This window comes from Comamonas sp. AG1104, assembly GCF_003350425.1.
GTDB lineage: Bacteria > Pseudomonadota > Gammaproteobacteria > Burkholderiales > Burkholderiaceae_C > Comamonas > Comamonas testosteroni.
This window is the reverse complement of record NZ_QQAS01000006.1, coordinates 1-115,343: the sequence shown is the minus strand read 5'-3', so window position 1 is coordinate 115,343 and position 115,343 is coordinate 1. Positions and strand designations below refer to the sequence as shown.

94 protein-coding genes, 5 tRNA genes, 1 rRNA gene and 1 pseudogene (1 of these 101 running past the window's edge) are annotated in these 115,343 nt (G+C 62.1%); 36 read left to right on the top strand and 65 right to left on the bottom strand.

The features are described from left to right. From DFO48_RS18010 to DFO48_RS17990, 5 genes are all read right to left on the bottom strand, one after another. On the bottom strand, positions 1–1,877 hold the 5' portion of the coding sequence (locus tag DFO48_RS18010; RefSeq protein WP_114864327.1) for an acyl-CoA dehydrogenase. The gene continues 535 nt to the left of window position 1, outside the view; 1,877 of the gene's 2,412 nt are visible here — the first part of the coding sequence; its start codon is at positions 1,875–1,877; the stop codon falls past the left edge of the window. A gap of 29 nt (positions 1,878–1,906) precedes the next feature. Further along, positions 1,907–3,613 carry a GMC family oxidoreductase gene (locus DFO48_RS18005; RefSeq protein WP_114864326.1) on the bottom strand — a complete coding sequence of 569 codons (1,707 nt, stop codon included), beginning with the start codon at positions 3,611–3,613 and terminating at the stop codon, positions 1,907–1,909. An 86-nt stretch (positions 3,614–3,699) separates the two neighbouring features. Continuing rightward, positions 3,700–5,871, bottom strand: a complete 2,172-nt coding sequence (locus DFO48_RS18000) for a 3-hydroxyacyl-CoA dehydrogenase NAD-binding domain-containing protein (RefSeq protein WP_114864325.1) — start codon at positions 5,869–5,871, stop codon at positions 3,700–3,702. A 17-nt stretch (positions 5,872–5,888) separates the two neighbouring features. Beyond that, on the bottom strand, positions 5,889–7,094 hold the full coding sequence (locus DFO48_RS17995; RefSeq protein ID WP_114864324.1) for an acetyl-CoA C-acetyltransferase: 1,206 nt from the start codon (positions 7,092–7,094) through the stop codon (positions 5,889–5,891). A gap of 288 nt (positions 7,095–7,382) precedes the next feature. After that, positions 7,383–8,126 carry an SDR family NAD(P)-dependent oxidoreductase gene (locus DFO48_RS17990; RefSeq protein ID WP_003078362.1) on the bottom strand — a complete coding sequence of 248 codons (744 nt, stop codon included), beginning with the start codon at positions 8,124–8,126 and terminating at the stop codon, positions 7,383–7,385. Between the two features lie 182 nt (positions 8,127–8,308). On the opposite strand from DFO48_RS17990, the gene DFO48_RS17985 reads away from it, so the two are divergent. Further along, positions 8,309–9,442: a CaiB/BaiF CoA-transferase family protein gene (locus DFO48_RS17985; protein ID WP_114864473.1), complete on the top strand. Its 1,134-nt coding sequence runs from the start codon at positions 8,309–8,311 to the stop codon at positions 9,440–9,442. A gap of 221 nt (positions 9,443–9,663) precedes the next feature. On the opposite strand, the gene DFO48_RS17980 is transcribed toward DFO48_RS17985, so the two are convergent. From DFO48_RS17980 to DFO48_RS17860, 24 genes are all read right to left on the bottom strand, one after another. After that, positions 9,664–11,115, bottom strand: a complete 1,452-nt coding sequence (locus DFO48_RS17980) for a diguanylate cyclase (protein ID WP_199407031.1) — start codon at positions 11,113–11,115, stop codon at positions 9,664–9,666. A gap of 618 nt (positions 11,116–11,733) precedes the next feature. After that, positions 11,734–12,981 carry a LuxR C-terminal-related transcriptional regulator gene (locus DFO48_RS17970; protein WP_042438158.1) on the bottom strand — a complete coding sequence of 416 codons (1,248 nt, stop codon included), beginning with the start codon at positions 12,979–12,981 and terminating at the stop codon, positions 11,734–11,736. 41 nt (positions 12,982–13,022) lie between these two features. Next, on the bottom strand, positions 13,023–14,225 hold the full coding sequence (locus DFO48_RS17965; protein WP_003078372.1) for an acetyl-CoA C-acyltransferase: 1,203 nt from the start codon (positions 14,223–14,225) through the stop codon (positions 13,023–13,025). A 136-nt stretch (positions 14,226–14,361) separates the two neighbouring features. Next, complete coding sequence (locus DFO48_RS17960; RefSeq protein ID WP_003078374.1) at positions 14,362–14,847, bottom strand: MaoC family dehydratase; 486 nt, start codon at positions 14,845–14,847, stop codon at positions 14,362–14,364. Between the two features lie 2 nt (positions 14,848–14,849). Continuing rightward, positions 14,850–15,635 (bottom strand): SDR family oxidoreductase, encoded by a 786-nt coding sequence (locus DFO48_RS17955; protein WP_114864321.1) that lies wholly within the window; start codon positions 15,633–15,635, stop codon positions 14,850–14,852. A gap of 215 nt (positions 15,636–15,850) precedes the next feature. Next, on the bottom strand, positions 15,851–17,029 hold the full coding sequence (locus DFO48_RS17950; RefSeq protein ID WP_003078378.1) for an acyl-CoA dehydrogenase family protein: 1,179 nt from the start codon (positions 17,027–17,029) through the stop codon (positions 15,851–15,853). Next, entirely contained in the window at positions 17,026–18,177 is a 1,152-nt protein-coding gene (locus tag DFO48_RS17945; protein WP_233506442.1) for an acyl-CoA dehydrogenase family protein, read from the bottom strand. The genes DFO48_RS17950 and DFO48_RS17945 overlap by 4 nt, the downstream gene beginning before the upstream one ends. A gap of 68 nt (positions 18,178–18,245) precedes the next feature. Further along, positions 18,246–19,121 (bottom strand): SDR family oxidoreductase, encoded by an 876-nt coding sequence (locus DFO48_RS17940; RefSeq protein ID WP_114864319.1) that lies wholly within the window; start codon positions 19,119–19,121, stop codon positions 18,246–18,248. A 58-nt stretch (positions 19,122–19,179) separates the two neighbouring features. After that, the gene (locus DFO48_RS17935) at positions 19,180–20,769 is read right to left on the bottom strand and encodes an amidase (RefSeq protein WP_114864318.1); all 1,590 of its coding nucleotides are present in this window, start codon (positions 20,767–20,769) and stop codon (positions 19,180–19,182) included. Continuing rightward, positions 20,770–22,335 (bottom strand): amidase, encoded by a 1,566-nt coding sequence (locus tag DFO48_RS17930; protein WP_114864317.1) that lies wholly within the window; start codon positions 22,333–22,335, stop codon positions 20,770–20,772. A gap of 100 nt (positions 22,336–22,435) precedes the next feature. Continuing rightward, positions 22,436–23,590, bottom strand: a complete 1,155-nt coding sequence (locus tag DFO48_RS17925; RefSeq protein ID WP_114864316.1) for an acetyl-CoA C-acetyltransferase — start codon at positions 23,588–23,590, stop codon at positions 22,436–22,438. After that, positions 23,587–24,726 (bottom strand): acyl-CoA dehydrogenase family protein, encoded by a 1,140-nt coding sequence (locus tag DFO48_RS17920; RefSeq protein ID WP_114864315.1) that lies wholly within the window; start codon positions 24,724–24,726, stop codon positions 23,587–23,589. The genes DFO48_RS17925 and DFO48_RS17920 overlap by 4 nt, the downstream gene beginning before the upstream one ends. 17 nt (positions 24,727–24,743) lie before the next feature. Beyond that, positions 24,744–25,898, bottom strand: a complete 1,155-nt coding sequence (locus DFO48_RS17915) for an acyl-CoA dehydrogenase family protein (RefSeq protein WP_114864314.1) — start codon at positions 25,896–25,898, stop codon at positions 24,744–24,746. A 28-nt stretch (positions 25,899–25,926) separates the two neighbouring features. Further along, on the bottom strand, positions 25,927–26,685 hold the full coding sequence (locus DFO48_RS17910) for an enoyl-CoA hydratase family protein (protein ID WP_114864472.1): 759 nt from the start codon (positions 26,683–26,685) through the stop codon (positions 25,927–25,929). 22 nt (positions 26,686–26,707) lie between these two features. Further along, the gene (locus DFO48_RS17905) at positions 26,708–27,796 is read right to left on the bottom strand and encodes a nitronate monooxygenase family protein (protein ID WP_114864313.1); all 1,089 of its coding nucleotides are present in this window, start codon (positions 27,794–27,796) and stop codon (positions 26,708–26,710) included. Continuing rightward, entirely contained in the window at positions 27,793–28,695 is a 903-nt protein-coding gene (locus DFO48_RS17900) for an enoyl-CoA hydratase (protein ID WP_003078402.1), read from the bottom strand. Before DFO48_RS17900 ends, DFO48_RS17905 begins: the two co-directional genes overlap by 4 nt. Before the next feature lies 1 nt (position 28,696). Then, complete coding sequence (locus DFO48_RS17895) at positions 28,697–29,467, bottom strand: CoA-transferase subunit beta (RefSeq protein ID WP_114864312.1); 771 nt, start codon at positions 29,465–29,467, stop codon at positions 28,697–28,699. 12 nt (positions 29,468–29,479) lie between these two features. Beyond that, positions 29,480–30,358, bottom strand: a complete 879-nt coding sequence (locus tag DFO48_RS17890; RefSeq protein WP_003078407.1) for a CoA transferase subunit A — start codon at positions 30,356–30,358, stop codon at positions 29,480–29,482. Between the two features lie 16 nt (positions 30,359–30,374). Then, positions 30,375–31,277: a VOC family protein gene (locus DFO48_RS17885; RefSeq protein WP_199407025.1), complete on the bottom strand. Its 903-nt coding sequence runs from the start codon at positions 31,275–31,277 to the stop codon at positions 30,375–30,377. A gap of 292 nt (positions 31,278–31,569) precedes the next feature. Then, positions 31,570–32,652: an alkene reductase gene (locus tag DFO48_RS17880; protein WP_114864310.1), complete on the bottom strand. Its 1,083-nt coding sequence runs from the start codon at positions 32,650–32,652 to the stop codon at positions 31,570–31,572. A gap of 9 nt (positions 32,653–32,661) precedes the next feature. Beyond that, the gene (locus tag DFO48_RS17875; RefSeq protein WP_114864309.1) at positions 32,662–33,309 is read right to left on the bottom strand and encodes a nuclear transport factor 2 family protein; all 648 of its coding nucleotides are present in this window, start codon (positions 33,307–33,309) and stop codon (positions 32,662–32,664) included. A 15-nt stretch (positions 33,310–33,324) separates the two neighbouring features. Continuing rightward, a complete protein-coding gene (locus DFO48_RS17870) occupies positions 33,325–34,092 on the bottom strand; it encodes an SDR family NAD(P)-dependent oxidoreductase (protein ID WP_114864308.1) in 768 nt (255 codons plus the stop codon). Positions 34,093–34,104: 12 nt separating this feature from the next. Next, positions 34,105–34,836: an SDR family NAD(P)-dependent oxidoreductase gene (locus DFO48_RS17865; RefSeq protein WP_003078419.1), complete on the bottom strand. Its 732-nt coding sequence runs from the start codon at positions 34,834–34,836 to the stop codon at positions 34,105–34,107. 234 nt (positions 34,837–35,070) lie between these two features. After that, positions 35,071–36,558, bottom strand: coding sequence for a short-chain fatty acyl-CoA regulator family protein (locus DFO48_RS17860; RefSeq protein ID WP_114864307.1), 1,488 nt, complete (start codon positions 36,556–36,558; stop codon positions 35,071–35,073). 170 nt (positions 36,559–36,728) lie between these two features. On the opposite strand from DFO48_RS17860, the gene prpC reads away from it, so the two are divergent. The 5 genes from prpC to prpF are packed head-to-tail and all read left to right on the top strand — an operon-like array spanning position 36,729 to position 42,874. After that, positions 36,729–37,916: a 2-methylcitrate synthase gene (gene prpC / locus DFO48_RS17855; RefSeq protein WP_114864306.1), complete on the top strand. Its 1,188-nt coding sequence runs from the start codon at positions 36,729–36,731 to the stop codon at positions 37,914–37,916. Between the two features lie 31 nt (positions 37,917–37,947). After that, positions 37,948–38,382: a GntR family transcriptional regulator gene (locus tag DFO48_RS17850; RefSeq protein ID WP_233506440.1), complete on the top strand. Its 435-nt coding sequence runs from the start codon at positions 37,948–37,950 to the stop codon at positions 38,380–38,382. Positions 38,383–38,405: 23 nt separating this feature from the next. After that, positions 38,406–41,042, top strand: a complete 2,637-nt coding sequence (gene acnD / locus DFO48_RS17845) for a Fe/S-dependent 2-methylisocitrate dehydratase AcnD (RefSeq protein ID WP_114864304.1) — start codon at positions 38,406–38,408, stop codon at positions 41,040–41,042. Positions 41,043–41,051: 9 nt separating this feature from the next. Next, entirely contained in the window at positions 41,052–41,627 is a 576-nt protein-coding gene (locus tag DFO48_RS17840; RefSeq protein WP_114864303.1) for a 2'-5' RNA ligase family protein, read from the top strand. A 53-nt stretch (positions 41,628–41,680) separates the two neighbouring features. After that, positions 41,681–42,874: a 2-methylaconitate cis-trans isomerase PrpF gene (prpF, locus tag DFO48_RS17835; protein WP_114864302.1), complete on the top strand. Its 1,194-nt coding sequence runs from the start codon at positions 41,681–41,683 to the stop codon at positions 42,872–42,874. 51 nt (positions 42,875–42,925) lie between these two features. On the opposite strand, the gene DFO48_RS17830 is transcribed toward prpF, so the two are convergent. After that, on the bottom strand, positions 42,926–43,873 hold the full coding sequence (locus DFO48_RS17830; RefSeq protein ID WP_003078433.1) for a sensor domain-containing diguanylate cyclase: 948 nt from the start codon (positions 43,871–43,873) through the stop codon (positions 42,926–42,928). 231 nt (positions 43,874–44,104) lie between these two features. Further along, positions 44,105–46,114: a propionate catabolism operon regulatory protein PrpR gene (prpR, locus tag DFO48_RS17825; protein ID WP_114864301.1), complete on the bottom strand. Its 2,010-nt coding sequence runs from the start codon at positions 46,112–46,114 to the stop codon at positions 44,105–44,107. 183 nt (positions 46,115–46,297) lie between these two features. Between prpR and DFO48_RS17820 the strand changes: the two genes are divergently transcribed. From DFO48_RS17820 to DFO48_RS17810, 3 genes are all read left to right on the top strand, one after another. After that, positions 46,298–47,272 (top strand): tripartite tricarboxylate transporter substrate binding protein, encoded by a 975-nt coding sequence (locus DFO48_RS17820; RefSeq protein WP_003078435.1) that lies wholly within the window; start codon positions 46,298–46,300, stop codon positions 47,270–47,272. 75 nt (positions 47,273–47,347) lie between these two features. Continuing rightward, entirely contained in the window at positions 47,348–48,349 is a 1,002-nt protein-coding gene (locus DFO48_RS17815) for a tripartite tricarboxylate transporter substrate binding protein (RefSeq protein WP_034349493.1), read from the top strand. A gap of 124 nt (positions 48,350–48,473) precedes the next feature. Next, on the top strand, positions 48,474–49,334 hold the full coding sequence (locus tag DFO48_RS17810; RefSeq protein WP_003078437.1) for an oxaloacetate decarboxylase: 861 nt from the start codon (positions 48,474–48,476) through the stop codon (positions 49,332–49,334). A gap of 157 nt (positions 49,335–49,491) precedes the next feature. Here the strand turns inward: DFO48_RS17810 and DFO48_RS17805 are convergent, their stop codons facing one another. Beyond that, on the bottom strand, positions 49,492–50,829 hold the full coding sequence (locus DFO48_RS17805) for a PLP-dependent aminotransferase family protein (RefSeq protein WP_003078438.1): 1,338 nt from the start codon (positions 50,827–50,829) through the stop codon (positions 49,492–49,494). Positions 50,830–50,919: 90 nt separating this feature from the next. Between DFO48_RS17805 and DFO48_RS17800 the strand changes: the two genes are divergently transcribed. Continuing rightward, entirely contained in the window at positions 50,920–51,522 is a 603-nt protein-coding gene (locus DFO48_RS17800; RefSeq protein WP_114864300.1) for a DJ-1/PfpI family protein, read from the top strand. A gap of 248 nt (positions 51,523–51,770) precedes the next feature. Here the strand turns inward: DFO48_RS17800 and DFO48_RS17795 are convergent, their stop codons facing one another. Then, positions 51,771–52,337 carry a TetR/AcrR family transcriptional regulator gene (locus tag DFO48_RS17795; protein ID WP_034349495.1) on the bottom strand — a complete coding sequence of 189 codons (567 nt, stop codon included), beginning with the start codon at positions 52,335–52,337 and terminating at the stop codon, positions 51,771–51,773. Between the two features lie 150 nt (positions 52,338–52,487). Between DFO48_RS17795 and DFO48_RS17790 the strand changes: the two genes are divergently transcribed. Next, positions 52,488–53,705: an MFS transporter gene (locus tag DFO48_RS17790; RefSeq protein WP_114864299.1), complete on the top strand. Its 1,218-nt coding sequence runs from the start codon at positions 52,488–52,490 to the stop codon at positions 53,703–53,705. Between the two features lie 44 nt (positions 53,706–53,749). Here DFO48_RS17790 and DFO48_RS17785 read toward each other — a convergent pair whose 3' ends face one another. Continuing rightward, complete coding sequence (locus DFO48_RS17785) at positions 53,750–54,673, bottom strand: LysR family transcriptional regulator (protein WP_114864298.1); 924 nt, start codon at positions 54,671–54,673, stop codon at positions 53,750–53,752. A 128-nt stretch (positions 54,674–54,801) separates the two neighbouring features. Here DFO48_RS17785 and metE point away from each other — a divergent pair, with 128 nt between their 5' ends. Further along, positions 54,802–57,123: a 5-methyltetrahydropteroyltriglutamate--homocysteine S-methyltransferase gene (metE, locus tag DFO48_RS17780; RefSeq protein WP_114864297.1), complete on the top strand. Its 2,322-nt coding sequence runs from the start codon at positions 54,802–54,804 to the stop codon at positions 57,121–57,123. Positions 57,124–57,557: 434 nt separating this feature from the next. Here metE and DFO48_RS17775 read toward each other — a convergent pair whose 3' ends face one another. Continuing rightward, complete coding sequence (locus DFO48_RS17775; protein WP_147282755.1) at positions 57,558–58,682, bottom strand: LPS O-antigen chain length determinant protein WzzB; 1,125 nt, start codon at positions 58,680–58,682, stop codon at positions 57,558–57,560. 295 nt (positions 58,683–58,977) lie between these two features. Between DFO48_RS17775 and DFO48_RS17765 the strand changes: the two are divergent. Next, positions 58,978–60,061, top strand: a pseudogene (locus tag DFO48_RS17765) (IS3 family transposase). 152 nt (positions 60,062–60,213) lie between these two features. Here DFO48_RS17765 and DFO48_RS17760 read toward each other — a convergent pair. The 11 genes from DFO48_RS17760 to DFO48_RS17710 all read right to left on the bottom strand — a co-directional run bounded on the left by DFO48_RS17760 (position 60,214) and on the right by DFO48_RS17710 (position 71,776). Then, a tRNA-Cys gene (locus DFO48_RS17760) sits at positions 60,214–60,287 on the bottom strand. 14 nt (positions 60,288–60,301) lie between these two features. Then, positions 60,302–60,377 (bottom strand) — tRNA-Gly (locus tag DFO48_RS17755). 57 nt (positions 60,378–60,434) lie between these two features. Beyond that, positions 60,435–60,510 (bottom strand) — tRNA-Gly (locus DFO48_RS17750). A 57-nt stretch (positions 60,511–60,567) separates the two neighbouring features. Next, a tRNA-Gly gene (locus DFO48_RS17745) sits at positions 60,568–60,643 on the bottom strand. A gap of 109 nt (positions 60,644–60,752) precedes the next feature. Then, entirely contained in the window at positions 60,753–63,167 is a 2,415-nt protein-coding gene (gene lon / locus DFO48_RS17740; protein ID WP_114864294.1) for an endopeptidase La, read from the bottom strand. A 155-nt stretch (positions 63,168–63,322) separates the two neighbouring features. Further along, the gene (gene clpX / locus DFO48_RS17735; protein ID WP_003057503.1) at positions 63,323–64,585 is read right to left on the bottom strand and encodes an ATP-dependent Clp protease ATP-binding subunit ClpX; all 1,263 of its coding nucleotides are present in this window, start codon (positions 64,583–64,585) and stop codon (positions 63,323–63,325) included. Between the two features lie 176 nt (positions 64,586–64,761). After that, positions 64,762–65,370 (bottom strand): ATP-dependent Clp endopeptidase proteolytic subunit ClpP, encoded by a 609-nt coding sequence (gene clpP / locus DFO48_RS17730; RefSeq protein ID WP_003068910.1) that lies wholly within the window; start codon positions 65,368–65,370, stop codon positions 64,762–64,764. 133 nt (positions 65,371–65,503) lie between these two features. Further along, on the bottom strand, positions 65,504–66,814 hold the full coding sequence (gene tig, locus DFO48_RS17725; protein ID WP_114864293.1) for a trigger factor: 1,311 nt from the start codon (positions 66,812–66,814) through the stop codon (positions 65,504–65,506). Positions 66,815–67,159: 345 nt separating this feature from the next. Further along, positions 67,160–67,246: transfer RNA gene (locus DFO48_RS17720), tRNA-Leu, on the bottom strand. 85 nt (positions 67,247–67,331) lie between these two features. Further along, positions 67,332–70,541 carry an efflux RND transporter permease subunit gene (locus tag DFO48_RS17715; RefSeq protein ID WP_114864292.1) on the bottom strand — a complete coding sequence of 1,070 codons (3,210 nt, stop codon included), beginning with the start codon at positions 70,539–70,541 and terminating at the stop codon, positions 67,332–67,334. Then, positions 70,538–71,776 carry an efflux RND transporter periplasmic adaptor subunit gene (locus DFO48_RS17710; RefSeq protein ID WP_114864291.1) on the bottom strand — a complete coding sequence of 413 codons (1,239 nt, stop codon included), beginning with the start codon at positions 71,774–71,776 and terminating at the stop codon, positions 70,538–70,540. Before DFO48_RS17710 ends, DFO48_RS17715 begins: the two co-directional genes overlap by 4 nt. Positions 71,777–71,967: 191 nt before the next feature. Between DFO48_RS17710 and hpnC the strand changes: the two genes are divergently transcribed. The 4 genes from hpnC to DFO48_RS17690 all read left to right on the top strand — a co-directional run bounded on the left by hpnC (position 71,968) and on the right by DFO48_RS17690 (position 76,348). Further along, positions 71,968–72,849 carry a squalene synthase HpnC gene (gene hpnC, locus DFO48_RS17705; RefSeq protein ID WP_114864290.1) on the top strand — a complete coding sequence of 294 codons (882 nt, stop codon included), beginning with the start codon at positions 71,968–71,970 and terminating at the stop codon, positions 72,847–72,849. Positions 72,850–72,982: 133 nt separating this feature from the next. Beyond that, a complete protein-coding gene (hpnD, locus tag DFO48_RS17700) occupies positions 72,983–73,822 on the top strand; it encodes a presqualene diphosphate synthase HpnD (protein WP_114864289.1) in 840 nt (279 codons plus the stop codon). A 7-nt stretch (positions 73,823–73,829) separates the two neighbouring features. Continuing rightward, complete coding sequence (gene hpnE, locus DFO48_RS17695; protein WP_114864288.1) at positions 73,830–75,176, top strand: hydroxysqualene dehydroxylase HpnE; 1,347 nt, start codon at positions 73,830–73,832, stop codon at positions 75,174–75,176. A gap of 149 nt (positions 75,177–75,325) precedes the next feature. Further along, positions 75,326–76,348, top strand: coding sequence for a tripartite tricarboxylate transporter substrate binding protein (locus DFO48_RS17690; protein WP_114864287.1), 1,023 nt, complete (start codon positions 75,326–75,328; stop codon positions 76,346–76,348). Between the two features lie 87 nt (positions 76,349–76,435). Here DFO48_RS17690 and DFO48_RS17685 read toward each other — a convergent pair whose 3' ends face one another. Genes DFO48_RS17685 through DFO48_RS17675 form a run of 3 tightly spaced genes read right to left on the bottom strand, consistent with a single transcriptional unit; the run spans position 76,436 to position 78,342 of the window. Then, positions 76,436–76,651 carry a DUF2788 domain-containing protein gene (locus DFO48_RS17685; protein ID WP_114864286.1) on the bottom strand — a complete coding sequence of 72 codons (216 nt, stop codon included), beginning with the start codon at positions 76,649–76,651 and terminating at the stop codon, positions 76,436–76,438. Positions 76,652–76,698: 47 nt separating this feature from the next. Continuing rightward, positions 76,699–77,547 carry a DUF2189 domain-containing protein gene (locus tag DFO48_RS17680; RefSeq protein WP_114864285.1) on the bottom strand — a complete coding sequence of 283 codons (849 nt, stop codon included), beginning with the start codon at positions 77,545–77,547 and terminating at the stop codon, positions 76,699–76,701. 45 nt (positions 77,548–77,592) lie between these two features. Further along, entirely contained in the window at positions 77,593–78,342 is a 750-nt protein-coding gene (locus tag DFO48_RS17675; RefSeq protein WP_114864284.1) for an HAD family hydrolase, read from the bottom strand. A 73-nt stretch (positions 78,343–78,415) separates the two neighbouring features. Between DFO48_RS17675 and hemH the strand changes: the two genes are divergently transcribed. From hemH to DFO48_RS25490, 14 genes are all read left to right on the top strand, one after another. Then, the gene (hemH, locus tag DFO48_RS17670; RefSeq protein WP_114864283.1) at positions 78,416–79,513 is read left to right on the top strand and encodes a ferrochelatase; all 1,098 of its coding nucleotides are present in this window, start codon (positions 78,416–78,418) and stop codon (positions 79,511–79,513) included. Positions 79,514–79,564: 51 nt separating this feature from the next. Further along, the gene (locus tag DFO48_RS17665; protein WP_003078459.1) at positions 79,565–80,542 is read left to right on the top strand and encodes a LysR family transcriptional regulator; all 978 of its coding nucleotides are present in this window, start codon (positions 79,565–79,567) and stop codon (positions 80,540–80,542) included. A 192-nt stretch (positions 80,543–80,734) separates the two neighbouring features. Beyond that, the gene (locus DFO48_RS17660; protein ID WP_003078460.1) at positions 80,735–81,688 is read left to right on the top strand and encodes an isopenicillin N synthase family oxygenase; all 954 of its coding nucleotides are present in this window, start codon (positions 80,735–80,737) and stop codon (positions 81,686–81,688) included. Positions 81,689–81,699: 11 nt separating this feature from the next. After that, entirely contained in the window at positions 81,700–82,500 is an 801-nt protein-coding gene (locus DFO48_RS17655; RefSeq protein ID WP_114864471.1) for an alpha/beta fold hydrolase, read from the top strand. A 41-nt stretch (positions 82,501–82,541) separates the two neighbouring features. Next, positions 82,542–83,540: an ABC transporter substrate-binding protein gene (locus DFO48_RS17650; RefSeq protein WP_114864282.1), complete on the top strand. Its 999-nt coding sequence runs from the start codon at positions 82,542–82,544 to the stop codon at positions 83,538–83,540. A gap of 62 nt (positions 83,541–83,602) precedes the next feature. After that, positions 83,603–84,382, top strand: coding sequence for an ABC transporter ATP-binding protein (locus DFO48_RS17645; protein ID WP_114864281.1), 780 nt, complete (start codon positions 83,603–83,605; stop codon positions 84,380–84,382). 29 nt (positions 84,383–84,411) lie between these two features. Continuing rightward, positions 84,412–85,173: an ABC transporter permease gene (locus tag DFO48_RS17640; RefSeq protein WP_003078464.1), complete on the top strand. Its 762-nt coding sequence runs from the start codon at positions 84,412–84,414 to the stop codon at positions 85,171–85,173. Positions 85,174–85,193: 20 nt separating this feature from the next. Continuing rightward, positions 85,194–85,706 (top strand): nucleoside deaminase, encoded by a 513-nt coding sequence (locus DFO48_RS17635; protein ID WP_114864280.1) that lies wholly within the window; start codon positions 85,194–85,196, stop codon positions 85,704–85,706. Between the two features lie 24 nt (positions 85,707–85,730). Beyond that, entirely contained in the window at positions 85,731–86,528 is a 798-nt protein-coding gene (locus DFO48_RS17630) for a xanthine dehydrogenase family protein subunit M (protein WP_003078467.1), read from the top strand. Between the two features lie 5 nt (positions 86,529–86,533). Continuing rightward, the gene (locus DFO48_RS17625; RefSeq protein ID WP_114864470.1) at positions 86,534–88,816 is read left to right on the top strand and encodes a xanthine dehydrogenase family protein molybdopterin-binding subunit; all 2,283 of its coding nucleotides are present in this window, start codon (positions 86,534–86,536) and stop codon (positions 88,814–88,816) included. Then, positions 88,813–89,349, top strand: a complete 537-nt coding sequence (locus DFO48_RS17620; RefSeq protein WP_003078470.1) for a (2Fe-2S)-binding protein — start codon at positions 88,813–88,815, stop codon at positions 89,347–89,349. The genes DFO48_RS17625 and DFO48_RS17620 overlap by 4 nt, the downstream gene beginning before the upstream one ends. A gap of 214 nt (positions 89,350–89,563) precedes the next feature. Then, the gene (locus DFO48_RS17615; RefSeq protein ID WP_114864279.1) at positions 89,564–90,520 is read left to right on the top strand and encodes a sulfurtransferase; all 957 of its coding nucleotides are present in this window, start codon (positions 89,564–89,566) and stop codon (positions 90,518–90,520) included. Positions 90,521–90,676: 156 nt separating this feature from the next. Beyond that, complete coding sequence (locus tag DFO48_RS17610) at positions 90,677–91,774, top strand: YeeE/YedE thiosulfate transporter family protein (RefSeq protein WP_034349504.1); 1,098 nt, start codon at positions 90,677–90,679, stop codon at positions 91,772–91,774. Positions 91,775–91,787: 13 nt separating this feature from the next. Beyond that, complete coding sequence (locus DFO48_RS25490; RefSeq protein WP_003078476.1) at positions 91,788–91,961, top strand: hypothetical protein; 174 nt, start codon at positions 91,788–91,790, stop codon at positions 91,959–91,961. Positions 91,962–92,025: 64 nt separating this feature from the next. On the opposite strand, the gene DFO48_RS17605 is transcribed toward DFO48_RS25490, so the two are convergent. From DFO48_RS17605 to DFO48_RS17540, 14 genes are all read right to left on the bottom strand, one after another. Further along, complete coding sequence (locus tag DFO48_RS17605) at positions 92,026–92,976, bottom strand: VTT domain-containing protein (protein WP_003078478.1); 951 nt, start codon at positions 92,974–92,976, stop codon at positions 92,026–92,028. An 84-nt stretch (positions 92,977–93,060) separates the two neighbouring features. Next, on the bottom strand, positions 93,061–93,975 hold the full coding sequence (locus DFO48_RS17600; protein WP_003078481.1) for an alpha/beta fold hydrolase: 915 nt from the start codon (positions 93,973–93,975) through the stop codon (positions 93,061–93,063). A gap of 92 nt (positions 93,976–94,067) precedes the next feature. Continuing rightward, complete coding sequence (locus tag DFO48_RS17595) at positions 94,068–96,206, bottom strand: D-(-)-3-hydroxybutyrate oligomer hydrolase (protein ID WP_114864278.1); 2,139 nt, start codon at positions 96,204–96,206, stop codon at positions 94,068–94,070. Positions 96,207–96,263: 57 nt separating this feature from the next. Beyond that, positions 96,264–97,334, bottom strand: coding sequence for a branched-chain amino acid ABC transporter permease (locus tag DFO48_RS17590; protein ID WP_114864277.1), 1,071 nt, complete (start codon positions 97,332–97,334; stop codon positions 96,264–96,266). A 139-nt stretch (positions 97,335–97,473) separates the two neighbouring features. After that, complete coding sequence (locus DFO48_RS17585; protein WP_043008565.1) at positions 97,474–98,457, bottom strand: branched-chain amino acid ABC transporter permease; 984 nt, start codon at positions 98,455–98,457, stop codon at positions 97,474–97,476. 94 nt (positions 98,458–98,551) lie between these two features. Then, positions 98,552–99,286 carry an ABC transporter ATP-binding protein gene (locus tag DFO48_RS17580; RefSeq protein WP_114864276.1) on the bottom strand — a complete coding sequence of 245 codons (735 nt, stop codon included), beginning with the start codon at positions 99,284–99,286 and terminating at the stop codon, positions 98,552–98,554. Continuing rightward, on the bottom strand, positions 99,283–100,050 hold the full coding sequence (locus tag DFO48_RS17575; protein ID WP_003078493.1) for an ABC transporter ATP-binding protein: 768 nt from the start codon (positions 100,048–100,050) through the stop codon (positions 99,283–99,285). Before DFO48_RS17575 ends, DFO48_RS17580 begins: the two co-directional genes overlap by 4 nt. A 139-nt stretch (positions 100,051–100,189) precedes the next feature. Further along, entirely contained in the window at positions 100,190–101,377 is a 1,188-nt protein-coding gene (locus tag DFO48_RS17570) for a substrate-binding domain-containing protein (protein WP_114864275.1), read from the bottom strand. Positions 101,378–101,624: 247 nt separating this feature from the next. Then, positions 101,625–102,506, bottom strand: coding sequence for an amidohydrolase family protein (locus DFO48_RS17565; protein WP_114864274.1), 882 nt, complete (start codon positions 102,504–102,506; stop codon positions 101,625–101,627). Positions 102,507–102,553: 47 nt separating this feature from the next. Beyond that, the gene (locus DFO48_RS17560; RefSeq protein ID WP_114864273.1) at positions 102,554–104,542 is read right to left on the bottom strand and encodes an acetoacetate--CoA ligase; all 1,989 of its coding nucleotides are present in this window, start codon (positions 104,540–104,542) and stop codon (positions 102,554–102,556) included. Between the two features lie 85 nt (positions 104,543–104,627). Then, complete coding sequence (locus tag DFO48_RS17555; RefSeq protein ID WP_042438475.1) at positions 104,628–106,151, bottom strand: sigma-54-dependent Fis family transcriptional regulator; 1,524 nt, start codon at positions 106,149–106,151, stop codon at positions 104,628–104,630. Positions 106,152–106,369: 218 nt separating this feature from the next. Continuing rightward, positions 106,370–107,887 carry a tripartite tricarboxylate transporter permease gene (locus tag DFO48_RS17550; protein WP_003078511.1) on the bottom strand — a complete coding sequence of 506 codons (1,518 nt, stop codon included), beginning with the start codon at positions 107,885–107,887 and terminating at the stop codon, positions 106,370–106,372. After that, positions 107,887–108,480, bottom strand: coding sequence for a tripartite tricarboxylate transporter TctB family protein (locus DFO48_RS17545; RefSeq protein ID WP_003078514.1), 594 nt, complete (start codon positions 108,478–108,480; stop codon positions 107,887–107,889). Before DFO48_RS17545 ends, DFO48_RS17550 begins: the two co-directional genes overlap by 1 nt. Positions 108,481–108,705: 225 nt before the next feature. Then, entirely contained in the window at positions 108,706–109,671 is a 966-nt protein-coding gene (locus DFO48_RS17540; RefSeq protein WP_003057571.1) for a tripartite tricarboxylate transporter substrate binding protein, read from the bottom strand. Between the two features lie 135 nt (positions 109,672–109,806). Between DFO48_RS17540 and DFO48_RS17535 the strand changes: the two genes are divergently transcribed. The 5 genes from DFO48_RS17535 to DFO48_RS17510 all read left to right on the top strand — a co-directional run bounded on the left by DFO48_RS17535 (position 109,807) and on the right by DFO48_RS17510 (position 114,338). Next, positions 109,807–110,508, top strand: coding sequence for a response regulator (locus DFO48_RS17535; RefSeq protein WP_003078516.1), 702 nt, complete (start codon positions 109,807–109,809; stop codon positions 110,506–110,508). Beyond that, complete coding sequence (locus tag DFO48_RS17530) at positions 110,505–111,980, top strand: sensor histidine kinase (RefSeq protein WP_003078518.1); 1,476 nt, start codon at positions 110,505–110,507, stop codon at positions 111,978–111,980. Before DFO48_RS17535 ends, DFO48_RS17530 begins: the two co-directional genes overlap by 4 nt. Before the next feature lie 32 nt (positions 111,981–112,012). Beyond that, positions 112,013–112,450 carry an RNA-binding S4 domain-containing protein gene (locus DFO48_RS17525; RefSeq protein ID WP_114864469.1) on the top strand — a complete coding sequence of 146 codons (438 nt, stop codon included), beginning with the start codon at positions 112,013–112,015 and terminating at the stop codon, positions 112,448–112,450. 12 nt (positions 112,451–112,462) lie between these two features. Beyond that, positions 112,463–113,230, top strand: a complete 768-nt coding sequence (locus DFO48_RS17520) for a hypothetical protein (RefSeq protein ID WP_114864272.1) — start codon at positions 112,463–112,465, stop codon at positions 113,228–113,230. Between the two features lie 295 nt (positions 113,231–113,525). Then, entirely contained in the window at positions 113,526–114,338 is an 813-nt protein-coding gene (locus DFO48_RS17510) for a DNA/RNA non-specific endonuclease (protein ID WP_114864271.1), read from the top strand. Between the two features lie 65 nt (positions 114,339–114,403). On the opposite strand, the gene DFO48_RS17505 is transcribed toward DFO48_RS17510, so the two are convergent. After that, entirely contained in the window at positions 114,404–115,150 is a 747-nt protein-coding gene (locus tag DFO48_RS17505) for a 16S rRNA pseudouridine(516) synthase (RefSeq protein ID WP_114864467.1), read from the bottom strand. Between the two features lie 104 nt (positions 115,151–115,254). Next, positions 115,255–115,343, bottom strand: a 5S ribosomal RNA gene (gene rrf / locus DFO48_RS17500); the annotation flags it as partial.

Sequence of the window (115,343 nt, the reverse complement as noted above, 5' to 3'; positions counted from 1 at the left end):
ATCTGACTATCGGGCACGAACACGTCCTCGAAGAAGACTTCGTTGAACTCGGACTCGCCCCCTGCCTGGCGAATCGGGCGCACGGTAATGCCCGGCGAGCGCATATCGAGGAAGAAGGTGGTCAAGCCTTCAAACTTGCTCGCCTGCGGATTGGTCCTTGCCAGCACCAGACCAAACTGGGCAAACTGCGCCAGCGACGTCCAGACCTTCTGCCCGTTGACGATCCATCCCTCGCGGCCATCGGTCGCGCGCTCGGCACGTGTGCGCACCATGCCCAGATCGGAGCCGGCACCCGGCTCGCTCAACAGCTGGCACCAAAGGTTTTTTCCGCTCAGTGCCGGGGCCACATGCTGGCCCAGCACTTCGGGGCTGGCATGTGCCATCACCGATGGCAGCACCATGCCCAGGCTCACATTGAACATGCCCGTGGGCACCTTGACCTTGCCCTCTTCCTGGCGCCAGATCAGCTCCTGCATGGGTGTGCCGCCCCGGCCCCCCAGCATCTTGGGCCAGGTAATCGCGCCAAAACCCGCTGCAGCCTTCTTGCCCTGCCAGAGCCGGGCTGCCTCCATGCGCTGCTCGGCAGTCATGTCACGACCGAAGTAGTCGTCGGCACTGGCCTTGGGCTCGGCATTGGCCTGCAGCCAGGCGCGGCATTCGGCGCGGAAGGCGGCCTCTTCGGGCGTGTCTTCAAAGTCCATGGACTGGCGCTCAGCCGCGGCCAAGCTCTGCCCAATCGTCTCTTTCGCAGGAGCAAGCAACCGCTTTTGCAACTCGACCGCCACCTGCTCGCGCCAGGCGTGGATACTGCCCAGCTCCACGGCCTGCTGGCGCGCACGGCGGTAGAACAGATGGCAATCCAGCTCCCATGTATAGCCCATGCCGCCGTGGGTGTGCAGGTTTTCCTGCGCCGCGTCCGACAGCGCCTGAGTGCTGCTCACGCGAGCTGCGGCGGCTGCGCCGGGCAGCTCGGGCACACCATCAGCCAGCGTCATGTCTGCCGTCAGTGCCCAGGCCCCGTAGTAGCAATGCGCACGGGCCAGCTGGTTGTTGGTGTAGAGATTGGCCAGCTTGTGCTTGATGCCCTGATAGGACCCAATGGGACGGCCAAAGGCCTTGCGCTCCCTGGCGTAGCTGCAGGCCATCTCCAGTGCGGCGTCAGCTGCTCCCAGCTGTTCAAAGGCCAGCATCACGGCCGCGCGATTGCGCACGCGCGCCAGCACTTGAGCCGCGCTGCCGGCCCCGTCAAGTTGCTCGGCCGCCGTGCCGTCAAAGCGCAACAAGGCATAGGGCTTGGAAGGATCCAGCGTCTTGAGCTTCTTGCGCTGCACCGAGCCGTCACACCTGAAGGCCACCAGCACATCCGCTCCCGCCGCATTGCGCGCCAGCGCCACACCCCATTGCGCGGCCATGCCGTCGGCCACCAACGGACATTCCCCCTTCAAGGTCTTGCCGTCAAACAGGGGCAGAGCGGATGGCGGCTCCTGCCCGTCCGTCGGCGCTGCCAGGCAGCCAATGCTTCCGCCCGAAACCGGCAGCAGCCATTGCTGGCGTTGTGCAGACCGATCCTGTGTAGATAGCAGGACTGCCTGCACCGCCAGATACATGGTCGATGCCAGAGGCACAGGACTGAGCTGGCGGCCCACTTCCTCGGCCACCACGCACATTTCCATGGAACCAAGGCCTATGCCGCCGCAGTCCTCGGGCAGCATCAGGCTGGTCACCCCCAGCTGGGCCATGCCGCTCCATACGTCCTGAGCATGATGCCCCTCGCCCTCGAGCAAGGCACGCGCCTGCGTCAACGGCGATTCCCTGGTCAGGAATTTTCGTATTTCGTTGCGCAAGGCGTTCTGGTCGTCACTGAAATCGAAGTTCATCTTTTTGTCTCCACCCATTCTTCCAAAGCTCAAACCACGGCGGCGGCAGGTACGACATCCGGTAGCACCGCAGCCACATTCCACCGCCTTGCAGCGGGAGGTTCCAGGCCCAGCACCAGATCTGCGCCCTTGTCGCCAATCACCACCGATGCAGCATTCGTGTTGCCCGACACCAGATGCGGCATGACCGAGGCATCGATCACGCGCAGCCCCTGCACGCCCTTGACCCGGAGATCGGGCGTGACCACGCTCAGCGGGTCGGCCGCATCGCCCATGCGGCAGCTGCCACTGGCGTGATGGCCAGAGCCCAGGTACATGGAGATCCAGTCCAGCAGCTCGTCATCGCTTTGCAGATCAGGCGTCGGTCGGGTCTGCGTTTCGATCAGCCCGGCCAGTGCAGGCTGACGGGCGATCGTGCTGGCCATGCGCACGCCGTGAAGCAGCGCCTTGCGGTCACGCGCGTCGTGCAGAAAGTTCATGCGTATGCTGGCCAGCTCCTCGGGATGGCGGCTCCTGAGCCGGAGCTGGCCGCGCGAGTAAGGTCGCACCTGGTAGGGCGCCATCGTCATGCCGGGGAAGGCCTCGGTGCGGTAGTTCTTGCCGCTTTGCATATAGCCCTCGATATCGCCGGTCACGGGCAGGCCGTGAATCTGGATATCGTTGTAGGGCAGGCTCGCATCGCTGCTGAACCATGCGGCAAACTCCGAGGCAGGCATGGCCATGGCTCCCTGCCTGGTCAACAGGTACTGAATGAGCGAAGCGCCAATACCCAGGCCGCGCAGTGAGCGGTTGAGGCTGGGCGTTCCGGCCTTCATGCGCCAGGACATGGGGACAATCGCATGGTCCTGCAGATTGGCGCCCACCCCGGGCAGATCCACCTTGACCTCGATCCCCATCTCCTGCAGATGCGCGGCAGGGCCGATGCCCGAGAGCATCAGCAGCTGGGGCGACTGCAGGGCACCGGCGCACAGCAGCACTTCCTTGCCGGCACGGGCAGCGCGGCTTGCGCCGGTCTTGTCCTTCCAGTGCACGGTGCTGGCGCGCAGCCCGTCCAGACCTATGCCGGTGACCAGCACCTGCATGCGCACATCCAGATTGCGCCGCTGCATGGCGGGCTCGATGGCGTTTTTGGCCACCGACGAGCGCTGACCATTCTTGAGATTGACCTGAAACAGCCCTGCCCCGTCGGGATGGCCGTTGTTGAAATCCTTGCAAGCGGGCATGCCGGCTTGAATAGCGGCCTGCACCATGGCCAGCGATACCGGATGGGGATTGTGCAGATTGTTGGCCGTCAGCGGCCCGCCGCGCCCGTGCCAGGGCCGGGTGAATTCTTGTTCGCTGCGCTGCTGGTCTTCGGTGCGCACAAAGTAGGGCAGCAACTCGTCATAGCTCCAGCCCACCGCCCCTTGCTCAGCCCAGCTGTCGAAATCCGCCCGGTCGCCGCGCACATAGATCATGCCGTTGATGGACGATGAGCCCCCCAGGCGCTTGCCTCGTGGCAGGCTGATGCGGCGCCTGGCTGCGTACTGCTCGGGCTCTGTTTCGTGCCCCCAGGAATAACGGGAGCTGTTGATCATCTGGCCCCAGCCAGAAGGCATGGAGACCAGCAAATCCTTGTGGCTCGCGCCGCCTTCGAGTAGCAGGACCTTGTGCTGCCGGTTCTCGCTCAGCCGCGCAGCCAGTGTGCCGCCCGCCGAGCCAGCGCCTATGACGATGTAATCGAAGACTTCATCCATGGCTTGTCTCCATTGATTGTTATTGGATGAGTGACTGTGCCGATCCGGCACCGGGTGAGCGCGCCACCCCACCCTTTGCGGCCTGCTCAGGCTCTGGCAGTCTTTCCGTAGAAGGTCTGCCCCTTGGCCGCCATATCGCGCAGCAGCTGCGGGGGCCGCAGTTGCTCACCAAACAGATCTGCCAGACGGTCGGCCTCGGCCACGAACTGCGGCAGACCTATGCCATCGATAAAGCAGAACGGGCCGCCTGTGTAGGCCGGAAAGCCCACACCCAGAATCGAGCCGATGTCGCCGTCGGCCGGTGCCAGCAGCACGCCCTCCTCCATGGCACGCGCTCCTTCGACGGCCTGCACATAGAGAATGCGCTGCTTGAGGTCATGGGCGCTGGGCTGCAGGGCTTTGAGCGGGTAATGCTCAGCCAGGCCCGGCCAGATGCGCTTGCCGCTGCCACCCTCACTGGGGTCGTAGTCATAGAAGCCCTTGCCCACCTTGCGGCCCAGGCGGCCCAGCTCGAACAGCTTGCCGATTACCGGCACGGAGCGACCGGGCCTGTACTCCTCTGGAAACTCCTTGGCCTGAGATTCACCCGCATGCTTGGACAGATCAATCGACAGCTCGTCGGTAATGGCCAGCGGCCCCACAGGCATGCCCGCATGTTTTGCACAGTTCTCTATCAATGCAGGGGCAATGCCTTCGGCCACCATGCCGATGGCATCATCCACAAACGCACCGATGAAGCGGCTGGTGAAAAAGCCGCGCTTGTCGTTGACGACAATCGGCGTCTTCTTGAGCTGAGCCACGAAGTCCAGTGCCTGCGCCAGCGTGGCATCCGATGTCTGCCTGCCGCGAATGACTTCCACCAGCGGCATCTTGTCGGCCGGCGAGAAGAAGTGCAGACCGATGAAGCGATCGGGCCGCTCGCTCGCCTGCGCCAGCAGACTGATGGGCAGGGCCGATGTGTTGCTGGCCAGCACGCAGCCGGGCGGCAGCACGGCGTCCAGCTTGCGGGTCACTTCGGCCTTGATGGCACGGTCTTCGAACACGGCTTCGACCACCATATCGGCATCGTGCAGCTGCTCGTAATCGGTGCAGGGCGTGATGCGAGCGAGGATGGAATCGGCCTTCTCGCGGCTCTGGCGGCCCTTGTCCACCTGCTTGGCCAGCACCTTCTCGGAGTACTGCTTGCCCTTGTCCGCAGCTGCCTGATCCCGGTCTATCAGCACCACCTCAATACCGCGCTGGGCGGCCACCAAGGCAATGCCCGCACCCATCATGCCTGCGCCTATCAGGCCCAGCTTGCGGCATTGGAAGGGCTCAAAGCCTGCAGGACGGTGCATGCCTTTCTCGGCCTTGGTCTTGTTGACGAAGAGCGTGCGGATCATGCCGCGCGCCACGGGGCTGCGCGACAACGTGGCCATGTATTTGCTCTCGATGCGCAGGCCCTTGTCGATGGGCAGCTGGCAGCCTTCGTAGATGCAGCTCTGAATGCACAGCGGCGCCGGCATATTGTGAAAGGTCTTGGCCTGCAGCAGGGTGTTGCCCACCACGAAAGCAGGGGCCACACGTGGGTCCAGCGGGCCGCCACCGGGGATGCGAAAGCCTTTCACATCCCAGGGCTGCACTGCCGTGGGGCCGGCCATCAGCCAGGCCCTGGCAGCACCGAGCAGCTGCTCGGGAGCCACCACTTCGTCCACCAGTCCGGCTTCCCTGGCCTTCACGGCCTGCAGCTGCTTGCCTTCCATCAGAAAAGGCATGGCAGCCAGAATGCCGATCATGCGCGGCAGGCGCTGGGTGCCGCCGGCACCGGGCAGCAAGCCCACTTGCGCCTCAGGCAGGCCGACCATGACCGTGGGGGCATCGGCGGCAATGCGATGGTGGCAGGCCAGGCAGATTTCATAGCCGCCTCCCAGTGCCATGCCGTTGATGGCCGCCACCAGCGGCTTGCCCAGGGTCTCCAGCTTGCGCAGCAGCCTGGACAGCGATGCGCAGGAGGCGAACAGCTCCTCGATAGGCATGTCCGCCATGGCGTCGATGTTGGCCTCCATGCCCATCAGGTCGGCCCCCGCAACAAAGCTGTCCTTGCCCGAGGTGATGATGCCGCCGCGCACCCGGTCGTCGCCTTGCATGCGTGCAATACAGGCCTCCAAGCTGTCCATGAAGGCCTGGTCGATCACGTTCATGGTCTTGCCGGGGTAATCCAGCGTCAGCGTGGCAATGCCGTCCCCATCTACGGCGTAGCGAATGATTTCCGTTGTCATGATTTCTGCTTCCTCACTCACACGCGTTCGATGATCATGGCCGAGCCCATGCCCGCCGCCACGCACAGGCTGATCAGTGCCGTGCGCTTGCCGGTGCGCTCCAACTCGTCCAGCACCGTGCCCAGAATCATGGCGCCCGTCGCCCCCAGCGGGTGGCCCATGGCAATCGCTCCGCCGTTGACGTTCATGCGCTCATGGGGAATGTCCAGCTCCTCCATCATGGTCAGCACCACCGTGGCAAAGGCCTCGTTGAGCTCCCACAGATCGATGTCGGAAGCCTGCATGCGCGCCCTGGCCAAGGCCTTGCGCGCGGCATGGGCCGGGCCGTCCAGCATCAAAGTCGGCTCGGAGCCTATGCTGGCAAAAGCACGGATGCGCGCACGAGGCTTGAGCCCTTGCTTGGCACCCGCTTCTGCCGTGCCAATCAGCACCGCCGCTGCCCCATCGACAATGCCCGAGCTGTTGCCGGCATGGTGATGATGGTGAATCTGCTCGACCTGCGGATACCGCTGCAGCGCCACGCTGTCATAGCCGTATTTCTGGCCCATCTCGGTGAAAGCGGGCTTGAGGGCGGCCAGCGAATCAGCCGTGGTCTCGGCTCGAATGGTCTCGTCCTTTTCCAGCAGCGTCATGCCCAGAAAATCCTTGACGGGCACCACCGACTTGTCAAAGCGCCCCTGCGCCCAGGCCGTGGCGGCGCGGCGATGGCTTTCGGCCGAGTACGCATCCAGATCATGGCGGCTGTGGCCGCGCAGCGATGCCAGCAGATCGGCCGAAATGCCCTGCATCACGAAATAGGTCTTGCTGGCCAGCTGCGGGTCCTGCGCCCAGGCACCACCGTCCGAGCCCATGGGCACGCGGGACATCATCTCCACGCCGGCACCGATCGTCATATCGGCCTGACCGGACATGACCTTGGCCGCCGCAAAGCTCACCGCCTCCAGGCCCGAGCCGCAGTAGCGATTGAGCTGCACGCCGGCCACGCTCTGCGCATAGTCGGCCTGCAACACCGCCATGCGGCCCACATTGCCGCCCTGCTCGCCCACGGGCACCACGCAGCCCATGACCACGTCGTCCACCATCGCCGTATCGAGCCGATTGCGCTCACGCAACGCCACCAGTGGTTGCGCGGCCAGCCAGACCGGCGTCACCTCATGCAGTGCTCCATCCGGCTTGCCCTTGCCTCGGGGGGTCCGGACATGGTCGAAGATCAATGCCTCCATCTGCTTTCCTCACATCACCAGGTTGTTATCGAGTTCTTTTTCAGATTGCCATACGGCTTTTGCCCCAACCTACCTGATTCAGACTAGGGGCAGACTATGAGAAAAACCGGTCGCATCCGCCCCTGGTGGCACATGGCCGGCCTCTGTGGGTGCGAAAGCCGGTTTGCGCCGCCAGAATGCCCCCAGCAGGGGCTTTGTCGCCTTCGGTGCCGCAGCTCGCGGTCTCATGAGCGACAAAAAAGCCTTCCGGCTTTCACCACCGGAAGGCTGCGAGCGAGGCTGTCGGACTCAGGCCACCAGACCACCGCCATTGACCGGCAGCACTTGGCCGTTGACCCATTCCGCTTCGGTCGATGCCAGATAGCTCACGGCCGCACCCACATCCTGGGGCGAGCCGGCCCGGCCCACGGAAGTGCCCTTCCTGGCAATCTTCTCCGAGCCCTCCCAGTTGTTCATGGTGCCCAGCGACAAGGCGTTGGCCGTCACGCCATGCGGGCCCACCTCGCCCGAGAGATTGCGGATGAAACCGATTGCCGCCGCCTTGGCCGCACCATAGGCGCACAGTCCCATGCCCGTGGCCGTGCGCGCCGCATCGGAGTTGATGGCCACGATGCGGCCCCAGCCCCTTTGCTGCATGGCGGGCAGCAGCGCCTGGCAAGCATGCATCAGCCCGTGCAGATTGAGCTGCAGCCAGGCGTTCCACTCGGACTCGGGCGACTGCAGAAACGGCGTGTAGCCCCAGCCCTGGGCCGGAATGCCGGCGTTGTGCACAAAGATATCGACCACGCCCACCTCGGCCTGGATGCGCTCGACCATGGCAAAGATGGCGGCGCGATCCGTCAGGTCCGCGGCCTGGGCCGAGGCCTTCAATCCCGCTTCGCGCAGTTGACGCGCCGCACTCTCAGCGCGGTCCTGATGAAAGTCGTTCACCACCACATGCGCGCCCTGCGCGGCCAGCGCCTGCGCAATGCCGAACCCCATGCCGCGCCCGGCGCCGCTGACCAACGCCACTTTCCCATCCAGCCTGAACATGTCTTGCACTCCTTCTATATGGAATGCCCAGTGTTGGCCCGGCCTGCGCCCCGGACATACTCCAAATGGACGGGGTCAAAACCGGCGGGATCCACAAGATAGAAAAGTCAGAGACACCACAGGAGACCGACTTGAGCACAGAAAACCCGTCCCAGGGCCAGAACCAGGGACCTTTGACCGGAATGCGCGTCCTCGAATTTGCAGGCATAGGCCCTGCCCCCTTTGCCGGCATGATGCTGGCCGATATGGGCGCCGAAGTGATTCTCATCGAGCGCAGCGCCGACCATGCGGCTGCATCCCGCTACCCGCGCATGGCGCAGAACCGGGGCAAGAAGTCCATCGCACTGGACCTCAAGTCCGAGGCCGGACGCGCCGCCGCCTGGAAGCTGATCGAGTCTGCCGACGCGCTCATAGAAGGCTTCAGGCCCGGCGTGATGGAGCGCCTGGGTTTCAGCCCCGAGGAAGTCGCCCGCCGCGCGCCCCGCCTGGTCTTTGGCCGCGTCACCGGCTGGGGCCAGACCGGCCCCCTGTCCCAGGCCGCTGGCCATGACATCAACTATGTGGCGCTGACGGGCGTGATGTCCACCTCCATGCGTCCCGGACAGGCGCCCGTGCTGCCACCCACCATCGTGGGCGATATGGCAGGTGGCGCCATGTTCCTGCTGTTTGGCATCATGTGCGCCATGCACGAGGCGCGCCAATCCGGCACGGGTCAGGTGGTGGACGCGGCCATGATCGACGGAGTAACCGCCATGAGTGGCCTGATGCACCAGATGCGCGGCGCCATGGGCTACTGGAAGGACGACCCCGCACAGAATCACTTTCTCAACACCTCCCCCTTCTATGAAGTGTTCGAGTGCGCAGATGGCAAGCACATCACCCTGGGCGCCATCGAGCCGCAGTTCTATGCCTTGCAGCTGCAAAAGCTGGGCCTGACCGATGTGGACCCCAGGCGCCAGTACCAGAGCGCGGACTGGCCCGAAGTCAAGGCCCGCGTGGCCGGGATTGTGCGCAGCAAGACCCAGGCACAGTGGTGCGCGGAACTCGAAGGCAGCGATGTCTGCTTTGCCCCCGTACTGAGTCTGGCCGAGGCACCCGCTCATCCGCACAACGCCCAGCGCAATCTGTTCATCGATCTGGAAGTGGACGGCAGCACCCAGCGCCAGCCCTCACCGGCCCCACGCTTTTCACGCACTCCCGCGCGTCGGCCCACACCAGGAACCAGGATCGGGCAGGACACCGATGCCGTGCTCGCCTCCCTGGGCTACACCCAGAGCGATATAGCGGCGCTGCGCGAGAGCAAGGCCTGCGCCTGAGCAGCCATCGGCCAGGCGGCCAAGCGGCCAAGCGGCGTAAAGGACTAATGCTACTTAAAGTATAGCTATTATCGCTTTATAAGAATAGATTTCAGATATTTTTCATATTGAAATCCATATACATAAAGCGGTAGCAGCTATCACTATTAAAGCAACTTGCCTTGCCGGGGTAGACGCAGCCATGCAGGCCAAGCCCCGGCGTCACCAGAGCGCCTGCGGCGCTATGCCGCAGGCGAGCTGGATAGAACGACCTTGTTGCGCCCGGTCATCTTGGCGCCATACAGCGCCTTGTCGGCCGACCGCAGCACCTCCTGCATATCCAGATCCTTGCCCGGCACCCAGGCCGCACAACCGATGCTGACCGTGATGCAGCCGAACTCGCTTCCGGTGTGCGCAATCGCAAGCTCGGAGACTGCCTCCCGGATGTTCTCGGCAATCAGCGCGCCTCCATCCAGAGTCGTGTCCGGCAGCACCACGATGAATTCCTCCCCCCCATAGCGGGCCGCACTGTCCTCGGGGCGCCGGATATTGCTGGCAATGCATCTGGCCACGGTAGCCAGAACCGCATCCCCGGCCTGATGCCCGTAGGTGTCGTTATAGGCCTTGAACCAGTCGATATCCACGAACAGCAGCGAGAAGGCGCTGTGACTTCTTTTGGCCCTGTGCCACTCGTGCTCGATGATCTCGTCGAGCTTGCGGCGGTTGTTCAGGCCGGTCAGGCCATCGGTACGCGCCAGCAGCGCCAGTTCGGACTCTGCGCGCATGCGCCGCTTGAGCTGCACTCCGAACGCGAAGGACAGGCCAATAAAAGCCATCGTGAGGGTCGCCATGACAGAGGTAATCAGCACGGCTCTCTGGCGCCAGACCTCGTAAATATCGGAATGCGCCTTGGCCACCATGATGATGAATGGCAAGCTGGGCAGATTCTTGAAGTAGTACGCGCGCTGCGCGCCATCCAGGTAGGAGGTATCCGAAAAGCTGCCTTCGGGTGCCGACATGAACTGCTGGAACGTGCTTGCATTGCGGATATTGCGCCCGATGACCTTTGCATCGAAGGGCTGCCGCATCATCATGGCGCCATCTTTTCTTATCAAGGCCAGCGATCCGTGTTTACCTAGCGAAAGCACAGAAAACAGTTTCTGAAAGTACTCCAGCTGAACATCAATGAGCACAATGCCGGCGAAAGAGCCGTCCGCATGGGAAATCCGGCGGCTCAGAGGGATGCTCAGGGAGCCGCCATGCAGCGGTGATGAATAAGGGTCACCCACGTAGAGCCCGATGCTTGGACTCTCCTTATGCACTTTGAAAAAGTCATGATCCGAGTAATGCCCGTTCACCGAATTCTCGGCCCCTGCATTGAGGGCAATTTTTCCGTCTGCGTCAAGAACCAGGATGGATCCCAGATAGGTTGCGGTTGCGGCCTTGTCGAACAAGGCCGCATTACGCAAATGCGGCGAGGCGGCCATCACTTCGGAATCGTTGAGTCCATCGACCACGGCTTGCAACGACAGTGCATAGAGCTCGAAGTTCCTCACCACATCGTTTTCAGCAAGAAGGGCCACATTGCGCGATGTTTCTATCGCATGCTCCATTGCATCCAGTCGACTCTGGTAGAGGACGACGGTACAGATCGCAGTCATCGACAGCGCAATAATCCCTCCCACCAAGAGCATTGCATAGGGCGCACTAGAAATGAAGTGGAAGTGATCAAAAGCAGGCTTGCGAAATAGTTTCATGTCGTTGCTTTATTTGAGCGAGCCGGTCACATTTCTTCTGTTTAGCCATGCAAGTGCTTTCTTCCGTAGGAACACCGGATACTCACCCCCGCGCCCGTCATTCTGCCTTGGTTTCTCCAGTGAGGGGCGGGGGTTATCTTGCTCTGGCTGGCATGCGCGCCTCGACCGCCTGCCTGCTCTCAAACAATTGAACTTGCGTGATGGAATATGTGCAAAGCAAGCCAGGGAGATCACAGGACCATGCTGCACGTACAAGCTGCGCGCAAGCAGACTCCAGGGTCTGAAGATTGATTTCGCCAAGGAATGCATGAACCACATTCACCGGACTTGCCTCCAGCCGGAAAGTCATTTCTGCATCGGCGCCATTTCGGCCCGGCCTGACTTTCAATGAGTCGCGGCCGCTCTATGCCCAATCACGAGCAGCCGGAATCCGCGCATCCCATCGACATGCTGCGCGAGGTATTTTGCACGGTCACGGTTGAAAGCAGACTGCCCGGCTCTGCTCCATATGCAAAAAACGGGCCGAAGCCCGCTTTTTATTTGCACCAACCGTCTTCACTTGTTCCCCAGCCAGGCCACGCTATTGAGAAAGATGCGCACCAGCTCGGTCTGGCGGCGCACCCCCGTCTTGGAGAAGATGGAGCGCAGATGGGCTCGGGCCGTATTACGGCGGATGTTGAGCGCTTCGGCAGCCTCCTCCAGCGACAGGCCGTTGGCCAGCTGGATAGCCAGCGAGGTCTCGGCCGGCGTCAGCTGGAACAGCTGCTGAGCCAGCTTCACGGGTGGGTCGGCCTTGCCGCCGGTGTCGCGTACAAAGACGGCGACGCTGGGACGCTGCTTGCCTTCGGTCCACTCGTCGGGCGAGATGCTTTGCACCACCACGCCCCAGTTGAGCTGACCCGACTGGCGGCTGACCGACATGCCTTCGGTCATCGACAGACGCGAGACCTGGGTATGCATCAGCGCATCCTTGATCAGGCGCTGCAGCTTGCGGTTGTCGTTGGCGTAGTTGGCCTCCAGCATGCCGCCGGAGATCTTCAGGCCGTCCTGCATGTCCAGGATGCTGGCCGCAGCGGGATTGCACTCCAGCACATTGCCGTTCTGATCGAGGATGACCACCCCCACCATCAGCTGGGCCGTGGCCTTGCTGTAGAGAGAGATGACCTGACGATCCTGGTTCACCGACAGATGCAGGTTCAGCGCGCGCTTGATGTGCGGCAGCATCATGGAGCCGAAGGCACGCTCCTGCTTGTTGAAAGCCGGGGCACCTTCGGGCCGCGTGATGCGCAGACCGTAGACGCAGCTGTCCTTGGTGACGATGTCGGCAGCCATCACGTGAAACACCTGCAGTTGCTTGCACCAGTCGTTGTAGTAGCTTGAAGCGCGCCACTCGGACTCGGGCATCACGTCCCCCACGGTCACGATACGGTCGGTAGGCATGCCGCGAAACGGGCTCATGCTGATCTTGGGACAGTTCGGCATCAGATCGCGGCGGTCGCCTGCGGCCGAGACGATCAGCCCCACATCATCGGCAGAGCCGGGGCGCACGATGAGCGAAGCGTAATTGCCGCCCAGTTGCAGACGCAGAGTCTCCAGAAAAGGCTTCCAGCCTTCCGGATCCATGGCAGCTTCATAGAGCTGACTGATCAGCGCACTGAACTGCTCGGCGCTCACAAAGGGCGCATCGGCCGACGCACGCACTGGGGCCGGGGTGTCGAATATGGGCACATCCTTGATCACGCAAGCGATGGAGCTCGGCGTGTAGGTGGAAAAACCCATCTTGGCGAAAGCGCTGTCCATCATGTTCAACTCCTTGGTTGAAGGTTGGTTGCAGACAGATCGGATCAGTTCAGCTCAAACAGGCCGGCCGCGCCCATGCCGCCGCCAATACACATGCTCACCACCACAAAACGCACACCGCGGCGACGGCCTTCCAGCAGGGCGTGACCCACCAGACGGGCGCCCGACATGCCGAAGGGATGACCGATGGAGATTGCGCCGCCGTTGACGTTCAGGCGCTCATCGGGAATACCGAGTTTGTCGCGGCTGTAGATCACCTGGCAGGCAAATGCCTCGTTGATTTCCCACAGGCCGATGTCGCCAACCGTCAGCCCATGCTGCTTGAGCAGCTTGGGGATGGCATGGACGGGACCGATCCCCATTTCATCGGCACGGCAACCTGCCACGGCCACGCCGCGATAGATACCCAGAGGCGCGAGGCCGCGGCTGCGGGCTTCGTCGGCACTCATCACCACACAGGCGCTGGCGCCGTCGGACAGCTGGGATGCATTGCCGGCCGTGATGAACTGGCCTTGCTCCACCCACTGGCCGTTCTTCCATACAGGCTTGAGCTTGGCCAGACTCTCAAGCGTGGTGTCGGCACGGTTGCCCTCGTCGCGGGTCAGCGTAACTTCCTCACTGCCGGTGACATTGCCTTCCTTGTCAAACAACTGCTTGACCGTGGTCAGCGGCACAATTTCATCGTCGAACAGACCACGGGCCTGTGCAGCGGCCACGCGCTGCTGGCTGCGCAGCGAGTACTCGTCCTGGGCTTCACGACTGATGCCGTAACGCTGGCTGACCAGCTCGGCCGTCTCTATCATCTGGATGTAGGCTGTGGGCTCTGCGGCCAGCACCGCCTTCGACTGGGCGCGGTACGAGTTCTTGTACTTGTTCTGTACCAGGGAGATGGACTCCAGGCCTCCAGCCACAGCGATATTCATCTCGCCGGTCATGATGCCCTTGGCAGCCGTGGCAATGCTCATCAGGCCCGATGCGCACATGCGATCGATCACCATGCCGCCCACGGATTCCGGCAGGCCGGCGGTATAGCCGCACAGACGCCCCAGGTTGTAGCCCTGTGTACCCTGCTGCGCGGCAATGCCCAAAATGACATCATCCACATCCGCACCGGCCACATTCGCCTTGTTGAGCGCCGCGCGAATGACGTGTCCGCCCAGCACGGGGGCTTCGGTGTCGTTGAAGGCACCACGGTAAGCCTTGCCTATGGGGGTACGTGCCGTCGAAACGATGACTGCGTCTTTCATGTCTTTGTCTCCTAACTTTCTTTTCGTCGCGCCCTGGGCAGCTTTTGCTGCCGTATCGAGGTCGGCCACTCTGTCGGCAGCTCATCCCTCTTCACAAAAAATGCAACCGCCCACCGAAGCGGGCGCTTGCACACACTCAATTTTCCCGGATAAAGAACAGCCTGCTGATGGTTTCAACCACACAGCCGGGTTTATCCTGATTCCTGACCTGTACGGTAATGCGGATCGTGACCTGTACGCCGTCTTCCCCGATCGGCGTAGCCGCCACCACCTCGCCGCTGCCACGCACGAAGCTGTTCACCAGCACCGGAGCCGGAAAACGCACCTTCTCGCAACCATAGTTGACGCCCATCTTCAGCCCCTGATAGCTGACCAGCTGAGGCAAAAACAGATTGGCCAGAGACAGCGTCAGATATCCATGGGCTACGCAGGCGCCGAACGGGCCGTTCCTGGCCTGCTCGGGGTCCACATGAATCCATTGGTGATCGCCCGTGGCATCGGCAAACTGATTGATGCGCTCCTGCGTGATCTGCATCCATTCGGTCTCGCCCAGCTGACGCCCCACCGATGCCTGCACCGAGGCTGCCGAGTCAAACAGCATCTTGTCTGCGACTGCATTCATGCTCAGGCCCTCTGCGAGCTGACGGACACCACTTCACCCGTCATGTACGAGGAGTAGTCGCTGGCCAGGAAGATCATCACATTGGCCACTTCCCAGGGCTCTGCACCCCGACCAAAGGCTTCCTTCTCGGACAGCTTGGCCAGCAGTTCTTCAGAGGCGGACTTCTTGAGAAAGGCGTGGATGGCGATGGAAGGTGCCACGGCGTTGATGCGGATACCGAATTCGGCCGCCTCCAGCGCCGAACAGCGTGTGAACGCCATCACGCCGGCCTTGGCGGCTGCGTAGTGAGCCTGCTCTGTCTGAGCGCGCCAGCCCAGCACCGAGGCGTTGTTGACGATCACGCCCTTGCCGCGAGGTTGCATCAGCTTGAGCGCTGCGCGCGTCATGCGGAAGGTGCCGGTCAACGTGATGTCGATGACCTTGCTCCACTCATCATCGCCCATGTCGACGACCTTGCAGCTGGTGCCCAGACCCGCGTTATTGATCAGCACATCGATACCGCCCATGGCGCTGTCGGCTTCGGAGATCAGTGCCTGAACCTGTTCTTCCTTGCTCACGTCGCAAAGCTTGCCAAAGACCTGGGTCATGCCCGTGTCCTTTTTGATCTGCTCCACGGCTTCGGCCAGCCGACGCTCATGCACGTCGGAGATGAACAAGGCCTTGCAGCCCTCCTCTGCTGCTCGTTTTGCAGCAGAGAAACCAATACCAGCGCCAGCTGCGGCGGTTACGAGAACTGTCTTGTCTTTGAGCAGACCGTGGGGGGCAACGTAGGAGGGAGCGCTAATCATTTGTCATTCAAAAGTAGTTGCCTCGATCTTCCGATCGTCGCTGCGCTGCAGCATCGTCACTTTGGACGATAGGTCATTCCCTAGTGTCGCTGGACGGACATTTCAAACGCAAAAGTGCCGTAAATCTTCAGGGTCAACCCTCGATTTACGGCAGCTTTACGTCAACCAATCAGAGTAATCACCTACACAAGGACAAGCACTCCAGGCTCCTGGAGTCAGCGCGGCATGCCCAGCGCACGCTCGGCCATGAGGTTCAGCTGAATCTCGTTGGTGCCGGCGTAAATGGTGTCGGCGCGGCTGACCAGCCACAGTTGCTGCAGCGCAGCAAGCGCAGGCTCCTTGAGCACCAGCTCGCCCTGCTCGCCCAGCACATCCATGGCCAGCTCGCCCAGATCACGGTGCCAGTTGGACCATGCGTATTTGGAGACGGAAGCCACACGCAAGGGCGTGCTCTCATCGCTGGAGCGCAGCGCATGGGCGCGCAGAGTCTGCAGGCCCATATCGGCCTTGGCCAGGCGCTGACGGATCAGCGGGTCGCGGGCCGCGCCATTGCGCTTGGCCAGGTCGATGATCAGGTCCAGCTCATAGCGGAAATGTGCCTGCTGGCCCAGAGTGGACGCACCGCGCTCGCAGCCCAGCAGGTACATGGCGACCTTCCAGCCGTCACCCACGGGGCCCAGATGCAGCGCGCCTTCGGTGCGTGCGCCGTCAAAGAAGACTTCGTTGAACTCCGAAGTACCGGTGATCTGGCGAATCGGACGCACCTCCACGCCGGCCTGCTTGATGGGCACCAGCAGCAGCACCATGCCCGCATGGCGGGGGCCGGCAGTGCTCGCACCAGTCTCGTCGGTGCGAGCCAGCACAAACACCCATTCGGACTCATGGGCCCAGGAGGTCCAGACCTTCTGACCGTTGATCACCCACTCGCCCGTGGCCGCATCGCGATGGGCTTTGGTGCGAATCCCCGCCAGGTCAGAGCCCGCGCCGGGCTCGGAGTAGCCCTGAGCCCAGTAGTCGGTACCAGCCAGAATGCCGGGCAGAAAACGCTGCTTCTGCTCGGGCGTGCCAAAAGCCATCAACGTGGGGGCCAGCAGGGTCTCGCCAATATGGCCGATGCGGCCTGGGCCGCCGCAGCGCACATACTCCTCGTGAAAAATGACTTGCTGCGCCAGCGGGGCGTTGCGGCCGCCGTACCGGGGCTCCCAGCCCAGGCCGGTCCAGCCGCCCTTGGCCAGCTCCTGCTCCCATTCCTTGGCCAGCTCCGCGTCATAGCCTTCGGCGCCCAGGCCGCTGGCATGTTTGAGCGGTGCAAACTTGCCCGTCAGATGCTGTGCCATCCATTCCCGCACCTCGGCGCGAAAGGCTTCATTGATTTCCGATTCCTGCATCTTCATGCCGCCTCCGCCATCTGATCTTCTGTCGCTTCGTCCAACAAGCGCACTGCCACCAGCTCTCGCCACTGCTCCACCGTACCCAGGCGCTGGCTGGATGCCTGCGCACGGCGGAAGAACAGATGCGGATCAAACTCCCAAGTGAATCCCACGCCGCCGTGCAACTGAATGCTTTCGCGCGTGGAAAACAGAGCTGCCTCCGTTGCATCTGTGCGAGCTTGAGACGCGAAGTAGCTCAGATCGCTTATATCGCCAGCGGTATCCGCCATGAAAGCTGCTGCATAGACGGCAGAGCGCGCGGTCTCCACCTTCACCAGCATCTGCGCTGCCCGGTGCTTGACGCCCTGAAAGCTGCCCACGGCCTTGCCGAACTGCTGTCGCTCCTTGGTGTAGTCCACGGCCAGATTCAGCGCGCGCTCTGCCACGCCGACCTGCTCGGCCGCAAGGCCGATGGCGGCCAGGTTGCGGGTCTGAGCCCACAGGCTCCTGAGCGCCTCGCCATGCATCAGCACGGCAGCGCCAGTCAATCTCACATTAACGGCCATGACATCGGCACTGCTGCGTGTGGCATCCACCGTCGTCAGCGCCTGCACGCTCAAACCTTCTTCCTTGGCATGCACCTCCAGCAGGCCCAGTGATCCGCAAGGCAGGGTAGCGGGCAGCAGGAACACATCGGCATGTGCTCCTGATCCCACCTGACTCCACTGGCCATTGAGCACCAGCGCATCGCCCTCCACCTTCACAGTCGCCGCAGTGGGCAGCTCGCCACGCACAGTCATGCCAAGCACGCATATCCGGCCCGAGGCGGCCAGGCGCTCCACCACGCCCAGGCCCTGCTCGGTCTGGCTCAACGCTTGCCACAACGGTGTCACTGCGACAACAGCGTCAAAAAACGGCACGCAGGCCAGGTGATAGCCCATCTGCTCCTGAAGCAGCACCAGCTCGCGCCAGCCCAGACCCATGCCACCTGCGGCTTCGGGCAGGGCCACGCTGCACCAGCCCATGTCCAGCACTTCCCGCCACAGGGCACGGTCCAGCCCGCCCTCAGTTTCAGAAACCTTGCGTACCTGCGCCGTGCTGCTTTTTTCCTGCAGAAACACTGCAGCGCTCTCGGCGATCATTTTTTGTTCCTCGTTCAGACTTAAATCCATGATGGCTCGCGTCCTGAGTTCTTCATCGAATGGGAAGGTCGGGCCCCCGACCCGGCTGCTTCTTCTGCTTAGGTCCCGTAGACCTTCTGAGGAGCCTTGCCCTCGGCGATCAGCTGATCGACCACACCAGACAGCTCGGAAGGCTCCCAGCGCGCCTGCTTGTCATTGATCTTGCCGGTGAACCAGCCGTCGGCCACGGACAGCTCGCCACCCTTGGCTTCAAAGCAGCGGCCCGTCACATGCCTGGACTGACTGCTGCCCAGCCAGACGACGATGGAGGCCACGTTCATGGGGTCCCAGACGTCGAAGCCGGATTCGGGCTTCTTGACCATATCGGGCATGGCGCCTTCGGTCATGGAGGTGCGCGCAGCAGGTGCCAGACAGTTGGCAGTGATGCCGTAGCGCGCCAGCTCTGCGGCCTGCACCAGCGTCAGGCCGGCGATGCCGGCCTTGGCTGCCGCGTAATTGCTCTGACCGATGGAGCCTTGCAGGCCCGCGCCGGAGCTGGTGTTGATGATGCGGGCATCCACTTCCTTGCCTGCCTTCTTCTGGTCGCGCCAGTAGCCGCCAAACACCTTGGCCATACAGAAGTGACCGCGCAGATGCACGCGCATGACCATGTCCCAGTCTTCTTCGGACAGGCTCAGGAACATGCGGTCGCGCAGCACGCCGGCGTTGTTGACGATGACCTGTACATCGCCGAAAGCCGCCAGCGTGGCATCCAGAATCGATTGCACGCCGGCCACGCTGGTGATGTCGCCGGTGTTGGCAATGGCCTGACCGCCCGCGGCCTTGACTTCATCGGCAACGGCCTGGGCGGCTTCGGCGCGGATGTCGTTGATCACCACATTTGCACCTTCTTGGGCGAAGGCCAGCGCATAAGCGCGGCCCAGGCCACCGCCTGCACCGGTGATGACGACGGTTCTCTGGTTGCAAATACCCATTTCTTTCCCCTTTTTGCTTGCAATGCAGACAACCTCCAGGCCGTCTGCCTTCTTGAAATTACGCTTTGAAAACCGACAGATCAGGCTGACGATGCGCCCAGGGAACCGCTTGCTCCAGCTGTGCGGCCAGCGCCAGCAGGCGCCCTTCGCGGCCGAACGGGGCAGCGAAGTGCGCGCCCACAGGCAAGTTGTCCCTGGTCCAGTGCATGGGCACAGACATTGCGGGCTGGCCTGTCATATTGAAAAGCGCGGTATAGGGCGAAGCCTTGACGGCTTCGCGCGCGAATGAGTCATAAGGCTGGTCCAGCGTCAGCACACCCAACAGCGGTGGCGGCACGGCCATCACGGGGGTCAGAATCAGGTCGTACTTGAGAAAGAAGCGATCCAGAATCTGGCCGGCCGTATCGAAGTTGGTACGCGCCATCAGCATCTGCTCGGCGGTATAGGACTTGGCCTTTTCCAGATACAGCCAGTCCATCTGCTCCACCTCATCCTGGCGCACTGCGCGACCCAGCAGCTTTTCACGGGCACGGATGCTGGCCATCATGCCCACGGATGTCACCACGCCCAGGCCCGAGAACACCTCAGCCACAGGCAACTCCGGCATGTCTTCCACGATTTCATGTCCCAGCGCCAGGCAGGCCTTGATGGCCTTGTCCACCGCCGCCTTACAGTCCGCATGTACGGGAATGCCAAAGTAGTTTCTGGACCAGACAGCGATCCTGAGCTTCTTGGGCGCCTGCTTGAGGGCGTCCAGATAGCTGCCGTCCACGTCGCGCGGCGGCACGGTGCGCGAGCCGGGCTCACGCCCCTGCGTCAGATCGAGCAGGTGAGCGCTGTCGCGCACGCTGCGACTGATGACATGGTTCATGGACAAGCCCATCCAGCCTTCCATATTGGCCGGACCGGCAGGCAGACGGCCGCGGCTGGGCTTGAGGCCGAACAGGCCACAGTGCGAAGCGGGAATGCGGATGGAGCCGCCTCCGTCGCTGGCATGCGCCACGGGCACAATTCCAGCGGCAACCACCGATGCCGCACCACCCGAAGAGCCGCCTGTCGTGTGGGCAGCATTCCAGGGATTGGGCGACTTGCCATAGAGCAAGGACTCGGTCGTGGGTGTCTGGCCGAACTCGGGCGATGCCGTCTTGCCAAAGATATTGAGGCCGGCCGCCTTGTAGCGTGCCACCAGGGTGCTGTCGTACTCTGCCACGGCCCCCTTGAAAAAGCGGCAGCCGTTGGTAGTGACCGTTCCCTTCAGATACTGGTTCAGGTCCTTGAGCAGAAAGGGCACGCCCCACATGGGCGCCCTGGCCGTGGCTTCGGCACGCGCAGCGCTGCCCAGAGCCGACATCTGCCTGGCCTGATCACGTGCCAGATCGTAGTCCTTGATGACCACTGCATTGAGCTTGGGCAAGGCCTCGGTGCGTGCAATCGCCGCTTCCAGCGCTTCCAGCGGCGTGATATCGCCCCGGCGGATCTGCTCTGCCCAGGCGTAGCCATCCACCGCAGTCGCCTCATTTTTCTTCTGTGCAGCCATTGCCGGCATGGCTGACGCTGCGGCCACGGCACCTGCGCCCTGAATAAAGCCGCGACGATCCACCCCTTGATTCACTGACTCCATGCTCTCCTCCTTGTTGTTGCTGGACATTCAAGCCTTTAGTGCGGACAGGTCCGGCACGCGTTGTGCCCATGGCAGGGCTTGCTCCAGCTGCGCCGCCATGCGCAGCAAGCGGCCTTCACCACCAAACGGTGCGACAAAGTGAGCCCCCACAGGGAGGTTGTCTGCCGTCCAGTGCAGCGGCACGGACATGGCAGGATGACCGCTGATGTTGAACAGCGAGGTAAAGGCGGAAGAGTTCATGGCCTCGGCGGCATAGCTTTCATAAGGCTGATCAAGTCGCAGCGCGCCCAGCTTCTGTGCAGGCACCACGGTGGTGGGCGTCAGAATCAGGTCGTACCTGGACAGGAATGCATCGATCAATTGCCCCGCCTTGTCGAAGCCTGCGCGGCCACGGTACAGATCCAGCGCCGAGGCCTTCTTCGCGGCCTGCAATGCGGCCCAGTTCAGCGGCTCCATCTCGTCTTCGCGCACAGCGCGGCCCAGCTGCTTTTCACGGTATTCAATGGCGCTGAGCAGACCTGCCGACATGCCTGCACCCATGCCGCCAAAAATTTCGTTCACCGGCAGCTCCGGCATGGCCTCTTCAACAAAATGCCCCAGCGCCTCGCAGGCCTTGGCCGCCTTGTCCACGGCCTCCAGGCATTCGGCATGTACGGGAATCCCGAAGTAGTTCTTGCGCCAGACGGCAATACGCAGCTTGCGCTCGGGCTGGTGCATCGCTTCAAGGTAGCCCTGAGGGACATCGGAGGGAGGTCGCACTCGCGAGCCGAACTCGGGCCCGGCACTCAAGTCCAGCAGCAAGGCGGTATCGCGCACGCTGCGGCTGATGACGTGGTTCACCGACAAACCTGTTGCGCCATCCAGCGCTCCTGGCCCTGCAGGCACACGTCCACGACTGGGCTTGAGACCGAACAGGCCGCAATGTGCGGCCGGTATGCGGATGGAGCCGCCACCATCGCTGGCATGGCCCACGGGCAGAATGCCGGCCGCCACCACAGCGGCAGTCCCACCGGAAGAACCGCCCGTGGTATGCCCTGTGTTCCAGGGGTTGGGCGTGACTCCGTAAAGCTTTGACTCTGTGGTGGTCGTCATGCCGAACTCGGGAGATGCTGTCTTGCCAAAGATGTTGAGACCCGCAGCCTTGTAGCGCATCACCAGCGTGGAGTCCTGCGAAGCGACAGCATCCTTGAAGAAGCGGCAACCATTGCTGGTCACGGTTCCTGCCATGCTCAGGCCCAGGTCCTTGAGCACAAACGGCAGACCCCACAGCGGCGCTTTGTCAGTCGCCTGTTTGCGTTCATCACGGCCCATGGCCGAGAGCTTCTTGGCATGCTCGCGGGCCAGTTCGTAGTCTTTGATGACCACGGCATTGAGCTTGGGCAAGGCTTCAACGCGCGCAATGGCGGCATCAAGGGCTTCCAGCGGCGTGACATCGCCTTTGCGCATCTGCGCTGCCATGGTAATGGCATCGGCCTGCGCAATGGCCCTGGTGCCGACTTGCGCTTGCGCTGCCGGCAGACCCAGCACGGCCGCCGTGGCAGTTGCCCCGGCCAGGAATGCTCTGCGATCTGAATCCGTCGCTTTGTCTTGCATGTCTTTGTCTCCGTTGATATTTTTGTGGATGACTTGCTAAGCCGCTAGCACCGGAGCTCCAACGCAATACAGGCACCCAGGGGTGCCTGCATGTCTGTCGTCAGAGTCTCTCAATGATGGTCACATTGGCCTGTCCTCCACCTTCGCACATGGTCTGCAAGCCGTAGCGACCGCCGGTCCGCTCCAGCTCGTGCAGCAGCGTGGTCATGAGCTTGGCGCCTGACGCTCCCAGTGGATGACCGAGCGCAATCGCGCCGCCGTTGACGTTGGTCCTGCCATGGTCGTAGCCGGTCTCCTTGAGCCAGGCCATGACCACGGAAGCGAAGGCCTCGTTGATCTCGACCAGGTCGATGTCGGACATGGTCATGCCCGCCTTCTTGAGCGCATATTCCGTGGCGGGAATCGGCGCGGTCAGGTGCCAGATGGGGTCATCGGCGCGCACGCTCATATGGTGAATGCGGGCGCGGGGCTTGAGGTTGTAGCGTTTGAGCGCAGCCTCCGACACCACCAGCACGGCCGCTGCGGCATCGCAGGTGGAGCTGGACACGGCAGCGGTGATCGAGGGATAGGTCGGATCCACCGGCTCCAGCGTGGCCATCTTCTCCAGCGTGCTCAGTCGGGCGGTTTCGTCCATCTTGAAGTCGCCAAACGGCACGATTTCGCGATCAAAGCGACCTTCAGCGATGGCCTTCAAAGCGCGGTCGTGGCTTTCCTTGGCAAACACCTCCATATCGGCACGACTCACACCCCAGTGGTCGGCAATACGCTGGGCGGCATAGAACTGGTTCACGGGCGCGTTGCCGAAACGGGCCTGCCAGCCCTTGCTCTCGGCAAACGGCGTGGTAAAGCCCAGGGGCTGGCCGGCCAGCATGGCTGACGAGATTGGAATCGCGCTCATGGTCTGCACGCCTCCGGCCAGCACCACGTCCTGCGTGCCGCTCATCACGGCCTGGGCTGCAAAATGAATGGCTTGCTGGGACGAGCCGCACTGGCGGTCGATCGTGGTGCCGGGAACGTTCAAGGGCATACCGGCTGCCAGCCAGGAAGTGCGAGCAATATCGCCGGCCAGAGAGCCGATGGTATCCACGCAGCCAAAGATCACGTCGTCGTAATCGGCTGCGGGAATGTCGTTGCGCTCGACCAGCGCCTTGATCACATGGGCGCCGAGGTCGGCACCGTGCACGGTGGCAAGAGAGCCCTTGCGCTTTCCGGTAGGAGAGCGCAGCGCATCAACGATATAGGCCTGGGCGCTCATGCAGCCACCTCTTCAGCAATGTTCTTCACAGCATCTTGCGCAGAGCAGGAGGCACATGAATCGATTTCTCGATCAAAGGTCGCGCCGGGGCCCACAGGGGCATTGGGACTGCGCAGCAGGCCCTGGGTCAGGCGGGCCGCATGGTATGCCTTGTCGCCCCAGGCAGCGTCCAGTACCCAGGCGCGCTTCATGAACATCTGCAGATCGACCTCCCAGGTGTAACCCATGGCGCCATGCACCTGCAGACTGTTGCGCGCCGCAAACCAGCTCGCTTCGCTGCACTGGAGCTTGGCGTGCGATATACGCACAGCCAGATCAGGTTCGCCGTGCTGCAGCGCATAGAAGGCACGGTAGAGCACGGGTTTGGCAAACTCGATCTTGGTGACGATGTCCGACAGGTGGTGCTGCACGGCCTGAAAGCTGCCTATGACCTTGTCGAACTGCTTGCGCTGCGCCACATAGTCCACCGAAATGTCCAGCATGCGCTGAGCCAGGCCCAGCATCTGGGCAGCTGCGGCGAGTGCACCGCGCTCGCCGGCTGTGTCCCAGACCTTCTGACCCTGAGTTCCATCGAGCAAACGGGTGGCATCGGATGCCGTCCAGCGTACCCGTGACAGGCGGCGCGAGGAGTCGATGCTGCTCAGCGCCGTGATCTCGCACTGTGCGGGCCTGAGCAGGTGCAGTTCCAGGCCGGTGGCCGTGGCATGGGGCAGCAACAGCACATCGGCCAGTGCGGCGTCCGCCACATTGGGGTTGACGGGATGGCCCACGGCCACGCGGCAGCTGCCTTCGGCGATCCTGGACAGCCAGACACGGCTCTCATGTCCTTGCGGCAATGCACTCAGCATGCCCACGGCCACATAGGCGGTGTCGGTCAAGGAATCGGGCAGAGCGTAATAACCCACTTCCTGCAGCAGCAGTGCCCAGTCCACATCGGCCATGCCCATACCGCCATCGGCTTCGGGGGCGGACAGGCCCATCAGGCCTTGTTCTGCAATCCTGGCCCACAGCTCGGGGCTGCGACCGGTCGGGGTTTCCCAGATGTCGCGCAGCAGCTCGGGGGCTGCTTCGGTCATCAGAAAGCGGCTGATCGAGTCACGGAATGCGATTTGATCTTCGGTAAAGGTGAAGTCCATGGTTGTCTCCCTGCCGATCAGGATTTGGGCAGGCCCAGCATGCGCTGAGCGATGATGTTGCGCTGGATCTCGTTGCTGCCCGCGTAGATGGGACCGGCCTGCGAGAACAGAAAACCTTCCAGCCATTCGTTGGCCTCGGCGTCATCGATGAGCTCGGCACGCGCACCCAGAATGCGCATCGCGGTTTCATGAATCATGATGTCCAGCTCGGACCAGACAATCTTGTTGGTGCTGGCTTCCGCGCCAATCTGTGCGCCCTTGTTCAGGCGGCCTACCGTGTGATAGGAAGACAGCGTGTATGCCTCCGCCCCCTGCCAGGCACGCAGCACGGCATCGCGAATGGAGTGGTCGCGGTCGGCATCGACCTGATTGCGCAGATACAGGTCCACCAGCTTCTGCGCACTGCGCTGATAGCGGGCGGGAGAGCGCAGCAGCAGCCCGCGCTCGAAGCCGGCCGTCGCCATCGCCACATGCCAGCCCTTGCCTTCTGCACCCAGCAGGTTCTCCACAGGTACTTCGACATCGTCGAAGAAGATTTCGGCGAAGTGCTCGCGGCCATTGATGGCACGAATGGGACGCACGGTGATGCCGGGCGTGTTCAGGGGCACGAGGATGTAGCTCAGACCATGGTGGCGGCTCGACGTCGGGTCGCTGCGAAACAGGCCGAACACCCAGTCGGCAAAGATTGCACGGGTAGACCAGATTTTCTGACCGTTCAGAATGAATTTGTCACCCATGCGAATGGCACGGCTGCTGATGGCCGCCATGTCCGAGCCAGCGTTGGGCTCGGACCAACCCTGGGCCCACATATCGTCGCAGCGCGCCATACGGGGCAGAAAGCGGGCCTTCTGCTCGGGCGTACCGAATTCCATCAGCGTGGAGCCCAGCAGCAGAATGCCGTTCTGGTTCACGCGGGCTGGCGCATCGACTGCCCAGTACTCTTCCTCGAAGATCAGCCATTCGGTCAGGTCGCAGCCGCTGCCTCCCAGATCCTTGGGCCAGGTCACGGCGCTGTAGCCGGCGTCGGCCAGCTTGGCTTCCCACTGGCGGTGCTGCTCGAACCCCTCTCGGGTGTCATAGCTCTGCAGCCGTTCCGCAGGCACATTGTTCTTGAGCCATTCACGTACCTGGGAACGGAACGCTTTTTGCGCTGGGGTATAGGTCAAATCCATGGTTGTCTCCTCTTCGCGCTAGTGATGCTCAGAATTTGGCGTCGCGCTTTTCCACGAAGGCGCTGCGTGTCTCGGCGGAATCGGGGCTCATATAGGCTTGCAGGGTGAAGCCCTGCTCCCAGCGGTATTTGTCTTCCAGATTGCCGTCTTCGATGCCGGTCAACGCTTCCTTGGCGATGCGGATCATGGCGGGGCTCTTGGCGGCGATCTTGTTGGCGATCTCCATGGCGACGTCGCGCAGCTGCTCACGGGGAACTACACGCTCGATGGCTCCCAGGCGCAAGGCTTCTGCCGCACCAATCATCTCGCCCGTAAAGAACAGGTAGCGGGTCTTTTGCACGCCGAACATGCGCTGCAGATGGGCCGCACCGCCCATGGCGCCGCGGTCCACTTCGGGCAGGCCGAAGGTGGCGTCTTCTGCGGCGATCACAATGTCCGATGCACCGCAGATGCCGATTCCGCCGCCCAGCACAAAGCCGTGCACGGCGGTGATGACGGGTACCTTGTTCAGGTGCACAGCCTTGAACGTGGCGTAGTTGCCTGCGTTCACGTCGATGATGAGCTTGTCGTTGGTCGCCAGCTCCTTGATGTCCACACCCGCGCAGAAGCCACGGTTTTCGGCACGAATGACGATAACGCGCACGTCAGGGCGTTGACCCAGCGCTTCGATTTCCTTGGCCAGGCCATTCCAGCCAGCGGCATTCAGGGCATTGACGGGAGCACGGTCAATCACCAGCTCTGCCACACCGTTGTCGTGAGTATTGGAGTGAAATTGTTGAATGGACATATCCAGCCTCATTGGCTTGTTGTTATGCGGGAGTCAATGCGTTCAATGCGTTGCGACGTTCCATGGCCTGGCGGACGATGCCGCCGATCACCTCTTCGCAGTTGTCGAGCTTGCCGATCAGCGCGGCCACCTGGCCGGCGGACATCACACCTTCTGCAGGGTTTCCATCCACCATGGAGCGCTGCAGCAACATGGGGGCGTTGGCTGCCATCACGGTCTGGGCGACGGAAGAAGAGTCTTCGCGCATGGCCTTCATGAAGATGCTCATGGCCTGGCCCGTGGTCATGCCGGTCTCGGCCTTCCACTGCAGTGCCAGGCTCAAAGCGATGCGCAGGCGTTTCATGGGGCTGGCTTTTTCCAGCATGGCCAGGTATTCGTTGGGAATCATGCGCTGGGGCATGCCATCGACCAGATGCGAGATGGCGATCTTTTCCGCATCTCTTGCAGCCAGATAGCGCTGCAGAGTCTCCGCAGGAACCCTGGAGTCGCTGGTCATCAAAAAGCGTGTACCCATGGCAATGCCCGATGCACCGTAGGCCAGCGCAGCCAGCAGGCCGCGGCCGTCATAGAAGCCACCTGCGGCGATCACGGGCACATCGACCGCGTCCACCACCTGGGGCAGCAGCACCGTGGTGGGCACGCTGCCGGTATGGCCACCTCCCTCACCTCCTTGCACGGTGATGACGTTGGCCCCCATCTCGATCGCTTTTTGAGCGTGCTTCAGAGCCCCCACGGTGGGCATGCAGACGATGCCGGCATCCCGCAGACGGCCGATCACCTTCTTGTCCGGGCCACGGCCATAGCTCACGGCGCGCAGACGGTACTTCACCGCCAGGTCCAGCAACTGCTGGGCGTTGGGCTGGAACATATGAAAGTTCAACCCGAAAGGCTGATCGTCGGTCTCGCGCTTGACACGCAGAATTTCGGCTTCGATCTTGTCCGCAGGAATCGTGGCACCGGCCAGAAAACCAAAGCCGCCAGCATTGGTCGTACCTATCACCAGATCAGCCCCCGCCACATAGCCCATGGCAGTCTGGATGACGGGATAGCGGCACCCCAGCAAGTCACAGATAGGAGTGCGCAGACTGCCCATGTCGTTCATATTGCTCATGCCTTTGACTCTTCTTTATTGGCCTTGACCATGGACTTGGCGTCCTGGCCGCCCAGTTGCCCCATACCCATGGCCTGGCTATGTGCGTGCGCAAAGTGGTGGTAGCCAAAAGCCATGTCCATGGTGGAGCGCAGGCCTTGCAGCTCCTCCGCCTTGTTGACGACCATCTTGGTCAGTGCCAGACCCAGACGGGGCTGGGCTGCCATGCGCTGAGCCATGGCGTAGACTTGGTCCTGCAGCTCGGCGCGCGGCACCACACGGTTGACCATGCCCATCTGGTAGGCCCGGTCTGCCGGCATGCGCTCACCCAGCAGCAGAAATTCCTTGGCAATGCGCGGGTGCAGTTCGTGAGCGTGGGCGAAATACTCCACACCGGGGATGCCCATGCGCACCACGGGATCCTGGAAGAAGGCGTCATCGCTGGCCACGATCAGGTCGCAGACCCAGGCCAGCATCAGGCCACCGGCCACGCAGGCGCCCTGCACCATGGCAATCATGGGCTTGGGGATGTCGCGCCAGCGGCGGCACATCCCCAGGTACACCTCTTGCTCGCGGGCAAACAATTGCTCGCCGCCTGGCTTGTTGGTGTGATCCCACCACAGGTGTGCACGGTCAAAGGACTTGTTGATGTCTCGGCCGGGCGTGCCGATGTCGTGACCCGCACTGAAGTGCCTGCCTTCGCCGCGCAGCACGATGACCTTGACGCTATCGTCATCGGTCGCCTTGCGCAAGGCTGCATCCAGCGCATAGGTCATCTGCGAGTTCTGCACGTTGTTGAACGTGGGCCGATTCATGGTGACCGTGGCAATGCCGTTGTCCACGCTATAGAGCACGGGCTGGTCGGTTTCGTAGACGGCCTTGTCTTCGCGTGTCACAAATTCGCTGGCTGCATCATCCATATCAGGCTCCCATGGCCGTAGCGCGCAGATTGTGCGGATCAAGCTGGGCCAGCAAAGCCAGCTGCTCGGGCGTTGGATCAGGTGTCACACCCACGTTCTCGGGGACATGGATCGGAAAACCCGTGGCCTCCTTGACCTGCACCGCCGTCACGCCGGGATGCAGCGACACCAGGCGCACTTGATGACTGGGTCCGCCAAAGTCCATCACACACAGATTGGTGAAGATGAAGCGAATGTCCGTGGTCTCCTCCAGCGTCCAGCCCTTGGCCAGGCGTGCGCTGTTGTAGCCCACACTGCCCACGGCATCGACCTCGCCCGACACAAAAACCTTGGTGCTGTGGTTGGGAACAAAGAAGGAGTTGGCGTGATTGATTGAATTACCGGGGAAACCGCGCACGCCCAGCATCATTGACTTGGGACGGGCGTAGTCGCTGCCCACCATGGAGATATTGCCCTGACCAAAGCGATCCACCTGCACGGGACCCACCATGGCGTGGCGCTTGCCTCCCCAGACGTTGTCGAAGATGCGCGAGAAACCCATCCAGCTTTCACGCTTGATCTGGTAGTCACCGCGAGGGCCTACGGGCACGGGCTCGTTGACCACCCAGGCTTCGGAGTCCGTCATGATCAGATCGGTGTTGATGGACCGCATGCACAGCGAGGCCGCCAGTCGCGGCACCAGGCCGATGCCGGTGGCCAACACCTCACCGTCGTTTTCCCAGGCACGTGCCGCGGCGCAGATGACGCGATCTACCAATGCAATTTCACTCATCTCTGTGCCTCCTCAGAACACGGGCAAGGGCAGGCGCTTGATTGCCTCCATGCCACCCACTTTTTCCAGATATTCCTGCTCCGTGCATTGCACGTATTTCTGCTGGTAGCTGCTCCAGCCGCCCTCTTCCTTGCTGCTGGCCGCGTATTCCTTGAAGTGCTTGACATCAAAGCCATACAGAGGTGCGCAGGACGATGGGTGAGCACCGCCAGGCAGGTGCACGACGCCCGTGGTTTCGGAGCGCTCCCAGAACACCAGGCGCGCGGCTTGCTCCGACTCGAAACTGCTGGACTCGACCAGTTCGTCGCAGCTCACAAACGTATTGGTTGCTGCTCGGGCAAACAGGTCGTCCATATAGATATCGGGACCGGCAATCTGGCAGACACCGCGAGAGTCCGCGCGATCCACGTGCAACAGGGCCACATCCAGATTGATGGCGGGCATCGCCACCCACTCCTTGCCGTCGTAGGGCGATTCGATCAGGCGGATGGAGCTGTTGTGCTTGAGCACATCCGTGCCCAGGCCGACGCGGGTGGGAATATAGGGAATACGCATGCCTGCAGCCTTCAGGCCCAGCACCATATGACCTTCGTCAATTTCCATGACCTCGATCTCACCACTCTGGCGGGCCTTGCGAAAGTACGGCTCAAGCGGAATGAAGTCCAGCGACACGAAGGCGAAGATCAACTTCTTGACCTTGCCGGCTGCACACAGCATGCCCACATCGGCACCGCCATAGGCCACCACGGTCAGGTCCTTGACGGGGCTGCGCAGCAGCTCGCGCACCAGGGCCATCGGCTTGCGCCGGGGCCCCCAGCCACCAATTCCGATCGTCATGCCGTCCTTGATGGATGCCACAACGTCCTTCGCTGTCATCAGTTTATTGGCCATGTCTCCAAGCCTCCTATCAGTTGTTTTCAGGGCGGCCCACGCTGAAGTCGTGCCCCCAGAGGCTTACGGTCGTGAACTCGTGCGTGATGTGGTGCTCCCAGTCGATGACGGCGCCGCCATAGCCGAACTCCAGGTCGAAGTTGGAGGGCGTCTTCATATAGAACGAGATCATCTTGTCGTTGGTGTGCTGACCCAGGGTGGCAGAGAGCTTGACCTGGCTCTTTTGCATGCGGTCCATGGCACGGCCCACTTCGGGCATGTTGTCCACCTCCACCATCACGTGCACGCAACCCGATGCGGAAGGGAACTCGGCCAGCGCCAGGCTGTGGTGACGCCCGTTGGCGCAGTGGAAGAAGTGGATTCGGACCGTGGGGCCGGCATCGCCTGCGGGCTTGAAGTTGTAAATATCCGAGAGACCAAAGCCCAGCACATTGCGCACAAAGGCCACGGTCTTGTCAAAGTCGGGAGCGGGCAGCACGGTGTGGCCCAGACCATAGTCGCCGGTGATAAAGCGCGACACCCCTTGGGGCGACGCAAAATGGCGGAAGTCGGACTTGAAGCCCCAGACGATCTCGTGACGATTTCCGGACGGATCCATCACGATGGCCAGCTCCTGCACATGGCGCTTGGCACACAGTTCGGAACTGCCCATTTCGTAGTGCACATCAGCTGCCTGCAACACCTTGAGCGCCTGCCCAAAGGCTTGCTTGTTGGCCACTTCCCAACCGGATGCGGAATATCTGTCATTGCTTCCAGGCTGAACCTGGAAGCGGAACTGACGCTCATCCATCTTGATCAGCAGATCGCCATCGGCAGTGGTGCTTGGCATCATGCCAAGCACATCACGTGCATAGCTGACCCAGCGATCCAAATCAGAGCTCTCGGCAACAACGTACGCTAGTCCACGTATTTCCATCATGATGTCGGGGCCTCCAACCCAAATCCTTTAGTGATGCTGAGGATTCTGAAGAGGAGAGCCTTTGCAAACATCGTCCATTGAGACTAACGATTTAGCGCTTCATCACCCAAATTTAATAGCATTCATACAAGAATCAGCATGCAGTTCAGCGGAATAGACTAGATTGCTTTCAGCCCTTTGAAGCAAGCCGCTCCGACACCCTTGCGACAGCCGTGAAAACCCGCAGTACAAAAAAAGGCCGCACCCCCAGGCGGGAATGCGGCCAACACGATGAACTCAGTTTCTTGATTGATCAGACGGTCTGCACTTCTTCTGCAGACGCATAGTCGTTGTAGCCCCTGGCACCTGGGGTGTAGAGCGTGTTGCGGTCAAATCTGGCCAGAGGCAGGCCCTGACGCATGCGCTGCACCAGATCGGGGTTGGCGATGAAATGCCGCGCAAAAGATACCGCCTTGCCCTCGCCTGCCTGCAACGCGGCTTCGGCGCTTTGCGCATCAAAGCCGTCGTTGAGAATCAGGTTCTCGCCAAAGTTCTCACGTGCCAGCATGAAGGCGTCGATTGAAGGGTCGAACACCGCACGCATCACATGCAGATAGGCAATGCCCAGCCTGGCTGCCTGACGCATCAGCTCGGCATGGGTGGCTGCAGAGTTTTCGTCCACAGTGTCATTGAAGGTGTTGCCGGGATTCAGGCGCAGACCCACGCGATCAATGCCGATTGCATTGCCCATGGCGCTCAGGCATTCCGCAGCGAAACGCGAACGCCGGCTGGCGTCGCCACCATATTCGTCACTACGCCGATTGGTGCTGGAGTGCAGGAACTGCAGACTCAGATAACCGCTGGTGCCATGCAGCTCGACGCCATCAAACCCTGCATCCATGGCGCGCTGTGCGGCCGCAGCATGCTCGGCAATGGCCTTGCGCACTTCTTCCGTCGTCAATGCCTGGGGCACATCGAAGTCCTGCATGCCTGCAGCGTCGGTCCAGATCTTGCCCTGGGCCTGAATGGCGGAGGCCGATACGGAACGCACACCAGCGGGTTTGATATGGCTGCTGCCGATACGACCGGAGTGCATGATCTGCAGCACGATGGATCCGCCACGCGCATGCACGGCGTCCGTCACACGGCGCCAGCCGCGCACATGCTCGGCAGTTTCGATGCCGGGCTGACGACAATAGGCTTGACCCGTGACCTCGGGCCAGGCCCCTTCAGCCACGATCAGACCGGCATCGCCGCGCTGACCGTAGTGCTCGGCCATGATGTCGGTTGGCGTGCCATCGGCATCGGCGCGATTACGCGTCATGGGGGCCATGACCACGCGGTTCTGCAGAGCAATCTTGCCCAGCTGGATGGGCGTGAAAAGCGTTTGACTCATGCCGGCTCCTTAGCGCACGCGCATGCGCGGCGCGGGGGTACCACGGCGCATGGTCTTGAGAAACTGCTCCAGCGGCGCGGGCGCGGCCACTTGTGGCAACTCATCCTTGCCAGGGCGGCTGGCCCAGAACTCCTTCCAGCTCGGGAACAGATCATGGAAAGCGCCATGATAGGGTTCACGACCGGGCCAGCGCATCTTCATGTCGCCAATCGGCGGCTTGTTCAGGTCGGTGGCATACCAGTAACAGGGCAGGCGGCGACGGAAATACCACTGGCCATCAATGCGCTCGTAGTCGTCCCAGTACAGCATCTGCATGATGACCCACTCGGCACCGCATTCATGCTCGTTCTTGGAGTAGACCACGCCGGTGGCGTGATCCTTGTCCACGAACTCGATGATGTGCTGCCCCAGATGGTGCGAGGTGCCCGTGAACTGATCACGCAGCGTGCTGTCCTGCCAGGCCATGAAGTGCGCACGCCCGACCTTGTCCTTGCCCACCTTGATATCAGGTGCAAACAGGTTCACATGGGCGTCCATGTCACGCATGTCCAGGGACAGGGAATACTTGCCAGCCAGCTGACGAATCGCATCCAGCGACTCCAGCCTGTCGGTGCGCTCATCCAGCGTTTGCGGCCACTGATTCACGGGTTCACTCATCTCTAAAGCTTTCTGTTACAGCGCAGTCACCAGAACGGCGGAACGACCACCGTCCACGGGCAGTGCAGCACCTGTCACATAGCTGGCTTCATCGCTGGCCAGGAACAGCACGGCATTGGCCAGCTCATTGGACTGACCGACACGGCCCATGGGGATGAGCTTTTCGGTGTTCTTGCGCGATGCCTCATCAGCCAGCATTCCCGCTGTCGCAGGGGTCTCCACCACGGCAGGAATCACCACGTTCACGCGCACGCCAGCAGGCGCACCTTCGGCGGCTGCAGCACGCGAGAAGTTGAGAATGGCCGCCTTGGCTGCCGAGTAGCCCGACATATAGGGCGTGCCCAGCGTGCCGCAGATGGAGCCGATATTGACGATAGAGCCGCCCTTGCCGGCCATCAGCTTCAGCGCTGTGCGCGTCCCCCAGAAGGTGCCATCCACCGAAGTGCTGAAGTTGGCATGCCAGTCGGCCGTGGTCATGCTGTCGATGCCGCCCCAGGTGTAGGCCATGGCGTTGTTGACCAGAATGTCCAGGCTGCCATGCTTTTTGGCAGCCTGCTCCAGCGCACCAACGAACTGGGCTTCGTTGCCCACATCGGCCACGATGGCCTCGGCACTGCCGCCTGCCGCCTTGATCTTGGCCACGACTTCCTCGAGAGCCTGCTTGCGGCGGCCGCAGATCACAACGGTTGCCCCCTCCTGTGCGAAACGCTCAGCCGTTGCGGCACCGATACCGGAGCCGCCACCCGACACAAATGCAATCTTTCCTTCCAGACGCTTGCTCATGCTTGTCTCTCCTTAGAGGAAGGCGCTGCCGCCGTTGACTGCCACGTTCTGACCCGTCACAAAGCCGCTGTCGTCGCTGGCCAGGAACACTGCCACCTTGGCGATGTCTTCTGGCTCAGCCATGCGCCCCATGGGCACGCCGGCGATGATGGCATCGGCCCATTCCTGAGGAATGCCCTGCATCATGGGCGTGTTGGTGGGGCCAGGAACCAGCGTGTTTACACGGATCTTCTTGGATGCCAGCTCCTTGGCCATGCCACGGGTCAAACCCATCAGGGCAGCCTTGGAAGCGCAGTAGTGCGCCGGACCGTCACCACTGACAGCCGAGGTACTGGAGATATTGACGATGGCACCGCCCTTGCCTTCCTGCATCTGCTTGACGGCGGCACGGGCGCAGTAGAAAGCGCCGTTCAGGTTCACTCCAATCACGCGCTCCCAGGTCGCGTCGGGAATATCGGCAAACTGGTCCACCGAACCTACGCCGGCGTTGTTTACCAGCACGTCGACGGCGCCCAGCTTTTCGCGGATTTCGACAAACAGCGCATCGACCGCAGCGCTGTCGGCTACGTTGGAGGAACGAGCCAGATGTTTGCCAGGCTTTCCTTGCAGGGTCTGCTTGGCAGCTTCTTCATTCAAGTCCACGGCCACCACAGTGGCTCCCTCATCGGCAAAACGCTGTGCAATCGCTCGCCCCATGCCCTGGCCCGCCCCTGTGACCACGGCAACTTTTCCTGCTAGACGCATTCTTGTCTCCTTGTTGATGTGCAATCAAAACTTGGAGACAGCGTAAAAAGAAATCGCCTTCAGCCCATCGTCCAAGAAGACTAAGCGAATTTGCGCAAAAAGCTATTAAAGAAATAGCAACCAATCCAATACAGAATTTCGTTCCACTGCAATTTCACATCTGGCAATCAGTTGGTGACAGCAATCCCGTGTCAGATGCCTCATCTCCAACTTCACCGCACCTGGCAGCAGCAACTAACCGCCATAGGGGACAAAGCCGCTCTCGTTCTCATTGACTTTGAGCGGTTTGGCCACGTACGGGAAGGCACGTTGCGGGCAAGCGCTGCGCTCGCATACCTTGCAGCCCATGCCGATAGGAGTCGCAGCTCCTATATTGCGCAAATCCATGCCTTGGGAATACACCAGCCGAGCGGCGTGCTGCAAGTCGCAGCCCAGGCCGATGGAGAAAGTCTTGCCTGGTGCCCCCCAGCCCTGGCCAGCATGGCTGATGGTGCGAGCAATCCACAGGTAGACACGCCCGTCCGGCATGCTGGCGAGCTGGGGCACGATGCGACCCGGCTGGGTAAAAGCCTCGTACACCACCCACAACGGGCAGGTGCCGCCTGTCTTGGAGAAATGAAAATGCGTGGCCGACTGGCGCTTGCTGATATTGCCAGCCCGGTCCACTCGGATAAAGAAAAACGGCACACCCGGCGCGTCGCTTCGCTGCAAGGTGGAGAGACGATGGCAGACGGTCTCAAAGCCCACACCGAAGTGCCTTGCCAGCAAGTCTATGTCGTAGCGAAGGCCTTCGGTCTCACGCAAAAACACTCCATATGGCAGCACGAATGCCCCGGCTACATAGTTGGCCAGCCCCATGCGTGCCAGCCGGCGCGTGGCCTCGTCCTGCCAGGACACGCTTTGCAGCTCCCTTTCAATCAGTGAATCAAACTCCAGCAGTGCCAGTTGCGTAGCCAGCTGAAATGCCTGCTGCATGGGGCTCAGCTGCGGTGCCACATACAAGGTACGCGTGAGAGCATCGTAGCGCCTATGGCTGCCCGCTTTCTCAGCGGTCCCAACATGAGCACGCAGAACCAATACCCCATGTCGTGCCTGCAACCGGTACTGCAGCCAATCATGCAGATGACCACCTTGCTCTGCAGCCTGCCGAGCCAGCGCTTCGGCAGCACGATCAAGCGCATCAAGGTAATTGCGGTGGGAAAAGAAGAAATCACGCACCGCCTCGAACGGCATCTGGCGCAAGGGCTCAGCCAGCAGGTCTGCCATCGCGCCATTCCCAGCGACATCTCTGTGAACCGAGGAGTCGGTATCAGGCCCTGCGCGGCCATCACCCAGATGGGCGGTCAAGGCCTCCAGCCTCTCGGCGTCCGCCAGGTGACGCTGGTGCATGGCCAGCAACATCTGTGCCAGCTGCGGCAGCTTGGCTGCGACCTCGCGCAGCTCGGGCAGCGGCACTGCACCTTCTGGCTGAGGCATGGCGGCGACTGCATCGCGCAACTGCGCCAGCAAGCGGGCCTCCTCATCCTCGGAGAACTGCTGGATATCGACGCCCAGCACCCTGTGAATCTTGAGCAGCACGGCCACAGTGAGCGGACGCTGATCCTGCTCGATCTGGTTCAGATAGCTGGGTGACAACTCCAACGCTTGGGCCAGCGCAGCCTGCGTAAGACCACGCTCGGCACGCAGGCTGCGCAAGCGCACCCCCATGAATGTCTTGGCCAATTACCCGCTCCCTATTTCTGATTTAAAAGATTCGCAAAATTTGCAAATACATGCAATCACCTTCGCAAGCATTCACCAATTCAGTTCTGTACGCATAAAAAGCAAATGCGTAGATTGCGAAGTATCGCAGACCAGCAAGGGCCTGCACTGCACATCCAAAGGAGACACCCATGAGCACTCTGACCGCCGCCGCATCCCCAGCCGCCCCCCCCCATGCCGTCGCAAGTTTCAAGCCCAAAAAGTCCGTCGCCCTCTCCGGTGTGACCGCAGGCAACACGGCACTGTGCACCGTGGGAAAGACCGGCAACGACCTGCACTACCGCGGCTACGACATTCTCGACATTGCCGAGGTCTGCGAGTTTGAAGAGATCGCCCATCTGCTGGTACATGGCAAGCTGCCCACACAGGCCGAACTCAAGGCCTACAAAGCCAAGCTCAAGGCTTTGCGCGGCCTGCCCGGCAGCGTAAAGACGGCGCTGGAACAGTTGCCCGCCGCCAGCCATCCCATGGACGTGATGCGCACCGGTGTCTCCGCCCTGGGCTGCGCGCTGCCGGAGAAAGACGACCACAACCTTCCAGGTGCGCGCGATATCGCCGACCGCCTGATGGCCAGCCTGGGCAGCATGTTGCTTTACTGGTACCACTTCAGCAACTCGGGCCGCCGCATCGAGGTCGAAACCGGGGACGATTCCATCGGCGGTCACTTTCTGCATCTGCTGCATGGCGTCAGGCCTTGCGAGAGCTGGGTGCGCGCCATGCATACCTCGCTCAATCTGTATGCCGAGCATGAGTTCAATGCCTCGACCTTTACCGCCCGCGTGGTGGCCGGAACAGGCAGCGATATGTACTCGGCCATTACAGGCGCGATCGGCGCGCTGCGCGGACCCAAGCATGGCGGAGCCAACGAAGTGGCGTTCGAGATCCAGAAGCGCTATGACAACCCTGCCGAAGCCGAGGCCGACATTCGCCGCCGCGTGGATGCCAAGGAGGTCGTGATCGGCTTTGGCCACCCGGTCTATACCGTGAGCGACCCCCGCAATGTGGTCATCAAGGGCGTCGCCAAGAAGCTGTCGGATGAAGCCGGCAGCATCAAGATGTACGACATTGCCGCGCGGCTTGAGTCAGTGATGTGGGAGGTCAAGAACATGTTCCCCAATCTCGACTGGTTCAGCGCCGTCAGCTACCACATGATGGGCGTGCCCACTGCCATGTTCACGCCGCTGTTCGTGATTGCGCGCACCAGCGGCTGGGCGGCGCACATCATCGAGCAACGCCAGGACAACAAGATCATCCGTCCCAGCGCCAACTACACAGGCCCGGAAGATCTGACGTTCATCCCCATCGACGAACGTCAGTAAATCTCTTCCGAGCGCCATGACCGCCAAGCCCATGCAATCCCATTCACTGTGCATTGCCATCGCCGACAAACTGCGCGAGCGCATTCTGAGCCACTGCTTGCCGCCCGGCTCCGACATCAACGACGGCGCTTTGGCGCAGGAGTTTGGCGTGAGTCGCACCCCTGTGCGTGAAGCCATGAAGCTGCTATGCCATGAAGGATTGCTGACGGCCCAGCCCCGGCGTGGTATGGCGGTGACCCGGCTCACCGCAGCCCAGGTGGCAGAAGCCCACCACCTATGCAGCTTGCTTGCGCATCACCTTGCGCAGCTGCAAGGCCAGCGCCCCCCGGGCTGCATGGAGCTGACTGCACGTTTGTATGCCATCGCACAGGCGAGGCTGCAACTGGCCCTGGGCCCTGCCCCGCGCAAAGCCATGATGTGTTCCGCCACACCGACCGCGCAGCAGCGCACAGCTACTGCGCTCTGAAATCCGCGAACAGACTGAAAAAAATGAGCAAGCACCAATCCCCGCTCTACCGCAGGCCCCTGCCTGGCAGCGCGCTTCACTACTTCGATGCGCAGGCCGCGGTGGAGGATATTTCGCCCGGATCCTGGGCCACACTGCCCTATACCAGCCGCGTCCATGCCGAGAACCTGGTACGGCGCAGCGATCCGGCACACCTGACCGAGTACCTTACGCAAATCATTGAACGCAAGCGCGAACGCGACTTTCCCTGGTTCCCGGCCCGCGTGGTCTGTCATGACATCCTGGGACAGACTGCGTTGGTCGACCTGGCCGGCCTGCGCGATGCGATTGCCGAGCAAGGCGGCGACCCGGCTGCGGTCAACCCCGTCGTGCCCGTACAACTGATCGTGGACCATTCGCTGGCCGTGGAGTGCGGCGGCTACGATCCTCAGGCCTTTGAGAAAAACCGCGCCATCGAAGACCGGCGCAATGAAGACCGCTTCCATTTCATAGACTGGTGCAAGCGGGCCTTCAAGAATGTGGAAGTGATTCCGCCGGGCAACGGGATCATGCACCAGATCAATCTGGAGCGCATGAGCCCTGTGATCCACGCTATCGATGGTGAAGCATATCCGGATACTCTGGTGGGCACGGACAGCCACACGCCGCATGTCGATGCACTGGGTGTGATCGCCGTGGGCGTGGGCGGGCTGGAGGCCGAGAGCGTGATGCTGGGACGCGCATCATGGATGCGCCTGCCCGAGATCGTTGGCGTGCAGCTGAGCGGCAAGCGGCAGTCGGGCATTACCGCCACCGATATCGTGCTGGCCCTGACCCAATTCCTGCGTCAGCAAAAAGTAGTGGGCTGCTATCTGGAGTTCCATGGCGAAGGCGCACGCAGCCTCTCCATCGGTGACCGTGCCACCATCTCGAACATGGCGCCCGAATATGGCGCCACGGCTGCCATGTTTGCGATCGACGAACAGACGATCGACTATCTGCGCCTGACGGGACGCGAGCCCGCGCAGGTGCAACTGGTCGAGAACTACGCCAGACAGGCAGGTCTGTGGGCAGACTGCCTGGAACATGCCGAATACGAACGTACTCTGAGCTTTGACCTGTCCAGCGTGGTGCGCAATATGGCCGGCCCTTCCAATCCGCATGCCCGCCTGGCAACTAGCGAACTTGCGGCGAGAGGTATTGCCGGTGAGTGGACGCAAACCGAGGGCCGGATGCCCGACGGGGCAGTCATCATTGCAGCCATTACCAGTTGCACCAACACCAGCAACCCACGCAATGTGATCGCGGCCGGCCTGCTGGCACGCAATGCGCGCAATCTGGGACTGACGCGCAAGCCGTGGGTCAAGACCTCGCTGGCCCCCGGCTCCAGGACCGTGCCACTGTATCTGCAGCAAGCTGGTCTGCTGCAAGACCTGGAGGCGCTGGGCTTTGGCGTGGTGGCCTTTGCCTGCACCACCTGCAACGGCATGAGCGGCGCACTCGATCCCGTCATTCAGCAGGAAATTGTGGATCGCGACCTCCACACCGCAGCCGTGCTCTCGGGCAATCGCAACTTCGACGGCCGCATTCACCCCTATGCCAGGCAAGCCTTCCTGGCGTCACCGCCGCTGGTCGTGGCCTATGCGATTGCGGGCACCATCCGCTTCGATATCGAAAACGATGTGCTGGGCGTCTTCCAGGGCCGCGAGATCCGCTTGAAGGACATCTGGCCCCGCGACGAGGAAATCGACGCCGTGGCCAAGGCTGCCGTCCAACCCGAGCAGTTCCGTGCAGTCTATGAACCCATGTTTGCCATCCGTGCAGACCAGGGCGAGAAGGTCGAGGCACTGTATGACTGGCGCCCGCAAAGCACATATATCCGCCGACCGCCGTACTGGGAGGGAGCCCTCGCGGGCGAGCGCACTTTGCGCGGCATGCGCCCTCTGGCCATATTGCCCGACAACATCACCACTGACCACCTCTCGCCCTCCAACGCCATCCTGATGGACTCGGCCGCAGGCGAGTATCTGCACAAAATGGGTCTGCCCGAGGAGGACTTCAATTCCTATGCCACACACCGCGGCGACCACCTGACCGCACAGCGTGCCACCTTTGCCAACCCCAAGCTCTTCAACGAAATGGTGGTGGACGACCTGGGCCAGGTGCGCCAGGGCTCTCTCGCCCGCGTTGAGCCCGAGGGCCGGACACTGCGCATGTGGGAGGCCATAGAGACCTATATGCAGCGCAAGCAGCCGCTGATCGTCATCGCCGGAGCCGACTATGGCCAGGGATCGAGCCGCGACTGGGCCGCCAAGGGCGTGCGCCTGGCCGGTGTGGAGGCCATCGTGGCCGAGGGCTTCGAGCGCATCCACCGCACCAATCTGATCGGCATGGGGGTGTTGCCGCTGGAGTTCCTGCCCGGCACAAGTCGCCACACACTGGGGTTGAATGGCACTGAGAGCTTTGATGTCATCGGCCGGCGCAGCCCCCAGGCCACGCTTACACTTCATATCCACCGGACGACAGGTGCCCGCACCGAAGTGTCGGTACTGTGCCGCCTCGATACCGAGGAAGAGGTCTCGATTTACGAGGCCGGTGGCGTGCTGCAGCGCTTTGCCCAGGACTTCCTGGCGGACAGTGCCCCAGCCGATTCCGCATTGACGGCTGAACTTGTGAGCTAAGGAGCTGCTATGAGCCAGGCACGCATACTGATTGTCACCCAGCCCCGAAGCCCGGTACGTCATCGCCTGCGTGCCCGGATCAGCGCTTTGGGCCTTGATAAGGAACTGGGCGAGCGCCTGTTCTCTCCAGATAACTGGCACCAAACCTGGTGTGGCCCGTTTGACTCCGGGCAAGAGACTCGGCTGGCCTTGCTGGCCGCAGGCAATGCCGTGCAAGCGGCGCAGTTGAAGGCCTTCGAGCTCAGCTTCAACCGCGTTCGCGGTGAGGAGGGCGAACGCATTCACTGGTCTTTGTGCACCCGCGGACGTCCAGAGCCTTTCAACCAACTGCTGACAACGCTGCAGACCGAGTTGAAATCCCACGGTTTCAAGGATGGCGGCCATAGACCACATATCACCATCAGCTACGGGGCTCTACATGCCCTGCCCACTCGGCATATCGACCCCGTTGACTGGCTGATCGATGAGATTCAGTTGGTCGAGCGAACCGGCACAGGCAAGCAGTTACGCTACCAGGTACTGCATCGCTGGCCATTGGCTTCCGGCTCTCCGTCTCGTCCCCAACAGCTACGCCTGTTTCACTGATTCAAGGCTCAAGCCTGGCTTGAGCGTTGAAGACCCTGTTTGTTTGCCATTCCATGTCCCTCACTTCGCAAATCCGCATTCCCGCCACCTATATGCGCGGAGGCACCAGCAAAGGTGTGTTCTTCAAGCTGCAGGATCTGCCCGAAGCGGCCCGGCAGCCCGGCCCTGTTCGCGACGCCATCTTGCTGCGCACCCTGGGCAGCCCCGACCCCTATGGAAAGCAGATTGACGGCATGGGCAATGCCTCATCCTCCACCAGCAAAGGCGTGATCCTCAGCCGGAGTGCAAGCGCCGATCACGATGTGGACTATCTGTTTGGCCAGGTTTCCATCGATCAGCCTTTTGTGGACTGGAGTGGCAACTGCGGCAACCTGAGCGCTGCCGTCGGTCCCTGCGCCATTCACATGGGTCTGATTCCGGCCGAGCGCATTCCGCTCAACGGCGTGGCCACCATTCGCATCTGGCAAGCCAATATCGGCAAGACCATCATCAACCATGTGCAGATCCGCGATGGTCAGGTGCAGGAAATCGGGGACTTCGAACTTGACGGCGTGACCTTTGCCGCTGCCGAAGTGGCCCTGGAGTTCCTGGACCCCGCCGATGAAGGCGAGGACGGCGCTGCCATGTTTCCCACCGGCAATGTCTGCGACGAGCTGGACGTGCCCGGCGTCGGCCGCTTTTGCGCGACCCTCATCAATGCCGGCATTCCGACCATCTTTCTCGATGCCGGAGAGCTGGGCTATACCGGCTGCGAACTGCAGGATGCCATCAACAGCGATGGCCCCGCCCTGGCCAGGTTCGAAGCCATCCGCGCTCATGGCGCACTCATGATGGGCCTGATCAAGGATCTGAGTGAAGCTGCCACACGCCAGCACACGCCCAAGATAGGCTTTGTGGCTCCTGCGCAAAGCTATATCGCCTCAAGCGGCAAAGCGATTGCTGCCGAGGACATCGATCTCGTGGTGCGGGCGCTGTCCATGGGCCGGCTGCACCACGCCATGATGGGCACGGCTGCCGTCGCCATCGGCACGGCTGCCGCCATTCCCGGCACGCTGGTCAATGTGGCGGCGGGCGGCGGCGAGCGCCAGTCCGTACGCTTTGGCCATCCCAGCGGCACTCTGCGTGTGGGGGCCGAAGCCAGGAGCGACCAGGGGCAATGGCAGGTCACCAAGGCCTTGATGAGCCGAAGCGCCCGCATTCTGATGGAAGGCTGGGTACGGGTGCCGGGCGAAGTGCTGCAGGCCTGACACCGGGTATTGCCCTGCCGGGCGCCTGCCGCACGCAGGCCTGGGCAGGGTTCAAGCGTTCAAGATGACGCTTTCAATCCGGTGGCGGCCTTTGTTCTTGGCCGCATAGAGCTGCCGGTCCACGGCTTCGATAAAGCTGGCAGGTCGATCATGCTCTGCCGGCTGCACCGTCCCCGCACCAATGCTCATGGTGACCCGCCTGCCATGGGGCGACAGTGCATGCACGATGGACTGCTTCTGGATCAGGCGCTGGCAGCGCTCGGCCACTTTTTGCGCAGTTTCGGCATCGGCTTCGGGCAGCAGCACCACAAACTCCTCGCCACCGTAACGCGCCACCAGGTCACGCTGTCCGTCCAGCGCCAGGCTCAGGGTCTGGGCAATATCCACCAGACATTTGTCGCCCTGGATATGACCGTACAAATCGTTGTATTGCTTGAAGAAGTCGACATCGAACAGCAGCATGGAAAGGGGCTTGCCATCACTGCGCGTGCGCTCCCACTCCTGCTCGAAGCTGGTATCGAAGCAGCGTCGGTTGGCAATGCTGGTCAGACCATCCTTGAAGGAAAGCACCTCCAGCTCCTTTTGCAGACTCAGCAGCCTTTCCTCGGTCTTTTTGCGCTCGCTGATGTCGAACATGAAGCCGATCAGCGCTTCGGCCTCGCCTTGCGCATTGCGCACCACATGGACCACATCGCGAATCCAGACATAGCCGTTGTCCTTGGTCAGAGCGCGATAGTCAGCCTCATGGTCCACGCCGGCCTGGGACTGACTCACACAGAAATTCACCACATATTCGCGGTCGTCGGGGTGCATGCGCATGGCCCAGTCTTCGACGCTGACCCAGCTTTCACGGCTCCAGCCAAGCAGACTCTCGATCTGAGGGCCGATATAGGCGAACTTCATGGTCGCCCAATCGATCTTCCAGGGAATGGCCTTGGTGGACTCCAGCAAGGTTCTATAGACCGCACTCTCGCTCTCAAGCTCGCTCACGTCGGACATAACCCGTCTCTCTCCCGATCTCAATCGATAAAACATCAGGCCCGGCTGTGGTTCCGGCCTCGACCCGGCTCACCAGACAGCGGAGCCTGCAGTCTTTGACTCCCAGAAAGCCCGAGGCACAGCCCAATCTCCGCTTGCTGGTGATTGTTGCGCCGGTTTCCGCAATTCACGCCATGCACTCGCGATATTGGCCGAAATCATACGTATAGCGGACCCCGCGCTGCAACGCCGCTAAGCCTTCATGCGCCGCCATAAAGTGGCCCGGCTGATGCCGAGAATTTCACAGGCCTGACGCTGATCACCCCCGACCGACTCCAGCACCTCGCGCAATCGCTTCTGTTCGGCAAGGCGACCCGCGTCTCTGAGCTGTGCCTGCCGGGCCGCGGCAGGCTGGGCCAGAGTCAGGCCATCGGCACACTCAGGGAAGACTTCAAGCAAGCGCGCCATATCCAGAAGGCCGCCCCGACCTGAGCCCAGATAGTCGCTGCAGGCCAGCAGACGCTCCACCCAGTTGTCCAGTTCACGGACATTGCCGGGCCAGTCATGCGCCGCAGCCCTGGCCAGCAGTGCATCGAGCTGCTGCTCCACTCTGTCATGCAGTGCGCGGGGCAACCCGTTTGCAGCGCTCAGGCGCTGAGCCAGCATGGCGCGGCCCAGTTCCGCAACATCGGCGGCACCACGCATTTGCAGCGAAGGCGTGCTCAGGCGCAGCACCGCCAGCCGGTAATAGAGATCGCGCCGGAACCGGCCACGCTCCACCTGATCGGCCAGATCCGCATGGGTGGCGGCAATCACGCGCACATCCACGGGAATCGGCGCGGTGGAACCTACGCGCAATACCTCACGCTCCTGCAGCACGCGCAGCAGCCGCGATTGCAGCGCCAGCGGCATGTCGCCAATTTCATCGAGAAACAGGGTCCCGGTATGCGCGGCCTCGATCAGGCCGGTCTTGCCGCCGCGCCTGGCTCCGGTAAAAGCGCCTTCCTCGTAACCGAAAAGCTCGCTCTCCAGCAGGCTTTCGCTGAGCGCCGCGCAGTTGACCGCCAGAAATGGCTGTTCCGCACGCCGCCCCGCGCTGTGAATGCCTTGCGCCACCAGCTCCTTGCCGGTCCCGCTTTCGCCCAGAATGAGCACCGTCGCATCGCTGCTCGCATACTGGCTGGCCAGCAGTCGCACGCGCTGGGCAGCGGGGCTGCTGCCCAGATAGTCCTCAATGCGCCAGCGCACACCGGCAGCTCTTTGCCGCTGACTGGCGCGCAGGCTGCGATCGGCCCGCTGGATCACGGCAGGATCGCGGCAGACCAGCAAAGCGCCGGTCACCAGCCCGTTCTCCACAATTGGCGCGCGTCGCACCACCAGGGTACGCAGGGCCAGTTGCACCACCTCTTCTCCCCCCTCCTCACCGGCAAGTGCCCGGGCCGTGCCCAGGGCCGGAGCCACCTCGTCCAGCATGCGGCCGTGCAAGGCCTCGACCGGGACCCCGAGCAAGGCGGCCATGCGTGGGTTCAGCGCGCAAATGCGGCCACGCTCGTCCACAGCAGCCACACCGTCCTGCAGCTGGTGCAGCACGGTTTCCAGGCGTTGATGCCGGTCACGCTCGGCATGTCGATGACGGGCCAGCAGCATGGCATCGCTGAGCGCCTGGCGCACCGAAATATCGGAATACAGCAACACGCTGGCCATGCCAGCCTGCTCTGCCAGGTCGGCCACCAGGCCCGGCGCCACCACGGCGCCAACGCCCGACGCCCTGAGTTTCTGCACGCAGGCCGGCGCGTCATGCGGACCTTGATAGGCGATCTGGACCAGACCCAGGCCGAACAGGCTGTCGAACTGGGCCACCACGGGAGACGGCACCTCGAAGTTGACCAGACCCACGCGCGGAGCTTCCTCGGTGGTCTGCAACTTGGCCTGGCGCAACGCCTGCAGCAAATCCAGGCCACGCACTTCGACCATAGCCATTGGAATGTCCACGCGTTCTCGAATCCAGGCACCGCTGGCTCCCGCCCCCACCAGGGCATCGATGGGCTGGCGCAGATTGAGTGCCTGCACCTGGGCCACCGCATCGTCGAACGATGCCGAGATATGCGAGAACCTGGCCTCGCCCGACCAGGGCTGTGCCAGCCGCTCCAGCACCCGTCCCACACGGTAGCGGCCTACGGTGACGATGTGGGACAAATGCAGCTGGCCAACTGCCGGCAGACGTTTGACGCCATCGTTCGATATCGCATTTGTTTCATTCATGAAAATGATTATTTCATTATCGAAATAGATCCCATACACCGCCGCAGGCAGCCAGTCCAGAAACTCAAGAAAAACCTAATGATTTCAAACACTTGATTCGCAAAGGGTTTTCCCTAGATTTGTCTGGCACAGTGCTTGCACTACCAGGCCATACCAATAGGGATTTGGATCCAGGAGATATCCATGTTTTTGAACCGTCGCAATCTTGTTGTCCAGGCCTTGACTCTTTCCGTGCTGGGCGCAGCTGGCCTGGCCCAGGCAGCCGACTGGCCCACGCGCCCGATTCGCCTTGTGGTGCCGTTTTCCGCAGGCGGCGCCAATGACTTGATGGCCCGCTCGGCGGCCGAAGGCGCTTCCAAGATCCTCGGCCAACCCGTGGTGATCGACAACCGCCCCGGCGCAGGCGGCACAGTGGGTGCCGATATCGTGGCCAAGGCCCAGCCCGATGGCTACACGCTGCTGGTCAGTGCGGCAGGCGTCATCTCCAACAGCATGATCAAGAAGACCATGCCTTTCAAGGATGATGCACTGCAGCCCGTGGTGATGATTGGCCTCGCACCTTCGGTGATCGTGGTGCCCAAGAACGCGCCCTATAACAATCTGCGCGACTTCGTCGAAGCCTCGAAGAAGGGCGCTGGCTTCAACTTTGCCACCGCAGGCACGGGCAGCACGCCGCACTTCGTGGCCGAGATGCTGAATGTGAAATACGGTGCCAAGCTGCAGCCCGTGCCCTACAAGAGCGGTTCGGAGAGCACCACGGCCGTGCTGGGCGGCCAGGTTGAAGGCACGTCCGAAGCCAGCATCATCGCGCTGCCGCACATCATTCACGAGGGCAAGTTCAAACCTCTGGCCACGACCTGGACCCAGCGCATCTCTGCCTACCCCCAGCTCTCCACTGCCGTCGAGCAAGGCTTTGCGGATCTGCAGATCGCGCACTGGGCCGGCATTCATGCCCCCAAGGGCACGCCGCCCGCCATTCTGGACAAGCTGGCAGCTGCCGTGGACAAGGCCATGAAGGAGCCCGCCACCGTCGAGAAGCTCAAGGGACTGGGCATCGAGCCGGTCGGCGGCACACGTGCGGAATTCGTGAAGTTTGCCGATGCCGAGCGCAAGCGCCTGGGCGAGATCGTCAAGGCAGCTCAAATGCAGGAAAAGTGAGATTCACAAAAAGCATAGCATCCAGCGTATACCCCATATACGCTGAAGCCTGAAAATAGTACTGAGAGCTGATTCATGATTTCCCGTAGAAACGCCTTGCTGCGCGCCACTGCCTGCGCTGCCGCCGCCACCGCCTTGCTGGGCGGCCCCTCTGCCGCTCTGGCCCAGGGCTCTGAAGCCTGGCCCACCCGCACCGTCAAGCTCATCGTGCCCTATGCGGCAGGCGGCTATGCCGACACCCGCGCACGCCTGATTGCCGACTCGCTGGGCAAGGTGCTGGGCCAGCCCGTGATCATCGACAACCGCGGCGGTGCCGGTGGCGTAACGGGCACGGACGCTATCGCCAAGGCCAACGACGGCCACACCTTCGGCTTCGGCTCGCCAGGCCCCCTGGTCACCAACCCCATGCTGATGAAGAAGATGCCTTATGACGCCAAGACGGCGTTCAAGCCCATCATCCTCATCGAGCAAGCACCCCTGTTTCTGACCACCGCTCCCAACCAGCCCTTCAAGAGCGTGCAGCAGCTGCTGGCCCATGCCAAGGCCAAGCCTGGCGATCTGACCTATGGCTCCTCGGGCGTGGGCGGGGCCCATCATCTGTCGGGCGAGCTGCTGGCCTACCAGACCCAGACCCAGCTGACCCATGTGCCCTACAAGGGCGGCTCGCTGGCAGCCACCGACCTCATGGGCGGCCATCTGGCCATGATGTTCGAGATGGGCTACTCAGCCCTGCCTTCCATCAAGGCCAAAAAGATCAATGCCCTGGCCGTCTCCAGCAAGACCCGTCTGGCCGTGCTGCCCGAGGTGCCCACGCTGGATGAAGCCGGGGTCAAGGGCTTTGAGTCGTACAACTGGCTGGGCATGATTGCGCCGGCCGGCACGCCCGACGCCGTGGTGGCCAAGCTCAACCAGGCCGTCAACGAAGCGCTCAAGACCGACAAGTCTCTGCGCCAGATGATCGAAAGCAGTGGCGGCCAGATCATGGGCGGCACGGCCCAGGCCTATGGCAAATACCTGGAAGCCGAGCGCGCCAAGTGGGGGCCGGTGATCAAGAACGCGAATATTTCGCTGGACTAACCCTCTGGGGAGCTGCGCGGCAGCTCTGCCTGGCGGCACCCGTCAGAAGTGCATGCAGCCATCAAACCTGATATCTGTATGCACCCATCAGATAAGCCTCAAAGCCCTTTTCAACACGAATCTCATGAACCCGAAACAACAACTCAAGGCCCTGGCCGATGCCCGCCGCGGTGTCATTGTTCCCGGCGCCTTCAACGCCATGTCGGCGCGGCTGATCGCCGATCTGGGCTTTGAAGCCATCTATGTAACCGGTGCCGGCGTGACCAATATGTGGTTCGGCATGCCCGACCAGGGCTTTATGGGTCTCAGCGATATCGCCGACCATACGGCCCGCATCCGCGACGCCGTGGAGGTGCCGCTGCTGGTCGATGCCGATACCGGCTTCGGCAACGCCGTCAACACCTACCATGCCGTGCGCACGCTGGAGCGTTCCGGTGCCGACTGCATTCAGCTCGAAGACCAGGTCAGCCCCAAGCGCTGCGGCCACTTCAATGGCAAGGCCGTGATCGAAACCAGCGAAATGCTGGGCAAGATCAGGGCCGCCGTCGATGCGCGCCGCGACAGCGGCACCCTCATCATGGCCCGCACCGATGCCGCCGCCGTCCACGGCTTCGAAGCCGCCATCGAGCGTGCCCAGCAGTTTCAGGAAGCCGGCGCCGACATCCTGTTTGTCGAAGCCGTTACCCAGGCCGAAGAAGTGCGCGCCCTGCCGCAGCGCCTGCAAGCTCCCCAGCTCATGAATATGGTCATCGGCGGCAAGACCCCCATCTTCAACGCCGACGAGCTGGGTGAGTTGGGCTATGGCTTTGTGCTGTACGCCAATGCCGCACTGCAAGGCGCTGTGGCCGGCATGCAAAAGTGCCTGACGCTGCTGCGTGACGATCACAAGGTCGATGAAGACCCCGCCATCGTCGCTCCGTTTCTTGAGCGCCAGCGCTTGGTGAACAAGGACTTCTGGGATGGGCTGGAGCAAAAGTACCAGTAATCCGGTCTCCGGACCCAGCGCCTGAATCGCATGCAGCGCTGATACATCAAGCGCTGCATGCCATGTTTTCATGGCCGGTGTGACCATGGCCGGCATCATTCACTCCCCTGGCTACGGCTCTGAAACCGGATACGCAGAGAGTTCTGGGCGTCATCCTCTATAGCAGCGTGGCTCCATCCAGCGCCAGCCTGACCGGCATCAAGGCATGCCGAAGTTTTTCGAGCGGCACCGACCCCAAGGCCAGCCGCAGAGCTTGCGGCACTTGCACGCCAGTGGCGAAGGGTTCGGCCGTAGACACGGAAATTCCTGCCGTCTGCAGTGCCATAGCGACCTGATCGGCTCTCAGGTCTTCAGGCATGGGGAGCCAGACAAAATACGAACTGGGGTGGCGCATACAGGGCAGCCCTTTGAAGACCTGCGTCACCTGTTTCTGACGCATCCTGGCATCCTCTCGCTTCTGAGCTTCCAGCCTGGCAACAGTCCCGTCTCTCAGCCAGCTCACAACCATGGCGGTCATGACTCCGGGGGTGTTCCAGGTCGTTGCACGGATAGCTCGTTCTATCCGAGATATCCAGGCTGCCGGCGCGGCCACAAAGCCCACCCGCAAACCCGTGGCGACATTCTTGGAAAAACCTGAGACATATACCGTGGACTCTGGCAGCAGTGCAGCCATGGGCGGTGGTGCATCCGGAGCAAGAAACGCATACGCGGCATCTTCAATCAGCAACAAGCCATGGCGACGGATCAACGCTGCAAATGCATGACGTCGGTTGATGCTCATCACCCATCCAAGCGGATTATGGAGAGTCGGCATTGCATAGACCGCGCGCACCTTGCGGCGTTGGCACAGCAACTCCAGCGCATCGAGGTCCGGCCCCGAACCAGCTGCCGGAATGGCAATCAGCTCAAGCCTCAACTGTTGCGCCAGCACCTTGAAGCCCGGGTAGCTCAAAGCGTCAACAGCCACTACATCGCCAGCTTGCAGCAATGCCATGGCCGTGCTTGCGAGTCCATGCTGCGCCCCATCCACGATAAGCACCTGTTCGGCAGGAACCGTCAGCCTACGGTTTTCAAGGTATAGGGCGATAGCAGCTCGTTCATGGGCCCGGCCTCCATGCGGCTGATAGCGCAGCAGCGCCTCCAAATCTCCACTGACGGCAAGTTGACGCAATGCGGAGCGCAACAACTCGGCTTGACCAGGAAGAGCAGGAGCGTTGAAGTTCAGGTCCAGCATGCCTATCGCAGTGGCATGCTGGTCGATACCGAGGCCAGGTGGCAGCGCTGTTTCACGCACAAAGGTTCCTCGTCCCGTCTCGCCGCTGACCAGGCCCATGGCCTGCAGTTCGGCATAGACACGAGTCGCCGTGACCAGGGCCAGTCCTTCTCGGGATGCCAGTTGCCGGTGGGTGGGCAGGCGTGTGCCCGGTGCCAGCCGGCCTTCGCGAATTTCCGAGGCGAGCTGGTCCACCAGCTGCTTGTATCGGGCAATCGGCATATAGAGCCTGTATCCATGACAATTATTTGAGTGTATTGGACCTCATCTCTAGCATGACCATTGATACAAGTTCACATCCGGAACATTCCAATGCATATCGCAATCCTGACTTTCGAAGGCTTTAACGAGCTCGATTCACTCATTTCTCTAGGCATACTCAACCGCATCAAGCGAACCGGTTGGCGGGTGTCGATTGCCTGCCCGAGTGCACGCGTCAAGTCAATGAACGGAGTGGTCATCGAAGCCCAGGCTACTCTGGAGGACGCGAGTGCTGCAGATGCGGTCATCGTGGGCAGTGGAATGCAAACGCGAGAGATCGCGCGCAATGCCGACCTCATATCAAGGCTCAGGCTGGACCCTTCACGGCAACTGATTGCTGCACAGTGCTCCGGCACGCTGGTACTGGCCAAGCTCGGCTTGCTGGATGGCGTGATGGCCTGTACCGACCTGACAACCAGGCCCTGGGTTGAAGAGGCTGGCATACGCGTACTGGATCAGCCCTTCTTCGCAAACGGCAACGTGGCTACCGCTGGAGGCTGCCTGGCAGCGCAATACCTTGCCGCATGGCTTATTGCCCGTGTCGAGGGGATTGAGGCCGCCAGGAGTGCATTGCATTACGTGGCCCCGGTGGGTGAGAAAGATGCCTATGTGGCCCGGGCCATCGCCAATATCTCGCCTTACCTGCCTGACTGACTTGCTGCATCAGCTTGATCGCCGCCGGCAGCGACCGCTTTGAAGCGCCCTGAAGACCTCAGGCGACTCGAATGCGGCCGGTCGTCGATTTCGGTAAGGCCTCCGAGCCCGGGCTCTTTGCAAATTCCGGATTGTTCGCGAGCACAAAAATCGCTGATGCCCTCAACTCGAGAACACCCTGACAGTCAGAACGATGCTCATTGTGGCTACTGCGGGCAAAGCACAGCAGGCATGGCTCAGGCAATGGCTCACGCCGCCTTCCAGCCTTGCAGCATCAAATCCAGCGCCTGCAAGGCCTCGTTCAGGCGCTCGGGTGGAGCGCCCTCCTCGGCAATCCAGAAAGCCGCTTCGATCAGGCAGCCGTTGAGCAACCTTGCCAGCGCAGCTGCACTGGCATTCACGATAATGCCCTCGTCGATGAGCTGCTGCAAAAAACCGGCGATAAAAGCAATGCATTGCTGATGCTGCTGCCCCTGGTCAGTACCGGTGAGCACAGAGCGCGCATCCTGCAGCACGATGCGGCGAATCTCAGCCTCCTGCGCCATGGCCAGATAGGCACGGCAATAGGCTAGAAAGCCTTCCCATGGATCGGCATGGCCTCGCAACACAAGCTCCAGCCGCTGGTCCATTTCCTCATCCATCTGCGCCACCACGGCAGCCAGCAGACCGGACTTGCCGCCAAAGTGGTGGTAGAGCGCGCCGCGCGTCAAACCGGCCTGCGCGGTCAGCTCTTCCATGGCTGCCTGGGCGTAGCCATGCCTGGCAAAAGCGCTGCGCGCCGCGGTGATCAGCTTGGCCCGCGTGGCTTCGATCATGCTGGCACGACTCTGGCGAACTTGGGTCAAAGCGAACTCCCGGCGATATTCACATACAAAGCGTATGCCAATCATACGCGCTACATCCCAAGCTCCTAGAATGTCACTCGCATACACAATGTATGCAAATGAATCTATGCAAGGGTTTCCATGTTGAATGCTTACCGCAAGCTGTTTACCGCGCCGGGCAGCACGGGCTTTGTGCTGGCGGGACTGCTGGCGCGACTGCCGCTGTCGATGACGGGGATTGGCTTGATCACCATGCTGTCGCAACAGCGCGGCGCCTACACGCTGGCAGGCATGGTGTCGGCCTGTTTCGCGCTGTCGATTGCCGTTCTGGCACCGCGCATCTCGGCGCTGGTTGACCGTTACGGTCAGTTCAGGGTGCTGCCGTTTGCGGCCGCCAGCAGTGCGCTGTCCATGCTGGCCCTGCTTGCCTGCGCCCACTGGCAGGGGCCGGACTGGCTGCTGCTGGTACTGGCCGCTGCCGTAGGCAGCCTGCCCAGCATGCCGGCTATGGTTCGCGCCCGCTGGACCGCAATCTACAGTGGAACGCCTCAACTGCAGACCGCGTTTGCACTGGAAGGCGTGCTTGACGATCTGGCCTTTATCGTCGGCCCGCCTCTGTCGGTGGGCCTCAGCATGCTGCTGTTCCCTGAGGCAGGCCCGCTGGCGGCAGCTTTGTTCCTCATCATCGGCGTAGGTCTGTTTGTGGTGCAACGCCGCACCGAACCACCTGTCAGCCCGCATGCCGGCTCGGAACAAGGCAGGACTTCGTCTATGCTGCGCCAGCCTGTGGTGCGAACGCTGGCGCTGTTCATGCTGGCGCAAGGCGTCATCGTGGGCGTGATCGATGTGGCCAGCGTGGCCTTCGCCACGGCTCAGGGCCAGCCCGGCATGGCCAGCGTGGTGCTGTCCTTCTATGCGCTGGGCTCCTGTGCCATGGGCTTGCTGTTTGGCACGCTGCGCCTGCAGATGCCGCTTAGCCGCCAGATCGTCTGGGTCGGGGCATCGGTCGCCATCTCCGCCCTGCCCCTGCTGCTGGCCAGCAATCTGACCGCGCTGACGCTGGCCGTGCTGCTGGCAGGCATCACCTTTGGCCCGACAATTACCGTGGCCATGAGCCTGGTGGAGCAGCAAGTACAGGCCAACCGACTGACCGAGGGCATGACCTGGCTGCTGACCGGCCTGGCCAGCGGCGTGGCCCTGGGTGCAGCCGCTGCCGGCTGGCTGATCGACCACTGGGGCGCTCAGCAATCGTTTGTGCTGACACTGCTGGCGGGTGGCGCCATGTGGCTGTGGGGCGTGCAGGCCGGACGGCAAGCCGACCGTGCGTCGGCACCGGGAATGACCGCCATCAACATGTGAGTCAGCCGCTATCGCTTATTGCGCAATCGATTACAGCTATCTTTTCAAGAGACTTTCTGTGTGAATACGGCAGCCGGCAGAGCCAGGCCAGGTGCTCGTGCCAGCGCTATAAAGGCCTGTAGATAGTCGGTATGCAACTCTGCCTCGCGCGCGCCGAGGTAGATTTGCTTGGCGATCCCCTTGCTGCCCAGCTTCACAGGCACGACGGCCATCTTTTCGGCATATTCCAGAGCCAGCCAGCGCGGCAGGGCCGCGACGCCCCGGCCGCTGGCGACCATCTGCATCATGATGTCGGTGGTCTCTATGGTTTTGTGGCGCCTGGGCGCAATGCCTTTGGGCAGAAGGAACTGGGTATAGATGTCGAGCCGGTCCACGGCCACGGGGTAGGTAATCAGCACCTCGCGAGCCAGATCACCTGGCTTGACATGGCCAGCCTGGGCCAGGGCGTGATCCGCCGCCACAACCAGCACCTGCTCATAGTCAAAGACGGGCTCAAAGTGCAGACCGGGCTTGAACAGCGGATCGGGCGTGACCAGCATATCGATCTCATAGCCGAATAGCGCACCGATGCCGCCAAACTGAAACTTCTGCTTCACGTCCACATCCACATCGGGCCAGGCGGCCAGATAGGGTGAAACGATTTTCAGCAGCCACTGGTAGCAAGGATGGCATTCCATGCCGATGCGCAAGCTGCCGCGCTCTCCCTGTGCAAATTGCTGCAAACGCGACTCGGCCAGATCCAGCTGAGGCAGCACGCGATTGGCTACCGCCAGCAGGTATTGACCCGCCTGCGTCAGGCGCAGGCTGCGCCCTTCCCGCAACCAGACATCGGTGCCAAGCTGGGCCTCCAGCTTTCTCATGCTGTGACTCAGAGCGGACTGGGTGACGCACAACACATCGGCTGCCGCAGTCAAAGAGCCTTGTTTTTCAACCTCTTGCACGATGGCGAGATGAATACGCTCAATCATCTGTGAACACAATTCATGGATATATGAGAAACAACCATTTTACTTCATACATCGATTCAAAGAATATCCAGTCCGCTGACCCGAGCCACTCTGGCCATGGGCCAAAGATCAAAAGACTGGATTTCTGCATGACGACTATTCACAACCTGGGCTTTCCTCGCATTGGCGCAAAGCGCGAACTGAAGTTCGCGCTGGAGTCCTACTGGAGAGGTGAGACCTCACGCGATGCACTCAAGGCGCTGGGCGCCGAGCTGCGACAACGCCACTGGACCGCGCAGCAAGAGCTGGACTGGGTTCCCGTAGGTGACTTCGCGTTCTACGACCAGGTACTGGACATGAGCTTTACGCTGGGCAATCTGCCCGAGCGGGTGCAAGGCTTCAACGGCGATGCACTGGACAATTACTTCCGCGTGGCCCGCGGCCGCTCGGCGATCAGGACCGAATCCCACAGTACCGCTCACACCCACTGCTGTGCTGGTGTCGCCGCGGGCGAGATGACCAAGTGGTTTGACACCAACTACCACTACATCGTGCCCGAGTTCAGCTCGACCACCGAATTCAAGCTCGATGCATCGCGCCTGCTGGAACAACTGGCCGAAGCCAGGACACAAGGCATACAGGCCAAGCCCGTCCTCATCGGTCCCGTCACCTATCTGGCACTGGGCAAAGCCAAGGACGGCACCAGCAAGCTGGAATTGCTGCAGCGCCTGCTGCCCATCTATGCGCAGCTATTGGATGTGCTGGCGACCCAGGGCGTTGAATGGGTGCAGATGGACGAACCCATTCTGGTCACAGAACTCGATGCCGACTGGCAACATGCCTTCAACACTGCATACCACCACCTCAAAAGCAGCAAGATCAAGCTGCTGCTGGCAACGTATTTCGGCCAGCTCGCCGAGAACAAATATCTGGCAGCGAACCTGCCCGTAGCCGGCCTGCACATCGATGCCATCAACGGTCAGGACGACGTGCAGCAACTGCTGGGTCTGTTGCCCGCACACAAGGTGCTGTCGCTGGGCGTGATCAACGGCCGCAATATCTGGAAAACCGATCTGACTGCCGTGCTGGACTGGGTAGAGCCGCTAGCCGAGCGCCTTGGCGAGCGTCTCTGGATTGCGCCATCGTGCTCCTTGTTGCATGTACCCGTGGATCTGAACAGCGAACAAAAGCTCGATGCCGACATCAAATCATGGCTGGCTTACGCGCAGCAAAAACTGGATGAACTGCGCGTGCTGGGCAAGGCTTTGCGCCATGGCCGAGATTGCGTCAAGGCCGAACTGGCCGACAACGCTGCAGCTCTGGCTGCACGCCGAGCATCGCCTCGCGTCCACAACCCTGCCGTGCAAGCTGCGGTCAAGCAGATAAGCGCCGGGCTGGGCCGGCGCCAGAGCAGCTATGAAGCACGTGCCCCCAAGCAAGCCCGCCGGCTCAAGCTGCCAGCCTTCCCGACCACCACCATCGGCTCTTTCCCACAGACTGCAGAGATCCGCCAGGCGCGCAGCGAGCTCAAGGCCGGTCTCCTGGATTTCGCCTGCTACCAAGGCGCCATGCGCGCCGAGATCGAACGCTGCGTGCAAGAGCAGGAAGCTCTTGGGCTGGACGTGCTGGTGCATGGCGAGGCCGAACGCAACGACATGGTGGAATATTTCGGCGAACAGCTCGACGGCTACGCCTTCAGCCAGTTCGGCTGGGTGCAGTCCTATGGCTCACGCTGCGTCAAGCCACCCATTCTGTTCGGCGACATCAGCCGCCCCAAGGCGATGACGACGGAATGGATCCAGTACGCTCAGTCCTTGACCCCCAAACCCATGAAAGGCATGTTGACAGGCCCGGTGACCATCCTGAACTGGTCATTCGTGCGCGATGACCAGCCACGCGCCACATCCTGCTATCAGCTGGCTCTGGCGATTCGCGCAGAAGTGTTGGATCTGGAAAAAGCCGGCGTGCGCGTGATCCAGATCGACGAGGCCGCTTTGCGCGAGGGCTTGCCATTGCGCAAAGCCCAATGGAAGGAATATCTGCACTGGGCCGTGGAGTCCTTCCGCATCAGCGCCAATGGCGTTGCCGATGAGACCCAGATTCACACCCATATGTGCTATTCGGAGTTCAACGACATTATTGCGTCCATTGCGGCCATGGATGCAGATGTGATCACCATAGAGACCTCGCGCTCGGATATGGAGCTGCTGGATGCCTTCGAACACTTCGACTATCCCAATGAGATCGGCCCGGGGGTCTACGACATCCACTCGCCCAATATTCCCACCAAGGCAGACATCCTGCAGCTCATGCAGAAAGCAACAGAACGCATTCCCGCGGAACGCCTTTGGATCAACCCCGACTGCGGCCTCAAGACACGCCAGTGGGCTGAAGTGATTCCTGCACTGCAGCACATGGTGGAGGCAGCCAAGACATTGCGCCAAAGCATGAAGCTGGCCGAGCCCGTCTGAACGCAGGCATCACTCCCGTCTTCTCTGACTCGCCCAGGGCATTGCCCTGGGCTTTTCCATAGCGAAAGGACATGGCCTGCAGCAGGCCTGAGTTGCATAGGGCGATGAGATGCGGCGCCCGCCTTCAGGACTTGCGACGTATTCAGATACCAAGCGTACAAAGCAAAAAGCCCTGCAGACATTCATCTGCAGGGCTTTTACCACTAGTTTCGAGGCGCGAACCAGAGTCTAACTGGTCTAACCGGGTTTGCAATCCATTTATTTCGTTTGCAATCAACAACCTACATCAGAACCACACCAAACCACCCAAGACTGCCGCAACTCTGAAGCTTGCTCTTGCCTATTTAACGCGCTCATTATTCGCAATACCTATCGGCGAGACCATGCATTCCAAACGCGAGACTGCCTACCAAAGGCTTAGGCTCTTGAACTCACTACTTGCTGTAAACAGTTTCCAGCTTGTGGAAGGCTGACTGAGAATTAGGCTCTGCCTCCAAGAGCAACTCTCGCAGGATCCCAGATCGGATCATCGCGATCAGGAAGCCGATTGCAAGACCCAGGAACAAGCCAATTGCCAGGTAAAGGCTTTTGTTGGGAGATCGCGGCTTCAACGGCACATTTACTTCGCCGTCAATGTGGAAAATTTTGAAGTTGGTTGCAGCTGGATCCAGCTCTCTTAGAAGATTCAGCTGAGCCTGGGTTTGCCGCAATCCATCGATAAAGGGCGTGTCATCGTTGCGCTGCCTAAGCACCTCAAGCTCCGCCTGAAGCGACTTTGAACCTCGCGCATACAATCGAGAGCCGTCAAGGAATGATGCAGCCGTATCCTGCCTTGGCGGCTGCGCCGCAGTCATCTGAGGGTCTTTGATACCTACTGCTTGCGCGACTTTCAGTGCTTCAGTGAGTTGGGCCTGGCGGTCCTCTCTGAGCAGCTCTGCTGTATATGTTTTCTCTTCCAATGCACGTTCTGTATTGCGTACTTGTAGCTGAATGGATTGCTCGATATCTTTGATTAAAGCATTTCTTGCATCTTCGGATACTTGTGCCAAAAAAGTCTGAAGCCATTCAGCAGCTAGCTCACCTGTGCGTGATTCGACATCCACACTGTAAAGACTTCTCCCACCTCTGGCCTTTTCAGGCGGAGGAGTGACTTTCAGGACAATCTTTTGCATACGTCCATACAACGCCTGCTTTTCCTCTTCAGATGCGGGAGGAGAGTCAAGCGATGGCAGATAAGTGTCGCGAAAGAAGCGCTGCTTGGCTTCGTCCGTGATCAGTCGACGCACAAAATACTTGTAGACCTGATCCGGAGAGTATTGCTCGAGTCCCGTCGCACTACTGCGGCCGATATTAAGTTCGGTTATTTCATTGATGTACGGCTTGTCCAAGAAAGCCCTGACTTCATAGCGTGGCTTTACAGTGAAGGCTGCCACCGTTGCAATGAGCACCCCAACGACTGTTGCAGCAAAAATAACGGGCAATTGCGGCTGCAGGCGGCTCAACACTGATTGTGACGATAGGGCCGTTTTTTCTATAGTTACATTGAGTCGGGAATTCATACACTTCGCAGAAATTGCACAAAAGAACACGCATGCCGCAACACATGCAATTAGTTAGCACAAGATACGTTAAAGATGCAATTATGCTTGATATGTAAATAGGTGCAACCACTCAACTCGTCTGCTTGGATGCAGCATCATGATCTGGACTGCCCCTATGCAGGTAGACAACCCCGGTCGATCTTTGGACTGTCCTTAGGCAGGTAGACATCCCGGCCTATCTTTTGAGCATAGGAGGCAGTTCATGAGCGCACAGCGGTTTACACCAGAACTGAAGGAATAAGCCGTCAAACAAGTGATCGAGCGCGGCTATTCGGCGGCAGAGGTAGCAGCCCGCCTAGGGGTCTCAACACACAGCCTCTACAAATGGGTCAAGGCTGTGTCGCCTGACCGCAATGAGCAGAAGCCCCAAGAATTGCTCAAAGCCAAGAGCGAGATCTTGCGCTTACGGAGTCAGATGCGGCGGATCGAAGAAGAACGGGACATCTTGAAAAAGCCTTGCGGAACTTGGCCAGGGAGCCCGAGTGAAGTACCGCTTTATCAACGAGCACCGTACTCAGCACGCCATCAGCCTGATGTGCAGATTGCTGAGGGTTGCTCGCGCAGGGTGCTATGCATGGCTGCATGATCCGATCTCAACTCACGAACAAGAAGACAGACGCTTGCTCGAGCTGATCTACTACTCATACACGGCCAGCCATGGGGTCTATGGCGCTCGCCGTGTGTTTGCGGATCTGCGAGAGGCGGGTGAATATGGCGGCAAACATCGCGTTGCACGCTTCATGCGCAAGCACAAGATCAAGGCTGTGCGGGGCTACAAAGCGCCATGGCACATTGCAAGCCGGCCTTCAATCATTGCCCCCAACCACTTGCAGCGGCAATTCACTGTGGACGCGCCAGACAAGGCCTGGATCACTGAAATCACTTACATTCGCACTTGACAAGGCTGGCTGTACCTAGCTGCAGTGGTGGACCTGTACTCACGCAAAGTCGTTGGATGGTCCATGAAGGCAACGCTCAACCGAGAGTTCGTGCTCGATGCATTGCTGGCGACTGTTTGGCGGCGCAGGCCGGCAACCGAGGTGGTTGTACAGTCCGATCAGGGCAGCCAATACAGCAGCGATGACTTCAAGCGCTTCAGCCAAGCTCACGGCCTGGTGCCCAGCATGAGTCGCAGAGGAAACTGCTGGGACAATGCCGTCATGGAATCGTTCTTCAGCAGTCTGAAGAAGGAGCGCATTCGCAAGCTCATCTACAAGACCCGGAACATGGCTCGGGCCGATGTGTTTGACTACATTGAGGTGTTCTACAACCGGTCACGTCGCCAAAGTCATCTGGGTGGCATCAGCCCCGAGGCGTTTGAGCGCGCCCGGGCTTGAGGCTGGGAAGTGCCTACTGGAGTGGGGCAGTCCAAGCGTAGTTTGACCACGAATGACACACGGTCAGCATCGATTTTTGAAGTGCTTTACGCGCACAAAATAAAAAGGCCACCCGTACGGGTGGCCTTTTTATTGATTTCCTTAGAGAAATCTGGAGGCGCGAACCAGAGTCGAACTGGTCTAACCGGATTTGCAATCCGGGGCATAACCGCTTTGCTATCGCGCCGCTATCACAAAACCTGGAGCGGGAAAACGGGTTCGAACCGTCGACCTATACCTTGGCAAGGTATCGCTCTACCAACTGAGCTATTCCCGCATTCAAAAAGCTTTCGCTTTCTGATGCGAACCTGTATTGCTACAGGTTCTGAAAACCTGGAGCGGGAAAACGGGTTCGAACCGTCGACCTATACCTTGGCAAGGTATCGCTCTACCAACTGAGCTATTCCCGCATTCAAAAAGCTTTCGCTTTCTGATGCGAACCTGTATTGCTACAGGCTCTGAAAACCTGGAGCGGGAAAACGGGTTCGAACCGTCGACCTATACCTTGGCAAGGTATCGCTCTACCAACTGAGCTATTCCCGCATATCTACCGAAGCCCAACATTGTACAACGTTGTTTGCTGCGATGGATGAATTGTAGCGCAGTTCTGAGCCCTCCCAGAAAAAACGCCACAATTTTCACAAAACAAGCATCAATGCTTGATGGCTGCCTCTGCCGGCTTGACGTCGGTGGACGCCACGGCGGCTACAGCTTCCTCAGTCAAAGGATCCGGCACGCGCTCCAGGGCCACCTTGAGAACCTGATCGATCCACTTCACAGGAACGATTTCCAGACCGCTCTTCACATTATCGGGAATGTCCTGCAAATCCTTGGCATTCTCTTCAGGAATGAGCACGGTCTTGATGCCACCACGCAGAGCAGCCAGCAGCTTTTCCTTGAGGCCGCCGATCGCCGTCACTTCACCGCGCAAGGTGATTTCACCGGTCATGGCCACATCAGCTCGCACGGGAATGCCAGTGAGAGCCGAGACAAAAGCTGTCGTCATCGCTGCACCCGCGCTGGGGCCATCCTTGGGCGTAGCGCCGTCAGGCACGTGCACATGAATGTCCTTTTTCTCGAAGGCTTCATCCTTGATGCCAAGCAAACGAGCGCGGCTACGCACCACGGTGCGAGCAGCTTCGACCGACTCCTTCATCACATCGCCCAGAGAACCTGTGCGCGTAATGACGCCCTTGCCTGGCATGGTGGCGGCTTCGATGGTCAGCAGATCGCCGCCGACTTCGGTCCAGGCCAGACCCACAACCTGCCCCACCTGATTGGCATGCTCGGCACGGCCATAGCTGAACTTGCGCACGCCCAGATACTCATTGAGGTTATCGGCATTCACCTCCACCTTGGGCTGTAGCTTGCCAAGTTGCAAGCCCTTGACCACCTTGCGGCAAATCTTGGACAGCTCGCGCTCAAGCGAACGCACGCCCGCTTCGCGGGTGTAGTAACGCACGATGTCACGAATCGCGGCTTCGGTCACTTCCAGCTCGCCGTCCTTCACGCCGTTGTTGGTGATCTGCTTGGGCAGCAGATAGCGGATGGCAATATTGGTCTTTTCGTCTTCGGTATAGCCCGACAGGCGAATCACCTCCATGCGATCCAGCAAGGCCGAAGGAATATTCATGGAGTTGGAAGTCGCCACAAACATCACGTCGGACAGGTCGAAGTCGACCTCCACGTAGTGGTCACCAAACTTGTTGTTCTGTTCGGGGTCCAGCACTTCCAGCAGCGCGCTCGAAGGATCGCCCCGGAAGTCCATGCCCAGCTTGTCGATTTCGTCCAGCAGGAACAGAGGATTGCGCGTACCGACCTTCTCCAGGCTCTGCAGCACCTTGCCGGGCATGGCACCGATATAGGTACGGCGGTGACCGCGAATTTCCGCCTCATCTCGCATGCCGCCCAGCGCCATACGCACATACTTGCGACCTGTGGCCTTGGCAATGGACTGCCCCAGCGAGGTCTTACCCACACCGGGAGGACCCACCAGGCACAGAATGGGCGCCTTGACCTTGTCCACACGCTGCTGCACGGCAAGATACTCAAGAATGCGGTCCTTGACCTTTTCCAGGCCGAAGTGATCTTCGTTCAGCACTTCCTCGGCATTCGCCAGGTTGTGCTTGATCTTGGTCTTCTTGCTCCAAGGCAGGCCGGTCAGCACTTCGATGTAGTTACGCACCACCGAAGCTTCAGCCGACATGGGCGACATCAGCTTGAGCTTCTTGAGCTCGGCCTCAGCCTTTTTGCGAGCATCGGCAGGCATCTTGGCGAGCTTGATCTTTTTCTCGATCTCCTCGATGTCGGCACCGTCCTCACCTTCGCCCAGCTCCTTCTGAATAGCCTTGACCTGCTCATTCAGATAGAAGTCGCGCTGATTCTTCTCCATCTGGCGCTTGACGCGGCCACGGATGCGCTTGTCGACGTTGAGAATGTCGACCTCGCGCTCGAGTTGCTCGAACAGGTTTTCCAGACGCTCCTTGATGTCCACCAGATCCAGCACTGCCTGCTTGCTCTCGAGCTTGAGAGGCAGGTGCGCCGCAATGGTGTCCGTCAGACGACCGGCATCGTCAATGCTGGCGATCGAGGTCAGAATTTCCTGAGGAATTTTCTTGTTGAGTTTGACGTACTGGTCAAACTGCTGGGTCACGGCGCGGCGCAACGCTTCGATTTCGCTTTGCTCATGAGCATCGCCTTCGGGCTCCACGGGCGTCACAGACGCTGTGAAGTGAGACTCTTCGTCGGCGACCTGCTTGACCAGCGCGCGCTGCTGGCCCTCCACCAGCACCTTCACGGTGCCGTCGGGCAGCTTGAGCATCTGCAAGATGGTGGAGACACATCCCACATCAAACATGTCTTCCGCTGCAGGCTCGTCCTTGGAGGCCGTCTTCTGCGCCACCAGCATGATGCGGCGGTCGCCTTCCATGGCCAGCTCCAGAGCCTTGATGCTCTTGGCACGCCCCACGAACAGCGGAATCACCATATGTGGAAACACCACCACATCGCGCAGCGGCAGCAGTGGCAGGTCCAGCTCGGTAGAAGGCAAAGGGGTTTGTCCAGACATAGGTATCCTCGGTTTCTCAGCGGAAGATGGTCCGCTTACCGGTGTATTTCAACCCCTGGGGGCAAATTGTTTTTGCCGCCGCAGGGGCATTGCCTTTCAGCCACAGGCGACAAAGCGAGCCCACTGGAGGGCCCGCCTTGCACGCAAGCACAGTATCAGGCCTTTTTGGCCGCTTCGCGGTAAACCAGCAGCGGCTCCTTGCCGTCTTCAATGGTGGCTTCCTCCACCACGACCTTTTCCACATTCTCGGCGGTCGGCAACTCGAACATGGTGCTGATCAGTGCCTGCTCGACGATGGAGCGCAGGCCACGGGCACCGGTCTTACGAGCCAGGGCCTTGCGGGCGATCGCCTTCAGGGCCGCAGGGCGGATCTCCAACTCCACACCCTCCATGGCCAGCAGCTTGCTGTACTGCTTGACCAGCGCATTCTTGGGCTCGGTCAGGATCTGCACCAATGCCTCTTCGCTGAGTTCGGCAAGCGCCGTCACCACGGGCATACGCCCCACCAGTTCGGGGATGATGCCGAACTTGATCAGATCTTCGGGCTCGATCTCGAGGAACATTTCCGAGATGGAGCGCTGCTTCTTGCTCTTGACGGTAGCGCCAAAGCCTATGCCTGAAGCCTCGGTGCGGTTCTCGATGACTTTTTCCAGTCCCGCGAACGCGCCGCTGCAGATGAACAGGATATTGGTGGTGTCGATCTGCAGAAAGTCCTGATTCGGATGCTTGCGTCCACCCTGGGGAGGAATGCTGGCCATCGTGCCTTCGATCAGCTTGAGCAGAGCCTGCTGCACGCCCTCACCCGAGACGTCACGCGTGATGCTGGGGTTGTCCGACTTGCGGGAGATCTTGTCGATTTCATCGATGTAGACAATACCGCGCTGAGCACGCTCAACATCGTACTCGCAGCTTTGCAGCAGCTTCTGAATGATGTTCTCGACGTCCTCGCCCACATAGCCGGCCTCGGTCAGAGTGGTGGCATCGGCCATCACAAATGGCACATTGAGCTGACGCGCCAGCGTTTGAGCCAGCAAGGTCTTGCCCGAACCTGTGGGACCGATCAGCAAGATATTGCTCTTGCTGAGCTCCACATCGTCCTTGCCTGCCTTGTCCTTGTGGTTCAGGCGCTTGTAGTGGTTGTAGACCGCCACGGCCAGCGTGCGCTTGGCCTGCTCCTGACCAATCACATAATTGTCGAGGTTGGCCTTGATTTCAGCGGGCGTCGGCAGATCGCCGCGACCTTCCTTGGCGTCGGCGGCAGGCTGTTCGTCGCGAATGATCTCATTGCACAAGTCGATGCACTCGTCGCAGATGAACACGGACGGGCCGGCGATCAGCTTCTTGACCTCGTGCTGGCTTTTGCCGCAGAAGGTGCAATACAAATTCTTTTCGGTGGAAGAGCCTTTTTTATCGGCCATGGGGGCTGTGCCTCGTTACGAAAAAACGAAAATTAATGATAACCAAAGACAAGGCGGCGTAGGCCATCAGGGACAAACGCCGCCGAGCAAGTCCCGGGAGCCAGTCAGCAGCTCCCAGGTTTTTCAATGCCAGCACCCGCAAGCCCAATCAGACATGGGACTCGGTGCTATGCATTTCAGGAACGCTTGCTGATCACCTGATCAACCAGGCCGTATTCCTTAGCCTCATCGGCGGAAAGGAAATAGTCCCGCTCGGTGTCGTTCTGAATCTTTTCCAGGGGCTGGCCTGTACGCTCGGCGAGGATCTTGTTCAGGCGCTCGCGGGTCTTGATGATTTCGCGAGCATGAATTTCGATTTCGGTCGCCTGACCACGTGCACCACCCAGAGGCTGGTGAATCATGACCTGGGCATTGGGCAGTGCATAGCGCTTGCCCTTGGCTCCGGCCGACAGCAGGAAAGCGCCCATGCTCGCCGCCATTCCGGTGCACAGCGTCGAGACATCAGGCTTGATAAAGTTCATGGTGTCAAAAATCGCCATGCCTGCCGTCACGCTGCCGCCGGGGGAGTTGATATAGAAGGAAATGTCCTTGTCAGGATTTTCGCTTTCCAGGAACAACAACTGGGCTACCACCAGGTTGGCGGTCTGATCGTTAACCTCGCCCACCAGGAAAATCACGCGCTCCTTGAGCAGACGCGAATAAATGTCGTAGGAGCGCTCACCGCGACCCGACTGTTCAATGACCATGGGCACCATGCCCAAACCCAATGTATCCAATGCGCTCATGTTTTCTCCAGTGCTATGCGCCTACTGTAGCCGCATTCTGAAAAGAAAATGGGGCTTGCGCGCAAAAGCACAAGCCCCGCAATTCAAGTTATCGGAACTTGCCTAGGGCAAGCACCGATAAAAGGTTCAGCCCTTAGGCCTGACCCATCAGCTCGTCGAAGGAAACAGCCTTGTCGGTGACCTTGGCCTTGCCCAGAACGAAGTCGGTGACGTTGTTTTCGATCACAACGGCTTCCACTTCGGCCAGACGGTTGCGGTCGCCGAAGTACCAGCGCACCACGTCTTCGGGCTTCTCGTAGCTGGATGCCAGCTCTTCGACATGAGCCTTGATCTGCTCGGCAGTAGCTTGCAGATTGTTGCTCTTGACCAGCTCGGCCACCACCAGGCCCAGACGCACGCGACGCTCGGCTTGGGGCAGGAAGATGTCTTCGGGGATTTCAGCCTTGGCGGCATCCTTGATGCCGCGCTGTTCCAGCTCGGCGCGCGCGCCTTCCAGCAGACGGCCGACTTCGGCTTGCACGGAAGCCTTGGGCAGATCTAGCTCGGACACGGACACCAGAGCGTCCATCACGGCTTGCTTGTTGCGACCTTGAACGCGGAACTTCACTTCGCGCTCCAGGTTCTTCTTGATGTCATCGCGCAGGGCGTCAACAGAGCCGCCTTCCACGCCCAGGGTCTTGACGAACTCTTCGTTCACTTCGGGCAAGTTGGGAGCTTCCACCTTCTTGACGGTCACCAGGAAGTCAGCAGTCTTGCCGGCCACGTCAGCGCCGTGGTAGTCAGCGGGGAAAGCCAGGGGGAAAGTCTTGGACTCGCCAGCCTTCATGCCACGGGTTGCGTCTTCGAACTCCTTGAGCATCTGGCCTTCGCCGACCAGGAACTGGAAGTCTTCAGCCTTGCCGCCGGAGAAAGTCTCGCCGTCGATCTTGCCTTCGAAGTCCACGGTCACGCGGTCGCCGTCCACAGCGGCTTCACCGGCAGCGCGCTCGGTGAAGGTGCGACGCTGCTTGCGCAGAATGTCCACGGTCTTGTCGATGGCTGCGTCGTCCACGCTGGTGGTCAGCTTTTCCACTTCGGCAGTGGTCAGGTCACCGATCTTGACTTCGGGCATGACTTCGAACACGGCTTCGAATTGCGCTTCGCCTTCGGCAGCGCCTTCCTTTTCGGTGATCTTGGGCTGACCGGCAACGCGCAGATCGGCTTCGTTCACGGCAGCGGCAAAAGCCTCGCCCACCTTGTCGTTCAGCACTTCGTATTGCACGGAGTAGCCATAACGCTGAGCCACGACGCTCATGGGCACTTTGCCGGGACGGAAACCGTCCATCTTCACCGTGCGCGCCACCTTCTTCAGGCGGGCATCCACTTCGGACTGGATTGCCGACAGGGGCACGCTCAGCGTGATCTTGCGCTCGAGCTTTTCAAGAGTTTCAACGTTAACGGCCATGATTTTTCCTAAGAGGGATGAGGACCGTGCAGATTGACTAACAACCCGCACCGTATTGCGCAAAGTCACAGTGCGCGCACGCCCTGGGATCCCCAGGGACATGCGGCACCACAAATTTCCAGAGCCTGCCCCAGTCATTTGCCCCAGCGTCTGGCGCCAGGCATTTGTTCAAATCAGGAACAGGCGAAGCCGACCATTATAACGAGGCGCCGCGCAGGCTCCGCCATCGCCTTACAGGGGTTTGCCTTAAAAGCTGACACCGCAGCTGCACAGCAGGGGGCGGAAAAAGAAAAAGCCCGTAACGGCTTGGGGTTACGGGCTTGGGCGGCAGAGAGTGCCTTTATCTGGTGCGCGGAGCCGGACTCGAACCGGCACGGTGTTGCCACCGTCAGGACCTAAACCTGGTGCGTCTACCAATTTCGCCACCCGCGCGGTCAGCAATGCGCAAATCTACGCCTACTGAGGTCAAGACGCAGATTCTAGCCGCAAAATCGGCAGTCTTTCGCACAATCCAGCCTCAGGTAGTGTCCTTTCTGATGCGGAACGCCGCCGCATACATGGCGGGCAAGGCCAGCAGAGTCAGCACGGTCGCCACGATCAGGCCTCCCATGATGGCCACGGCCATAGGCCCCCAGAACACGCTGCGCGACAGCGGAATCATGGCCAGCACGGCTGCTGCCGCCGTCAGCACGATGGGACGCAGCCTATGCACGGCAGCCTCCACAATCGCATCCCAAGCCGGTACGCCACGGGCACGCCCGCTTTCGATCTGGTCGATCAGAATCACCGAATTGCGCTGAATCATGCCCATCAAGGCCACGACCCCCAGCAGCGCCACAAAGCCGAAAGGGCGATTCAGCAGCAACAAGGCTGCCGCCACACCGGGTATGCCCAAGGGGCCGGTGATAAACACCAGCAGCGATCGGCTGACGCTGCGCAGTTGCAGCATGAGCAATGTGAAGGTCAGAAACAGCAGCACCGGGATACCCGCCACGATGGCGCCGGAGCCCTTGGAGCTTTCTTCCACGGCACCGGCCACCTCGATGCGATAGCCTGTGTCACCAGCTGCATGCCAGCCGGCTTCCATCTTGCGCAGTTGCGGCAACAGCTCGTTGGTCAGCGTGGCGCCCTGCAGGCCCTCACGCACATCGCCTTGAACGGTAATCGCGAAGTTGCGCTTCTCGCGCCACATCACGCCCGGCTCCCAGACCATTACGGGCTTGGCAATCTGCGTGAGCGGGATCGACTGGCCGTTTGCCGTGGTGACATAGACAGTCGCGATATCGGTAATGGCATCGCGGTCCTGCTTGGGCGGGCGCATCACGATATCGATCAGCTTGTCGCCTTCACGGAACTGTCCCACAGTGGTACCGCTGAAATTCATGCCCGTAGCTTCGGCGATCGACTGACTGGTCACACCCAGGGCACGCGCCTTGTCCTGGTCAACCTGCAGCCGTATGACCTTGACGGACTCGTTCCAGTTGTCATTCACGCCGCGCATATCGGCATTGGCCTGCATGAGCGCCTTGACTTCATCGGCGTAGGTGCGCAGCTTGGCGGGGTCCGAGCCCATCACACGGAACTGCACCGGATACTGCACGGGCGGCCCATTGGGCAACAGCTTGGAACGCGCCCGCACCTCGGGGAATTCCTCGGCCATCAGCGCTGGCAGCTGCTTGCGGATTTCCTCGCGCGCCTTCAGGTCCTTGGTCACCAGAATGAACTGGGAGACGTTGTTCTGCGGGAAAACCTGGTCCAGCGGCAGATAGAAGCGCGGCGCTCCGGAACCTATCCACTCGCTGACGGACTCCACACCATCAAGCTGCAAGAAGCGCTTTTCCACACGCAGCGTCACTTCCTTGTTGGCCTGCAGGGAAGTGCCCTCGGGGAACCATATATCGACCAGCACTTCGGGGCGGCTGGAATCGGGGAAGAACTGCTGCTGCACCTTGCCCATGCCGGCCAGGCCCAGCACGAACACCAGAACCGTCGCACCTATCGTCAGCCAGCGATGCTGCACGCACCAGTTCACCGTGCGGCGGAAGCGGTTGTAGAACGGCGTGTCAAACAGCTCATGCTCGCCCGCATCGGTGTTGATTCCCGCCTCTTCGGCCGACACCTCTCCGGACGCTACCTCGGGCGGCAGCTTGGCCGCATGCGGCGGCTTCTTGAGCAGCAGCAGGCCCAGATAGGGCACGAAGTACACGGAGGCAAACCAGCTGAGCACCAGCGCAATCACCGTCACCGCGAAGATGGCGAAGGTGTATTCGCCCGTCATGGATTTGGCCATGCCGATGGGCAGGAAGCCCGCTGCCGTGATCAGCGTGCCGGTCAGCATGGGCTTGGAGGTGATTTCATAGGCAAAGGTGGCGGCACGGTACTTGTCGTAGCCTTCCTCCATCTTGCGCACCATCATCTCCACGGCAATGATGGCGTCGTCCACCAACAGGCCCAGCGCAATGATGAGCGAGCCCAGTGACACCTTGTGCAGACCGATATTCCAGTACCACATGGCCAGGAAAGTCGCGGCGAGCACCAGCGGAATGGTGATGCCCACCACCAGCCCGGGACGCGGGTCGATATACCAGCGCTTCCACAGCGGATGCTGCCCCGGGCGCTTGTGCAGGCCCAAGCTCAGAAAGCTCACGGCCAACACCACGACCACAGCCTCGATCAGCACCTGGAGAAACTCGCTGACCGAATCCGCCACCGCCTTGGGCTGGTTCTGCATATTGCTCAGCGTCACCCCGACGGGCAGGCTTTTGGCGATGCGTTCCGTGGCCTGTGTCAGCGCCTTGCCCAGGGCAATGATGTCTCCGCCCTTGACCATGGACACTCCCAGCGCCACCGTGGGCTCGCCCTGAAAACGCACCATGACATTGGCCGGGTCGGCATAGCCGCGATGCACTTCGGCGATATCGCCCAACCTGAACTGCGCCCCGCCCTGGCCGATGATGGGCATGGCACGCAATTGCTCCAGGTCGTTGAATTGGCCCTGCACACGCAACACAATGGTTTCGGCAGGCGTCTGCAAGGTACCGGCCGATGCCACGGCATTTTGCTGGTTGAGCTGATCGAGTACCTGCTTGAGATTCAACCCCATCTGCGTGGCTTTGTGCGACAGCTCCACATAGACCTTTTCATCCTGCACGCCGAACTGCTCGACCTTGGCAACATCGGGCACCTGCAGCAGTTGCTGGCGCACATCGTCGGCCAGGGTCTTGAGTTCCGCGTAGCTGAAGCCCTTGGCCTGCAACGCATAGATCACGCCATAGACATCGCCAAAGTCGTCATTGAAGAACGGCCCCTGCACGCCCTGCGGCAGGGTGTAGCGCATATCCCCCACTTTCTTGCGCACCGTATACCAGAGCTGCGGCACCTCCTTGGGGGGAGAGTAGTCCTTGACCTGGAAGATGACCTGCGACTCGCCGGGCTTGGAATAGCTGCTGATCTTGTCGGCATAAGGCACCTCCTGCAGCGTGCGCTCGATCTTGTCCGTCACCTGCTGAGCCACCTGCTCGGCCGTCGCGCCGGGCCAGTAGGTACGAATGACCATGGCCCGGAAGGTGAACGGAGGATCCTCGTCCTGCCCCAGCTGGAAAAAGGCCGCAAAGCCCAGCAGCATCAGCACGACGATGAAATAGCGTGTCAGCGCCACATGATCGAGCGCCCAGCGGGAAAGATTGAAATGCGCACCACTGGTCTTTTTGTGTCCAGTGCCGCTCATTTGCCAGCCTCCGCAGCGACTGCAGGCTGAGACGCTCCAGATTCAGGATCATTCTGCGATTTATCCACCTGCGTTTGGGGCTGATTTGATACAGAGTTTTGTGGCGGCTTGGCGTATTTGTCGCGATATACCGTCACCTTCTGGCCCGGGGTCAGCACATGGGCGCCTGTGACCACCACCTGCATTCCGGGTTGCAGACCCGAGGCAATCACCGCCTCGTTGCCGTCAGCGCTGGCAATCTGCACCCGCTGCAGCTTCACCGAGCTGCTGGCCGCGTCGTACAGCCAGACGGCCGTACCCTGACCGTTACCGCCCTCCTGGCGCAAGGCCGTGGTTGGCAACTTGATGACCTGGCTGCCTATGGCTTCGCGGCTCACGCCCATGCCCTCTGGCATGACATGCACGGTGGCTCCCAATGCGGGCAGGTCCGCTCCCTGCAGAGCGGCCTTGACCACATAAGTGCGTGTGGCCGGATCGGCGCTGGCCGCCACCTCACGCACCAGGGCGTTGATCACGCGCGACTCATCCGACCAGGGCCTGACCTTGACGCCCTGCCCCGGCTTGATGGTGCTACGCCGGTCCTCCGGCACGCTGAACACCGCATCGCGCGCGCCATCCTGAGCAATCCGCACCACGGGCGTTCCGGCCGCAACCACCTGACCGGGCTCGGCCTCCACGGCGGTGACGACGCCATCGGCATCGGCCAGCAACTGGGTGTAGTTCTCCTGATTGGACTGACTGGAGAGCTGAGCCCGCGCCTGGTCGAGCGAGGCCTGTGCCGCCTTCAGATTGGCCTCGTAGCGTTCCATCTCAGCGGCGCTGATGAAGTTCTGGGCTCGCAGCGTGCGAAAACGCTTGGCATTGGCCTCGGCCAGATCGCGCTGCGTGGTGGCCGAGGCCAACTGGGCGCGCGCGGCATCGGCACTGAGCTGATAGTCACGCGCATCCAGGCGCGCCAGCACCTGTCCGGCCTTCACATGCTGGCCCAGTTCCACCTCGCGCTTCGTTATCTTGCCCGCCACGCGAAAGCCGAGGCGAGACTCCACACGGGCTCGCACATCGCCTGAATATTCCTGAGCAGATTCGATCTGCCCCTCACCCACGGTCACCAGCTTGACGGCACGCACCGGCTCGGGCGCAGCCTCCTTTTTGGAACAGGCCGACAACATGACAGCCGCCGCCACTATGGACAGCGCCGCCAGGGGCACGGCAGGCCGGCGCGGCAAAGACAACATTGCAAAACGACGAGAAGACGAAACAGCCATGGTGTTCTGGGCTTGTAAAAATAGGAAAAGCGCAGCCGCCGGGCAGGCCGCTGCACCAAAGTCAGCGCTGATTGTGCACGCACGTGCGCTTTTGCGCCGTCTTTTTATGGGCTGGCGCAAGCCGGCAAGTCCACCCGGTCCACAATACGGGCGTGAACCATATGCCCCCAGCGAACCCCGCCGCCAACGCGCCGGCCAGCATCACCCATTACGAAAATTTCCCTGTCGCCTCCTGGCTGTGCCCGCCACGGCTGCGTGCGCCCATCGCTGCTATCTACCACTTTGCGCGCACCGCCGACGACCTGGCCGACGAGGGCCAGCACTGCGCCGAGCAGCGCCTGGCACAGCTGCAGCAATATGGCGCCGATCTGCAGCAGCTAGGTAGCGCCGGCGAAGCTGCCATGCTGATGCGAACTTCCTGGCCCCATATCTTTGGCCCGCTGGCAGTCCAGGTCCAGGCCCATGGCCTGCCCAAGCCATTGCTGGCCGACCTGCTCAGCGCCTTCGAGCAGGATGTGCGCATGACGGCCGCCCAGACCCGCTATACCGACATGGCCCAGTTGCTGGATTACTGCTGCCGCTCAGCCAACCCTGTCGGCCGCCTGCTGCTGCATCTGTATGGCGTGGTCAACGCCAGGGCGCTGATTCAGAGCGACGCCATCTGCACCGCCCTGCAGCTCATCAACTTCTGGCAGGACCTGAGCCAGGACTTGCCGCGCCAGCGCCATTACCTGCCGGATGCCGATCTGGCCCGCCACGGCATTGCACGAAGCGCGATCCGGCCGGACGCGGCGGCATTGACACCCGAGCTGCGCTCACTGCTCGGCGAGCTCAACCACCAGGCCCGCAGCCTGATGATCCATGGGGCGCCTCTGGTGCATCAGCTACCCGGCCGCACGGGCTGGGAACTGCGCCTGGTCGTGCAAGGCGGTCTGCGCATTCTGGACAGACTGGACGCCATGCAGGGGCGCAACCTCTATCAGCGCATCAAGCTGGGCAAGCTCGATATGGCCGCCATGCTCTGGCGAGCCCTACGCATGTAAGCAAAGCAGATAGCCCTGAACCCTTTCTGTATATGCGCAGCTCGCTATTGAATTTGAAGTCCAACAAGGTGCATGCCACGCATTTCACTGTTGTGTCGGCCAACGACCCGCGTCATGGGACAATGCTCCCCCTATGAATCCGGATCAGTACGTCCAAGACAAAGCCGCCTCTTCGGGCAGCAGCTTCTATTACGCCTTTCTCTTCTTGCCCAAGGAGCGCCGCGCCGCCATCACGGCTTTCTATGCCTTCTGCCGCGAAGTGGATGACGTGGTCGACGAGGTCACTGACCCCGGCGTGGCAGCCACCAAGCTGGCCTGGTGGAAGACCGAGGTGCACAAGGCTTTCACCAGCCAGTCCGCTCATCCCGTGATGCAGGCACTGATGCCCCACGCCAAGACCTATGGCATCGAAGAGCGCCATCTGCAGGCCGTCATCGAAGGCTGCCAGATGGATCTGGATCAGACCCGCTATCTGGACTTTACCGGTCTGCAGCGCTACTGCCATCTGGTCGCCGGCGTGGTCGGCGAAGTCGCTGCCCGCATCTTCGGCCAGACCGACGAGCGCACCACCGAATACGCCCACACGCTGGGCCAGGCCCTGCAGCTGACCAATATCATCCGCGACGTGGGCGAAGACGCCATGCGCGGCCGTATCTACCTGCCCATCAGCGAGCTGCAGCAGTTCGACGTCAAGGCCCACGAGATCAACAAGCGTGAGTACTCGGAACGCTTCACGGCCCTGATGCGCTTTCAGGCCGAGCGTGCCCACAACCTGTATGACAAGGCACTGGACCTGCTGCCCGACGCCGATCGCCACGCACAAAAGCCCGGCCTGATGATGGCGAGCATCTATCGCACCCTGCTGCGCGAAATCGAGTCCGAGAACTTCCAGGTGCTGCACCAGCGCATCAGCCTCACGCCGCTGCGCAAGTTCTGGCTGGTCTGGAAGATGCAGGCACTGGGCCGCATGTAAGCGCGCCATGCAAGTTGCCATCATCGGTGGCGGCTGGGCCGGTATGGCTGCCGCAGTACAGCTCTCGCTAGGCGGCCATCAGCCCACGGTTTTCGAAGCCGGCCGCCAGCTGGGTGGCCGGGCCCGCAATCTGGAACTACCGGGCGGCACCTTCGCCGACAACGGCCAGCATATCCTGATTGGTGCCTATGCCGAATGCCTGCGGCTCATGCGCGTCGTGGGCGTAGCGCCGGAACACGCCCTGCTGCGCAGGCCCCTGGCCATGCGCCATGCCGATGGCAGCGGCCTGAGCTTTCCCGAGCTGCCCGCGCCTCTCGACGCCCTGGTCGGAATTGCCAGCGCCAGCGGCTGGTCGCTGCGCGAACGTGCCGCCCTGCTGGGCCGCGCCCTGCGCTGGCGTGTCCAGGACTTTCGCTGCGCAGATGCTGCAACCGTTGCCGATATCTGCAGCGGTCTACCAAAGCGCCTGCTCGACGAATTCATCGAGCCGCTTTGCGTGTCGGCCCTCAATCTGCCTGCCGCACAGGCCAGCGGCAGCATCTTCTTGCGCGTGCTGCATGACGCGCTGTTCGCGGGTGCGGGCGGCTCGCACTTTCTGGTGCCGCGCTGCGGCCTGGGCGATCTTTTTCCCGTCCCGGCTGCGCAATGGCTAGAAGGCCGAGGGCATGCCGTGCATACGGCCAGCCGCATTCAAGAGCTAAGCCCCCAGGGCCGGCAATGGCTGCTGCGCAGCACCAACCCCGCCATTGCTGCAGAGTTGGAGCAATCGCGCTTTGATGCCGTGCTGCTGGCCTGCCCACCTCAGGAAGCAGCCCGCCTTGCGCTGCTGGCTGCCGAAGACCAGCGACTTCCCGCACGCAACGGCGTGCATTACCAGCACTGGGCACAGAGCGCGCAGGCGCTTGAGCACACGGCCATTGCCACGGTATATGCACGCAGCAGCCACCGCCTCGCGCCCGCGCTGCCCTGGCTGGCACTGCGGCCCGACGCCCAGGCTCCGGCCCAGTTTGTGTTTGACCGCGGGCACCTGCAGCCATCAGATGGCACCCAGCAAGGCCTGATGGCTTTTGTCGTCAGCGACTGCCGCACAAACCGCGAAACCCTGGAGCAGCTGGTGCTGGAACAAGCTCGGCAACAGTTGGGCTGGCAGGACATTCAAGCTGCGTTGACCGTGGTTGAAAAGCGCGCCACATTTGCCTGCAGACCCGGCGTGAAGCGCCCGGGCATGGAGCTGGGCCATGGCCTCTGGGCTTGCGGCGACTATGTGAGCGGGCCCTACCCGGCGACGCTGGAAGGTGCGGTGCGTTGCGGGATTACGGCAGCCGACGAACTGGTCCGCATAGACCTGGACTGAGCAGCTCTGGAGCAAACCCTATGAGGACAATCCTGATGCCTGGATAGTCCTGCTGCACCAAATTTGACAGCGATTTGACAGCCACAGTTGCGACCATGGCTTGAGAGGCAATCTCTCAGCCGCATAAAGCCAAAAGCAACGGAGACAACATGGCATCCACGTTCGACAAGTCCACTCGCGATATTCTGAGCATCTCGCGCCGCCATCTGCTGACCGGCGCCGGAGCCCTGGCCTGCAGCAGCCTGCTGCCCGGTATAGCTCGCGCTGCCGATGACAGCTGGCCCAGCCGTCCGATTCGCTTTGTCGTGCCATTTGCTCCTGGCGGCAGCTCTGAAATCGTGGCCCGCTCCACCGCAGCCGAGCTGTCCAAGACCATCGGCCAGAACGTATTCGTGGACAACAAGCCCGGCGCCGCGGGCAATATCGCCATGCAGGAGGTGGCTCGCGCCGATGACCAGAGCACGGTCATCCTCGGCCATATCGGCACCCTGGCCGTCAACCCCTATATTTTTGACAAGCTGCCCTGGGACCCGAAAAAGGACTTTGTGCCCGTGAGCCTGCTGGCCAAGGTGCCCAGCCTCTATGTGGTGCACCCCGATCTGCCCGTCAAGAACATTGCCGATCTGGTGGCCTATGCCAAGAAGAACCCCGGCAAGCTCAGCTATGGCTCGGCCGGCAACGGCAGCGCAGGGCATCTGGCATTCGAATATCTGAAGATGACGGCCGACATCTTCATGCTCCACGTGCCCTACCGCGGCACCGGCCCCATGATGACCGACCTGCTATCGGGTCGTCTTGATGCGGCCTCTGTCGGAGCCGCCGCGCTGCTGCCCTTCATCAAGGCCGGCAAGGTGCGCTGCATCGCAACCGGCTCGACCAAGCGCCTGCCACAACTGCCTGATGTGCCTACGGTGGCCGAGCAGGGCTTTCCAGGCTTCGAGATGACTCAGTGGTACGGAATGCTGGCCCCTTCCAGCCTGCCTCGCGCCCATGTGGACAAGCTGGCCGCAGAATGCGCCAAGGCCGTCAAGGCACCCGATGCGCTCAAGCGCCTGCAGGGCGACGCCGCCGAACCCATTGGCAGTACGCCAGAGCAGTTTGCCCAATTCATCAGCATCGAGCAGAACCGCTGGCAAAAAGTGCTCAAGCGCGCGCAGGTGAAACCGGGTTGAGCGCCCGAGGCGCCAAAGGCCTTCCCTCTTTCTCGTCGCAGGAGGGAAGATCTGCTCGGGCCTTTGGGCCTGGCCGCGGGGCAGGGTTCAGTGGCTCTCTATCCACCACTGGATGATGATTTTGGCGATATAGCCAACAAAGCCCACGCCCAAACCCAGGCAAATCACAAAGGTGCCGAACTTGCCTGCCTTGGACTGACGCGCCAACTGCAGGATGATGAACACCATGAACAAGATGAAGGCGCCCACGCCCCAGGTCAGGAAAAAGTGGGCAAGCTGTTCTTCCGTATAACCGAATATCACGACAACCAGGTCCTTACAGCCCTTGCCAGGCCCTGGTCGCGCAGCGCTCAGACGGCAGGCACCATCGCGTCATCCCTGGCGGGGAATGCAGAGGCATCCACCAGGTCACGATAGGCGTGCCAGCTGGCATGGCCCAGCAGGGGCATCACAACCACCAGCCCCAGCAAATAGCTGCCAAGGCCCAGCAAAGTCAACATCACAATCAGCGCCGCCCACAAGGCCATAGGGCCCGGGTTGGCCAGCACCACGGACCAACTGGTCAACACGGCCTGGCGCACGGTCACTCGCCTGTCCAGCATCAGCGGCATGGCCACCACGCTGGACGCAAAAATCGGAGCAGCCAGAAAGCTGCCCAAAGCCATCCATTGCACAAACAGCTGGCCATCCCTGGCCAGCACCACATGCGCAATGAAATCCTGCAGGGTCTGCACGCGCACGGGCGACATCACGGTGATCAGCGACGCGGAAATCAGCACCCAGCCCGTGGCGGCCAGCGCCAGCAAGGCGCCGAACCGGACCATGCACCAGTACCCTCCCGGGCCCGTGGCATGGCAGCTCTGCCACTGCGTCCAGGTGCGGCGAATCAGACCCCAGTCTGCCACCTCACCGCGCTCTAGTGCCCGGCTGATGGCATAGAGGCTGGTGGCAACCAGCGGCCCCACCACCAGAAAACCCGACAAGGCTCCTGCCATCAACCAGAAGCGATTGTGCCCCAGGGTCAGGATTGCTGCACCGATCAGGATCAAGGCCAGACCATGCGCCAGACTGATTAACGGAGCGTTAGAAATGTCCTGCAAGGCTCTGGACAGCCACACCAGAGGCCGGCTCCAGGCAATGGTTTGCACAGGTGCCAGCGGTGGCGGCGTGAGAAGGCAGGCAGACAGACAGGTAGGCATAGGCGGTCCTTCTTCGCTGACCCGCAAAGCTCCCGCTCGTTCCGGTCAACGATCTGCCAGCCCCTGACACAACTGCCAAAGGCTGGCGACTGTGACGTGGGGTTCAGGACCCACGCAAGGCCATGCTACCTGTCCGCGGTTGAGCCAGACTGCGTGCATACCCGCATCCATGGCGCCCCGGGCATCCAGCTCCGCATCGTCGCCGATGTGCAGTACATGCTCGGGGGCCACGCCGGCCGCATCCGCTGCGGCCTGAAAAAAACACGTCTCGGGCTTGGCCATGCCGGCTCCGCTGGCAGACAGCGAGGCGCGAAAATGCTCGCCGATACCCACCACATGCACATTCGCGTTGCCATTGGACAGGGCCACCACCGGCCAACGCTGCGAGAGAAACTGCAGCGCCGGCAAGGCATCGTCAAACAGCTCGACCCGCTGGCGAGCGGCAAAGAACTCGTCAAAGGCCGGTTCGGCCAGGGCAGGATCGTCGCCGGCCCGGGTCAGCGCCAGCCGGATGGACTCCCGGCGCAGGCCGCTGAGGTCTGCTTTCAGATCCGGGCGCAGTGCCACGATTTCGTGGCGCAAGGCGCGCACCTTGTCCGTATCTCCCAGGTGTTCGGCCGTACCGGGAGCATGCTGCGCGAGCCACTGCAGCAAAACGGCCTCTGCCTTGGCAATCGTGGGCCAGATGGGCCAGAGCGTGTCGTCCAGATCCAGACTGATGGCGCGAATCTGGCCGCTGTGGCGCAGGCGCTGAAGGGTTTCAATGGCAGGGGCTGTGGTGTCTTGGGATTGCATGCCCCGAAGAATAGCGGCCCGGCTAATGCCGCAGAGCGGCTGCGCCTATCCGATTAGCTGACACAATTGAGCCATGCCATCACGCTTTGCGCCCGAACCCCGCTTCCGTCACGATCAATCCGCACGCACCGGCATCCTGCTATGCAACCTGGGCACGCCGGCCGCCCCCACGGCCGCCGCAGTGCGCCCTTATCTGGCGGAATTTCTTGGTGACGATCGCGTGGTCGAGATTCCCAAGCTCGCCTGGTGGCCGATCCTGCACGGCATCATCCTGCGCACCCGTCCGGCCAAGTCGGCCGCCAAGTACGCCACTGTCTGGCATGAAAAGGACGGCTCCCCGCTGCTGCACTGGACCACGCGCCAAGCCACCTTGCTGCGCGGCTGGCTGGGCGAGCGCGGCCACAATGTGCTGGTGCTGCCGGCCATGCGCTACGGCACGCCGTCCATTGCGGCCCAGCTGGATGCACTCAAGAAAGACGGCGCGACGCGCATCCTGATCCTGCCGCTGTACCCCCAGTACTCGGGCACGACCACGGCCAGCGTGTTTGACGCCGTCTACGACTGGGCCAGAACCCAGCGCCATATTCCCGAGCTGCGTTTTGTCAACCGCTACCACGACGATGCCGGCTACATCGAAGCACTGGCGCAGCGCATAGAAGCGCACTGGCGCGGCCACGGCCGCGGGGAAAAGCTGGTCATGAGCTTTCATGGCGTGCCAGAACGCACCCTGCATCTGGGCGACCCCTATCACTGCGAATCGCACAAGACGGCACGCCTGCTGGCCGAGCGGCTCAAGCTCGCCAGCGACCAGTATCTGGTGACCTTCCAATCGCGCTTTGGCAAGGCCAAATGGCTGGAGCCCTATACCGAGCCCTCGCTGATTGCCATGGCCCAGGCTGGTACCCGGCGCGTCGACGTGGTCTGCCCCGGCTTTACCAGCGATTGCCTGGAGACGCTGGAGGAAATCAAGCAGGAGGCACGCGAAGCCTTTATGCATGCAGGCGGCCAGCAGTTCGAGTACATAGACTGCCTCAACGACAGCGCACCCTGGATCACCGCGCTCAGCAATATTGCCCAGCAGCATATGCAAGGCTGGCCCACCGGGCGCGAGGAGGATGCCGAGCTCAAGGCCCGTGCCCAGCGTGCCAAGGCGGCGGGCGCGCCCCAGTAAGCGGTCGCGGCCACCCAGCGAACTGGCACGGCATATGCTGCCTCCGGCAGCATGCATATTCACGCCCGCTCCATTCGCTATTTCGACATGATTCGCCGTTGCGGCTCCATACGCGAGGCCGCACGACATCTGCATGTGGCTTCGTCGGCAGTCAACCGCCAGTTGCTGCAGCTTGAGGACGAAATCGGCAGCCCGCTGTTCGAGCGCCTGAGCTCGGGCCTGCGGCTCACGGCCGCTGGCGAAGTGTTTTCGCGCCATGTGATCACGGTGCTGCAGGACGAGCACCGCCTCAGCACCGAACTAGAGCTGCTGCGCGGCGTGCGTCGCGGCTCGGTCAGCGTGGCCGCCGTGGAAGGTCTGAACGCCGACCTGATGCCGGCCGTGCTCACGCAGATGCACAGACGCTATCCCACGATTCAGATTCATGTGCGCACCTGCGGCTCCCAGCAGGCAGCACAGGCCGTGATTCAGGGCGATGCGGACGTGGGCATAGGCTTCTCGGTCAAGCGCCACGACAATCTGCGCCAATGCACCATGGGCCGCTTTGCGCTGGGGGCCATCGTGCCGCCCAAGCACCCGATTGCCCAGCTGGAGCGCGTGGACTTTGCGCAATGCGCAACCTTTCCTCTGATTCTGCCCACGCCCGAACTCTCCATGCACGACTTGCTGCAACCCTTGCTGGCGCACCACAAGCGTGCATTGCAGGTATTGCTGGAAACCTCGTCCATCGAACTGGCCAAGAGTCTTGCCGAACGCGGCGTGGGCATTTTCTTCCAGAGCCGCCTGGGGCTGGAGCGCGAGCTGCGCGAAGGCCGGCTGGTCCATGTACCGCTGGATACCCCCACCACGCTGTACTCCGAACTCGGCGTCTATGTGCGTGCAGGACGCACGCTGCCATCAGCACTCGACGCCTTCAACCGCATCGCGGCCGATGCCATAGAAAGCCGCGAGGACGAGGAAAGTGCCGCCCTGCGTGAATGGGTGGCGCGCACGCAGACCGCCGCTGCGACGGCTTCCGCCAGGAGCTGAGCTCGCCCTTGCCTATGCCTGCACCGGCATTGTGCGCATCGCTTCTCGAGAATGCACCAATGCCGTGCAGCGCTTTACCCATAAGCGATTGGCGCTCACATTTTTAGATCACCCCGCAGCAAAAGCTGCGCTATCCAGCACGGACTGCGCTTTCTAAACTGACTCCAGTTCTTCAGTTTCTGGACGCCATTTGTGAGCACCTCTGCCCTCCCCCTCATCGACATCAGCGGCCTGCGCAGCCATGACCCTGTGGATCAGCACCTGGTGGCCGAGCAGCTGCGCCAGGCTTGCGAGCAGCGCGGCTTCTTCTATATCACCGGCCATGGCATAGACCCGGCGCTGATCAGCAGCCTGTTTGCCGCCAGCCAGCGCTTCTTTGACCTGCCCATGACCGAAAAGCTGGCCGTGGACAAAAAGCTCTCCCGCTGCAATCGCGGCTATGAGCCGCTGCGCGCCCAGACGCTGGAGAGCGGCGCACCGCCCGATCTCAAGGAAAGCTTTTACGCCGGTGCCGAGGTCGCGGCCAACGATGCGCGCGTGCTGGCCGGCCGCTTCAATACCGGCCCCAACCAGTGGCCCGAAACCCTGCCCGACTTCCGCGCCGTGATGCAGAACTATTACCAGGCCGCCTACAGCCTGGGCGCGACCATTGTGCGCGGCCTGGCCTTGTCCCTGGGCGTGCCGGTCAGCCACTTCGACGGCTATCTCAAGGAGGCCGCCGCGACCCTGCGCCTGCTGCATTACCCACCCCAGCCCGCCAACCCTGAACCCGGCGAGAAAGGCTGCGGCGAGCACACGGACTTCGGCGGCGTGACCTTGCTGCTGCAGGACGAGGCAGGCGGCCTGCAGGTCTGGGACAAGGACCTCGGCAGCTGGATCGACGCGCCCCCCGTGCCCGGCGCCTTCGTCGTCAACATCGGCGATCTGTTCGCGCGCTGGACCAATGACCGCTATGTCTCCACCTTGCACCGGGTCATCAATGTCTCGGGTCGCGAACGCTATTCCGTGCCCTTTTTCTTCACGGGCAACCCGCTGCACAAGGTGGAATGCATTCCCACCTGCCTGGACGAGGGCGAGCAGCCCAGATACCCGGCCGTCACGGTGGAGCAGCACCAGATCGAATGCTATCGCCGCACCTACGGTTGACGGAGGCCACGATGACAAGCTCACGCAATATGGTGCTGATCCACGGGGCCTGGCAAGGCAGCTGGGCTTTTGCGGCCTGGACGCCGCTGCTGCAGGCCAGAGGCTGGAAGGTGCTTGCCGTCAATCTGCCGGGCAACGATGCCGCCGCCGAAGACGACAGCTGCGCCAATCTCGACGGCTACACCGCCCATGTGCTGCGCGTGCTGGAGTCGCTGGACGGCCCTGCCGTGGTGGTCGGTCACAGCGGTGGCGGCATGACGGCGTCTCAGGTCGCCCAGGCCGCCCCCGAGCGAGTCAGCGCCCTGGTCTATCTGGCCGGAATGATGCTGCCCAGCGGCATGAGCTATGGCGATGTGATCGCGCAATGCCGCGCTGCCGATCCGGGCTTTGACTACCAGGGCATAGGCCCGCATCTGGCCTGGAACGAGCAGCGCAATGCCAGCAGCGTGCCGCTGGAAGCCGCCATGGCCTTGTTCCTGCATGACTGCCCTCCGACCGCTGCACTCAAGGCGGCCAGCCGTCTCTGCGTCCAGCCCGAAGCGGGCCGATCCATGGTGAACCGGCTCAGCGCCGAGTGTTTTGGCCGGGTGCCACGTATCTATGTGGAATGTCGTCAGGACCGCTCCGTGACGCTGCCGCTACAGCAGCGCATGCAGCAGCTCACGCCGGGCGCCAGACGCATCAGCCTCGATTGCGGCCATGTGCCCCAACTGGCCTGCCCCGAGGCCCTGAGCGATGCCTTGCTGCCAGTTCTAGATGAAATTCAATCGAAGCCGTTTATGAGCTTGCGCATGCCGCTCATCAATGTATAGCAAGTAATTACCCAAAAACTCGCATTCTTCAGGAGTTATTCATGACGCGCCCCACGACCTACTTCAAACGCTCCGCCCTTTTCGCCATGCTCGTCGCCTGTGGCGCAGTGGCCCAGGCAGCCGACAAGCTCACGGTACAGCTCGACTGGCTGCCCGGCGGCGACAAGTCCTTTGTCTATGCCGGCGTGCAGCAGGGCTTTTTCAAGGACGAAGGCCTGGACGTGAAGATCGTTCCCGGCCGGGGCTCGGCCGATGCCGTGACCAAGGTGGCCTCTGGCTCCGCCGATGTGGGTTTTGGCGGCATCTCGGCGCTGATGATGGCCGCAGCCGAAGGCAGGATTCCCGTCAAGGCCGTGATGTCGCTGTATTCCAAACAGCCCGATGCACTGTTCACGCGCGCCGACAGCAAGATCAGGAACCTCAAGGACATGGAAGGCAAGACGGTGGCCATGCCCACCTTCTCCTCATCGAATGCCCTGTGGCCCATCGTGCTGCAGAAGAACGGCGTGGACGCCAGCAAGATCAAGGTCATCAAGTCGGACCCGGCCACGCTGGCTCCCATGCTGGCCCAGGGCCGCGTGGACGCGACCATCAACTGGGTGACCGTGGCTCCAGCCTTCGGCGCCGTGCTCAAACAGGCCAGCCAGGAACTATCGGTCCTGCACTGGACGCAGTTCGGTCTGGACGGCTATGGCTGGTCCGTCATGGCCAGCGACAAGACCATCAAAGAACGTCCCGAAGTGCTCAAGCGCTACGTGCGGGCACTGGGCAAGTCGCTGGAGTTCTCCATCCAGAACCCGCAAAAGGCGGCCGAGTCGCTGAAGGCCCAGGTGCCCGAAGCCGACACTGCCGTGGTCAAGGCCGAATTTGAAGCCTCCATCCCGCTGCTCAGGAACGAGATCAGCCAGCGCGACGGCCTTGGCAAATTCGAGCCCCGGCTGCTGGCTGCCACCTGGGGCTGGGTGGCCCAGTCCATGAGTTACGACCTCAAGAAGGTCGACCCGGAAATGCTGGTGGATCGCCGCTTTCTGAGCCAGTAAATCCCATGCGAGGGCGGCGCAGCGCCGCCCTCACGCCCTTGTTCTTTCCTTGATCGCCTGCCATGCAATACGTAATCGATCTGAACGCGGTCACCCAGACCTTTGTCTCCAGCGATGGCAGCCCTGTCACGGCCCTGCAAGGCGTGGACCTGCATCTGCGCCGCCACGAATTCGTCTCCCTGATCGGCCCATCGGGCTGCGGCAAGTCCACCATATTGCGCCTGATTGCGGGCCTGATCCGCCCCAGCAGCGGCGAGGTACGCATCTTCGATCTGCCCGTGACCGAACCACGCGACGAGATCGGCATGGTTTTCCAGAAGCCCACGCTGCTGCCCTGGCTCTCGGTGCTGGACAACATCACCTTCCCCATGCGCCACAAATACGGCCATGTGGAAATGAAGGAGGAGGCCCGCGCCCAGCAGCTGCTGGAGATGATCGGTCTCAGGGACTTCGGCCACAAGCGGCCCCACGAACTCTCGGGCGGCATGCAGCAGCGCGTCGCGATTGCACGCTCCTTGCTGCATGACCCGGACATCCTGCTGATGGACGAGCCCTTTTCGGCGCTGGACGCACTCACACGCGACGAAATGAGCCTGGAGCTGCTGCGCATCTGGAACGAGCGCCCCAAGACCGTGGTCTTTGTGACCCACTCCATCCAGGAGGCCTTGCTGCTATCCGACCGCATCGTGGTCATGAGCGCCCGCCCGGGCCGTGTGGCCGACATCATCGACGTGCCGCTGGCACGACCGCGCAGCATGGCCACTCTGGCCGATCCCGTGTTCACCGAAATGGCCAACGAGATTCGTCTCAAGGTCTTCAGCAAACACCCCGCACACGCCTGAAGATCTTCCCGCAGCCCCAAGAGCCCCCTATGTCTGCCCTCCTACAACGCCATGCTTCGCTGCTGGTATTCCTCGCCGTCCTGCTGTTCTGGGAGTGCGCCTGCCGCCTGGCGCATATCCCGGAGTACATTTTTCCCGCTCCCAGCCTGATCTGGCGCTCTGCTGCCGAGATGGGGCTGCAGCGCTGGCTGGAGCATGTCACGGCCACCCTGCAGGTCGCGCTCATAGGCTATGCGCTGGCGATCGCACTGGCCATTCCTCTGGCCATCGCCATCACGCGATCGCAGCTGCTCTCGAAAATCATCATGCCCTGGCTGGTGGTGATCCAGTCCACCCCCATCGTGGCCGTCGCACCCATCATCGTCGTCACTCTGGGTGCAGGCCTGCTGCCCCGCGTGGTCATCACCACGCTGATTGCCTTTTTCCCGCTGGTGGTTTCCACGGCCCTGGGCCTGGCCTCGGTGCCCGCAGAGCTGGTGGAGCTGTCGCGCTCGCTGCGCGCCACCACCAGCCGCCAGTACTGGCAGATTCGCATGCCGTTTGCCGTGCCCTATGTGTTTTCGGCCCTCAAGGTCTCCATCACGCTGGCCATTGTGGGCGCCGTGGTCGCCGAGTTCGTGGCTGCGGAAAAAGGCCTGGGCTATCTGATTCTGTTTGCCACCTCCTCCTTCAAGGTACCCGTGGCCTTTGCCGCACTGGCACTGCTGGTGCTGTGCAGCCTGCTGCTCTATGGTGGCGTGCAGCAGTTGCACAAGCGCCTCTTTCCCTGGAGCCAGAGCACTCCAGCCTGATCAACACAAGGACCGCCACCATGACAGACCAAAACTTCCCCCCTCAGGGCCTGACGCCCTCTGCGGAACAAATCCAGCGCAATCTGCGTCGCGCGCAGACCGTGGCCCAGCGCGCCACGCAAATGGGCCACCACCCCTTCGGCGCCGTGCTGGTGGGCCCCGACCAGGAGACCGTGCTCATGGAGCAGTGCAATATCGACACCGTCAACCACGCGGAATCGACCCTGGCGCGCATGGCGGCCACCAATTACACGGCCGAGTTTCTGTGGGGCTGCACGCTCTACACCAATGTAGAGCCCTGCTGCATGTGCGCCGGTACGGCCTACTGGGCCAATATCGGTCGCATCGTGTTCGGCATGACCGAGCACCGCCTGCTGGAATGCACGGGCAGCCATGGCGAGAACCCGACCATGAGCGTCTCGTCGCGCTATGTCTTCGACCATTGCCAGAAGGCCGTGGAGCTGATCGGCCCCGTGCCCGAGATGGAGGCCGAGATCGCCGCCCAGCAGCAAGCCTTCTGGACGCAGCGCTGAGGACCACGCCAGCAGGAGGCTGCCATGCTGCTCACCCATCCCTCGTCACCCCAGGCCGCGCAGGCCCTGGCCCGCAAGCTCGGCAATGCCGCCTGCTTCATCGCCGGGGGCACGCTGCTGCAGCAGTCATGGGCAGAGCCTCGTCTGGCGCCATCGGCCACGCATTTCATCAATGTGATGCACTGGCCCGAGATGCAGCAGATCAGCCTCGGCCCGCAATATCTGCACATCGGTGCAGGCATGCGGCTGGAGGCCGTCCGCCGTCACCCCTGGGTGCAGCAGCACGCGCCCGTGCTCGTCCAGGCCCTGGCTCAGCTAGGGGCCATGGGAATACGCCGCCTGGGAACCCTGGGCGGCAATATAGGCTGGGGCGAAGGCGACTGCTGCCCGGTATTGCTGGCCATGGATGCGCAGGTCGAGTTGACGGACGGCAACCTGCAGTCGCTGGCGCAGACGCTCAAGCTCATGGACCGGCCGCTGATGCTGTCGTTCCTGCTGCCGCGCAGCGATGTGACGGAGCCCCGGCCACTGGTGTTCGAGAAGGTCGGCTATCGCGCGGCATTCTCCCCCGCACGCCTGCGCATGGCCTTGCGCTGGAGCGATGCACAAAAGCGCCTGAACCTGGACCGCATTGCAGCGGCGGCCCCGGGCATAGGCGTGCACCGCCTGCAAGCCACGGAAAAGCTGCTGAGCTATGCGCAGGAGCTGCAGATCCGCCCCTCCCTCGACGATATACGTACCACCTGCGAGCAAAGCCTGCCTCCCGATCTGGCCCGGATTGCCAGCCGCCTGATTGCCGGACATTGCGGGCTGCTGGCCTGAACGCCATGGAATTTCTCACTCCTCATCACATCCGCGAGCTGGGCCAGGAGGCTTTGCCGGTCCGGCCCGATGCCTGGGCCAAGCTCGGCGGCAACCCGGGCTTTCTGAGTGACCGCATTCAGCCGGGTCAGCTGCGCGGCGCGATTCTCGGCAGCCCTCATCCCCATGCACGCATTCTGCACATCGATACCAGTGCCGCCCAGGACCTGCCAGGCGTCCATGCCGTGGTCACCCATGCCGACATCCCCGGCATCAAGCACTATGGCTTGCGCAATGTGGACCGTCCCGTGCTCTGCATCGACAAGGTGCGCCATGTGGGCGACCCGGTCGCCGCCGTTGCGGCCGTGGACATGGAGACGGCGCGGCAGGCTCTGGCGCTGATCCGCGTCGAATACGAACCCCTGCCCCCGGTCTGCGACCCGGTCGCCGCCCTTGACGGAACGGCAGCCTCCGACCAGCCGGTCCACCAGGGCGGCAATCTGCTGCATGCCGCCAGCCACCGCCAGGGCGATATGTCTGCGGCCCGGGCAAGCACAGTGCACCGGGTGCAGGACAGCTATGTCACGCCACGCCAGATGCATGCCTTTCTAGAGACCGAAGGCGGTGTGGCCGAGCCCGATGGCGCGGGCGGCCTGCGCCTGTTTTTCGGCGGCCACAACCCCGCGCGGGAAAAGCAAGTCATCGCCGACATGCTGGGCCTGCCGCACGACAAGGTTCATGCCGTAGGGACGCCCGTGGGCGGCTCCTACGGCGGCAAGGACGAGCTGACCATTCAACCCATCGCGGCCCTGCTGGCCTGGAGGGCGCAACGCCCCGTGCGCTTGCACCTGACACGTCCGCAGTCCGTGGATCTGGGTGTCAAGCGACATCCCATGCAGATCGACATGCAGACCGGCTGCGATGCACAGGGGCGGCTTACCTACCACCAGGTGCAGATAGTGGCAGACACCGGGGCCTATGCCACGCATGGCCCCGAGGTGCTGGATGCCGCGCTCGAGCATGCCCCCGGCCCCTACCGGTATCAGGCACTGGACCTCAGCGCCAGGCTTGCCTATACGAACAACGGCATCGCCGGTGCGTTTCGCGGCTTCGGCGCCGTGCAGGTGCAATTTGCACTTGAGCAGCAGATGGACAGACTGGCTGCGCTGGTCGGCATGACAGCTGACGCGTTTCGCGCCCTCAATCTCGCCGCTCCCGAAGCACCCGGCCCGCTCGGCCAGCATGTCGTGCCGTTTGACGGCCCCCAGCGCGCACTCGATGTCGCCCGCCAGCAAGCGCTGTGGCGCGGGCCGCATCGCTGGGCCAGCGCGGACGGCCGCCATCTGCACGGCGTGGGCCTCACGCTGATCCATCGCAGCGATGGATTTGGCAAGGGTGGCCCCAGTGACTGCCGTATGGAGCTGGCCCTGTCCGCCGATGGTGCGATCGAGCTGCGCTGCGGCTTTACCGAGCTGGGACAGAACCTGGTCGGAACCATACAGAGCCTGGGCTCGCGGCATCTGGGCTGCGCCGCCGACGCGATCCGGCCGGTGCTGGGCGATACCCGGCTGACGCCCGACTCGGGCCCGGTGGCCGCCTCGCGCGCCACCACGCTGGTATGGCGCGCCTTGCACGAGGCGGCCCGGCCCTGGCAGCAAGCCTTGCTCCTGGCAGCTGCAAGACTGCTGCCCGATATCCCTCTGCGCTGCGGCGCATGGGGCCTGGAAAGCGCTGCGGGCCTGCGCCTGAGCTACGCCGATCTGGCAAGGGCATTGGGCGAACAAGCGCCCTGTATCTCCATAGACCTGCGTGCCGAGGACCCGGAGGGTAACGCGCATGACACCCACTTCGTCTTCGGAGCCTGCGCCGCCATTGCCCAGGTACGCGTCGACACCTGGAGCGGCATGGTCCAGGTGCAGCGACTGGTGATGTGCACGGCGCTGGGCCCCGTGGCATCGGCCCAGGGCTATCTGGGCCAGATGGAAGGCGGCGCCCTCATGGGCCTGGCCATGGGCACGCAGGAGGAGCTGACTTGCCTGGACGGTCACTACCAGGCACGCAATCTCGACGGCTATCTGATCCCTACGCTGGCCGATGCCCCTGAAATGCAGGTGCTGACGATCGAGAACCTTCCCGAGGGCGATCCCATAGGCCCGCGCGGAGCCGGCGAGATCAGCGTCAACCTGGCCCTGCCCGCAGTGGCCAATGCCCTGGCTGCCGCACTGCAGCACCCCATCACGCAACTGCCCATGACCCCGGAGCGCGTGATCGCGCTGCTGGAAGCGGGCGCGGAGTCCTCCACACCATGACAACGACCCACATCCCGGAGCCCGGCGGCAAGCCAGCCGCAGCCAGTGCAAAGGAGGCCTCTATTTTTGTGCTGCAGCTGAATCTGAACGGCCAGCCGGTCAGCGCCAGCTGCAGCCCCGATACCCGGCTGCTGACCTTGCTGCGCGAGCACTGGCACCTCACCGGGGCCAAACCCGGCTGCGAAGTGGGACGCTGCGGCGCCTGCATGGTCTGGCTCAATGCGGAGCCCGTGAACGCATGCCTGCTGATGGCCTATCAGATCCAGGGCCAGACCGTGCGTACCATCGAGTCCGTGGCACAGGACAGCGCCAGCGAACCTGTGCGCGACGCGCTGGCGCGCTGCGGCGGCGTGCAATGCGGCTATTGCACCTCCGGCATGGTCATGAGCATGAGCTGGCTGCACCAGCAGCAGCCCCGCCCCACGGCCGCCGAGGCCGAGGCCCAGATGTGCGGAAACCTTTGCCGCTGTACGGGCTATGGCGGTATCCGGCGGGCAGTGCAGGAGCTGTTTCCGTCCGGGCAAAGCGCATGATTTTTCAATATTGATAGCTGCAATCGCTTACTCACAAACCGACTCAGCCACTTTCACTACATCTATCAGAAACCGCTCTGTTTGTTCGCAGGCTCATGACCCCAGGCAATAAGCAGACAAGTTTTTCTTGGTTGGCCCTGTCGCGGCAAGGCCGGACAATAGAGGCCCTGGGCATAGCCATGCCCCTGACGAATCGGCTTTGCCGACTCCTGCCATGAAACACTCTCTGACAAGCTATGCACTGGGTCTGGGCTTGAGCCTGGGCGCCACCAGTTGGGCGCTCGCGGCCCAGCCCCTGCTCAACCCCGAACAGCTGCAGCCACTGCTGCAGCAGGCCGATGTCCGCCTCATCGATATCCGCGACCCCAAAGCCTTCGAGGCCGGCCATATCGCACAGGCTGCCAATGCCCCCTACGGCAAATGGCGCGGCCCGGCCACCAATCCTGGCGAGCTGCCCGACCAGGCCAAGCTGGTGGCGCTGGTCCAGTCCCTGGGCCTGACGCCAGCCACGCATGCCATCGTGATCTCCAGCGGTGCCGATGCCACGGACTTCGGTGCCGCAGCGCGTGTGTACTGGACGCTCAAAAGCCTGGGCCTCAAGGAGCTGTCCATCGTCAACGGCGGCATGAAGGCCTGGGAAAGCGCAGGCAAGCCCCTGGACAAGACCCAGGTGCAGATTGCGCCCAGCAGCTACACCCCGACTTTTGACGTCAACTGGCTGGCCACCCAGCAGGACGTGGGCAAGCATATCGACCTCTCCAATGCGGCCCTGGTGGACTCGCGCCCCGACGCCTTCTATCTGGGCAAGACCCGCGCACCCGCCGCCAAGCTCTCGGGCACCTTGCCCGGCGCCCAGCAACTGGATTTCAACCAGTGGTTTGTGCCCGGTACGTCACGGTTCGTGGATGCAGCCAAGGCCAGGGAAATCGCTGCCAAGGTCCAACGCCCGCAAGGCCAGGACATGGTGGCCTTCTGCAACACCGGTCACTGGGCGGCCACCGACTGGTTCGGCCTCTCCGAAATGGCAGGTCTGCCCAATGTGAAGCTGTATGCGGGCTCCATGGTGGACTGGACGCAGTCCAAGGACGCGCCGCGCATGGCCAACCAGCCGGGCCGCGCCCAGTCGTTGGCCTATGACGCCCAAAAATGGTGGGAAAAAACTTTTAAATGACTCCCCTGAGTCGCTTCGCGCCTTCCCCTAGCCGGGCGCCCCCAAGGGGACGACAACTTCGCTGCAGGGCGGCCTTTGCTCGTTGCCTCTGATCTGGGTGCATCCCCTTTGCGGAAAGTGCGTCGCAGTCCTTACCCATCAATTCCATAAAAACACATGAAACGACTTCCCATAACGGTCTTGCTGGCCGTTTTCTTTGGCTGGCTGCTGTGGTCGGTCTCTGTGCGTCAGGCGGCGCTGTTTGCCGTGGGCATAGGCCTGGGCGCTGTGCTGGCCGGCAAGCGCTTTGGCTTCACCACGGGCTGGCGCATGCTGGTCGAGGAAAAGGACGGCAGCGGCATCTTTGGCCAGTTGCTGCTGCTGGCGCTGGCGGCGGCACTGGCCATGCCTTTGCTGGGCCATTTCCCGGAGCTGACGGCAGCTCTCGGCCCACCCAGCATCAGCCTGCTGGTCGGTGCCTTTGTCTTCGGCCTGTGCATGCAGATCGCCGACGGCTGCGGCAGCGGCACCCTCTATAAGGCGGGCATGGGCATCCCCATGAACACCGCCATACTGCCCCTGTTTGCGATCGGCAGCTTTCTGGGCAGCCTGCACCTGGGCTGGTGGCTGGACCTGGGCAATACGGCACCCGTGGGCCTGGTCACGCAATGGGGCTGGGCTCCAGCGCTGATCGCCACGCTGGTCGCGCTGGCCGTGATCGCGGCAGGCGTGGCCCTGTATGTGAAAAAGGCCAATGCCGCCCTGAACCGCCCGGCCAAGCCGCTGCTGGTGCGTAAATGGCTGGTGGGGGCCGTGCTGCTGGCCATCCTGGCTACGCTCAACCTGATCATTGCGGGCCAGCCCTGGGGCGTGGTCTACGGCTTTGGTCTGTGGGCCGCCAAGATCGCCAATGCCACTGGCGCCGTCGATCTGGCCAGCAACTGGTTCTGGAGCCAGCCCGGCAATGCGGCGCGCCTGCATGAGACCGTGCTGCTGGACGTGACCAGCATCACCAATATCGGGATTCTGGGCGGTGCATTGTGGATTGCCGCCGGCAAACCCGCGGCAGCCAAGGCACTGACAGGCACACAATGGATCGTGGCCCTGGTGGCGGGACTGGTGCTCGGCTACAGCTCGCGCCTGGCTTTCGGCTGCAATGTGGGCGCCATGCTCTCGGGCATCTCCACCGGCTCCATCCACGGCTGGATCTGGGTCCCACTGGCATTTGCAGGCACCATCTTCGGCCTGCGCATCCGCCGCCATTTCGGCTTCTGAGCAAGGAACAACCATGACCTCACCAAGCACCTTGCGCACCGTATTCTGGGCTCTGCTGCTCATCTTTCTGGCCTGGGACTTTCATACATCGCCGGCCATCGACCTGCGCTTTGAAGCGCCGCTGATCGCCGCCGGCTCCGGCCAGGCCGCACAGGGCGGACATTGCTCCATGCCTGCCGGCAAATAAGCGCTTCGACCCCACCCGACGCCCTGCCCAAGGAATGGTCAGGGCGTTTTTCTTTGGGGCCTGCTCAGGCCTCGGGCTTTTCCAGCTCGAAGCCGGCCGCCTCCCAGGCCGTCAGGCCACCGGACAATGGCCGGACATTGTGAAATCCCGCACGCTGCAATTGCCTGGCCACGCGCGCGGCGGAGATCTCGTCGGGGCAGTCGCAATACACGACCAGGCCATGCTCATGCCGCTCACGCGGCAGCAAGTGCTCGTAGGCCGCCCGGCCCTTGCCCTGATGCGCCAGCCAGGAGCTGGCACCGGGAATATGACTCTGACCGAAGAGCAGGGGTTCACGCACATCGATCACCGTCGGCGTGATGCCCTGGGCGTTGAGCCCCGCCAGTTCCTCGACCGACATGCGCGGCATCTTCAGCGAACGCACCACGCGCTGCCTCTGCCACCACTTGCGCGCCACGAAAACTGAGAACGCGACACACAGCAGCAACAGCCCCCATTTGCCCAGGGCCGTCAGCACATCGAGCAGATCCTGTACCGTGGAGCTGAACAGCGAGCCCAGAAACACCGCCGAGCCCACCCAGATCAGGGCCCCCAGCGCATCGAACAGCACAAAGGTGCGCAGCGGCGTGCCCACCACGCCTGCAAGCGCGCTGGCGATGGAGGCAAAGCCCGGCACAAACTTGGCCACCAGCAAAGACCTGGCTCCCCAGCGACCATAGACGGACTCTGTCTGACGGATGCAGGCATCGGGCGAGAGCGAAATGCGGCAGATACGTCCCAGCACCCGGTGCCCATAGGCTCTGCCTGCGTGGTACCAGAGCACATCGGCTATCAGCGCTGCGGCCACCGCAATCACGGTCAGCCAGCCCAGGCGTGCCAGGCTGCCGCCCTCCAGCGCTCCGGTCACCACCAGCACCGGATAGGCCGGGATAGGGGCGCCCAGCTGCTCCACCAGCACATTGAGAAAGACAATGCCGAAGCCGTATTCCCGAATCAGATCGACGACAAAACCCATGACCCACGCTCCTTACCCCGACCGGGCTTAGCCACCGATGCTAGCGAGACGTGAACATCCCCGGGGCTGCGAGGTTGTTGCGCTTCAGGCCCGCTGCAGATGGGACAGAACGACCTCGAAATGTGCGCTCACATTGAGCGCCGGGGCATGGCCGCAGTCCGGCACTTCCAGCCAGGTCAGCAGGTCCCGGGCACCGGGGCCGCGCTGCTGCATTTGCTCGGCCACGGGCCTGAGCACCAGATCGGAGTCCTCGCCGCGCAGCAGCAGCACGGGCAGTTGCAGCGCGTCATAGTGATCCCAGAGAAGATAGTCGTTGTCATGCTCGGTGAACTGCTCGATCATGCGCGGGTCGTAATGCGGCGTGACGCGGCCGTCATCGCAACGACGCGTGCTGGTCTCGGTCAGCTTGCGCCACTCGAAATCGCTGAGCCAGCCATAGGGCTTGTAGGCTGCGCGGAAAAAGCCTTCCAGCTCGGCGACGGTGTCGAACACCGGCGGGCGGCCGGCGTAGCTCTTGATGCGGGCCAGCGCAGCCTCGGCCAGCTCGGGAGCATTGTCGTTGAGCGTGAGTGTGAGAATGCGGTGCCTGAGATCCGGCTCGAACAGGCCGGATGCGCAGACCGTGCCTATCGCACCGCCCATGCTGGTGCCCACCCAGTGCACCTGCTGCAGAGCCAGCGCATCCATGAGCTCGCGTGCCAGACGGGCATAGAAGCGCAGCCGATATTCCTCGCGCGGGTTGCGGCTCCACTGGCTCAGGCCGCGGCCCAGCGTATCCGGGCAGATGACGCGGTAGCCTTGCGTCGCAAGAAACTGCGCCAGTGCATCCATGTCGCGGCCCGTGCGTGCCAGACCATGCCAGGCGATCACCGTAGCCTTGGTCGGACCTTGCGGCAGCCAGTCAAGGTAGTGAATCTCGTAGCCAGCGCAGTTCGCATAGCGGGATGCCGGCACGATGGCCGCAGAAGCGCAGTTATTGGACATGTCAGGTTTCAGCATCAAAAAGGCCTCTAGCGCATATCTGATGAGCGCTATCAGCTATCAACTTCGATAGTAGGCCGGCAGCCGTAGCCCCCGGCCGGTCGTGTGTATCAGTCCGGCACGCGAATGGCTCCAGCGCTGACCTCAATCCTGTCTGCCGCTGCCGGAGTACCGGCAATCAGCGGCAGATTGGCTGGCTGTATGGCCGGTGCCTGACCCGGGTTGCCACCACGCGGCACGGTGCGCACCACCTGGCTGGGAGGCAGCGCCTTGCCGTTGGCAAGGTGGTCATACATGGCATCGAGCGCGCGGTTCAGATAGACATGCAGCGGGATGTAACGCGTGTCGTAACCCGGCAGCACGGCGGGCAGGCCGATGAAGCTGTCGAAGTGCTGGGCATTTGTGACCTCCACATAGCTGAGCTTGCTGGCAGCGCCTTCCACCCTCCGGTTGAGCGCCACATAGGGCCGCGTCGTGTGGTTCACGGGCAGCAGCGCATCCGCACGGCCATGGACGATGATGGCCGGCTTGCCCTGCAGATTGCCGTTGCGTCTTGTCTCGTCGATACCGGCCTGTAGCGCCCTGGCGGAGCCATCGTTGCCTGTGACGAGATTGCGCAGGCACAGCGCACCCGGCGTGTTCCAGTCGGCCACGCCCGAGTTCACCGAGACGGAGAGGAAATCGCGCGCGGCACCGAACTTGCCCTTGTTGTTGATGAGCTGCACGCCGCTCGATGGCGGCACGCCGTTGCCCGTGGAGAACATGCTGGCCAGCGCCCCGGGGGCCAGCGGCGTCACTGCGCCCGCAGCCGTCGCTCCGGCATAACTGTAGCCGCAGAGGTTGTCCCTCACGCTGGCGCGCGAGAGCGAGTTGGCAAAGGTGACCGACACGGCGGGCGCCACCTCAAAGGCGGCCAGCGAGGCATGCAGCTCGCTGGACTCCGGCTCCCACCCATAGTCGCGCAGCCTCTGCAAAGCTTCTTCGGCCTGGGCAGCCGTGGTCGTGGTGTTCAGCAAACCGGCAGTCCTGAGTGCCGCACAGCGGTTGGGGGCAATCGGCAGAGCTGTGCTGGCAAAGCCTGCGGCAAACGCTGCCGCATAGGGCGAGCCGCTGACCGACGCCGCCAGCGAGGCGCAGGATTGATAGAGGTTGGCATAGCTCGTGAAGTCCACCAGCGTCTTGCCCACCACAGGCAGTGCCGTGCCACCGCGCTGCACGGTTACGCCGGGGTTGAGGGGCAATTCAACCGCTGGCTCGGACACGGCCACGCCGTTGATCAGCCCCTGCGAGTCCTGCTCGGCGGCGGCAATCGCCGCGCCGCCGCCGTTGGAGATGCTTGATGCAATGACGATGGTGTTGCTCTGCTTGAGCGTACGCAGACGTTCGCCCAGAATGTTGCGGTCCCCATAGCGCTCGTTGAGCACGTAGTAGGCGAACTCCACGGCCTGCAGCGTGGTACGGCCCCAGTCCTTCTCTGGGTTCTGGCCCGAGTGCGCATGCTTGAAGGCAAAGCGGTTGGGCGTGGCAGTGTTGAAGGCGGCCAGTTCGCCAGCCGTGAGTCCCGCATTGAATGCAGCCTGCTTGCCCGCTGCGGCAGCCGTGCTGCGCGTGCCGTCGATCAGCGCCACGGTGTCGTTCATGAGGTCGTGCGGAGCGGCGCCCGTGCCCTTGTCGGAATAAGCCACTGCGCAGCCGCGCTTGAGCCCCCATTCGCCTGTGGTGATGGCGCCGTACACGCCGCGCGAGCCCGAAGCCGTGGCGGTGATGATGCAGGCCTTCCTTGGGTCAAAGCTGGCCGGCACCTGCACCATGAGCGTGACGTTCTTGCGGCCCGAGCCGTCGTCCGAAAACGCTATGTACTCGGTGCCGGCAATCCTGCCTTCGCCGGCCGTCACCCGGCCCTGCGCATCCACATTGGGGCCGTAGAGCGTGCCGTAGCCACCCGCGGCTGTCATGTCCAGCATGGCGCGGTAGTTGGTGTAAATGGCCAGGCGGCGCAGCTCGGCCGCCGTGGGCTGGAGCGCAATCGCGACGCCAGGCGCCGTGGCCGAGGCCAGGCCGCTCTTGCCCATGCCCGCGGTCAGCAAGTCATCGCTGCTGCCGTCATAGCTCTGTTGCCGCACCGCGCCCAGGTAGCCGGGTTTGGCATTGAGCTCGCCTCCATCGCCTCCCCCGCAGGCGGTCAACACGGCAGCCGCCAGCACCACAAGGGCTGCTGGCGGCAAGGCAATCGCATAGGTCTTCTGCATGGGCTTTGTCTCCTGTCGTAGTGAAAGCAGTCAGAGAAGGGGTGCCAGTAAAAGATGTCAGGGTTTGCGCGCCGCAGCCGCGCGCAGCCGGCCAACCACGCCGGTAGGGAAGTAGTAGACCGACAGCACGAACAGCAGACCCAGCCACAGCAGCCAGCGGTCGGGCGACAGCAGCGCGGACAGCCATGGCAGGCTGACGGAGGCTTCGCTACCGAGCCGCAGCAAATCCTGCAGATAGCTTTGTGCGATCAGAAAGATGACGGAGCCGATCACAGCACCGTAAATCGTTCCCATGCCGCCGATGACGACGATGAGCAGGCAGTCCATCATGATCTCGAAGGACAGCGTAGTGTCCGGCCCGTTGTAGCGCAGCCAGACCGCCAACATGGCACCGGCCACGCAGGCGAACAAGGCCGACAGCACGCTGGAGGTGGTGCGATAGACCACCACGCGGTAGCCAATGGCCTCGGCGCGGAATTCGTTCTCGCGAATCGCCTGCAGCACGCGGCCGAACGGCGAATTGACAATGCGCAGCAGCATCAGTACCAGAACCACGGCTACGGCAAACAGCAGGTAGTAGCTGATGATCCTGCCGTCGATGAGGATGCCGAAGATCTCGTTCTCGAACGGCTCGAAGCTGGGCGACAGCCATTCGGGCATCTTGAAGGTCAGGCCATCCTCGCCTCCCGTCCAGTCGGATAGCTGCGACGCCAGGGTCTGGAATGCAGCCGCCACCGCCAGCGTGATCATGGCAAAGAAGATGGCGCGCACACGCAGGGAGAACAGGCCGATGGCCAGGGACAGAACGAGCGACACCAGCAGCGCCGCACCCAGCCCCAGGGCCAGCGCCCCCCAGCCCGGGCCCAGCTTGCCAGAGGCAATGGCCACGCCATAGGCGCCTATGCCGAAGAACATGGTGTGGGCAAAGCTGACGATGCCGGTATAGCCCAGCAGCAGGTCAAAGCTGGCCACCAGCACCACAAAGATCAGCACCTTGGCTGCCACATTGAGCGCCTTGACACCGGGAAAGGCAAACGGCGCCACGGCAAGGCCGATGAGAATGGCCAGCAGCATCACGGCCAGCACGCGACTGCGCGGCAGATCGCCCGAGAGCAAACGGTTCAACATCCCATTAACCTTTCATCTCTTTGGCAGCGAATTGCTCGAACTGGGCATACACCCGGCCAGCGGCCACCGAGCAAAGGCCGACCCATAACGAGGCTGACATCCCTTCCAGGGGAAGGCGCGAAGCGGCTCAGGGGGCATCTCATCGGTTCGCCACCGGATAGACACCTTGGGGCCGCCAGAGCAGGATGGCGACCATCAGTGCGATATTGGAAAACAACGCCACCTTGGGCACGAGAAAGCCCGTGTAGTTGGCCATCAGCCCCACCAGCAGCGCTCCGATGAGAGCGCCACCGGTGCTGCCCAGCCCGCCGATGATGATGACGATGAAGATCAGCACATTGACCTGGGCGCCCATCTGCGGAATCACGTTCTGCTGGTACAGCCCCCACATCACGCCGCCCAGTCCGGCCAGGGCCGAGCCGGCCACAAACACGCCGATGAACAGGTTGCGCACCCGGTAGCCAAGCGCCTCGACCATCTCGCGATCCTGCACACCGGCGCGGATCAGCAGGCCCAGCTTGGTGCGCGCGAGCGTCCAGGCCAGCCCTGCAAACACCAGCGCGCCCACCAGCACGGCAAACACGCGGTACTTCTCCACGGCCGCATCGCCCAGCAGCCAGGCGCCCTTCATGGCATCGGGCAGGGGCAGCGGTATCTGCTGCGGGCCCCAGATGACCTTGATCAGCTCCTCGCCGATGATCATGCCGCCCATGGTGATGAGAATCTGCTTGAGGTGCTGGCCATAGACCGGGCGCACAATGAAGCGCTCGAACGCCAGACCCACGGCGCCGGCCACCAGCATCGCCACCAGCATGGCCGCGAAGACGGCCGCCAGATTGCGCCAGAGCTGGTCCGAGCCGGTCCAGTCACCCATGACGCCGAGCACGCTGGTGGCCACAAAGGCGCCGAGCGCGATAAACACGCCGTGCCCGAAGTTCAGCACATCCATCAGGCCGAACACCAGCGTCAGGCCCGAAGCGATGATGAAGACGATCATGCCCATGGCCAGTCCTGCCACCGTCAGCGTCAGCCAGGTGCTGGGCGAGCCCACCAGCGGCAGCGTCACCAGCGCCAGCAGCGGCACCAGCAACAGCGGCTTGTAATCCATATCCTTGAAGCTCATGCAGGCTCCTTCCGATTGCCCGCCAACACGGCCAGATCCATGGCGGCTTGCGATTGAGACATAAAGACGGATGGCATGTCCGATGCGACTCCCTTCATAAGGACAGCCCCAGCAGCGACTGCTGCAGCTGCGCGTCGGCCGCCAGATCGGCCATGCGGCCCGCGTGGATGACTCGGCCGTTGTCCATCACGGCCACGCCGTCGCCCAGGCGTTTGGCGAAGTCGATGTTCTGCTCCACCAGCAAGATGCTCACGCCGCTGGCCTTGAGCTGGGCGAAGGCCTCGATCATGTTGTTGATGATGGCGGGAGCCAGGCCCTTGCTGGGCTCGTCGACGATCAGCAGATCGCGCGGCTCGACAATGGCGCGCGCCACGGCCACCATCTGCTTCTGCCCGCCGCTGAGCTTGCCAGCGGGCGCATTCCAGAACTTCTGCACGGCCGGGAACAGCTGGTAAATCCAGTCCAGCCGGGCAGCATCCATCTGGCCCGCATGGGCGGCGGCGCGTGCTGCCAGCAGCAGGTTTTCCTTGACCGTGAGATCGGCAAAGATGCCCATGTTCTCGGGCACATAGGCAATATTCAGGCGTGCAATGGCCGGCGTGGACAGCTGGGCAATGTCCTTTTGCGCAAACCGGATGCGGCCCTGGCTGGCCTGCCACAGACCCATGATGGTGCGCAGCGTGGTGGTCTTGCCGGCACCATTGCGGCCCAGCAGCATGGTGACCTCGCCCTGCGGAACGATCAGGTCCACGCCATGCAGTATGTGATAGGCACCTATATGGGTGTGGACGCCCGACAGCTGTAGCAAGGGGCTCGATGCCTGGTTCATGCGTCCTCCTTCACGGCATTGCCCAGATAGGCCTGCTGCACCACGGGCGATGCAATGACCTCGGCCGGCTTGCCATCGGCCACCAACTGTCCATTGGTCAGCACGATGATGCGGTCGGCGAGTTCGCGCACCACATCCATCTTGTGCTCCACCAGCAAAATGATCTTGCTGCGATCCTTCTTGAGTTCGCGTATCAGGTCCAGAATCACTGGCGCCTCGTCATGACTCATGCCCGCCGTGGGCTCGTCAAACATATAGACCTGAGGCTCCAGCGCCATCAGCAGCGCCACCTCCAGCTTGCGCTGGTCGCCATGCGGCAGGCTGGCGACCAGGGTGTCGGCTCGCTCGGACATGGAGACCCGCTCCAGGATCTGCCGGGCGCGCTGCGTGACCGCCCGGTGATCGCTCCAGATGCTCCAGAGGTTCAAGCCGCGCCGATGCGCCCCGCTCATACTGGCCTGCACTGCCAGGCGCACGTTCTCCTGCACGCTCAGATTCGGAAAGAGATTCGTGAGCTGAAAGGCACGGCCCAGCCCGGCGCGCGTGCGCGCCGATGCGGGCAGGCCGCTCAGATCACGCCCCCCCAGCGTGACCGTGCCGGAACTGGCTTTGAGCTGGCCCGAGATCAGATTGAAATAAGTGGTCTTCCCGGCCCCATTGGGGCCCACGATGGCCGTGAGCGTGCCCGGCTCGAACGAGCAGGTGACAGCGTTCACGGCCACATGGCCGCCAAAGCGGATGGTGAGCTTGTCTGTGGTCAGCATGGATGAAAAGGAGAGATTCCGGGCATGGCGGCAGGCAGTCGCAAGAATTTCAGGCCAAAGCAGCCTCCAGCGCTTGGTGGACAAGCGCCATCAGCTATCAAAATTGGAATTGGTACCCGCTGCATTGCGGGCCCCTCAGTCATCGCCCGTTGCGCACGGGAACGTTCATTTCCTCAGGCTTGATCTCGCGCACCAGCTCGGGCACGCCCCAGGCCATGGCCGGATCGTTCTTGATCCTGAAGTGATACATGCTCTGCATGGCCTGGTGATCTTCCTTGCGGAAGGTCATGACGCCCTTGGGTGTATCGAAGCTCATGCCTTCCAGGGCCTTGATCAAGGTGTTGGTCTTGGTGTCGCCGCCAGTTTTCTTGAGTGCAGTGACAACGGCCATGGCGGCCGAGAAACCGCCCGCCGTGAAGAAGTCGGGCGGAGCCTTGAACTGCTTGTAGCTCATGGAGACCAGGGCTTCGTTCACCGGATTCTTGGGAATGCCGAAGTAGTAGTAGGTGGCGCCTTCCATGCCCGGCAGATTCTTGTAGGCAGCCATGGCCGGCAGGATGTTGCCGCCCGTGGCAATCTCGATGCCGTAGCGCTTGAGGTCCATGTCGGCGATCTTGAAGGGATTGCCGGCACCGGCCCAGACAATCCAGATCACCTTCTTGCCAGGAACATCCTTGAGCCTGTCAATCAGGCGCTGGGCCCCGGCCGTGAAATCGGTGGTGGCTGCAGGCAGATACTCCTCGTGCACCAGCTTGCCCTTCTTGACCGCCTCCTTGAAGGCCTTGACGCCGTCGCGGCCGAAGGCATTGTCCTGGGCCAGTGTCGCAATGGTCACGCCAGGCCTGTCGATGGCCACGGCATTACTGATTGCGTCCTGGCTGGAGTTGCGACCGGTACGGAAGATGTACTTGTTCCACTTGTCGCCGGTGATGGAGTCGGCCACGGCGGGCTCGACGATCAGGATCTTCTTGTACTCCTCGGCCACGGGCAGCATGGCCAGTGCCACGCCCGACGCGCTGGGGCCGACAGCCAGATCGGCCTTGTCGTCCGAATAGGCGGCGGCCAGCAGGCTCTTGCCAAGGTCGGGCTTGCCCTGGTCGTCTTTCTCGATCACCACCAGCTTCTTGCCTGCCACCGTCATGCTGCCGCCTGTGGCGTATTCAAGCCCCATCAGCAGCCCGGCCTGCGTCTGCTTGCCATAGGCCTCCAACGGCCCGGTCTTGCTGTAGACATGAGCAATGCGGATTTCAGATTGCGCCAGGGCGCCGGGAACATGAGCCACCATGGCCGCCAGAACGGCCGCCTGCAGCAGGCTGCGCTTGTGCATGTGTTGTCTCCTTGAGGATGGATGCGGTGTATCCGCTTGTCTTTGTATGGTGTGCAGTTAGCAGTCTTCGTGCCAGTTTGGTTTCCCTCTGAGTCCTGTTATGGTCTGCGCCCCTATTGCCTGAAAATCAGACAAAAAATGTCTTAAAGAAAGACATTGCATGTTTTTCATACACTAGTTCCGGCTTAGCCTCGGCCGGGGCTCCAGCACCATGAAAAAAGGATCACCGCGGTGATCCTTGTGTTCTTTACGCTGCTTCGCGCTTTTTGTCGAATTCCAGCAGCCGCACGGCGTTGTCCTTGAGAATGCCGGGCATGACCTCGGGCTTGAAGCCGGCGACCTCGAAGTCCTTCATCCAGCGCTCTGGCGTAATCAGCGGGAAGTCGCTGCCAAACAGCACACGGTCCTTGAGCAAGGTGTTGGCGTACTGCACCAGTTGCTTGGGGAAATACTTGGGACTCCAGCCCGAAAGATCGATCCAGACATTGGGCTTGTGCAGCGCCACCGAGATTGCCTCGTCCTGCCAGGGAAAGCTCGGGTGGGCCATGACGATCTGCATATCGCCGAAGTCCACGGCCACATCGTCCAGCAGCATGGGGTTGCTATAGGCCAGACGCAGGCCGCCGCCGCACTTCATGCCGCTGCCGATGCCGCTGTGGCCGGTGTGGAAGATGGCGGGCAGCTTGTAGTGGTTGATGACCTCGTAGATGGGCCAGGCCATGCGGTCGTAGGGATGGAAGCCCTGCACCGTGGGATGGAACTTGAAGCCCTTGACGCCGCATTCGGTGATCAGGCGCTCGGCCTCGCGCGCGCCCATCTTGCCCTTGTGCGGGTCGATGCTGGCGAACGCCACCATCATGTCGCTGTTCTCGCGCGCGGCATCGGCAATCTCTTCGTTGGGGATGCGGCGGCGACCCAGCTGCGCCTCGCTGTCCACCGTGAACATCACCAGACCGATCTTGCGCTCGCGGTAGTAGGCAATGGTTTCGGCGATGGTCGGCCGCAGCGAGCTGCCGAAGTATTTGTCGGCCGCGCGGTCGTACTCCTCACCATAGCTGTCAAAGGGATTGCGGCAGCTGACTTCCGCATGGGTGTGGAAGTCGATGGCGATCAGATCTTGATGGTTCATGGGTGGGTCTGCTTTGGGTATTGAGTCAAATCAGCCTCAAGCGCTTGTCACGCCTGCGGCACCTGCTCTCGAAATTGAATGAAGAAATCAATACTGGATGGATTGGCCATGGCATCGGGGCTGGCCACCTTGGCAGCGTCCGCTCCCAGCAGCAGCTTGCGCACCGGCACCTCCATCTTCTTGCCGGTGAGGGTGCGCGGAATCTCGGCCACTTGTACCACCACATTGGGCACATGGCGTGCCGAGGCCTTGGTCTTGATGGCGTTCTTGATCTGGGCGGTCAGCTCGCCCGTCAATGCCTGGCCTTCGGCCAGGGTCACAAACAGCGGCATGAAGGAAGGTCGGCCCAGGTATTCGAGGTCAACCACCAGGCTGTCCTTGACGGCGTCGAGCTCCTCGACGACACGGTAGATCTCCGCCGTGCCCATGCGTATGCCGAAGCGGTTGATGGTGCTGTCCGAGCGTCCGTAGATCACGGCCGTGCCGCGCTCGCTGAACTCGATCCAGTCGCCATGGCGCCAGTAGCCGGCAAACACATCGAAATAGCTGTCGTGGTAGCGCGCCCCGCTCTCGTCGTTCCAGAAGAACACGGGCATGGAGGGCATGGGCTCGGTAATCACCAGCTCGCCGACTTCGGCAACCACCTTCTGGCCCTGTTCATTGAAGGCATGGGCGGCTACGCCGAGTTCGCGGCACTGAATCTCGCCCGCGTTGACGGGCAGTATGGGGGCACAGGCCACAAAGCCCGAGGCGATATCCGTGCCACCGCTGATCGAAGCCAGCCACAGATCACTTTTGACGCTCTCATAGACCCAGGCGTAGGCATCGAGAGGCAGCGGTGAGCCCGTGGAGTTGATGGCACGGAGTTTCTCGAACTGGCGTCCCTTCTTCGGCGCGAAGCCATCCTTCATGCTCTTGGTGAGAAAGGCCGCACCGCAACCAAAGATACTGACCTGGTATTGGTCGATGAAGTCCCAGAGCGCATCATCATTGGGCGCCGTCGGGTTGCCGTCGGACAGGACCACGGTCGCGCCGACCAGCAGGCTGCCTATCATCAGATTCCAGACAATCCAGCCCGTGCTGCCCAGGAACATGAAGCGGTCGCCGGGCAATACATCGTGCTGCAGGCGATTGGTCTTGAGGTGGGTGAGCACGATGCCGCCATGGCTGTGCACCATGGCCTTGGGCAGGCCGGTGGTTCCCGAGGAGTACACCACCCACAGCGGATGGGCGAACGGCAGGCGCTCGAACTGCAGCGGCGCTGCATGGCGCGTTGCCTCATCCCAGCTCATGCAGTCGCGCCAGGGCACGGCCGCATGCTCTGCATCGCTGCCGAACAAGGGCCCCGGTACATGAATCACCTGGGCGATATCGGGCAGACCCTGAAGCACTTCGTCCAGCACTTCACGGCGATCGAACTGCCTGCCGGCATAGGTGTAGCTGTCGGTCGCGAAAATCAGCTTGGGCGCAATCTGCTGGAAGCGGTCCAGCACCACGGAAACACCCATCTCCGGCGCGCAGCTGGACCAGATGGCGCCAATGCTGGCGCAGGCCAGGAACGCCACCACGGTCTGCGGCACATTGGGCAGATAGGCCACCACGCGATCGCCAGGCCCTATGCCCAGACCGCGCAGGCTTTCCGCCAGGGCGCCCACATCGCGCTGCAACTGCTGCCAGGAGACTTCGGCCGGAGCCTGGCCCTCGCAGCGCGCAATGATGGCCGGACGCTGATCGCTGGCCTGGCGGAAGATGTGCTCTGCGTAGTTGAGCCGGGTGTCTGGGAACCACTCGGCACCTGGCATCTTGCGGCTGGCCAGCACCTGCGCGGGGTCACCATCGGCCTGAATGTCGAAGTAGTCCCAGATGGAGCGCCAGAAGCCTTCGATATCGGTTGCCGACCATTGCCACAGCGCCTCATAGTCGGAGAAGTCACGGCCACGGCTGTCGCGCAGCCAGTTCATGTAATGCCATAGGCCGCTTTGCTCCTGCTGCTGCTGCGTGGGCCTCCACAATTCCTGCCCTTGTACCAATGCCATGCTGTCTCCGGACTCAAATTAGATATTTTTTATAACTATAAAAACAAACCAAGTCCTACTCACCAAGGGCAATCCCTAGCATGACTCAGAAATTCAGCTTCTCGAGCCGGTCGTATAGCTTGGCGCGCGATATGCCGAGCGTCCTTGCCACCGCCAGCTTGTTGCCACCATGGGCCTGCATCGCGGCCCGTATGGCGCGGGTTTCGAGATCAGCCATTTGCTCGGCCAGCGGCTTGAGCAGATCACCCGTCGCCAGCCTCGCCGCCACAGTCTCCTGAGTCAGGGGCTGCCGATGCGGCGCCTGAGGCTCGACCCCGGACGAGCGCAGCACCTGTGCCAGCAGGCCGGCATCGATGTGCGAGTCATCGCAGCGCATGGCGGCCTGCTCCAGCACATTGCGCAGCTCGCGAATATTGCCGCGCCAGGCCTGTGCGACCAGCAGCTCCAGTGCGCCCTTGCCAAGCTCCGGTGGCACCATGTCGTTGCGCAGCGCCAGGTCCTCGCAGAGCATTTCCACCAGGGCCGGGATATCGCTGCTGCGCTCGCGCAGCGGCGGCACGCGCACGGGCAGCACATGCAGCCGGTAGAACAGGTCTTCGCGGAAGCGCCCGTCGCGCACCATCTGCAGCAGATCGCGAGAAGTGGCGGCCACTACGCGCACATCGAAATGCACGATCTGGTTGGAGCCCAGCGGCTCGATCTCGCCCTCCTGCAAGGCCCGCAGCAGCTTGGCCTGCAGGCTGGCGGGCATGTCGCCGATTTCATCAAGAAACAAGGTGCCGCCATCGGCGAGCTTGAACTTGCCGTCGCGTGTCTTGCGGTCGGCTCCGGTAAATGCGCCCGGTGCCACACCAAAGAACTCGGCCTCCAGCAGCGTCTCGGGAATGGCCGCGATGTTGACGCTCACAAAAGGACCGGCCGACCGCGCCGATGCGGCATGGATGGCATGGGCCAGCACCTCCTTGCCGGTACCGGTCTCCCCCAGCAGCAGCACCGGGCTCATGGACTGGGCTGCCCGCCGCGCCTGGCGCTTGACCTCGACCGCAGCCGGGCTGCTGCCCACAAAGCTGGCAAAGCTGTATTTGCTGCGGCGCGACCCTTGTGCGGACGCCTGCAAGCTGCGGCTGCGCTGGGCAGCCAGCTCGCGCCGCGCTTCATCGAGATCGCGCTGCAGCATCGCGAACTTGCTGATCAGCGGCTGCAGGGTCGTCTCGGGCTGGTCGAACAGCACAATGCCGATGGCACCGATCACGCCTCCTTCATCGTCATGCAGCGGCAGGCGGCTGACGACAAAGGTTCCGGCGCTATTGGTCAGCAGATCGATCAGGACCGGCTTGCCGGTCTCCAGCACGCTGCGCATCTGCGTGTTGGGGATGACCTCCTCCACCATATGCCCGAGAAAATCGCCCACTCCGGCCACACCCAGGCGCGGCAAAAAACGCTCGTAGCCTTTGTTGACCCAGACAATGCGCCCGCTTCTGTCGACCAGAAACATGCCCTGGCTCATTGACGAGAACAGCTGAAACATGGACCGTGCCGCCAGGGCATAGATGCCGTCGGCATCATCGGGCAGCTCGCAAGCGAAATCGTGGGGTAGCAGTTGGCTCATTTCCATCGCGTCATGGTAGGGCGACATTGAAGCCCAACCATCAGCACAGACCTGTAGCCGTGCTCCTTGCGCCACCCATGCTTGAACGAACAACGAATCCACGCTTATGAACCGAGCCGGCCTCCATAAAAAAATCCCCTGTCCAGCTCACCGAACAGGGGATATGAATGCAACGGGCTCCATGCGTGAAGCACCCGCAGCAGGCTAGGAAACCGGACTCAGGCGGCGCTTGCCTCCCTGGCGTGCTTGGCCTGCGACAGGCGCTTGAGCACGCGAGGAATGATCAGCACGGCCAGCACGATGATGATCAGCGTCAGCGACATGGGACGCTGCAGGAAGATCCACCAGCTGCCCTCGCCGATCGACACTGCGTTGCGCATCTGCGCTTCGGCCAGGGGGCCGAGGATCATGCCAACCACCACGGGAGCGGTGGGGAAGTCGAAGCGGCGCATGATCACGCCCAGCAAGCCAATGCCGTAGAGCAGGAACAGATCGAACGCGCTCTGGCGCATGCCGTAGGCACCGACCGTTGCGAAGATCAGAATGCCGGCATACAACTGGGGACGCGGAATCTTCAGCAGCTTGACCCACAGGCCCACCATGGGCAGGTTGAGCACCAGCAGCATCACGTTGCCGATGTACAGCGAGGCGATCAGCGCCCAGACCAGGGTCGCAGAGCTGGTAAACAGCTGGGGGCCGGGGTTGATGCCGTAGTTCTGGAAAGCGCCCAGCAGCACGGCCGTGGTGTTGCTGGTGGGAATGCCCAGAGTCAGCAGCGGAATCAGGGCTGCGGTCACGGTCGCATTGTTGGCAGCTTCCGGACCGGCCACGCCTTCGATGGCGCCCTTGCCGCCGAACTCGGCCTTGTCTTCGCCCTTGGCCAGCTTCTTTTCGGTCGCATAGCTCAGGAAGGTCGGGATCTCGGTGCCACCGGCAGGAATGCAGCCGAACGGTGTGCCCAGCAGCGTGCCGCGCATCCAGGCGGGCCAGGAACGCTTCCAGTCGCGCTTGGTCATGTGCACACGCGTCAGCTTGTTCTGGGATTCCTCGACCTTGCCTTCATACATGGCGGCATATAGCACTTCGGCCACGGCAAACAGGCCCACGGCCACCAGCACGATATCGATGCCGTCCAGCAGCTCCATCTTGCCGCCGGTATAGCGCGCCGCACCGGAGATCTGGTCCATGCCGATGCAACCCGCAGCCAGGCCAACAAACAGCGCCGTCATGCCGCGCAGCGTGCTCTGTCCCAGAACGGCACTCACGGTGGTGAAGGCCAGCACCATGAGCATGAAGTACTCGGGCGGGCCCAGCTTCACGGCGAAGTCGGCCACATAGGGAGCGAACAGGGTCACCACCACGGTGGCAAAGGTACCCGCGAAAAACGAGCCGATCGCAGCGGTTGCCAACGCCGCCCCGGCTCGGCCGCTCTTGGCCATCTTGTTGCCTTCCATGGCCGTGACCATGGATGCCGTCTCGCCGGGCGTGTTCAGCAAAATCGATGTGGTCGAGCCGCCATACATGGCACCGTAGTAGATGCCGGCAAAGAAAATCATGGATGCCGTCACATCCACCTTGGCGGTGATGGGCAGCAGCATGGCCACGGCCACGGCCGGGCCGATACCGGGCAGCACGCCCACAGCCGTACCCAGGGCACAACCCACCAGAGCCCACAGCAGATTGGCGGGCGTGATGGCGGTGGCAAAGCCAGCCATCAAAGCATTGAAGATATCCATTACAGCCACCCCGTTTCAGTCAGACCAGGCAGATTGATGGCCAGGAACTTGGTAAACATCCAGAACACCGGGGCTGCAATCAACAGCCCGGTGATCACATCCTTGACCCAGGTACCCGGTGCTGACGCCTGGGGCTGATGCGAAGCGCGGCGCAGGCCCTGCACGGCCAGCACATAGCAGATGGTGCAGCTGAAAATAAAGCCCAGGGTACTGATCAAGGCCGCATTCACCAGCAGACCGGCCGAGACCCAGGCAAAGGGCAGGATGTCGGCCTTGGGCTGACCACCCGGGTCGGCCGCATGGCGAAAACCACCGCTGCGAGCCTCCCAGATCAGCAAGGCACCGCAGATACCCAGCACCACTGCGCAGACCCAGGGCAGGAAATTGGGACCGACACCGCCGTAGCCGGAGTCCGAAGGAATTTGCAGTGCGCCAAAGGCCAGTCCCGCAGCGACCAGCAGCACGCCTGCACCGACAATGGTTTGCGCTCTCTTGGACGGTACGTTGGGACTCTGCGGCTCGTCGGGGTCTGCATAGGCCGAAACCTGTGCGGCCTCCGCTGCCCGGGCCAGATCTTGGAATGAATCAGACATGATGAATGTGTTTGATTTCAATGGTTTTCGGAACCCGCCAGAGCCGCCTTGCGGCAGCTCCCACGGCATCATGGGGTTGCACAAACCCTGGCTTGCGCCGTCAGGAGCAGACCATCAATCAGTGCGGGGGAGAAACGGCAGGACACAACGCGATCAGGGCTGAAGTCGCCAGCCCTGTGCCACGTCCTGGAAAGGCCGCTGCAGGACGCAGCGGCCTGGTGATCATCAGATCATGCCGGACTTGGCCATGGTGGCGCGCAGGCTGGCGAACTCGTCGTCAACGAACTTGCCAAAGGCATCGCCGCCCAGCCAGGCGGGTGTCCAGTCGTTCTTCTGCAGCGCTTCGGCCCAGGCCTTGCTCTTGGTGGCTTTTTCGATCTGGGCGACCAGTTCGTCGCGCTGGGCCTTGGAAATGCCGGGAGCGCCATAGACACCGCGCCAGTTGCCGATTTCCACGTTGATGCCCTGCTCCTTGAGCGTGGGAACGCTGGACGCCGCACCCTTGAGGCGCTGGGCCGAGGTCACGCCGATGGGCTTCATCTTGCCGGTCGCGATGTATTCGGCAAATTCGCTGAAGCCGCTGCCGCCCACGGTGACGTTGCCACCCAGGATGGCGGAGATGGCCTCGCCGCCCCCACGGAAAGCCACGTAGTTGATCTTGGCGGGGTCCACGCCCACCTCACGGGCGATCATGGCCGCGGCAATGTGCTCGGTGGAGCCACGCGAGCCACCGCCCCATTTGACGGAGCCGGGATCCTTCTTGAGCTGGGCCACCACTTCCGCCATGTTCTTGAACGGCGAGTTGGCGGGCAGCACAAACACGTTGTATTCGCTGGTCAGGCGCGCCAAAGGCGTGGCCTGGCTCAGATTGACGGGAGGCTTGCCGGTAATGATGCCGCCCAGCATCACGGCGCCCATGACCATCATGGCATTCGGATCGCCCTTGCTGCCGTTGACGAACTGGGCCAGACCGATGGCGCCGGCAGCGCCGCCCTTGTTGTCATAAGTAACGGAAGAAGCCACACCTGCGTCCTGCAAGGCCTTGCCAAGGGCACGACCTGTCGTGTCCCAGCCGCCACCCGGGTTGGCGGGCAGCATCATCTTGATGGCAGCCGCGGCCTGGGCCGACAGGGGCAAAGCACCGGCTGCCGCCAAGGCTGCCAGAGACTTCAGAAACGTATCACGACGCATGATGTACTCCTTATGTAGTTGGTGAATGCAATCATGGACAGCCTGCCTGTCAAACGGCTGTCCAATCACCTAGGGCTATCCCTTAAGCAAGCCCGGTAGTTTCACGAGTTGTCTTCGCATTCGCAGCGCAGTGCTATGTTCGGCAGCATGCAATTACTGCTTGTTGAAGATGACTCCGCCATGCGCACCACGCTTCAGCGCACTCTGATGCGCCGCGGCCTGAGTGTGGATGTGGCGGCCGACGGCCCCAGTGCCCTTGCTCATTGGCAGACCCGCGAACCCGATGCCGTGGTGCTGGACCTGAGTCTGCCCGGCCTCGACGGCCTGCAGGTGCTGGAGCGCGCCCGGGCCATGGGCCTGCGCACGCCGGTGCTGATCCTGACCGCGCGCGGCACCGTGGGCGACCGCGTCATGGGTCTGAATGCCGGTGCCGACGACTATCTGGCCAAGCCCTTTGACCTCGACGAACTCGAAGCGCGCCTGCGCGCCCTGCTGCGCCGCAGCCAGGATAGTTTCACACCCAGATCGGCTTCTGAAACTGTCACCCTGGGCGCATTGCGCTATGAAAAGGAAAGCGGTGCCATTTATCTTGACGGCAAGGTTCTGGAGCTGACCCCGCGCGAGCTGTCCATGATGCATGCGCTGCTGGCACGACCCGGCCATGCGGTCACCAAGGAACGGCTGTTCAGCCTGGTCTTCCCCGGCGAGGTCGATGTGCAGTACGAGGCCGTGGAAGTCGTGGCCTACCGGCTGCGCAAAAAGCTGGGCGGCACCGGCGTGCAGCTCGTCACGCTGCGCGGTCTGGGCTATCTGGTCAAAGCCGAGGCGGCGGCATGACAGCCCGTCCGGCAAGGACGCGGCCCAGGACAGCCTGGTCGCTGCGGCGCCTGCTGCTCACCGGCATCTTGCTGCCTGTGCTGGCGCTGATTGCCCTGAATGCCTGGAGCCTCTATCAGCAAACCCTGGCATCGCTGCACACGGCTTATGACAGAACCCTGCTGGCCTCGGCCAAAAGCATCAGCGAGCAGATCGGCGTCACCGGATACGACGATCAGGCACAGTTGCGCGCCATCGTCCCCTATTCGGCACTGGAAATCTTCGAGGCCGACAACCAGAGCCGCATGTTCTACCGCGTCTCCACTCTGGACGGACAGTTGATCTCGGGCTTTGCGGAGCTGCCTGTCTGGAACGGCAAGATTCCGCAGCGCCCCCCCTATGCGGCGCTGGTGGATTTCTATGACGACGAGTTTCGCGGCCACCCCGTGCGCGTGGCCGTGCTGCTGCAGCCGGTTGCCAGTGCCGACGGACGCGGCATGGCCGTGATCCAGGTCGCCGAAACCCTGGAGCTGCGCGAATCCCTGGCCTTGCAGATTCTGCGTGACACCCTGATTCGTCAGGCCCTGCTGGTGCTGGTCGTCGCGCTGATCGTCATCATCGTGGTGCAGCGCGCCACCCAGCCCATACGCCAGCTCAGCCAGGACCTGCAGGGCCGTGCCCAGGGAGATCTGAGTCCGCTGGCAGCTCCCGAGATGCCGCGCGAAGTCCAGCCCCTGCTGGAAGCCACCAACCAGACCATGCAACGCCTGCAAGGCCTGCTGAGCAATCAGAAGCGCTTTGTGCGCGACGCCTCGCACCAGCTGCGCACGCCGCTGGCCGTGCTCAAGGTTCAGGTGCAGTCGGCCAAGCGCGGCGATATTCCACCGGCCCAGGCCTTTGCCGAGATCGACGACACGGTGGACCGCGCCACCCGCGTCGCCAACCAGATGCTGGCCCTGGCCAAGGTCGAGCAGCTGCGCCAGGAAGACAGCAACCAGAGCGGCGCCATGCTTGCCCAGCTCGACGATATCGTGCGCGACGTGGCGCTGGAGCTGTCACCGCTGATTGCCGATCACGACATGGACTTCGGCATCGAAACCCAGGCCTGCTGCGTGGCCGCCCATGAATGGATGCTGCGCGAGCTCACCCGCAACCTGCTGCACAACGCCATACGCCACACGCCCAGGCACGGTAGTCTGCAGGTCTATGTCCGCGCGCACGACGGCATGGCACAGCTGAGTATCGAAGACAGCGGCAGCGGCATCGACGATGAACTGGCCCAGCGGCTGTTCCAGCCTTTTTCGGCGGGCAACGCGCGCAGCGGCTCTGGCCTGGGCCTGGCCATCTGCCAGGAGATCGTGCAAACCCTGGGCGGCCAGATCGAGCTGCGCAATCTGCACGACGGACTCGGCCGCGTGCGTGGCCTGCAGGCGCTGATTCAGCTGCCCCTGCACAATGGCGATACCCAGGACATGGATACAGCTCTGACTTGAATCGCCATCCCTTCACGCCGCAAAATACCGATATGAGTGAAACTGAATCCATGCGTCTGGACAAATGGCTGTGGTGCGCGCGGTTCTACAAGACCCGCAGCTTGGCCGTGGAGGAAATCGGCAAAGGCCGGGTCACGGTCAACAACGCCAATGCCAAAGCCTCGCGTGAAATCCGCCCGGGCGACCACATCCACCTGCGCCAGGGCAATATTCCCAGAGAAGTCATAGTGCGCGGGCTGAGCGGCATGCGCGGCCCTGCGCCCGTGGCCCAGCAGCTGTATGAGGAAACGGCGCAAAGCATTGCCCAGCGAGAACAGCTGGCCGAGCAGCGCCGCCTGGCACCCGAGCCCGCCGAAGCACTGGCGGCACAGCACACCGGCCGCCCCACCAAGCGCGACCGCCGCGAAATCGACCGCGTACAGCGCAGCAGCGGCTGGGGCGACCGCTGGAGCGCCTCCATCAATGATTGAAAACCTTCGCCCATGAAGCGCAGGCTGCTGATCTCCACGCTTTCCACCCTCGCAGTTGCGGCAACCGGCGCCTTGAGCTGGCCGTGGCTGCGCCAGCGCCAGGGCAGTACCGAACGTCGATCCGTGATCCAGACCGTCTTCAGCCAGGCGCTGCCGCCACTGAGCGCCCAGCATCTGCTGCTGATACGCCTGCTGCGGGTGCAGTGGATGCCCATAGAGTCGGGAGCACCCGGCTTCGATCCCGTGCAGCCCTTTGGCGGCGATCTGTCCCCCCTCGACACCGCCCAGCAAGTGCTGCGCAGTCACGATCCTGCTCTGGCCACTCGGCTCCTGGCCGAGGTCTGCCTTTGGCTGCCGCAGTTTGTAGCCACCGCCGCCTTGGCGCCCGGTCGCTATGCCTTGCCTCCCGACTTCCCAGGTCAGGCGCCAGACAGCAGCTTCGACTTTCGTCCCGAACACCTGACGCTGCTGCATGGCGCCCTGTGGCGTGAAGTCGGTACCGATGACCTGCCTTATGTTTTGGCCGAGGAGGAAGACGGTCAGGCGATCTGGCCCTTGCCCTATATCGACGGCAAGCGCCCGTACGGCGACCGCAGCTACTTTCAGATCGATATGGCCGACATTCTGGGCAAGCCCTACGCCAGGAACGCGCAGGGCCAGTACATTTTGCCGCCCCAGAAAGATGAGGCGCTCAGGCAACTGCATCTGCAAACCCAAGCCGCACTGCAGATTCTGCTCATGCATGGAGCGCCCTCGGGGATTCGCAACTGGGCGAAGTAAGCCGGGGCTTGGCTATGGCAAAGCCCACCCTCATAAAATATGAGCACTTAGCGCTTTATTACAAAGCTTTTCAGGAACCTTTTAACTTGAAAAGCTTTCCAAGCTTGCGCAAGCAGCTCTTATTTGAGTAGCAATCAATCGTCCTCGATGACGGCCAGACTCGCTCTTGCGCCTGGGCTGCTGGCACTCTTTTCATCTCCCTCGGCCTTTTTCGCGCATGTCTTCCGCTTTTTCAGCACCGCTTTCCTCCTTCTCCTCACGAGTCCCGCTATGGCTGCGCCATGCCGGCATCGCAATGCTGGTCATCAGCAGCGTGGCCTGCTCCGCCAGGATGCCTGTACCCCCGGCAGCGGCCAGTCCCGCATCGCTCATCCAGGTCAGCAATCCCACGCGCAGCACCCAGGGCTTTGACCAATGCCCTCAGTTCTTTGCCGGCGGCAAGCCTCCCATACTCAGCGATCAGCCCAAGCTGCGTGCGCTGTGCTATGACGCGTTTGCCGTGCTGCACAGCGGCCAGAGCAAGACTCCCGTCTTCGTCGCTCAGCGTCTGAACAAGGCCCTTGTCGCCGATGCCGACGAAAAGCGCACCAACAAGTTCTACAGCGATGCCCGCCTGCCCCGTGATGAACGCGCCGAGCTGGACGACTACAAGCGCTCCGGCTACTCACGCGGCCACATGGCTCCCGCTGGTGACATGCCGACCGCACAGGCCATGGCCCAGAGCTTCTCGCTGGCCAATATGGTGCCCCAGTCCATCAAGCAGAACGGAGGCCCCTGGGCCCGCATAGAAAAAGACACTCGCAGCTATGCGCAACGGGCCCAGGGCGATGTCTACATCATCACCGGCCCGGTCTTTGATGCCGGCGCCGCCTCCGTCGGCCACAACCAGGTGCGTGTGCCCAGCTTTCTCTACAAGCTGGTTTATGACGCTCAGAGCCAGCGTGCCTGGGCGCACTGGCAGGCCAATGATGATGCGGCCCGTGTCACCGAGCCCATCAGCTACGCGGAGCTGGTGCGCCGCACCGGCATCGAATTCCTGCCTGGCACGCCGCTGCAAGCCTCGGGCAAGCTCCAGCAGACATCCATGCTCCCTGCGCAGCGACACTGATTTCACGTGTCGCCAATCAAAAAGCCTGCTGGCGCAAGCCAGCAGGCTTTTTATTGTTGTCCGCCTTACTTGCCCGGCTTGAACAATTCCAGCTCATCCGCCGTCAGCCAGCGCCATTGGCCTGGCTCCAGCTCAGCGGGCAACTCCAGGCCGCCGATTCTTCTGCGATGCAGACCTTCGACCCGATTGCTCACGGCCGCAATCATGCGCTTGACCTGGTGATACTTGCCCTCGGTCAGCGTCAGATCCAGCACATGGCTGTCCACCTGCTCGCAGGCCGCTGCCTTGACGGGCTTGGGATCATCGTCGAGCACAACACCATCCAGCAGCCGCTGTATCTGCTTGGCATCCACCGGATGCTTGCAAGTCACCCGGTAAACCTTGGAGACATGCTTTTTGGGCGACGACATGCGGTGAATGAACTGGCCATCGTCGCTGAGCAGCAGCATGCCCGTCGTATCCTGGTCCAGACGACCCACCGCCTGAACACCTTGCACCGCCCCTTTGTTGGGTCGCTGACGCAGCGGAGCCGGCAGCAAGGTATAGATACTGGGATGGGCCGATGGCTTTTGCGAGCATTCGGTGCCAGCAGGCTTGTTCAGCAGCACATAACCCAGCTCGTGATACTCCCACTCCACGCCTTGCACCCTGAAGCGCAGACCTTCAGGATCCACCTGCTGGGTGGAATCCAGGACCTTTTCCCAGTCGAAGGTCTGCGGGTCCCATAGCTCCACCCAGCCTTGCTGCACCAAGCCGGAGCACACGCGGCGAATGCCAAAGCCCTGTGAATACAACATGTCCTGCAGCTGCATGCTCATCCTTTCCATGTCCGCTACTGCGCAAGCAATATCAAGAATACCGATTGATCAAATAAAAAACCCCGTAATCTTTCGACTACGGGGTTTTCACTGTAAGAGCCTGACGATGACCTACTTTCACACGGGAACCCGCACTATCATCGGCGCAAAGTCGTTTCACTGTCCTGTTCGGGATGGGAAGGAGTGG

What these genes read in the sequence shown, in the direction of transcription:
- DFO48_RS18005 (WP_114864326.1), bottom strand. Translation starts at nt 3,613, where the DNA reads ATGGATGAAGTCTTCGATTACATCGTCATAGGCGCTGGCTCGGCGGGC.
- DFO48_RS18000 (WP_114864325.1), bottom strand. Translation starts at nt 5,871, where the DNA reads ATGACAACGGAAATCATTCGCTACGCCGTAGATGGGGACGGCATTGCC.
- DFO48_RS17995 (WP_114864324.1), bottom strand. Translation starts at nt 7,094, where the DNA reads ATGGAGGCATTGATCTTCGACCATGTCCGGACCCCCCGAGGCAAGGGC.
- DFO48_RS17990 (WP_003078362.1), bottom strand. Translation starts at nt 8,126, where the DNA reads ATGTTCAGGCTGGATGGGAAAGTGGCGTTGGTCAGCGGCGCCGGGCGC.
- DFO48_RS17985 (WP_114864473.1), top strand. Translation starts at nt 8,309, where the DNA reads ATGCGCGTCCTCGAATTTGCAGGCATAGGCCCTGCCCCCTTTGCCGGC.
- DFO48_RS17980 (WP_199407031.1), bottom strand. Translation starts at nt 11,115, where the DNA reads ATGCTCTTGGTGGGAGGGATTATTGCGCTGTCGATGACTGCGATCTGT.
- DFO48_RS17970 (WP_042438158.1), bottom strand. Translation starts at nt 12,981, where the DNA reads ATGATGGACAGCGCTTTCGCCAAGATGGGTTTTTCCACCTACACGCCG.
- DFO48_RS17965 (WP_003078372.1), bottom strand. Translation starts at nt 14,225, where the DNA reads ATGAAAGACGCAGTCATCGTTTCGACGGCACGTACCCCCATAGGCAAG.
- DFO48_RS17960 (WP_003078374.1), bottom strand. Translation starts at nt 14,847, where the DNA reads ATGAATGCAGTCGCAGACAAGATGCTGTTTGACTCGGCAGCCTCGGTG.
- DFO48_RS17955 (WP_114864321.1), bottom strand. Translation starts at nt 15,635, where the DNA reads ATGATTAGCGCTCCCTCCTACGTTGCCCCCCACGGTCTGCTCAAAGAC.
- DFO48_RS17950 (WP_003078378.1), bottom strand. Translation starts at nt 17,029, where the DNA reads ATGAAGATGCAGGAATCGGAAATCAATGAAGCCTTTCGCGCCGAGGTG.
- DFO48_RS17945 (WP_233506442.1), bottom strand. Translation starts at nt 18,177, where the DNA reads ATGGATTTAAGTCTGAACGAGGAACAAAAAATGATCGCCGAGAGCGCT.
- DFO48_RS17940 (WP_114864319.1), bottom strand. Translation starts at nt 19,121, where the DNA reads ATGGGTATTTGCAACCAGAGAACCGTCGTCATCACCGGTGCAGGCGGT.
- DFO48_RS17935 (WP_114864318.1), bottom strand. Translation starts at nt 20,769, where the DNA reads ATGTCCAGCAACAACAAGGAGGAGAGCATGGAGTCAGTGAATCAAGGG.
- DFO48_RS17930 (WP_114864317.1), bottom strand. Translation starts at nt 22,335, where the DNA reads ATGCAAGACAAAGCGACGGATTCAGATCGCAGAGCATTCCTGGCCGGG.
- DFO48_RS17925 (WP_114864316.1), bottom strand. Translation starts at nt 23,590, where the DNA reads ATGAGCGCCCAGGCCTATATCGTTGATGCGCTGCGCTCTCCTACCGGA.
- DFO48_RS17920 (WP_114864315.1), bottom strand. Translation starts at nt 24,726, where the DNA reads ATGGACTTCACCTTTACCGAAGATCAAATCGCATTCCGTGACTCGATC.
- DFO48_RS17915 (WP_114864314.1), bottom strand. Translation starts at nt 25,898, where the DNA reads ATGGATTTGACCTATACCCCAGCGCAAAAAGCGTTCCGTTCCCAGGTA.
- DFO48_RS17910 (WP_114864472.1), bottom strand. Translation starts at nt 26,685, where the DNA reads ATGTCCATTCAACAATTTCACTCCAATACTCACGACAACGGTGTGGCA.
- DFO48_RS17905 (WP_114864313.1), bottom strand. Translation starts at nt 27,796, where the DNA reads ATGAGCAATATGAACGACATGGGCAGTCTGCGCACTCCTATCTGTGAC.
- DFO48_RS17900 (WP_003078402.1), bottom strand. Translation starts at nt 28,695, where the DNA reads ATGGATGATGCAGCCAGCGAATTTGTGACACGCGAAGACAAGGCCGTC.
- DFO48_RS17895 (WP_114864312.1), bottom strand. Translation starts at nt 29,467, where the DNA reads ATGAGTGAAATTGCATTGGTAGATCGCGTCATCTGCGCCGCGGCACGT.
- DFO48_RS17890 (WP_003078407.1), bottom strand. Translation starts at nt 30,358, where the DNA reads ATGGCCAATAAACTGATGACAGCGAAGGACGTTGTGGCATCCATCAAG.
- DFO48_RS17885 (WP_199407025.1), bottom strand. Translation starts at nt 31,277, where the DNA reads ATGATGGAAATACGTGGACTAGCGTACGTTGTTGCCGAGAGCTCTGAT.
- DFO48_RS17880 (WP_114864310.1), bottom strand. Translation starts at nt 32,652, where the DNA reads ATGAGTCAAACGCTTTTCACGCCCATCCAGCTGGGCAAGATTGCTCTG.
- DFO48_RS17875 (WP_114864309.1), bottom strand. Translation starts at nt 33,309, where the DNA reads ATGAGTGAACCCGTGAATCAGTGGCCGCAAACGCTGGATGAGCGCACC.
- DFO48_RS17870 (WP_114864308.1), bottom strand. Translation starts at nt 34,092, where the DNA reads ATGAGCAAGCGTCTGGAAGGAAAGATTGCATTTGTGTCGGGTGGCGGC.
- DFO48_RS17865 (WP_003078419.1), bottom strand. Translation starts at nt 34,836, where the DNA reads ATGCGTCTAGCAGGAAAAGTTGCCGTGGTCACAGGGGCGGGCCAGGGC.
- prpC (WP_114864306.1), top strand. Translation starts at nt 36,729, where the DNA reads ATGAGCACTCTGACCGCCGCCGCATCCCCAGCCGCCCCCCCCCATGCC.
- DFO48_RS17850 (WP_233506440.1), top strand. Translation starts at nt 37,948, where the DNA reads ATGCAATCCCATTCACTGTGCATTGCCATCGCCGACAAACTGCGCGAG.
- acnD (WP_114864304.1), top strand. Translation starts at nt 38,406, where the DNA reads ATGAGCAAGCACCAATCCCCGCTCTACCGCAGGCCCCTGCCTGGCAGC.
- DFO48_RS17840 (WP_114864303.1), top strand. Translation starts at nt 41,052, where the DNA reads ATGAGCCAGGCACGCATACTGATTGTCACCCAGCCCCGAAGCCCGGTA.
- prpF (WP_114864302.1), top strand. Translation starts at nt 41,681, where the DNA reads ATGTCCCTCACTTCGCAAATCCGCATTCCCGCCACCTATATGCGCGGA.
- DFO48_RS17830 (WP_003078433.1), bottom strand. Translation starts at nt 43,873, where the DNA reads ATGTCCGACGTGAGCGAGCTTGAGAGCGAGAGTGCGGTCTATAGAACC.
- prpR (WP_114864301.1), bottom strand. Translation starts at nt 46,114, where the DNA reads ATGAATGAAACAAATGCGATATCGAACGATGGCGTCAAACGTCTGCCG.
- DFO48_RS17820 (WP_003078435.1), top strand. Translation starts at nt 46,298, where the DNA reads ATGTTTTTGAACCGTCGCAATCTTGTTGTCCAGGCCTTGACTCTTTCC.
- DFO48_RS17815 (WP_034349493.1), top strand. Translation starts at nt 47,348, where the DNA reads ATGATTTCCCGTAGAAACGCCTTGCTGCGCGCCACTGCCTGCGCTGCC.
- DFO48_RS17810 (WP_003078437.1), top strand. Translation starts at nt 48,474, where the DNA reads ATGAACCCGAAACAACAACTCAAGGCCCTGGCCGATGCCCGCCGCGGT.
- DFO48_RS17805 (WP_003078438.1), bottom strand. Translation starts at nt 50,829, where the DNA reads ATGCCGATTGCCCGATACAAGCAGCTGGTGGACCAGCTCGCCTCGGAA.
- DFO48_RS17800 (WP_114864300.1), top strand. Translation starts at nt 50,920, where the DNA reads ATGCATATCGCAATCCTGACTTTCGAAGGCTTTAACGAGCTCGATTCA.
- DFO48_RS17795 (WP_034349495.1), bottom strand. Translation starts at nt 52,337, where the DNA reads ATGATCGAAGCCACGCGGGCCAAGCTGATCACCGCGGCGCGCAGCGCT.
- DFO48_RS17790 (WP_114864299.1), top strand. Translation starts at nt 52,488, where the DNA reads ATGTTGAATGCTTACCGCAAGCTGTTTACCGCGCCGGGCAGCACGGGC.
- DFO48_RS17785 (WP_114864298.1), bottom strand. Translation starts at nt 54,673, where the DNA reads ATGATTGAGCGTATTCATCTCGCCATCGTGCAAGAGGTTGAAAAACAA.
- metE (WP_114864297.1), top strand. Translation starts at nt 54,802, where the DNA reads ATGACGACTATTCACAACCTGGGCTTTCCTCGCATTGGCGCAAAGCGC.
- DFO48_RS17775 (WP_147282755.1), bottom strand. Translation starts at nt 58,682, where the DNA reads ATGAATTCCCGACTCAATGTAACTATAGAAAAAACGGCCCTATCGTCA.
- lon (WP_114864294.1), bottom strand. Translation starts at nt 63,167, where the DNA reads ATGTCTGGACAAACCCCTTTGCCTTCTACCGAGCTGGACCTGCCACTG.
- clpX (WP_003057503.1), bottom strand. Translation starts at nt 64,585, where the DNA reads ATGGCCGATAAAAAAGGCTCTTCCACCGAAAAGAATTTGTATTGCACC.
- clpP (WP_003068910.1), bottom strand. Translation starts at nt 65,370, where the DNA reads ATGAGCGCATTGGATACATTGGGTTTGGGCATGGTGCCCATGGTCATT.
- tig (WP_114864293.1), bottom strand. Translation starts at nt 66,814, where the DNA reads ATGGCCGTTAACGTTGAAACTCTTGAAAAGCTCGAGCGCAAGATCACG.
- DFO48_RS17715 (WP_114864292.1), bottom strand. Translation starts at nt 70,541, where the DNA reads ATGAGCGGCACTGGACACAAAAAGACCAGTGGTGCGCATTTCAATCTT.
- DFO48_RS17710 (WP_114864291.1), bottom strand. Translation starts at nt 71,776, where the DNA reads ATGTTGTCTTTGCCGCGCCGGCCTGCCGTGCCCCTGGCGGCGCTGTCC.
- hpnC (WP_114864290.1), top strand. Translation starts at nt 71,968, where the DNA reads ATGCCCCCAGCGAACCCCGCCGCCAACGCGCCGGCCAGCATCACCCAT.
- hpnD (WP_114864289.1), top strand. Translation starts at nt 72,983, where the DNA reads ATGAATCCGGATCAGTACGTCCAAGACAAAGCCGCCTCTTCGGGCAGC.
- hpnE (WP_114864288.1), top strand. Translation starts at nt 73,830, where the DNA reads ATGCAAGTTGCCATCATCGGTGGCGGCTGGGCCGGTATGGCTGCCGCA.
- DFO48_RS17690 (WP_114864287.1), top strand. Translation starts at nt 75,326, where the DNA reads ATGGCATCCACGTTCGACAAGTCCACTCGCGATATTCTGAGCATCTCG.
- DFO48_RS17680 (WP_114864285.1), bottom strand. Translation starts at nt 77,547, where the DNA reads ATGCCTACCTGTCTGTCTGCCTGCCTTCTCACGCCGCCACCGCTGGCA.
- DFO48_RS17675 (WP_114864284.1), bottom strand. Translation starts at nt 78,342, where the DNA reads ATGCAATCCCAAGACACCACAGCCCCTGCCATTGAAACCCTTCAGCGC.
- hemH (WP_114864283.1), top strand. Translation starts at nt 78,416, where the DNA reads ATGCCATCACGCTTTGCGCCCGAACCCCGCTTCCGTCACGATCAATCC.
- DFO48_RS17665 (WP_003078459.1), top strand. Translation starts at nt 79,565, where the DNA reads ATGCATATTCACGCCCGCTCCATTCGCTATTTCGACATGATTCGCCGT.
- DFO48_RS17655 (WP_114864471.1), top strand. Translation starts at nt 81,700, where the DNA reads ATGACAAGCTCACGCAATATGGTGCTGATCCACGGGGCCTGGCAAGGC.
- DFO48_RS17650 (WP_114864282.1), top strand. Translation starts at nt 82,542, where the DNA reads ATGACGCGCCCCACGACCTACTTCAAACGCTCCGCCCTTTTCGCCATG.
- DFO48_RS17645 (WP_114864281.1), top strand. Translation starts at nt 83,603, where the DNA reads ATGCAATACGTAATCGATCTGAACGCGGTCACCCAGACCTTTGTCTCC.
- DFO48_RS17640 (WP_003078464.1), top strand. Translation starts at nt 84,412, where the DNA reads ATGTCTGCCCTCCTACAACGCCATGCTTCGCTGCTGGTATTCCTCGCC.
- DFO48_RS17635 (WP_114864280.1), top strand. Translation starts at nt 85,194, where the DNA reads ATGACAGACCAAAACTTCCCCCCTCAGGGCCTGACGCCCTCTGCGGAA.
- DFO48_RS17630 (WP_003078467.1), top strand. Translation starts at nt 85,731, where the DNA reads ATGCTGCTCACCCATCCCTCGTCACCCCAGGCCGCGCAGGCCCTGGCC.
- DFO48_RS17625 (WP_114864470.1), top strand. Translation starts at nt 86,534, where the DNA reads ATGGAATTTCTCACTCCTCATCACATCCGCGAGCTGGGCCAGGAGGCT.
- DFO48_RS17620 (WP_003078470.1), top strand. Translation starts at nt 88,813, where the DNA reads ATGACAACGACCCACATCCCGGAGCCCGGCGGCAAGCCAGCCGCAGCC.
- DFO48_RS17615 (WP_114864279.1), top strand. Translation starts at nt 89,564, where the DNA reads ATGAAACACTCTCTGACAAGCTATGCACTGGGTCTGGGCTTGAGCCTG.
- DFO48_RS17610 (WP_034349504.1), top strand. Translation starts at nt 90,677, where the DNA reads ATGAAACGACTTCCCATAACGGTCTTGCTGGCCGTTTTCTTTGGCTGG.
- DFO48_RS25490 (WP_003078476.1), top strand. Translation starts at nt 91,788, where the DNA reads ATGACCTCACCAAGCACCTTGCGCACCGTATTCTGGGCTCTGCTGCTC.
- DFO48_RS17605 (WP_003078478.1), bottom strand. Translation starts at nt 92,976, where the DNA reads ATGGGTTTTGTCGTCGATCTGATTCGGGAATACGGCTTCGGCATTGTC.
- DFO48_RS17600 (WP_003078481.1), bottom strand. Translation starts at nt 93,975, where the DNA reads ATGCTGAAACCTGACATGTCCAATAACTGCGCTTCTGCGGCCATCGTG.
- DFO48_RS17595 (WP_114864278.1), bottom strand. Translation starts at nt 96,206, where the DNA reads ATGCAGAAGACCTATGCGATTGCCTTGCCGCCAGCAGCCCTTGTGGTG.
- DFO48_RS17590 (WP_114864277.1), bottom strand. Translation starts at nt 97,334, where the DNA reads ATGTTGAACCGTTTGCTCTCGGGCGATCTGCCGCGCAGTCGCGTGCTG.
- DFO48_RS17585 (WP_043008565.1), bottom strand. Translation starts at nt 98,457, where the DNA reads ATGAGCTTCAAGGATATGGATTACAAGCCGCTGTTGCTGGTGCCGCTG.
- DFO48_RS17580 (WP_114864276.1), bottom strand. Translation starts at nt 99,286, where the DNA reads ATGAACCAGGCATCGAGCCCCTTGCTACAGCTGTCGGGCGTCCACACC.
- DFO48_RS17575 (WP_003078493.1), bottom strand. Translation starts at nt 100,050, where the DNA reads ATGCTGACCACAGACAAGCTCACCATCCGCTTTGGCGGCCATGTGGCC.
- DFO48_RS17570 (WP_114864275.1), bottom strand. Translation starts at nt 101,377, where the DNA reads ATGCACAAGCGCAGCCTGCTGCAGGCGGCCGTTCTGGCGGCCATGGTG.
- DFO48_RS17565 (WP_114864274.1), bottom strand. Translation starts at nt 102,506, where the DNA reads ATGAACCATCAAGATCTGATCGCCATCGACTTCCACACCCATGCGGAA.
- DFO48_RS17560 (WP_114864273.1), bottom strand. Translation starts at nt 104,542, where the DNA reads ATGGCATTGGTACAAGGGCAGGAATTGTGGAGGCCCACGCAGCAGCAG.
- DFO48_RS17555 (WP_042438475.1), bottom strand. Translation starts at nt 106,151, where the DNA reads ATGAGCCAACTGCTACCCCACGATTTCGCTTGCGAGCTGCCCGATGAT.
- DFO48_RS17550 (WP_003078511.1), bottom strand. Translation starts at nt 107,887, where the DNA reads ATGGATATCTTCAATGCTTTGATGGCTGGCTTTGCCACCGCCATCACG.
- DFO48_RS17545 (WP_003078514.1), bottom strand. Translation starts at nt 108,480, where the DNA reads ATGTCTGATTCATTCCAAGATCTGGCCCGGGCAGCGGAGGCCGCACAG.
- DFO48_RS17540 (WP_003057571.1), bottom strand. Translation starts at nt 109,671, where the DNA reads ATGCGTCGTGATACGTTTCTGAAGTCTCTGGCAGCCTTGGCGGCAGCC.
- DFO48_RS17535 (WP_003078516.1), top strand. Translation starts at nt 109,807, where the DNA reads ATGTTCGGCAGCATGCAATTACTGCTTGTTGAAGATGACTCCGCCATG.
- DFO48_RS17530 (WP_003078518.1), top strand. Translation starts at nt 110,505, where the DNA reads ATGACAGCCCGTCCGGCAAGGACGCGGCCCAGGACAGCCTGGTCGCTG.
- DFO48_RS17525 (WP_114864469.1), top strand. Translation starts at nt 112,013, where the DNA reads ATGAGTGAAACTGAATCCATGCGTCTGGACAAATGGCTGTGGTGCGCG.
- DFO48_RS17520 (WP_114864272.1), top strand. Translation starts at nt 112,463, where the DNA reads ATGAAGCGCAGGCTGCTGATCTCCACGCTTTCCACCCTCGCAGTTGCG.
- DFO48_RS17510 (WP_114864271.1), top strand. Translation starts at nt 113,526, where the DNA reads ATGCTGGTCATCAGCAGCGTGGCCTGCTCCGCCAGGATGCCTGTACCC.
- DFO48_RS17505 (WP_114864467.1), bottom strand. Translation starts at nt 115,150, where the DNA reads ATGCAGCTGCAGGACATGTTGTATTCACAGGGCTTTGGCATTCGCCGC.